Below are 114,176 nucleotides of genomic sequence, written 5' to 3'. Positions count from 1 at the left end.
GGCAGGCGCACCCCGGGTGATGCGACTGCCGACGGTGCTGGATGTGGCTCGTTATCAGCCTAAAACGGTAAGTGAGCATTCACCTTTTACCATCGGCTGGATCGGCTCCCCCACCACCGCCGGCTATCTGGATCTGCTCCGCGAGCCACTCTGTTCGGTGGCAGAAAAATACCCGGTTCGACTGATGGTGGTCGGTGCCCGGATCGAACCGATTGCCGCGCTGCCGGTGGCGTGTGTCGACTGGTCGGAAGCGCGAGAGGCGGAGCTGATCCAGCAGTTCGATGTAGGGGTGATGCCGCTGGCGGATCAACTTTGGGAAAAAGGAAAATGTGGTTATAAGCTGATCCAGTATATGGCTTGTGCCCTGCCGGTGATCGCATCGCCTATCGGTGTCAACAGGGAGATCGTCGAGCATGGGGTGGATGGTTATCTGGCTGAGGACGCGGCAGCCTGGGAGTCGGCGCTGATCCAACTGATCGAGAGTACGCCTCTCAGGCAGGAGATGGGTAGAATAGGTCGAGCCAAGGTAGAGCAGCACTACTCACTGGCGGTGATGACCGCACGGCTGGTCTCCGCCATCAGGCAATCGGCGAGTAGTTGAGCGGGTACTGAATGGGTGTATTTCAGCGCTAGGCAATCTTTAAAAAAGTGGTTTCCGATACATGAAGCAACAGCTTGTACTATTTGTCGTCAACGATGCCGGTTTTTTTCTCTCTCACCGGTTACCCCTGGCTCAGGCGGCGCGGGATCAGGGGTATCAGGTTGCGGTTGCGACACCCACTTCGGATGCGGTGAGACAGATCGAGGCAGAGGGTTTCAGGCACTATGCCGTCCGCTTGAGCCGGGGCGGCGCGAATCCGCTCGCCGAGATCAAGACAATTCTCGGTCTCTACAGGCTCTATAAAAAGCTGCAGCCAACCCTGGTTCACCATGTCACCATCAAGCCGGTGCTGTATGGCACCCTGGCTGCCCGCCTGGCTGGGGTTTCTGCGGTTGTCAACGCGATTTCCGGGCTGGGTTTTGTGTTTCTCGCCCGTGGCTGGTTCAGCTCCCTGGCCCGGGTGGCGGTATTGAGCAGCTATCGCTGGCTCTTTTCCAGGGATCGCCTGTGGGTCATTGTGCAGAACAATGACGACTACCACTATCTGCTTGATGAGGGCTGCCTGAGCCAGGAGAAGATTGAGCTGATCCGGGGCTCCGGGGTCGATCTGTCCCACTTCAATATGACCCCGGAAACGGCTCAGGTGCCTTTGGTGGTCCTGCCGGCGAGGATGCTCTGGGACAAGGGCGTTGGTGAATTTGTTGCGGCTGCTCAGAAGTTACATGCCATGGGGGTGAAGGCCCGCTTTGCCCTGGTCGGCGGCATCGATCCAAGTAATCCGAAATCGGTGCCGGCCAAAAAACTGGCTGAGTGGGCGCGGGAGAGTGATGTGGAGTGGTGGGGAAACCGGCAGGATATGTCCGCTGTGTTTCGGCGTGCCAACATCATCTGTCTGCCTTCGTACCGTGAAGGGCTGCCGAAGGTGCTGCTCGAAGCGGTAGCCAGTGGCCGGGCGATTGTCACAACAGATGTACCGGGTTGTCGTGAAGTGGTGATCGATGGTGAAAACGGCCTGTTGGTGCCGGCCCGCCAGAGTGAACCGCTGGCTGAGGCGCTTGGGAGACTGATCAATCTGGAGTCGCTGCGCCAATCGATGGGGGAGCGGGGGCGGCAGATGGCTGAGGCGGAGTTTTCCATCGAACAGGTGATTGAGAGGCATATGTCGATCTACAGGCAGGCGCTCGATTCATGAAAAAGATCCTGGTTACCGGCGCGAATGGATTTGTCGGCACGCATCTCTGCCCCTATCTGCTCGATCAGGGTTACTCGGTACGGGCTGCGCTACGCAGCCGGCAAGCAGCATGGCAGGTTGGTGAACAGACGGTGGTCGGGGATATTTCCGCCGACAGCGATTGGCAGCAGGCCCTGCAGGGTGTGGATAGTGTGATCCACCTGGCGGGTCGTGCTCATGTGATGCGGGAGAGTACAGACGATCCCTTGAGCCTGTTTCGTCAGGTGAATGTGGTGGGCAGTCTGCGCCTGGCGGAACAGGCGATGGTCGCTGGGGTCAGGCGCTTCGTCTACCTGAGCAGTATCAAGGTCAACGGGGAGAGCAGTTCGGCAAAGCCCCTGGCTGCCGATGATCCAGCCAAGCCGGAGGATGCCTATGGCCAATCCAAATGGGAGGCTGAACAGGCCCTCAAGGATTACCTGGCAAATGGTGATATGGAGTTGGTGATCGTACGGCCGGTGCTGGTCTACGGGGCTGGCGTGAAGGGCAATTTGCAGAGTCTGGTGCGCTGGATTCGCAACGGTGTGCCGCTGCCATTGGCCGGGGTGGAGAATCGACGCAGCCTGGTTGGTATCGATAATCTGCTTGATTTTCTGCAGCTCTGTATTGAGCATCCTGCGGCCGCGGGTGAAGCGTTTCTGGTGGCCGATGGTGAAGATCTTTCCACTCCCCGGTTGATCCGTATGCTGGCGCAGGCGATGGGGGTGAAGGCGAAACTCTTCCCCCTGCCGAACAGGGTATTGCGTCTGCTGGGCAGGCTGAGCGGTAGGTCGGCTGCCATCGACCGGCTGTGTGGCGATCTTCAGGTGAATCTCGATAAAAACCGGCGTCTGCTGGGGTGGACACCCAAGCAATCTGTCGAAGCGGGACTCAGGGATATGATCGGAGGAATGGATTAGAGCCATGCAGTGGATCCACCTGGGCGGACTGACTCTGATACTCTCGGCACTGCTGACCTGGCTCTTACGCCACTACGCCCTGCGGCGGGGATTGATGGACAATCCCAACGCCCGCAGCTCCCACCTGATGGCAACCCCCCGGGGGGGTGGTCTGGCGTTTGTACTGATCTATTTGGGGCTGCTGTTGTGGTCAATCCTGTTCGATCCGGCGCGGTTGCAGGGAATCGAACCGCTGGCCTGGGTGTTGTTGATCGGCGGTGGCCTGGTGGCGCTGATCGGTTTCATTGATGACCATCGGGATCTGTCGGCCCGCCTCAGGTTCATGGTCCACCTGCTCGCGGCGGTCGTGGCTGTCGGGTTGATCGGCGCACCTGCGGTCTCTTTCGGTCCCTGGTTGAGCGCCGAAGGGTGGTGGCTGGGGATCCTGTTTGTGCCGCTGCTGGTGTGGCTGTTGAATCTCTACAACTTCATGGATGGTATCGATGGCATTGCCAGCCTGCAGGCGATCAGTGTGCTTTGCAGCGCTTCAATGATCCTGCTTCTCAATCACTCCGGTTCGCTGATCGTCCTCTGGCAGATCCTGCTCTGTTGTGGCGTGGCCGGTTTCCTGGTGTGGAACTGGCCCCCGGCAAAGATCTTCATGGGCGATGCGGCCAGTGGCTTCCTAGGTTTCAGTCTGGGAGTGTTTGCCAGTTTTACCGCCCAGCACTACGGCATCGATTTCTGGAGCTGGGTGATCCTGCTCGGGCTGTTCGTAGTGGATGCCAGCTGGACCCTGGTGAGACGCATGCTGAATGGTGAGCCGTGGTATCGACCTCATGCCAAACACGCCTATCAGATCCTCGCCCGTCAACGGCTTGCTCAGTTCCAGACTGAGGGGGCGTCTGCTGAGAAGGCGCGCGCCAAGGCCCACCGCTGGGTGGTGCTGGCTGGCTTGATGATCAACCTTGGCTGGTTAACCCCTTTGGCCTGGCTGGCCTCTGAATACTCCGGCTCGGGAGCACTGCTGGCTGTTCTCGCCTATCTGCCACTGATCTATCTCGAGTGGCGGGTGGGGGCGGGGACTGAGCGTTAGTCGCCGGACCGATCGCCCAAACAAATCCGGGCCATCACTCGTTTTTCGGCCGTGGCTCCGATTCCAGCTTTCGTAAGCGGTATTGCACCTCTTCCAGCAGTTTTCTGTTGACGCTCAACAGATCGGCGATGAAGGCCACCAGGAAGGTCTGGAAGCCGATACCCATCATCACACCGGCGAGTACCACCGACTGCACATGGCCCTGCCCGTCCCCGGTCAGATAGTAGTAGAGAAAGCGTAAACCCAATATCATACCCAGACTGAACAGGGCCAGACCGATCGCCAGAAAGAAGCGAAACGGTTTGTAGACCACGAAGATCCGCAGAATGGTGATGATCGACTTCTTGATATAGCTGCTGATGCTCTTCACCAGCTTGGATGGCCTGAGGTCCTCATTGACCTCCACCGGCACCGAGGTGACCGCCATCTGTTTCATGCCTGCCTGGATGATGGTCTCCAGGGTATAGGTGTATTCGTTGAACACATTCAGCTTCATCGCCGCTTCCCGGCTGAAAGCACGGAATCCGCTCGGCGCATCGGGGATGTTGGTATGGCTGACTTTACGCACCACGCTGCTGCCCAGATGTTGCAGCATCTTCTTGGTCAGTGAGAAGTGTTCAATCATCTGGATCGGTCGGGCGCCGATCACCATGTCGGCTTTACCTTCGACTATGGGTTTGGTCAGGTCAGGTATGTAGCCGGCGTTGTACTGGTTATCTGCATCGGTATTGACGATAACATCCGCACCCTGTTTGACGCAGGCATCGAGCCCCAGCATGAAACCTCTCGCCAGGCCTTGGTTTTTGGTATATCCGACCACATGGTCGACACCGTTATCCAGTGCAATCTGGCGGGTGTTGTCGGTGCTGCCGTCATCGATGATCAGCCATTCGACCTGATCGAATCCAGCTACCTCTCTGGGGAGTTCCGCCAACGCCAGGGCCAGGGTTTGTTCTTCGTTATAGCACGGGATCTGTATTATCAGCTTCATTACCTAAGCTCTTGGTGGTTTTTATTCCGCTCTCCCTAGGCCTGCCTAGACATGCGGTTGCGTTGCAGGCTTGGGCCAGACCGGCTAATAGTACCACTTGTTGGACCATATGCATGAATCAGCTGAGGAATCTGCGTGCCGAGAATTTTATGAATACCGTTTGAATAGTGTTAACTGGTTCTGAAAGTTTTCTGCGGGTCTGCCGTTAAGTTGGGCGAGCAATTGGCCAATATTATGTCTACGATCACTAGAACCAACTTAAAGCGCTTTCAACAGAGTCTTCGTCGGATCAGTCTGAAACAGGGCTTCTACGATACCTTCTATGACCATTTCATCGCTCAATCGGATGAGATCGCCACGATTTTTCATGCCCGGGACATGGATCAGCTGAAGGGTAAATTGAAAGAGACTCTGCAGATGATTGAGGATGCTCTGATGGGCAAACCGGGTGTGGTGCTCTATTTAGAGATGCTGGGTCGTATCCACACCCGTCTGAAAGTGGATCAGCGTCACTTTGAGATGTGGAGGGATGCCCTGTTGAGCACCATCGAGCGTTTTGATGACGAGTATGACGCTGAGGTGAAAATGGCCTGGGAGGAGGCAATCGAGATGGTCCTCAGCCTCATGTACCCGGAAAGCTCCATGGTCGGTATGGCCGCTTCCCAATAATCCCCTCAAAAGACTTCATGCTGTGAACTCGCGGTCTGAGTGCCACAGCGGTGTATCGATGCCGCGCTGCTGCGGTTGAAAGCGAACTATTTCGCCGCCGGGCGAAGAGTTTCAGTCGAGAACCTTTCTGTCGGCAGCCTGCTGCGGTATCCTTCCGCGATTATCCGAGATAATCACAATTTCAGGCCTGAATATGCAGAATCAATACGATCCAGCCCAACTTGAGGCTGAGGTCCAGTCATACTGGGAAAGCGCAAAGATCTTTGAAGTCACGGAGGATCCACAGAAGGAGAAATTCTATTGCCTCTCCATGTTTCCCTATCCCAGCGGCAAGCTCCATATGGGGCATGTGCGCAACTATACGATCGGTGACGTGATTGCCCGATATCAGCGGATGCTGGGTAAGAATGTCCTGCAACCCATGGGTTGGGATGCGTTTGGCCTGCCGGCAGAGAATGCGGCGTTGAAGAACCGGGTCGCGCCAGCGGCCTGGACCTACCAGAATATCGACTACATGAAGTCCCAGCTGAAACGCCTTGGTTTCGGTTACGACTGGCAGCGGGAGCTGGCTACCTGTCAACCCGACTACTATAAGTGGGAGCAGTGGCTGTTCACCGAGCTCTACAAGAAGGGCCTGGTCTATCGCAAGAATGCCCAGGTCAACTGGGACCCGGTGGACCAGACCGTGCTGGCCAATGAGCAGGTGATCGATGGTCGGGGCTGGCGCTCCGGGGCGCTGGTGGAGCGGCGTGAGATCCCCCAGTGGTTCATCAAGATTACCGATTATGCCGACGAGCTGCTGGATGAGATCGACGGGCTGGAGGCCTGGCCGGAGCAGGTGCGCACCATGCAGCGCAACTGGATCGGCCGCTCTTATGGTGTGCAGATGGATTTCGCCATCAAAGGGGCTGAGCAGGGACTGACCATCTATACAACCCGCCCGGATACCCTGATGGGGGTGACCTATGTGGCGGTTGCGGCGGAACATCCGTTGGCCCTGGAGGCCTCGGCAGACAATCCTGAATTGGCAGGCTTCATCGAGGAGTGCCGTCAGGGTGGCACCTCCGAGGCGGAACTGGAGACGATCGAGAAGCGGGGCATGCCGCTCGGCATCGACGCAATTCATCCCGTCAGTGGTGATCCGGTGCCGGTCTATGCGGCGAATTTTGTCCTGATGACCTATGGCACAGGCGCGGTAATGGCGGTGCCAGGTCACGATGAGCGGGACCACGCCTTCGCAAAAAAATATGGTATCCCCATCAAACAGGTGATTCAGCCGGAGGATGGATCGGCGCTGGATATTCAGGCCGAGGCTTATATTGAAAAGGGTGTGCTGGTCGATTCCGGGCCGTTTACCGGGCAAACCTCTGCAGAAGCCTTCGAAGCCATCGCCGAGTGGCTGCAGGAGCGGAATAAGGGAGGTAAGACCAAGAACTACCGGCTCAGGGACTGGGGCGTCTCACGGCAACGCTATTGGGGTACACCGATCCCAATGGTCCATTGTGACCACTGTGGCATCGTGCCGGTACCCCTGGACGATCTGCCGGTACGTCTGCCCGAAGAGATTGTCTACGACGAAAATACCATCAACCCGATCAAAAACAACCCGCAGTTTTCAGATGTGACCTGTCCCGAGTGCGGCGGTGCGGCGCAACGCGAGACCGATACCTTCGACACCTTCATGGAGTCGAGTTGGTACTACGCCCGTTATGCCTGCCCAGGGGCGGACAGCATGCTGGATCAGCGGGCCGACTATTGGTTGCCGGTGGACCAGTATGTGGGCGGTATCGAGCATGCCGTGCTGCATCTGCTGTATGCCCGTTTCTACCACAAGCTGTTGCGGGATGCGGGGCTGGTCAGCAGCAATGAACCGTTCACCCGTCTGCTCACCCAGGGTATGGTGGTGGCCGACACCTACTACCGTGAGGCGGAGGATGGCAGCAAACACTGGTACAACCCGACTGAGGTGGACGTCAGCAGTGACGACAAGGGACGGCCGTTGTCGGCACTCCTCAAAGCGGATAACAGTGCGGTTCAGATCGGCGGCATCGAGAAGATGTCGAAATCGAAGAACAACGGGGTCGATCCGCAGACACTGATCGACCGTTATGGCGCCGATACCGTCAGGCTCTATACCATGTTCACCTCTCCCCCCGATCAGTCTCTGGAGTGGAGTGACGATGGCGTGGAAGGAGCTTACCGTTTCATCAAACGCCTGTGGGCGCTGGTTGACGGGTATCAGCAGCAGCTCAGCCAGCCCCTCGCTGAGGTGACTGACTTTGATGAGGCGCAGAAAGCGGCACGACGGGAGCTGCATGAACTGTTGAAAAAGGCGCTCTACGACTACCAGAGGCAACGCTTCAACAATGTGGTCTCCGCGAGTATGGGGATGACCAATATCCTCTATAAGCTCGGCGGCTCAGACCAGGATCTGGCGATTTTGAAAGAGGGGCTCTCCCTGGTGTTGAGACTGTTGGCGCCGATCGCACCCCATGTTTCCCATCACCTCTGGCGGGAACTAGGCTTCGGTGAGGAGATCCTGGCCAGTGACTGGCCGCAACCGGATGAGGCGGCACTGGTACAGGAGAGTCTGCCCTATGTGGTGCAGGTCAACGGGAAGGTGCGTGCCAACATCCAGGTGCCGGCGGATGCGGATAGAGCCGCCGTCGAGGCGATTGCCCTGGCGAATGACAATGTGCAGCGCTTCGTCGGTGAGGCGACGGTGAGGAAAGTCATCGTAGTGCCGAACAAACTGGTCAATGTCGTTGCCAAGTAGTCTCCAGCGTTGGCGCTTGCTGGCTCCCTGGCTGGCCGGGAGCCTACTGCTTTTACTCTCTGGCTGTGGCTTTCATCTGAAAGGCTATGCACAGCCCTCGGCCGCGCTGAATGGACTCTACATCGTCGCAGGTGACCAAATCGACACAGTTGCCGGCGTACTGCAGAGAGAACTGCTTGGCGGTGGGGTGATCCTCTCCCCCGATCGGGAGTCGGCGAAATATGTCTTTCAGGTGTTGGAAGAGAAGTTCTCCAGCCGGGTACTTTCTGTGGATGCCAATGGCAAGGCGCTGGATAATGAGTTGCGTCTGCGGGCCAGGGTCCGGCTCACCGCCCGGAGTGGGATGGAGCCCCATGAAGAGCCGTTGGAATTGGTCAGGCAACTCAGCTTCAGCGGCAGTGACGAGCTGGGTCAAAGGAATGAAACCGCCCTGATGATGGATGATATGCGACGCGATCTTGCGGCACAGATCATTCGCAGAATGGAAGCCGGATTGAGATAGATCGCACAGCTAGGGCCTGTTAACACGAATCCAACACACCCAGTTGCGCCTGAAAAGCGCCAATCAAGGCGCGAGGAGAGAGGTTTGGTTGTTCCAAATGATCGAAGAGCAACGCCGAGTTGTGCTTTTTCAGGCGCAAGTCCCCAGTATGGGTATCTTAAACAGGGGGCTGGGACTGTTTTAGCGCCCAGCGGCGTTATCAATCGCTCATGTAGATCAACTACACCACGCCCACTCTGCCTTACTGGGCAGAAAAACCGACCCAGCAGAGCGTGTTGGATTGGTGATAACAGGCCCTCTGACTAAACCTCATGAGACTCCGTAACGACCAACTCAGCGCCCAATTGAAACGTGATCTGGCGCCACTCTACCTGCTCAGCGGTGATGAGCCGCTGCAGATGATGGAGGCGGCTGACCAGATACGCCAGGCTGCACGACAGCAGGGATTCAGTGAAAGAGAGGTGTTGGATCCGGTTGGTGGCTTCGACTGGTCCGCTCTCAATCAGGCGGCGGAGAGTCTCTCCCTGTTTGGTGACAGGCGACTGCTTGAGCTGCGCTTGAACAGCGCCAAGCTCGGCAATGAGGGGGGCAAGGCGCTGATCGAATACTGTCAACGTCCAGCCGAAGATACGTTGTTGCTGATAACCCTGCCGAAGTTGGAAAAGTCGCAGATGAAGAGCAAGTGGCTGCAGGCGGTCGATCAGCTGGGTGTGGTCATACAGGTCTGGCCGGTGGAGGGCAACCGGCTGATGCCGTGGATCGAGCAACGGCTGCGACAGGCCGGATTGATCCCGGAAGCCGGGGTTGTACAGATGCTGATGGATCGGGTGGAAGGCAATCTGCTGGCCGCCAACCAGGAGATCGAGAAGCTGTTACTGCTGCAGGGGGAAGGGGTAGTGACACAGGATCAGTTGATGCAAGCTGTTGCGGACAGTGCCCGTTTCGATGTGTTCAGCCTGCTCGATACCCTGATGAATGGGCAGACAGCCAAGGGTTTGAGAATGTTGTCTTCATTGAAGGCGGAGGGTGTAGCGGCGCCCGTGGTTTTGTGGGCCCTGAGTCGTGAGATTCGCACGCTGGCGGAAATGGCCAATGAGCTGGAACAGGGGCGTAACAGCAACCAGGTGATGGCCGCCTACCGGGTTTGGGATAAACGTAAGCCTGTGGTAAGTAAAGCGCTCTCCAGGGGTTCGGCCAACGCTTGGAGAAAATTACTAATACAGTGTTCAGATGTTGATCGTATGATCAAGGGTCTGAATTCGGAAGACCCCTGGCTGGCCTTGAAAAATGTTGCACAAGGGGTTTCCGGAATGACCTGCCTGTGATCGGGAGCACAACCTGAATTAGTAACTAAGTGCCTGGGAAAGCTATTCCTTTTTATTTGTGACTTCTGTCACCCAATTTTTTTCCTCATCGTTGTCTTATCGCCTACAGAGACCTCAGTCAGAGGGCTTTGCATTTAAAACAAATCATTGAAAGGAGAAAGATGATGAAAACCATGATGATTAAAAAAGGTGTAGTAGCTTTGGCAGCAGCCGGTTTTTTTGCAGTGGCCAATGCGGCGGACGAAGGTGCCTTCACCAAGCTGGATGTGAATGCTGATGGCTACATCTCAGCTGAAGAATCCACTGCTGATGAAGCGCTTTACAAGGATTGGGCCAAGGTTGACGCGAATGCTGACGGCCAGGTTGACGCGGCTGAATTCAGTGCTTTTGAGGCTGCACCAGCGGCTAAATAATTGAACAACTCTGAATGAGTTTTGGGTAGAAAACCGGTGGCCAGAATGGTCTGGTCGCTGGTAAATCACAGGGACTTGATAGCGTTATTAGTTGCCGATCCATTAGCAACTTCCTGATTTTCTAAAAGGAATTTAATTAGTGGAACTGTGATTCCTATCACCGCATTTCTTCTGTCTGGGGTGTCTTATAGGGGGCACCAGACGATCGATGCTGTAGATAGGGATCTCTGGGCATAACCATAAAATTCGTTAAGGAGAACATAATGTATACGAAAACCATTAAACTGGCCGCTTTGGCACTGGTTACAGCTGGATTTGTTACGGCTGCAGTTGCCGGTGAGGATGCATTCACTGCATTGGACACCAATGCTGATGGCAGCATCTCTTCAGAAGAAGCCACCGCTAATGAAGCACTCTATAAAGGCTGGGAAGCTGCTGATGCCAATCAGGACGGCAGTGTTGATGCAGCTGAATTCAGTGCATTCGAAGCAAAAGCGATGCCTGCAGAGACCAAATAAGCCGGCTCCGCTTTTAGATGGTATCCCTAGTTAGGGGATGATATACCGGCGGCCAGCTGTGTCTGTTGTTGGCTGTCGGTAGCCATCTCCAGTAAATTGCAGTTACTCAACTGCAGTTGTGGAGGTTCGGCGGAGAAAGTGAAGGGCGCTGTTTTCAAGAGTGCGCTCAGACCAAGAATCTGTCTGGTTTTGCCGGGAAAAACGGCCACCTCAACCTCTTCCAGAAGACACTTCTCGCCAATCAGTACATCGGTGATGGTATAGACTGGTACCAACATTTCCGCGCCATTGGCAAGCACCCCTTTCAGATCTCTCAGGTAACGTGGGTTGCCTACTGCCTGCAGTTCGGCCAGTGTGTTCTCATTGATGGTCATATAGCTTGAGCCGGTGTCGACCATGAATTCAGTTGGCGCCATGTTGCCGATCTTGCCGGAGATGTAGAAGGTGTTGGCGCCCTTGGAATGCATCGGAACGCCAAACAGCGATGGCTCTGCCCAGAGCTGGCCGCTCGCAACCATCAATAAGATTAAACTTAAAAAGAGTCTGTTCATTATTTCTGGACCGTTATCTGTTCGGTGAGTTCCTGCCTATTAGATCGGTAGAGTTGGGTTTAACTTTAAACCTTTTACTTTGAAGCCGATGAAATAAAACCCTTAAAATAGTTACGGTCAAAACAGGGATTGGATGCAGATGTCAGGTCAAACTGCCAGGAATCCGGGCCATTTCAGCTCGGGTTTGGTAAAGTTAAACAATCGTAATATTTTCAGATGAGCACCATTTAAACAATGTTAGACAAGATCTCCGATATCGCCGGATACATGCAAGAGCTGGGTCAGCAGGCCCGCCAGGCCTCGCGGACACTGGCCGGTGTACCGACAGCCCAGAAAAACCAGGCACTCGAAGCGATTGCCGAGGCGCTGGACGAGGCCAGAGAGCGGCTGATGAGTGAAAACAGTCTGGATCTGGAGAAGGGTCGGGAGAAAGGCCTGGACAGCGCTCTGCTCGATCGTCTGGAACTGACCCCGGCACGCATCGACAGCATGATCGAAGGGGTGCGCCAGATTGCGGCCCTGGCCGACCCGGTAGGCGAGATTTTTGATATGAAATATCTGCCCAGTGGCATCCAGGTCGGACGTATGAGAGTCCCGCTGGGCGTGGTGGGGATCATCTATGAATCGCGTCCCAATGTCACCGCCGATGCGGCGGCGCTCTGCCTAAAATCGGGCAATGCAGCGGTGTTGAGAGGCGGCTCGGAGGCCTACTATTCCAATCAGGCGATCGCCCAGTGTATCGCTGCCGGTTTGAACAAGGCGGGTCTGCCGGAGGCGGTTGTTCAGGTCGTTGCCACCACAGATCGCCAGGCGGTGGGCGCCATGATCACCATGCCGGACTATGTGGATGTGATCATACCCCGGGGAGGCAAGGGATTGATCGAGCGGATCAGTCAGGATGCCCGGGTGCCGGTGATCAAGCATCTGGATGGCATCTGCCATGTCTATATCGACGATCAGGCTGACCTGGAAAAAGCTTATGCCGTGGCGATGAATGCCAAAACCCAACGTTATGGCACCTGCAATACTATGGAGACTCTGCTGGTTGCGGAGGATGTTGCCGCGCAAGCCCTCGCCCGTTTGGCTCCGGCGCTGGATGAGAAAGGGGTTGAGCTGCGTGGCTGCGCCCGCAGCTGCGAGCTGATTGAGGATTGCACCAGTGCAACGGATGAGGATTGGGACACTGAATATCTGGCGCCCATCCTGTCGATCCGGGTCGTGCCTGGGCTGGCTGAGGCGATTGATCATATCAATACCCACAGTTCTCAGCATACCGATGCGATTATTACCGAGAACTACACCCGCGCCAGACGTTTTCTCACCGAAGTGGACTCCAGTTCGGTCATGGTGAATGCCTCGACCCGCTTCGCCGATGGCTTTGAGTATGGTCTGGGTGCGGAAATCGGTATCTCTACAGACAAGTTTCATGCCCGTGGACCGGTCGGCCTGGAGGGGCTGACCTCGGTGAAGTATATCGTGCTGGGTGACGGACATATTCGCAGCTAGTCCCGAATGATCTTTGGTCTTAGGAGATTGAAACCGCCAATGAACGCCAATCACCGCAATATGCCGCAAAGCACTTTTTTGCTAGCGCTTGATTTTGCATCCACTCGCGGTGATTGGCGTTTATTCACGGATAATCTCATCACGATGGATGCGGTGCAGCTCTGGGCAGCCAAGCGCCCCTCCCGTTAGGTCCAGAATGATCGGTATCCTGGGGGGCACCTTTGACCCGATACACAATGGCCATTTACGCACCGCACTGGATGTCATGCAGGCGGTCGGCCTCAAACAAGTAAGGTTCATTCCTCTGCATGGTCCGGTTCATCGGGATCAGCCCCAGGCCTCCACCGAGCTGCGCCTGCGGATGGTTGAGGCGGCCATTACGGAACAGCCCGGCTTTGTCGCCGATGATCGGGAGTTGAGGCGTGCCGGTGACTCCTACACAGTGGATACGCTGCGCGATTTACATCACGATTTTCCCGACCAGCCCCTGCTGTTGCTGATGGGTATGGATGCATTCAGTGGTTTCCCCGACTGGCACAAACCGGATGAAATACTGCAGCTTGCCCATCTGGTTGTCATGAGACGCCCAGGCGAGTCACAACTCTCAGAGGCCGCAAGGGGGCTTCTGCAGAGGCATGAGAGTCAGCCCGAGCGTCAATTCAACCTGATAAAGGCTGGGGGAATTCGAGTCCAGACTGTTACCCAGCTCGATATCTCAGCCAGTCTGATCCGAAATCTGATCAAACAGGATGAAAGCCCAAGATATCTGCTGCCAGAGGCTGTTTTGCAGATTATTCACGCTGAAGGGCTCTATCGGGATTGAATTCTTACCCGATATCGGTGAGAGATCATGCTTGTGATTGGCTCTGTTCTTAACCCGAAAAATGGTGATTCAACAAATAATTTCTAATGATGGGTTATGCTTGTTGGCAAGACCCGATAAAATGGACGCAGCCTGTTACAGCAAACAAAATGAGACTCAATGCAGATAGAAGCACTTAGAGATATCGTCCTGGAGATCCTCGACGACATGAAAGCGAAGGATGTGGTGGTACTGGACGTACGTGGCAAGACCAGTATCACGGATATCATGATCGTCGCCAGCGGCACCTCGGATCGTCATGTCAAGTCGATTGCACAAAGTGTCGAATTCAAAGCCAAGCAAGCCGGTGAGATGCCATTGGGAACCGAGGGCGTCGAAGATGGTGAGTGGGCGCTGGTCGACCTGAATGGTGTGGTGGTGCATGTGATGCTGCCGAAGGTCAGGGATTTCTATCATCTGGAGCGGCTCTGGTCTGTGGATGAAGTGAACAACAGCGGCCAGACCCGGGAATCCAAATAGGGCCTGTTAATACGACTCCAAGTTGTCCTGTTGTGCCTGAAAAAGCGCCAAGCAAGGCGCGAGGAGCGTAGTTTGGTTGTTCCAAATGAGCGACGAGCAACGGTTCGTGGCGCTTTTTCAGGCGCAACCCCACAGATTAATTTGAGAGAGGGGGCTGGGCCTGTTTTTGCGCCCAGCAGGACGTATTGGATTCGTGTTAACAGGCCCTAGGATCTAATTGATGGATCGGTTCGATCGGATCTTTGAGCTCAATCGAATATTTCAGTCAGCCCGTTATCCGGTCTCCCGTCAGCGTCTGGAAGAGGAGCTGGAGTGCTCCAGGGCAACGGTAAAACGCCTGATCGAAGAGATGAGGCTCTATCTGAATGCTCCGGTTGTCTATGATCGCAAACGTAACGGCTACCACTATGACGCCGCAGAAGGGGAGATGTATCAGCTTCCCGGGCTCTGGTTCAACGCTTCCGAGCTGCAGGCTTTACTGACAGTCCAACAGCTGCTGGCTGAGATTCAACCCGGCCTGCTGGAGAGCCATCTGCAGCCTCTGAGACGTAAAATCGATCAGTTGTTGAGTCGTCAACCAGGCCAGGTTGAACCGATTTCACGCCATATTCGGCTGTTAAGGGCAGCAGCCCGTCCCGCCGGTCCCTATCTGACACAGCTTGCCTCTGCCTTGGCCGCCAGACACCGGGTCAGCCTGAAGTACTACAATCGCGGTAGCGATAAAGTGACTGAACGTGAGGTCTCTCCACAACGCCTGACCCTCTATCGGGACAACTGGTATCTGGATGCCTGGTGCCATCTGCGTGAGGGATTGCGGACCTTTGCCCTGGATGCGATTTCAGAGGTTCGTGAGAGCGATCAAGCGGCGGTCGAGTTGCAGAGTGAGCAGCTCGATGCCCACTTCTCAGAGGCCTACGGCATATTCTCCGGTTCAGCGAGTCATCAGGCGGTACTGCGATTCACCAGGCATCGAGCCAGGTGGGTCGCCAAAGAGAGCTGGCACCCTCAGCAGCAGAGTCGCTGGCTGGAGGATGGCCGTTATGAGCTTGTGCTGCCGTATGCCCATACAGCAGAGCTGATCATGGATCTGATGCGCTATGGCGCCGAAGTGGAGGTGGTCTCTCCCCCTGAATTGAGAGCTGAGATTGCAGACCGATTACGTCAGGCCGTGGCGCAGTATGACGCGGACCAGACTGAATCGGATGCTTAACCCGGCACTGATCAGTCAGCACTTGTTTGTAAGCTGTCGATAGCGTTTGACGGCCTTTTTTCTCTGTGTGTGCAGTATCTTGATTTTGGTGGCTAGCCGTTTGTGTTTGCTTTTGTCCTTGGTCTTCTTTAATTTGGATTTGGCCGCCCGTTCCTGCTTTTTCATCTTCTTCAGCAGGTCTCTGATACGTTCACTTTTCAGCTTTTTACGACTGGGATCAAGTAGACGAAACAGTTTTTCGATCAATTTCTCAGGAGGCATGTCATCCACCTCATAGCTGGCGTGGTTGAGCCGGTCACTACCGGACTACATTGACTCAGGCAGACCCGGTTGAGTGGCGCGAGTTTTATTCTTTAGTTATTAAATTTATAGCCTAAGTTATAAGATCTTATCTTATATGTAATAATTAGGGTTTGGCAGTATCCTCTTGAAGGCAGATTCATTGGATTGGCGCCAACCGGCTGGCGTTTGATGGGTGGTGGAATTTCGCAAGGCTTGTTGTGACTGATGGCCAGGCCGCACAGGACCGGGTTCAGATCGACAATTCCTGCCGTTACGTCTTAAATCTGTTTGTTCTCAAAGGAGTTTTCGCTATTAGGATGCTTGATGGCACTGGTCCGTTTCGGCCTGTTTTTTCTGCTTGCCATCGACATTTGAAGGTTAAAGTCCGGTTGCAGGTTGATTGAGTTATCGATCATCTCGTGACTTAAAGACGATACAAACAGATCGTCAAACAGGTTTTGACGCGCTGCTCCAATATTGAATTGAGCTGCTGCAGGTTGTGCGTGACACAGTCCACAACCATTTGATGGTAGACGTTGTGGTCTGATCTGTACTGCTGTCAGTTTACAAGTTAGAGAATTGGGTCTAGTTGATGGAAGAGTTGAGAACACTATACGACTCCCTTGGCATGGGGGACGTGAACTGGGAGCTAATCCTGCGGGGCAGCCTGCAGGTGTTGCTGCTCGGGTTCTCGGCTGTCTTCTCCGGGTCGGAAACAGCACTCTTTTCGCTCAGCCGTATCGATCTGCAAAAGCTTAGACACAGCCGCGACAAGCATTCGGAGAATATCCACGCCATGCTCGATGAGCCGAGGCGTTTGATCATCTCGATTCTCTGCGGCAATGAGTTGGTCAACATCGCCTCCGCAGCAAATATGGCGGCGATCCTGCTGCTGTTGTTTGGCGAGCAGGACGTCGGCTGGTTCAATATTCTGATCATGGTGCCCTTGCTGTTGCTGATTGGTGAGGTTACCCCGAAGACCATTGCGGTCAGTTTTCCGGTCAAATTTGCCACCCGGCTGACGGCCCGGATCCTGCCGCGCTGGATTGTTTTGATTACCCCGCTCAGGGAAGTGGTACGGCAGATCTCCGACCGGATTACCACGCTGGTGGTGGGTGAGGCGATCAGTCGGGAGAACATCCTGCATGCGGATGAGCTGCGAACCCTGCTGGAAGAGAGCGAGGAGAGCGGCGTCATCGAAGCCACTGAACGGGTGTTGATCGATAACGTCATCGAAGCCTCTGAGACGGACATCTCCCGCATCATGACGCCTGGACCGCGGATTCTTTTTCTCGATGCGGCTCTGCCGGTGACCGAGCTGATCGACAGATTCAGAGAGTACCAGCACCCCAGAATTCCCGTCTACCAGGGGCATTGGGACAATGTCATCGGTTTTATCCATTCCGAGGATATTCTGCGTCTGATTCAAGGGGGTGGGGACCTGGAGCAGGTAACCCTGGAGATGATCATCAAACCCGCCCACTTTGTACCGCCGACCAAGAAAGTCGATGAGATGTTCGACTATTTCCAGGCACACAATACCCGGGTGGCGATCGTGCTTGGTGAGTATGGCGAGGTGCTGGGTATTGTCACCATGAAGGATGTACTGACCTTCATCTTCGGTGAGATCAGCGGCAAGATGGTGGGGCTTGAATATTATCAGGAAGAGGATGAAAACAGTTATGTCGTACCGGGCGACATGCGGCTGAGCGACTTCTACAACCTGACCAATTTCGATATCGAAGATCCGGTCATGAGCACCATAGCCGGGGTTGCATTCCGTCTGTTTGACCGCCTGCCGAAAGAGGGCGATAAGGTCCGCTATGAGGGTTATGAATTCATTGCGCGGGAAGTGACCGGTTTAAGAATCAGCAAGATTCAAGTGCGCAAAATCGTCGCCGATGAGGAGACGCCAAAGGAGTCTGATGACGATCAGCCTGATGGCTCCGAGACAGATGAGGAATCGCTCAACAGGCAGGATGACGCCGCTGAACTGGAGCCGGATGGTGACAACACGGAGCAGGATGCAGAAACTGCTGATAATGAAAACAAACCTTTAGCGAAGGAGGTGCCAGATGAGCTGGAGCGTTGAGTTACTCATCATTGTCGTCTTCCTGTTGCTGAAAGGTTTCTTCTCCGGCTCCGAGATCGCCATGGTCAACTCCGACAAGTTGAAGTTGAGGCATCTGGCCAAGCTTGGCAATCGGGGTGCGGCGTTGGTGCTGAAGCTGTTCAAAACCCCCGATGTGATCCTGGGTACCACCCTGATGGGAACCAATCTGGCCACCGTGATCATCTCCACCCTGGGTGCGCTGGTCTGCATTGAACACTTTGGTGCGGCAGGCGACTTGATCTCGGTGATCATTCTAACCCCGATTCTGCTGATCTTCGGTGAGGTGGTACCGAAGAGTGTGTTTCAGCAGGAGGCGGACAATCTGGTTGGCCGGCTGATCTATGTGCTGCGTTTCTTCTCCTATGTCTTCTATCCGGTGATCTTCATATTCAGTCGTGTTGCCCGTCTGGTAACCCGTATCGTTGGCGGCGGCAGCGTGCCGCAGAACATGTTCATCACCCGCGAAGAGTTGAGAGTGCTGCTGGATATATCCGATACCACATCTGATCCCCAGACCATCGACCGGAAACGTATCAGACGCATCATTCGTTTCGCGGATACCACCGTGGGTGAGGCGATGATCCCTCTGCCGGATGTGGTGGGCTTCAATGAAGTACGCCACATGAAGGAGGCGGTCAGACTGGTGATGAAACACGGCTACAACAGACTGCCGGTCTATCGTGGCAATATCACCAATGTGAAGGGTATCCTGACACTCGACACCTGGGATCTGATGCAGCCGGATCTGGACAATCGTCCGATATCCGATTTCATCAGTCCGGTGCTCTATCTCTCTCCACGCCAGACCATCGATCGGGCACTGCCGATGTTGCAGGCTCGTAAGGATCATATGGCGGTGGTGGTGGATGAGTTCGGCTCGGCTGTGGGTATCCTCACCATGGAGGATGTTTTTGAAGAGGTGGTGGGTGAGATTGATGTGGGTTACGACTTCGATGAGTATCATCCGAAACGGCGCATCTATATCGAACATGAGAGTGAGAACTCCCATCTCGTAAGTGGCCGCACACCGATCTCGGAAATCAACGATATTCTGCATGTACAGTTTCCGGTGGAAGAGGCGCTGACCATCGGCGGTTTGATGATCAGTCGTATTCGCCATATTCCGGTTGAAGGTGACAGCTTTGAGGAGCAGGGTCATCGGATGACGGTCGTCGAAGCGGATGAGCGTTCTGTTGTCAAAGTCAGAATTGAGCGTTTACTATAAACCGACAGACTCAGCATGACGTGCTGCTATACTCGATGGGTGCCCAAAGCACCATGCAGAAACACAGACTAGAATAGTTATCACGGCCGGGATGCCACAGAACCATGTCATCAAAGTCAGCGGATGAACAAGACTGACAATGACAACCTGTGCGCAAGGGGATCAAGCGTGGCAGTGCTTTTTTAAAGTCACTCTGAGGAGTGATTTATACAACGACCCAACATGCCACTGATCGCCGTTGCAGGTTTCGCTGCTTAACGAGAAAAACTATGATTTTTAAGACCCCCTGCAGAGATAATGAATTTATCACCAAACCTCTGATCCTGCTCTGTCTTGGCGGCATTCTGGCGCTCTTTACACTGCCTGCATTGGGGGCTACCGCAGAACAGAGCATCGAATGGGGCGTGATGGGCATGAAGCTGTTTGGCGGACTCGCCCTGTTTCTGTTCGGCATGGAGCAGATGGCGGATGCCCTGAAAGCGGTTGCCGGTGATCGCATGAAGAACATTCTTGCCAAGCTCACCAGTAATCGTTTCATGGGAGCGGCCACCGGCGCTTTCGTCACGGCGGTGATTCAATCCTCCTCGGTAACCACCGTCTTGGTGGTCGGTTTTATCACCGCCGGCCTGATGACCTTCACCCAATCGATCGGGGTCATCATGGGGGCCAATATCGGTACTACCATCACTGCCCAGATTGTCGCGTTTAAGGTGACCAAAGCGGCACTGTTGATGATCGGTGTCGGCTTCAGCATGCTGTTCATCTCCAAAAATGAACACATCAAACAGTATGGCGGCATGATTATGGGGCTGGGTCTGGTGTTCTTCGGCATGAGCGTGATGAGCGATGCCATGAAACCTCTGAGGAGTTATCAGCCGTTTCTGGATCTGATGATCAGCATGGAGAGCCCGGTTATCGGTATTCTCGTGGCGGCCGCCTTTACCGGTTTGATTCAATCCTCCTCGGCCACCACCGGTATTGTGATCGTGATGGCGAGTCAGGGTTTCATTACCCTGCCTGCCGGTATCGCGCTCGCCTTTGGCGCCAATATCGGTACCTGTGTGACCGCAATGCTCGCCTCCATCGGCAAACCGAGAGAGGCGGTCCGGGCCGCCATGGTGCATGTCATCTTCAACGTTTCCGGGGTATTGCTGTGGATTATGTTCATTCCCTATCTGGCGGATTTCGTGGTCTCCTTCTCACCATCTCATCCGGAGCTCTCGGGTATCGAACGGTTGGGTGCCGAGACACCACGGCAGATCGCCAATGCCCATACCGTCTTCAATATCGCCAACACCCTGGTATTTATCGGGTTTACCGCCTACATCGCCCGACTGGTGGAGTTGTTTTTGCCCGATCGTCTGATCGAGGAGGAGGGTATAGCCGTCAGTGCAAAGTACCTGGATGAGGAGCTGCTCAGTACTCCCTCCCTGGCGCTGGACCGGGTTCGGCTTGAGGTGTTGCATATGGGTGAGCGGGTTCAGGCAATGCTTGACCAGATCATGCCGGCGATCATCGGTGGCAGTCATGAATCCCTGAATGCGGTGGCGCAACTCGATGATGAGGTGGATATCCTCTATGAGCAGATACTCGACTACCTTGGCAGAATCAGTAAACAGAGCTTGACCGATAAACAGACGGAAGAGCTGTTGAGTCTGATGGAGGCGGTAGGCGATCTGGAGAACATCGGTGATACCATCGAAACCAATCTGGTCGCACTTGGCCATGAGCGGATCAGTATCGGCTTTTCGATCAGTGAGCCGACCAAGCAGGTGCTGGAAGGCTTTCATCGGGTCATTATCCGGGCGGTGGATGGTGCCGTACAGTCGGTATCCCAGATCAATACCGATGTGGCGCATGCGGTAGTTGCGATGAAAAATGAGATAACTTCCCTGGCCGATTCGGCTGCACAGCATCAGGCGACCCGTCTGGTTGCGGAAGAACCGAATCGGATTGCGGCCTACACCACTGAGGTCGACATCATCGAAAAACAGAAACGTATCTACTATTTTGCAAAGCGTATGGCAAAGACGGTGATTCCTCCGGATGAGGTAGAAGAAGAGTAGTGCGGTATGTGTTGCGCATAGCAACCTGGCGTCCCTTGTAAAGCTCGAGTTCGAATTGGTTTTACTTACAGAAGGTTTGATCCATGAAAATTAATGACCTGCTTGAAAATCTGAAAAAACGTCTGGAAAAAGCGGAGCTTTCTGACAAAGCCAAGTGTGATCGAATTGATGAACTGTTGGATCAGTTAAAGAAAAAAGAGCAGCGCCTTAAAAAGAAGCTCGATGAAGAGAAAAACTCGAAAAAGTACAAACGTATGAAGACCGATCTGAAGATCGTCCAGGCGCAGCTAAAAAAAGGTACCAAGCGCCGTGATGAATTGAGCAAGAAGTGTAAATAAGGAAGTTCTGTTGTCTGGTGGTTGAGCGTAAACCCAATACACAAGTTGCCATGCGGCAGCTGATTGTACAGATTCGTACACAGATTCCTTTCGATTTAAGCGAAGAGGAGCGCTGTGGTGAATCCTGTGAAGGCTGTTCCGGCAAGCTGCTTATCTATCTGGAGAGTGAGCTGGATGAGTGGCAGATAAAACTTGATCAGGGCGTTGTGCCTGGTTTTGCCGATCTCTCCCGCTTGGCGGCAAAAGCCAAAAAGATTGCCAAAGTGCTACGTCGCAATGGGCTTGTTCCAGAAGAGGTGTCAGCTTAATCTGACACTGGCAGGTTGTTACTCCAGCTGAAAGTGAACTATTTGGTCGCCGGAGTAATCATTATTTCCATTCGCTGAGATTTCCTCCCCATTCAGCTTTCGTTCAGCAATACCTCCATATGCTTTAGGTCAGGCATACCTATGGAGGTTCATCATGAACAACAGACTCAAACCCCTGGCAATCGGCGTACTCCTTGCCACTTCGATTACATTGACACCGACCGCTCAGGCTCATGATCTGCCGCACGGCTTACTGGGTGGTGTACTGCTTGGACTGCATTTCAGCCATGGCCATCACTATTCCCATGGTCATCGACATGATTACTATCCCAGCCATCGCCATAGCGACAGCCATGGTTATCGTCATCGAGATCGGCATAAGCATGGTCATCGCCATCGTGACCGTGACCGTGATCGCCACCAGCATGACCGTCGTCGACGTCACCGGGATCATTAGGCTCAGTTTACTCGATCCCTTTCGGTCCCCTGCGGGAGAATTCTCATGAAGATGACACAGATATTGATTTCTTTAACACTGTTGCTGCCAGCTTGTTTGTTGCAGGCGAATGAGTCTGTTGAGCGGTTGACCCAGTCTGTCGAAGGTCCGGTCGCCAAACAGGATTGGAAAGCGCAGCTCGATCAGGCGGAGATCGATATCCAGCAACCGATGGTTGTCACCGGTAGCGGTCAGAAGCAGCTGAATCGTTCCAATGTGCGTGCTTATCACGATCCGGATTTTTCGATTTTTGATGCACGGACCGTAATCAGCCGTGACGATGATGACGATGGCTACTACCATCGGTTGAGTGTCAGTTTTGATGCGGATGTAATCAGTGGCCGGGCCTGGGTCTATGCGGAGCTCTATCTGAGCTTGGAAGGCGGCCCGTGGAATCGCTACTACACCACCGAGAGCTTCCCGATTGATCGGGACGATTCCGATGATGATTATGAGGTTGTCACCCGTCTATTGGATGGTTACCCAAGTGGTTATTATGATGTCCTGATCGAGTTGTATGATGCTGACAATGACGCCTTTTTGGTCGAGTACGGACCTTATGATGACCGGGACCTCCGGGCACTCCCCCTTGAGGACAGTTATCGTGATGGGGATGATCACTATCACGGTGGTGGCGGCGCAATGGGCTTGAGCATGATACTGTTTGTTCTGCTTGTGCGGTTGATCCGGCACAACAAAAGGTTCTTATTGAATTCATGTTAACAGGCCCTTGAAAATCACTTATGTATAGACAAACGATCACCCTCCTGTTCTTGGTCTTGCTGTTTCAGGGCTGCTCATCCCTGCAGCAGGCCGAACAGTTGATGACCGGAATCGCGCCTACTGGTGAGGTCAAAGGGGTCAAGCTGTCAGGTCTCGACCTTAGAGGCATCGATCTGCTGTTTGATGTGGAGGTGGATAACCCCAATCCTGTGGCGATCACCCTGGATGGGCTCGATTATGACCTGCAACTGCTCAACCGGAGATTCCTGAAAGGTCAGCAGGCCATGGGCATGAGTCTGGCCGCGGATGGTAAAAGTCAAGTCAAACTGCCGGTCAGGATGGAGTTTGAGCAACTGCTCAAGCAGTACAGTGAATTGAGCAAACGGGATGACGTGCCCTATCAGCTGGATCTGGGATTGGGTGTCGATGTGCCTCTACTGGGGCGGGTGCGGTTGCCGGTGAGTTATCAGGGGGTTCTGCCGGTTCCCAAGCTGCCCGATGTCAGGGTCAGTCGAATCGATGTGCAGCGACTGAGCTTGCAAGCCATCGACTTGATGCTTGAGCTGGAGGTTGAGAATCCCAACCGTTTTGCGCTGATGCTGCAGCGGCTCGACTATCAATTCAAACTGAACAGTATCGATGTGGGGCAGGGTGCGGCGGCACAAACCCTGAACGTCGACAAGCTAGGCAAGGGCAGAGTCCACCTGCCCCTCTCCCTCGATTTGCAAAAAGCGGGCAGTGGACTCTATAGCGCCCTGGTGGGCGGCCGGGGACTCTCCTACGAGTTGAGCGGTATGCTCGACGCAACCGGCGATACCCCGATCATTGGCGATATCAAAATCCCCCTCGATAAACAGGGCCGCTTCAATCTGAACCGCTGAGCTGGGTTTGGCTGGTTGGGCCTGATCTAGGCCGTGAATGGAGAGAAGAAAATCACTCCGCAAATGAACACAAATAGTATGAAGCTCTGGTTTGATCTGTGCGAAACGAGAGAGTTTCAACGGTAGCAGTTCATCTCCATTGCACCGGTACTACAATTTGAGGGGCTCAGTCGTTCCAAGTCCCTTAACTGATAGACCACAGCTAACCCGCTAACTCAAATTTAGCCGAGGAGATGCCTATTCGCCCCTCTCCCCCAGCCCCTCTCCCGCAAGGGGAGAGGGGAGCTACTCTCTCTTTTAAATCACATGCTGATGGCTATGGATTGAGGCATCAGACAATGATTGTCTGTATAGCGAGCATTGGCGGTGAATGGGTCACTAGCTTTCAGTCGGTGTGTAGGCCAGGTTTGGCGCCAGCCAGCGCTCCATTTCGTCCAGCGGCATCTTTTTGCGTGCCGCATAATCCTCAACCTGATCACGATTCAGCTTGCCGACTGCGAAATAGCGGGAGCTGGGATGGCCGATATAGAGACCGCTCACCGAGGCGGTCGGCACCATCGCCATGCTCTCTGTCAGCCAGATGCCGGTATGCTCCTCTGCTGAGAGCAGGGACCAGAGCAGATCCTTCTCCGTATGGTCCGGGCTGGCGGGATAGCCCATAGCGGGACGGATTCCTGCATACTCCTCGGCGATCAACTGATTGTTGTTCAGGGATTCATCCGGGGCATAGCCCCAGAAATCCTGGCGCACCCGTTGATGCAACCACTCGGCCAGTGCCTCTGCCAGGCGGTCGGCCAGTGCTTTCAGCATGATTCCCCGATAGTCGTCATGCTCCTTTTCAAAGGCTTCCAGCTTGGCGTCGATGCCAATCCCGGCCGTGCAGGCGAAGGCCCCCAGATAGTCCTTGACGGTGGAGTCCTGCGGGGCGACGAAATCGGCCAGACATTCGTTATATTTTCCGTTCGGTTGGCGACCCTGTTTTCTCAGGTTGTGCAATCTGCTCAGAGGCTCTGATCGTTGATCGTCACGATAGAGATTGAAATCATCGCCATCCGAGTTGGCCGGAAACAGGCCGACCAGGGCCGAGGCCCGCAACCACTTCTCATCCACGATCTGTTTCAGCATCTCCTGGGCATCGGCGAACAGTTTGCCGGCCTCTTCACCCTTCACCTCATCATCAAGAATCTGTGGGTAGCGCCCCTTCAGCTGCCAGGCGTGGAAAAAGAAGGTCCAGTCGATATAGTCGATCAGCTCGGCAATGGGGATATCCTCAAGCAGCACCATGCTGGCGGGGTGCTGTTCCGGCTGGCCCGACTCCGCCAGGCGGATCACCCGGCATCCTGCCGCGGGCTGATAGTCCGCTTTACAGATGTTCGGTGTGGTTGGTTGGTACGCTTGCCACGGGATCGGGGTCGGATTCTGTCGCGCCTGGGCGAGCGGTATCAGATGGCGGGATTCATTCGCCGCCGCACGACGATCCCTAACCTGTTGGTACTCAGCGCGCAATTGGTCCATATAGGGCGCTCGTAGCTCATCGGAGAGCAGGTTGGAGGCAACCGCCACCGCCCGGGAGGCATCGGCAACATAGACCACCGGGTGCTCGTACCGGGGTTCGATCTTGACCGCTGTGTGGGCGATGGAGGTGGTGGCACCACCGATCATCAGCGGCTGGCTCATACCGAGGCGCTGCATCTCCTTGGCGACATGGACCATTTCGTCCAGGGAGGGGGTGATCAAGCCGGAGAGACCGATCAGATCCACCTGCTCCTCTTTGGCCTTTTGCAGAATGGTATCCGCCGGCACCATCACGCCGATATCGATGACTTCGTAGTTGTTGCACTGCAGTACCACGCCGACGATATTCTTGCCGATGTCGTGCACATCTCCTTTGACTGTGGCCAGCAGAATCTTGCCCTGGGCCTGGGTAGCGCAATCCGCCTTTTCGGCTTCCAGAAAGGGCTCCAGGTAGGCCACGGATTTTTTCATCACCCGGGCAGATTTCACCACCTGGGGCAGGAACATCTTGCCGGCGCCGAACAGATCCCCCACCTGGTTCATGCCGTCCATTAGAGGTCCTTCGATCACCTCCAGGGTCTTGTTCACCTGCTGGCGGGCCTCTTCGGTATCCTCCACGATGAATTCGGTGATCCCCTTGACCAGAGCGTGCTGCAGTCGCTTGTTGACCGGCCAGGAGCGCCACTCCGCATCCTCCTTGGCGCTCGCCTGGCTGTTATCTCCCAGATATTGCGGGGCCAGGTCGACCAGTCGGTCACCCGCCTCCGGGTCCTGGTTCAAGACCACCGCCTCAACGGTAGTGCGCAGTTGCTCGGGCAGGTCGTCATAGACAGCCAGCTGTCCGGCGTTGACTATGCCCATATCCATGCCGGCACGGATCGCATGGTAGAGAAAGACCGCATGGATCGCCTCCCGCACCGGATTATTGCCCCGGAAGGAGAAGGAGACATTGGAGACGCCACCGGAGATCATGGCGTGGGGCAGGCTCGCTTTGATCTCCCGGGTCGCCTCGATGAAATCCACGCCGTAATTGTTGTGCTCTTCGATGCCGGTGGCGATGGCGAAGATATTGGGATCAAAAATGATCTCTTCCGGGGGGAAACCGACCTGCTCGGTCAGCAGCCGATAGGCGCGGCTGCAGATCTCAACCTTGCGCTTGAAGGTATCAGCCTGTCCCAGCTCATCGAAGGCCATCACGATCACAGCTGCGCCATAGCGGCGACACGCCTTGGCCTGCTGGAAGAACTTCTCCTCACCCTCTTTCAGGGAGATGGAGTTGACGATGGGTTTGCCCTGTACACACTTCAGTCCGGCCTCGATGATTTCCCACTTGGAGGAGTCGATCATCACCGGCACTTTGGCGATCTCCGGCTCACCGGCACAAAGGTTGAGAAAGCGCTGCATGGCCGCCACCCCGTCCAGCATCGCCTCATCCATATTGATGTCCACAACCTGCGCCCCGTTTTCAACCTGTTCCCGGCAGACATCCAGAGCTTCGTCATACTCTTCACTGAGAATCAGGCGTTTGAACTTCGCCGATCCGGTCACATTGGCCCGCTCACCGATGTTGACGAAGAGGCTGTCCGGGCCGATGTTGAGTGGCTCCAGGCCGGCCAGGCGGCACTGTTTTTCGATCTCTGGTCGGTTGCGCGGTGGCTTACTCTGCAGCGCCTGGGCGATCGCCTGAATATGTTGTGGTGTGGTACCGCAACAGCCACCGACGATGTTGACAAAACCGGCGTCGGCCCATTCGCTCAGATACTCGGCCATGTGGGCGGCATCCAGGTCGTATTCGCCGAATTCGTTTGGTAGGCCTGCGTTCGGATGGGCGGAGACAAAGCACTCAGATATTTGCGATATCTCCTCCACATACTGACGCAGCATATCCGGACCCAGGGCGCAGTTGAGTCCTACCGAGAGGGGACGAATATGGCGCAAGCTGTTGTAGAAGGCCTCGGTGGTCTGCCCGGAGAGGGTACGCCCGGATTGATCGGTGATGGTGCCAGAGATCATCACCGGCAAGCTGACCTGATCCTCTTCAAAGACCAATTCACAGGCATAGGCGGCGGCTTTGGCATTCAGGGTGTCAAAAATGGTCTCGATGAGTAGCAGATCACTGCCGCCGGCTATCAGCCCACGGGCGGCCTCGGCATAGCAACTGACCAGCTCGTCAAAATGGATGTTTCTCGCCCCCGGATCGTTGACATCCGGGGAGATGGAGGCGGTCCGGTTGGTTGGGCCGAGTACCCCGGCAACAAAGCGGGGCTTCTCCGGGGTGCTGTATTGGTCGGCTGCCTGCCTGGCCAGACGGGCGCCTGCCTCACTCATCTCATAGGCGAGGGAGGACATATCATAGTCCGCCATGGAGACACTGTTGGCGCCGAATGTGTTGGTTTCGAGGATATCGGCGCCGGCTTCCAGGTACTGCTGATGGATATCGCGGATGATTTCCGGCTGGCTCAGGCACAGCAAGTCGTTATTACCCTTCAAATCGGAGGGCCAATCGGCAAAGCGCTCTCCGCGATAATCCTGCTCACTCAGCTTGTGTCGTTGGATCATCGTACCCATCGCTCCATCGAGGATCAGGATGCGTTTCTGCAGCAGGGATTCAATAGGATGACCAGGGTTATTCAGGGTTTCGGAGACCATCAGCTACTCAGGTTTTAAGGTAAACGGTCGCCAATTATAGGACCCTGGCCGGTTATAGGCGAGTTGCTATTTATAAAGAGAGTCGGCAGAAGGTGTGTTGGTTGCCTGTGTCATAAATAAACGATGATCCGGTTGCGGTTGATACGGGTGGGTTATAGGATTTGTGGAAGGGGCGGATTTTCTGTTCTTTCTTCTAGCGATAACCGATAAAAAGCCAAATAAAGCCATTAAAAACAACTAGCTGATTTGCAGTCGACTCCTTGAATACCAACCTCTAGAAAAGGAAATTATAGTGTCAAAACAAGCATTTCTGGTAGATGATTCAAAATCTGCACGTATTGTTCTCAGTCGTATGCTGAAAAAAAGCGGTTTTGACGGCGTGGAAATGGCGGAATCCGGAGAGGAGGCATTGGAGCGCCTGAAGACGCTCACACCCGATGCCATTTTTGTCGATTTCCTGATGGAAGGTATCGATGGACTTGAGACCATTACCGAGATCAAAAAGGATCCCCGTTTCGATGCCACACCGATCGTGATGTGTACCGCCAACGAGGGTGATGAGTATGTTCGTGCCGCCGTCGATCATGGCGCTCTTGGCATCCTGGCGAAGCCACCGACAGAAGAGAGTCTTGGTGAGATTATCGACCTGATCGAAGAGCATCAGCGTGAAGTGGCGATGAGTGCTTCTGCGCAGGTCGAGGTGGCCGAGGAGCAGGCGGAGCTGCCGGTAGATCTGGTCGAGGCAGGGGAGACGCCTGCCCAGGCAGTGCCGGTCGGCCTCTCAGAAGCGGAAATAAAGCGTATTGCCCAGCAGGCTGCCACTCAGAGTGCAGAAGTGGTTGTCCGCGAGATTGTCGAGCAGGCGGTCACAGACTCCCTCGAACAACGCCTGGCCGGACTCGTGGACGACTATCTGGAGCAGAAGCTGCAACCGATGCTGGCTGAACTCAAGCAGCAGCAGTCAGAGAGTGCAAAGCCTGCGGAGATTGACACGGAGGAGCTGAAAAAGGCTGTGGTGGAGGAGGTTAACAGCGATCTTGAAGATTTTGTCAGACAGCTGAGCCAGCGCAGTGTGGAAGAGCTGATCCAGGCCACTACTTTCACCCAGATCAACGAAACAAGGGATGAATTTTCCGACCGCCTCAAACAGCAGGAAGCGCGAATTCTCGAACAGGTTCCTGAAAAGAACGATATGATTGAGCACATCAGGGTGGTCACTGAAGGGTCTCTGGAGGCCCATGTGCACGAGACCGCCACACAGGTATCCCAGGAAGTTGCCAACTCCGTTGCAACCGAGACGGTTGAGCAGATGCTGGAACAGCATCTGGCTCAACAGACGGTGGTCAATGAGAAGCCCGCAGCCGGTAACACAATCTGGGTCATGCTGGGAGCCTTGCTGGCCGCCTCGGCCGGTGCGGCCTACTATCTGCTCTGAGCGGTTGCCGGCGCAAATGGCCCACTAGCCAGGCTCGGATTAACCGGACACCGTTAACTCGCCCTGATTAATCGCACAGGGTGTGGGGTTGGCCGTGTCGGATTCGACGCTATATTGATCATTATTCAATGATTCCCGGCAAGCGCTGTCACCGTGATCAAACCAAATGGTGATACATCTGTCTATCTGACAGAGTGAGTCGGTTTGTGGCAACAGATTACAGGAGCCTCCCATGTTTGGACTTGGACGCAAAACCAAAATGCCTGCTGAAGATGAGGCGTTGCCTGGCCGCACAACACCGATTCAGCTCAATGCTGAGCACTTCGTCAGCGGTCACAGGATCTTGCCGCCGTTTCCGCAGGGCATGAAAACAGCAATGTTTGGTATGGGTTGTTTTTGGGGGGCGGAGCGCCGCTTTTGGAGCCTGGACGGGGTCTATTCAACCGCTGTGGGCTATGCGGCGGGATCGACGCCCAATCCGACCTATAAAGAGGTCTGTACCGGAATGACCGGCCACAATGAGGTGGTGCTGGTGGTCTATGATCCGGCGAAGATCGATTATCAAACGCTGCTGAAGACCTTTTGGGAGTCTCATAACCCAACCGAAGGCATGCGGCAGGGGAATGATGTGGGTACCCAGTACCGCTCTGGAATCTATACTTTCGACGATGACCAACGGGTGCTGGCCCAGGCTTCCCGGGAGGACTATCAGCATGCTCTGGCACAGGTGACATCCGCTCCGATCACCACAGAGATCGTTGATGCGCCACCGCTCTATTATGCCGAGGACTATCATCAGCAATATCTGGCCAAGAATCCTGCCGGATATTGTGGACTGGGTGGCACCGGTGTCTGTTATCCGGCCTGAATCTCCCGCTGTGTGAATGCAACTGACCGTGTTGCGAACCGTTGTGCCGGTTGATGAGAGGCACTGTCTGCCCGTTGATCAGGCACAACAGGGCGTATTGGATTAGCGCTAACAAGCCCTAGAATGGATTTAAAATTTTTCTCGATGTGCTATGCCTATAGATAGGGATCCCAAAGGATCTGGGCAGACACCTTTGAGATTTAATTAATCAGTGGAGACCTCTCACCTGTGGTGCGCATGGAATGCGAATATCAAATACAACACGCCTAAGTCACCCACATATCCAACTCGTTGGCAGAGCCTCATTATTGGTTTTAATGATGCTGGTATTCGCCAATCTGGTGCTATGGGTGGGTTACAGACTGAGTGTCGACAACATGAAAGAGGTGTGGCGGGATCTGACCGATCTCTCCGCCGACAGCACTCTCTATACCCTGGAACAGAGGCGCAACGACTTGAGAGCGGATGTGAAACTGCTGGCATCCAATCCGGATCTTATCAGAGCGATCCTCTACTACGACGAGTTGGTACTGAACCGGATTGCGGCTGACTGGGAGCTGTTTGTTTCCGAAAAGCGTCTCTATGATCATATACGTCTGATCGACCTGAGCGGAAAGGAGCGTCTGCGTGTCGATTTGACTTCCCATGGCGCGAGTCGGGTATCCACCGATCAGTTACAGAACAAATCCCATCGCTACTACATTCAGCAGGGTATGGCGATGGATGCCGGTGCGATCTATGCTTCGCCGATCGATCTGAATGTGGAACAGGGAAAGGTTGAGATTCCCTATAAGCCGATGGTTCGCCTGGTGACACCGTTGGATGTGGATGGTGAGATCAAGGCACTGCTGGTGGTGAATGCCCTGGTCAGCCATATCTTTGGTGATCTGCAGCGGCATGCCAGCCTGGTGCATGGTGGACTGCTGTTGCTTGATGAATCGGGTAATTATCTGCGTGGATTCAGCAGCCATCAGGAGTGGCAGTTCATGTTTCCAGAATCATCCTCTGAAACACGGCAGTTCAATGAAAACTACCCTGATGTGTGGGCGATGATGCAGCGGACCCCATCGGGTCAGATCAACAGGCCAGAGGGGATTTTCAGCTATCGCACGGTCACTTACGGTGCAGTTGGTTTTACCCATAGCTACCGGTTGGTGGTGGTGATGACCGAGGAGCAGCAACAGGCATTGTTGCTACCGCAACGAAACCTGTGGCTGTTCATTGCCCTCGTTTTGACCCTGTTGCTGGTGTTTGCGGTAGTGATCCTGGGTCGTTACCGCTTGGGGCAGCTACAAGCAAAACCTGTGGTTAACCGAAGGCCTGTCGATTTGTGGCATCTGTTCCGTTGAGCTGCCGGCTATTCGGCTTTATGCAATATCTCTCCTGCCTGGTTGAGCACTTCCACCCCGACGGGGATACCCTCTCTGATACTGGCGGTAACCACGCAGAAGTCTTCAAACAGCGTCAGGCAGCGGTCACTTTTTTTCGAACTCAAAAGCTCATCTCCGGCCGTTATCTTTACATCAAGCCGACCGACCCGCAGGCGTTTTTTATCATTTCGCACGATTGTGCAAGTGACTTCCGTGGTCACTTCATTTGAAGGCGCATCCTCTTTCGCCAGGCAGAACATTAGGCTGGCGCTGAGACAGTTGGCGGCCGCAGCGGCAAGCATACGCGAGGCGTTGGGTCCGTTGCGCTCTCCGAGGGGTGGCGGTTCGTCCATGATGACATCCTCTGCTTTCTTGAGATCGAATTTCACCCGGAAAGCGTAATCCTCTTCCTGCTCTAGATGGATGGTGAATCGCCCAACTTCTTCTGTCATTGGATTTTCCTCGTCGTTTAAGTAGCGTTAACAGGGTCTGCTTGAAGTCCCTAACTAACTGATTTATGAAGGCAGGTCGCATTGAGCCTGCCTGCAGACTTCGTTATCAAAACTTGCAGTAGGCGTGCTACAGCGGCGTTTTGATGCCTCGCTGCAGCCAGGCTCACTGTGGCTGAAAGTGAACTATTTGGTCGCCGGGTTAATAGAGTTGCACAATGTAATAAAATTGACTGGATGTAAATTGTTTCTCTCTGCCTGGCGAATAAATAGCCTGCGAACACCCTGTCGGCTGATCGCTTCGTCACTCGGATACCGATTGCCAGGCCGGGTGGAGCCGGATCAGTTTCAAGGCCTGAGCCAATAACGATTTTCCCGGTTCTGTTCTATGCCAGGTTGAGGCGCCGGATGGATGGGGGAGTGGGATTAGGTCCGTATCCCCATGAGCCAGGCTGAGGCGATGTTGTTTGCCGATGATATCAGCCAATTTGTCCACATCAAGAAACTGACTGATTGCCAGTTTGCCTACCGGCAGCAGAAGCTTGGGTTGCAATAGCTCAACTTCTCGGTCCAGCCAGCGCTTGCAGTTGGCGATTTCCGCCTTGCTGGGGACCCGGTCGCCCCCCTTCGGATTTTTACCTGGAAAGCAGCGACAGACTGCGGCCATATAGACCCGGTTGCGAAATTGCGATTCGGACATCCCGATCGCATCAAACCATTTGAAAAGAGTCTTTCCCGCAGTCCAGGCAAAGGGTTTTCCCGCGCTCCCCTCTTTATCGCCAGGTGCTTGTCCGATCAGCAGTATAGGCGAGGGTGTGACATTGCCCATTACCACTGGCCCGGTCATGGATTGACAGAGGCGGCATGCACTGAGTTTTTGTTGGTGTGCTTGAAGCAGTTCTATACGAGACATGTTAGAGCCTGTTAACACTAATTAACTATGAATCCACTACCTTAACTTTTATCATAAACAGGCCCTAAGCATGGCGAACAGTTATTTCAGCCAGAAAAACTATAATTACATATTCATGCATAGCTGAATATGAACGCACCCATCGGATACAAACAAATTACAAAAAATAAAATCGGTATTTAGTTTGTTGCTATCGAGGACAAATTACCGATTAGGAGGATTCAATGCGAGCAGTGGTGTTGAGGGAGCTGGGAGAGCCGGAGGTGTTGAAAGTTGAAGAGATCCCTGAGCCTGCGATCGAAAATCCAACTGAGATCAAAATCAGAATTATGGCGGCCGGAGTCAATCCGATCGATACCAAACTTCGTCAGAGAGGTGTGTTTACTGACGATGGCCTGCCTGCTGTGCTTGGCTGCGATGGCGCCGGCCTCGTTGTTGAGTGTGGTGAATCAGTAACCCATTTCCGGCCCGGTGACGAGGTCTGGTACTGCAATGGCGGCTTGGGGGGGCTGCAGGGTAACTATGCTGAATTTGCTGTACTGGATGAGACGGTCTGTTGCAGAAAACCCGCTTCTCTGGATTTCGCCCATGCGGCGGCCGGTCCCCTGGTGTTGATCACCGCCTGGGAGGCGATATTCGGCCGTGGACGCATGACCGATGGTATGTCTCTGTTGGTACACGCCGGAGCTGGTGGTGTGGGTCATGTGGCGATTCAGCTGGCAAAACAGGCTGGGATCAGGGTTTTGACCACGGTCAGTAGTCAGGAAAAGCAGGAGTTTGTCAGGGAGCTGGGTGCTGATGATGTGATCAACTACAGGCAGGGTGGGTTTGTCGATGAGGTGATGCGACTGACAGACGGTCGGGGTGTCGATATGGTATTGGATAGTGTCGGCGGGCCGGTGTTCAGCGATTCCATTGCAGCCACTGCCCACTATGGCGATCTGGTGACGCTGCTCGATCCAGGAAACGGCATCGAGTGGAAAGAGGCGCGTACTCGGAATCTGCGCATAGGATTCACGTTGATGCTGACTCCCATGTTGCGCCATCTTCCCCAGGCAAGGATCAATCAGGTGGCCATTCTGAGCGATTGTGCCGAGATGATCGATAGCGGCTGTCTCAAAATCGCAGTGAATCGAATTCTGCCTTTTGAGAAAGTGGTGGAGGCCCATCAGCTGATTGAGGAGGGTGGCATGATCGGTAAGCTTGTGTTGAGTCCGGAGGCGGAAATTGATCGATAATAACCGGATCCGATGTAAGCGATTAGGAAATTCCCCTAAAAAAGTAGACACCTCAATCTAACAGAAATAGAGGTGTTAAAATGGCAAGATCAGGATTAAGAAAGGTTAATCGATACTCAGAATCGTTTAAGGCAACAGCAGTCAAGTTGGCCCATGTAAAAGGTATCTTGATAAAGGATGTAGCTGAATCACTCGACATCCATCCCTTTATGTTGTCAAGATGGATTAAAGAGGTCCGAGAGGGGAAGATAGTGGCTAAAGGAAATAAGGTTGAGCTGGACTCTAATACAGTAACCGAACTCAAGCGATTGCGAAAATTGGAGAAGGATCACGAGCAATTGAAAATGGAGCATTCCTTGTTAAAAAAAGCCATCCGGTTCTGTTCAGAACAAAAACAGAAATCTTCAGCTTCATCGAGCAGAACCGGGAAGAATGGCCAATCAAAGTGATGTGTGAATTCTACGGTGTCAGCCGATCAGGTTACTATGCCTGGCGTCAACGCGGAATAGGTAAGCGGGCTCAAGAGAACGCAAAGCTTGTCGAGATCATTAGAGAGATATATTTAGAGAGCATGGGTACGTATGGTAGCCCTAGAGTCACACAGGCCCTACACGGACAAAGAAATAATATAAGCGAAAACCGTACAGCACGCTTGATGCAGCAGCACCAGATCATCGGGCGTTCAGCCACGCTGTATCAGGGTTGTCCTGGATTATACCGGCTGTACCGAGAGACACCGAATCGGATACATCGCTTGAAAGTGACTCGCCCGGACCAGGTTTGGGCTGGTGATATCACCTACTTGAAGGTAGATAAGCGCTGGTTTTACCTGGCGGTGATTATCGACTTGTACAGTCGTCGAGTAATTGGTTGGTCATTAGGCAAACGTAGGAAGGTAAGTCTAACTCTTAATGCGCTCAATTATGCGGTGAGGAACCGAGGATATCCTCAGGGGATAATCTTCCATAGTGACCGCGGAATAGAATATGCCAGCCGCACTTATCGAAACCGGCTGAAAAAACTAAAGATAACGCAGAGCATGAATCGAGCGGGAAGAATGACTGATAATATTTACCTGGAGTCATTCTTCCACTCATTTAAATCGGATGTTTATCATGGATGCGTGTTTAGCAAGGAATGTGAGATGCGCAACACACTGAAAAGATATATGAAATTTTATAACCATAAGCGGTTACACTCAGGCTTAGGCTACACTACACCTGTAGAATATGAGGCAATGGCTGCGTGAAATGAATAAGTGTCCACTTATTTGGGGGAATATTCATTATCCAATCAGCATGCCACCGGTTTGCTCTATAGTTAAATTCAGAAACAGATTTGCGGTTTGCAGAGAGTTACTTTTCGCTTGTTTTTTCGGGGGTCTAGGTCTGAATGAATGCCGACACTGATAGATTGGCTGCTCGGTCGCTTTATCACAGATAAGCCCTGAAAACTCTTTCAGGTTAGCTGGCATGAGATATCACGAATCCATAGATTATGTTGAGTTCCCCGCCTCGGACCTGGAAGCGGTGAAGGTATTTTTCAAACAGGTTTTCGGATGGGATTTTGTCGATTACGGTGAGGACTACTGCGCCTTTTCCAACGCGGGTCTTGATGGCGGATTCTACCACTCTGAACTGACCACAGCGGCTGAGCGAGGCAGTGCTCTTATCGTCTTCTATAGCCGTGATCTGGAGAAGACTCAGGCGAAGATCGTCGATGCCGGTGGGCGAATCAAAGTCCCGGTGTTTGGGTTTCCAGGAGGCCGGCGTTTCCATTTTTGCGACCCAAACGGCAATGAGTACGCGGTATGGTCTGATCTTCAGGCCGGTACTGGCTGAATTGTCAATGCATTGGATTAGCGTTAACAGGCCCTAGTCAATCGATGTTATACGGAACACTCTGAAACTGGTATCGGGCAGCACCTCCCGATCATAAGCCACCTTTAGTTTGAACACCATGGCTTGACTCAATGGTTGCCCCTTGGCGAGCAGCAGAGCACCGGCATTGGTTTTGATCGGTTGGTCGACGATCATCCCGGGTTCAAGTTGATCAAGGGGCAGATTCAGTATCTCGACTTTGCGGTTCATCGATCCCTGGATGAGTATCTCTACCAGTGCCGGATCGAAGTGTTCAGGATTGTCCCGAAGGAATTCGATCGCCTCTTCCTCCGATTTACCAGTGTCGAGCAGTTTGTCGTAATTGATGGCGACCTTTAAAATCTGCCCGCCCAGTATTGCCTTTTCCTCATTGTTCAGTTTTCCCTGGATTTCAATCTTGCCGATATCGTCGAGTTGATGCTCGATCATCGCGGCAACCGTTTCGAGACGGGGTATATGTTTTAACAGCCGGCTCCCCATCTCAGGATGTGAGTTATAGAGCTCCGTTTCCGCCTTGCTTAACTCATCACCAGCCATGACTTTGTGTATCAGATCGTCGGGTAGACTGACATAACCCAGTTGGCAAAGCATACCGGCAAGATCGTAGTGCCAGCCATCTTCCAGTGAAAGGCTTCTGACAATACTTCTGACATGATGTTTGATGCGGAAAGATTGGCTGAACGCATCTGGATTGACCATGCTGAGAACATCAGCCAGTAGGTCAACCGCCCCTTTCAGGGTTTTATTCAACAACACCTTTTCATTGGTGATCAGACGATACTGCTTGATACCCTCTATGACGGTCTGATAGAGAACCTCAGTCTCTACCGGCTTATTCAAAAAACGGAAGATGTTGCCATCATTCACCGCGTCGATGGCAACATCCAGATTGGCGTTACCGGTGAGCATGATGCGTACCGTATTGGGTGACTGCTCCCTTACCTTGGAAAGAAACTCCACCCCATTCATATTCGGCATCTGCATGTCGGAGACCACCAGGGCAAATGGGCCCCCATCTCTTACAGCCTGAACGCCGTCCGCTCCACTGGTGGCTGTTTCAAGGTTCAGACGTTTACGGAATTGTCGGCGAAAAGAGTCGAGCAGGTTACGGTCATCGTCCACCATTAAAACTTTTTCAGGTGGTTTGTCCATCAAGGTACTCCTGGGCAATCTTGTGCCAACGGTTGAACTCTTCATCACCGAGCAGGGATTGTAGAGACTGGGGGTCGTAGTGTTGCCTGTACTGCTCATCGCTTAACCAGTGCAACAGCAGGTTGGCGCCGTAGACCAACAAACAATCCTTGCGATCGATCGATTGATACTCATGGTTATGATGATGTGCGACCGCCTCAACTGCGGAGAAGGGTAATCCCCACAAGCCCATCAGATAGGCCCCGATACCGGCATGATGGCACCACAGGGCTTCTGCTTCAGTTTCGAATAGGGGCAGGATTTCCTGAGTGGCCTGTTTGACGATACGGCGATACTCATCCTGGTTCTGCGAGGCGAGAATCAGTTTACCCAGGTCGTGCAGCATGCCGGCCATAACCGGGGTTTCCAGCTCCTGGCGGCTCATCCCCATTGCCATCCCCAACTGCCTGACCAGACCTGACACCGACTGGCTGTGTTGCCACAGGGGCTCAAGTTTGAATTCATCGATCAGTGCCTGATCGAGACGTGAGAAGATGGCTGCCCCCAGCGCCAGATTGGAAACCGTCTCGATACCAAGCAGGGTTACCGCGTGTTGCGGTGATGAGATCTGCTGCGGTAGCCCGAAAAAGGCGGAGTTGACCATCTGTAGCAGTTTGGTCGACATTCCCAGGTCCTTGGCAACGATCTCGCCGATCTCCGCCAATGAAGTGTCCTCCGATTGCAGTGCCTCGATCATCTGCTGATAGCTGGCGGGCAGACTGGGAAGTGAGCCCAGGCTGTTAACCATCTCCGTCATGGCAGGATTATTCAGTAGATCTCTAAGCTGAATGACCCGTTCCAATATGACAATCAGAGTCTGGGTATCGCAGGGTTTGGCAATAAACTGATGGGCGTGATGAACAATTTCCTGGGCGGGTGTGCGGAGAGCCTGGCCGGAAAACAGTAGGCGGGTGGTGCTCGGGTATTGTTGTTGTACCTGCTTCAGCAGTTCGCTGCCACTCTTGCTGCCTAGCTGGGTCTCACTGATGATGATTGCTATCGGCAGTTGATGTAACAGCTCCAATGCACTGGCGGATGAATCGCAAAAGTGTAGCTGCCACTGGTCGTTGTGATCCCTGAGGGTTCTTTTCAGAGCTTCTAGCTGATTCCGGTCGCTATCAACAAACAGGAGATGGTTCGTGTCAAATAGTTTCATTGGTGGTGTTGCCCACTTGTATCGACTCTCCAGTCACCTCTAAGAGGCTCTTCAGAGCCATTGGTCTATTGCGGTAGAACGGGAGATGCATAGAGCCGCGAATCAAGCTAATCATTTTGTTGTTCTTTGTTTACTTCAACTTAATCTGAGTGTAGTACCTCTGTGGGTAATTGTGTCGAAATAGAATTAAAGCTCTCTACTCATTCGGCTTGATCGATCAGCAGCACCACACCCTGAACGCCAACGACTTTGACTTTGGTTCCTGCGGGACAATCGTCACCATTGATTTTCCAGGTGCTGTCGTCGACACTGATTTTTCCCACACCGTTGATGACCGGTTCCTGCAGGGTGAAAACCCGGTCGATATACTGTTCACCCCGCCGGTTGAGATGGGGGCTGTCGGTCTCTATGGGGCGATGCTGCAGAAACAGGCGAACCAGGACAATCACGGCAACACTGAAGACCGCGAAAAAGATCAGCTGGAATTGCCAGGCAAGCTCCGGAAAGAGCAGTAGTGTCAGTCCGGTAATGGCCGCGGAAAGCCCCATCCAGATTAAAAAAGCTCCCGGGGAAAAGACTTCCAGGATCATCAGCACAACCGCCAGGATGAACCAGTGCCAGTAGTCGAGGTGAGACAGCCAACTCATTGGTTGCTCTCCTTACTGTTGCTCTGAAGGGCCTGTTTGGCAATCTCTCCAATACCCGCTACGGAGCCGATCAGGCTGGAAGCTTCCAGAGGCATCATGATCAGTTTCTGATTTTCAGCCGAAGCGATGTTTTGCAGTGCCTCGGTATATCGCTGTGCGATGAAGTAGTTGATGGCATTCACATCACCCTTGGCAATCGCTTCGGAGACCAGGGTTGTCGCCTTGCTCTCTGCGGCTGCCAGTCTCTCTCTTGCCTCCGCCTCACGAAATGCAGCCTCCTTGTCACCTTCCGCTTCCAGGATGGCAGCCTGTTTTTCACCTTCCGCTTTGAGTATCTCTGCCTGTCTCAAGCCTTCCGCTTCGAGTATGGCGGCACGTTTTTCCCGTTCCGCCTTCATCTGTCTGGCCATCGCATCGACCAGGTCTCTTGGTGGTGAGATATCCTTGATTTCGATACGGGTGACTTTGACGCCCCAGGGGGTGGTGGCGTCATCCACCACAGTGAGCAGCTGGGTGTTTATCGTATCCCGTTGCGAGAGCAGCTCGTCCAGATCCATCGATCCCATCACAGTACGGATGTTGGTCATGGTCAGGTTGAGAATCGCCCCGTAGAGGTTGTTCACTTCATAGGCGGCCTGTGAGGCATCCAGTACCTGGAAGAAGATCACGCCATCCACGGTGACCATGGCGTTGTCCTTGGTAATGACCTCCTGTGAGGGCACATCGAGCACCTGTTCCATCATATTCATCTTCTTGCCGATCTGATCGATCACCGGAACAATCAGATTGAGGCCGGGTCGCAGGGTTTTGGTATAGCGGCCAAATCGCTCCACCGTATACTCATTGCCCTGAGGTACACGTTTGGCACCCAGAACGACCAGTACCACAGCAAGAACAAGAAAAACCAGAACAAAAATATCCATTTGTATGCCCCCATGATGACATGACTGTGATTGATTCCTCCGGCAGTAGCGCTTCCATCCACTCCCGCATAGACCTTTATGACCTCAGATCAGTTTTGAATCAAGTCCGGGATGAGAAGAAATCTCCTGATTCAATACCAACCCCTGCGTTTGCGGTTGAAAAAGCCATATAGATTCAGCAGTTACCTGGCCGTGGCTGAGACATCCGCCAATCAGTCGAAGCGGCCGCCACTTTCCGGCATTGGTGCGCAACAAGCTTCATGTCAAAATGGCCATATGAACGATTCAATCAAACCCCCGAAGTCAATCATGCGCAAAGTGGGCAGAGCGATTGCGGATTTCAAGATGATTCGCGATGGGGATCGTATTCTGCTCGGCGTATCCGGAGGTAAGGACTCCCTTACTCTGCTACAAGTACTCTCCCATCTGCAACGTTATGCACCGGTCGAGTTTGAGCTGGGTGTGATTACCGTTGATCCCGAGATCGAGGGATTTGATCCGGCACCGCTGAAAGCCTACTACGAGGCATTGGGCGTGGCCTGGGTCTACGCCGAACAGCCGATTATGGAGGAGGCCAGGGAGAAGCTGTCGGGTGACTCGTTTTGTGCCTATTGTGCGCGCATGAAACGGGGCATCATGTACAGCACCTGTCGCAAGCAGGGCTATAATGTTCTGGCATTGGCTCAACACCTGGACGACCTGGCGGAGAGTCTGATGATGTCCCTGTTTCACGGTGGCCAGATGCGTACCATGAAGGCGCACTATGTGAATGATGCGGGGGATATTCGCATCATACGGCCACTGGTCTATTGCCGGGAGACTCAGACGGGCGATTTTGCCGTGAAGGCGGGGTTGCCGATCATTCCCGACAGTTGCCCGGCCTGTTTCACCAAGCCGACCCAGCGCGCCTACATGAAGCAGCTGCTGGCCCGGGAGGAGCGCAGCAACAGCCACCTGTTCGCCAATATGCTGCATGCCATGAAACCGATGATGGATGAAGCCCCGCCATGAAAATCAAACATATCTCCATTCCGACCAAGGTCGCCCGTCCGGGTATGAGTGTCGGTGAAGTGATGACCGAGTGTGTCAGCAAAGGGGTTCCCGGCATTCCTTATGTGGATCAGAGTGGTGCGATCAGTGGACGCTTCTCGGTAAGGCATATGTTCCGTATCTGTTGTATTCCCGATGACATCATTCAAGGCGCCCATCTGCTTGGGGATGATATCGAGCATCTCGATTTTCCCCACATCAAAGCGGAGGATTTGATGTCCCGGAGTGTGGATGATTTCATCTATCCGGATACGGTTCGTCTGTCAGCCAATTTTCAAGCCATCAAGGCGCTGGCGATTATGGAGCAGTACAACACGGAGTATCTGTTTGTTACTGAAGGCGAGGATTATCAAGGAGTGGTGACGCGTATGAGCGTTGCTGCGGCGATAGTAACCAAAGAGTGTTGCATCGACTGATGATGGAGCAGATCACAATCGAGATGTGGGTCTCGGCGCTTCTGCTGTTGGGCGCCTATATCCTGATTTTCACGGAGATACTGCATCGAACTACAGCCGCCATGCTGGGCGCCCTGACCATGATTGGTGTGGGTATGTGGATGGGATTCTACAGTCAGGAGCAGGCGCTGCTGGCGGTTGACGGCAACACCATTCTGTTGTTGGCGGCGATGATGATGCTGGTTGCGCTACTGCGTCCCACCGGGGCCTTCGACTATGCGGCGGTGCATATTACCCGTTGGGCCAAGGGTAGCCCGAAACTGCTGCTGATCTATCTCAGTCTGGCGGTCAGTCTGATCAGCATGATCCTGGATAATGTCACCACGGTAATTGTTTTCGCACCGTTGACCGTACTCATCTGTCGCTTGCTGAAGATCAATCCCATGCCCTACCTGATGGCAGAGGCGATGCTCTCGAATATCGGTGGCGCCGCTACGCTGGTGGGTGATCCCCCCAACCTGATGATCGGCAGTGCTGCCGATATCAGTTTCAACTCTTTCCTGGTACACATGGGGTTACCGGTGCTGGTGGTATGGGTCGGTACGGTGGCGCTGATGCTGTTTCTGTTTCGCGAACAGCTGACCAATGTTGGCGAGGATCCCCGAACTCTGGTCGATACCCATGCGATCAAGGATGCCAAGGGGCTGAAGCGCACCCTGTTTTCCCTGGCTGTGGTGGTGGTGCTCTTTTTCATCCACCACAATCTGCATATCCTGCCCGCCTATGCCTCTTTCATCGGGCTCTGTCTGGCTTTGCTGATGCTGAAGCCCGATATGGAGAAGATTTTCGGTACGGTCAACTGGTCGGTGTTGTTCTTCTTTGCCGGCCTGTTCATGATCGTTGGCGGGGTGGAGGCCTCTGGACTGCTCGATCTGTTGGGAAATCAGCTGGCCAGACTCGCCAGAGATCCGCAAATGCTGTTGATCACCGGATTGCTGCTGATGTGGGTGGCTGCGGTTCTCAGTGCGGTGGTGGACAACATACCTTTTACGGTGACTATGATTCCGATCATTCTGGGGCTTGAGAGCAGCGGGGTGAACATTGCGCCCCTGTGGTGGGCTCTGGCGCTTGGTGTCGGTCTGGGGGGGAATGGCACCCACCTGGGGGCGACAGCAAATATCATCGCGGTCAGCGAGTCTGAAAAGAGCGGTATGCCAGAGGCGAAAATAACCCCACTGATCTGGATGAAAACCGGCATCCCGGTGATGTTCTTCGGTCTGATCCTCGCCAGTCTGGTCTACTGGCTGTTTTTTGATCTTTTCACCAGCGCTTAAGCTAGCGGCTGATTGCAATCCAAACAGCAGCCTATCCAGAGACTGTTTACGCTCATCCAACCCCGGCAGGCCTTTTGGATTGGTGTTAATAGTCTGTAGGTCGTTATACCGATTGAATCCACCTCTCTCGGCAACAATCCCCCAATTTCCTCGTCAGATTTAGAAGGCCTATAATCTTGATTGTTTTGCTAGGTATTTCTATAGCTTAAGGTATCGCTGTTGAGTACAGTCTTGTAAAAGTGAATTCTGAGTAGTAACCGAAACGGATTTTACTGACCTTCAATCCGGGCGGCAGCAGGCTGCCCATGATCAAGGCCAGAGAATAGGCTGCGGCATTCTCTACAACAGAAAGGCACACACCAGATTGAATATCAGAACAACCATGGATCCAATTACGCTGCGTGATGTATCCAATCCCGATGATCACCCCTGCCTCTATGAAGGCGACGGTGAGAAGGGTGTCGAGATCTATTTTGAAAGTGAAGAGACCAAGCGACTGTATATGGATATGGCGCTAGAAGGTCGGAAAGTGATCTGTGGCAACGTGTCAGATGACTATGTGGCTGAGGGTTGAGTGATGATATTACGGCGTATCTCTATGCTGGTGCCCTCTAAACGTCATGCGGAGGAAGTGGTTAGAGACCTGATGTTCGCCAGGGTGAAGCGGCAACACATCCATGCCGTGGCCAGGCCGGGTGCCGACCTGAAGGAGCTACCGGCAGCAAAGATACGCCAAACGCGCGGTTTTACAGCACGGTTGGAGAGCTGGTTCTGGGATATCAATCTGCTGCTCTGTTTTGCGGCAATTGCGGTTCTGTTGATCGGTGTATGGGCATCCGAATGGTTGCTTGTGGCAGGCTGCCTGGCTTTAGTAGTCGCTGCGGTGTTTCTGAGCTTCTACTTTTCAGGTCAGGTACCACAATCCCAAATCGACGACTTTGATGTGCCGTTGAAACACGGAGAATTTTTACTGTTGGTTGATGTCCCTCGCTGGCGGGTTTCACAAGTCGAACATTCGGTTCGGCAACAACATCCTGAAGTTGAGCTAGGTGGTGTTGGTTGGGGTATCGATGCCCTCGGCATCTGACTTGCCAACCACGGGGTGACGCTTTGCGTCACCCGTTTTTTTTTAACTTCAGTCCACAAATCAACACCAATCGACGTAAATGCGATTTGTTACGTCGAGATTAGTGTGGTTGGAATTTAATCATCAATCCGGTGAGCAAGAACACTGTACTGGCGACGCAAGCAGATGAACATTTGCGTCTGTTCGCGCCCATTCGCGGACTATAAATCAGCCACTGATTCCGCTGTGTCTCAGCAAGGGTTCGATCTGTGGCTCCCGGCCTCGGAACGCAACAAACAGCTCCATGGCATCCTTTGAACCACCCTGTTCCAATATCTCCTGCAGAAAGGCCTGTCCCGCCTCCTGACTGAAGATGCCCTGCTCCTCGAATCTGGAGAAGGCGTCGGCTGAGAGCACTTCGGCCCATTTGTAGCTGTAGTACCCTGCGGCATAACCACCGGCAAAGATGTGTGAAAAACCGTGTGGGAAACGGTTCCAGGAAGGTGGTTTGATCACTGAGACCTGCTCGCGCACCTGATCGAGAATCTGATAGATCCTTCCTCCCTGGTCCGGGTCGTACTCCTGATGAATGCGAAAGTCGAAGATCGAGAATTCCAGCTGACGCACCATCTGCATCGCCGTTTGGAAATTTTTCGCCCCATGCAGTCGCTGGTAGAGTTCGTCCGGGATCGGTTCGCCGCTCTCCACATGGCCGGAGAACAGTTCCAGTGCCTGCTGCTCCCAACACCAGTTTTCCATGAACTGGCTGGGCAGCTCCACCGCATCCCAGGCCACACCGTTGATTCCAGCAACGGAGGGATAGTCGATGCGGGTGAGCATGTGGTGCAGCCCATGACCGAATTCGTGAAACAGGGTCTCCACTTCATCATGGGTGAAGAGCGCCGGCTGGCCACCCACCGGGGGGGAGAAATTACAGGTCAGGTAGGCTACCGGAATCTGGTCGACTGATTCGCTGAAAAATCGGGTCGCACACTCGTCCATCCAGGCGCCGCCACGTTTTTTCGGGCGTGCATAGAGGTCGAGATAGAACTGCCCGCGAAGCTGGTTCTGCATGTCGCGGATCTCATAAAAACGCACATCCGGATGCCAGGTATCCACCCCTTCGACGGATTGGATACGGATCCCATAGAGACGCTCCACCACCGCAAACATGCCGGGTATCACCCGGGTTTCGGGAAAATAGGGTTTCAGCTCTTCCTGGCTGATGGCGTGGCGATGTTGGCGTAGTTTTTCCGAGTAGTAGCCGATATCCCAGGCCTCCAGATGATTGATGCCGTAGTTTTCACGAGCGAATTGTGTCAGGTCGGCCAGCTCACGTTCCGCCTGGGCCTTGGAGCGTTCAGCCAGATCGGTCAGAAAGCTCATCACCTCTTCCGTGCTGCGGGCCATTTTGCGTGCCAAAGAGCGCTCTGCGTAGTTGTTGTAGCCGAGCAATTGCGCCTGCTCATGGCGCAGCGCCAGGATCTGCTCCATGACCTCGCTATTGTCCCACTGACCCGCATGGGGGCCGCAATCCGAGGCCCGGGTGGCGTAGGCCTCGTAGAGCTCTCTGCGCAGTTCCCGTTGATCCGCATAGGTCATCACCGGAAAGTAGGAGGGGAACTCCAGGGTCAGCAACCAGCCCTGCTGCTCGCGCTGCTCCGCGGTCTGTTTGGCCAGTGCCATGGCAGACTCCGGCAGACCAGTCAGCTGTTCCGGGTCGGTGATTAACTTGCTCCAGGCGTTGGTCGCGTCGAGCAGATTCTCCTCAAATTTGGTGGTCAGTTTGGAAAGACTCTGGCTGATCTCCTTAAAGCGTTGTTTTTTCTCTTCCGGCAGATCGACCCCTGAGAGTCGGAACTCCAACAGGGTGTTTTCGAGCATCTTTTTTTGCGCGTCGTCCAGGCCGCCCTGTTCGGTAACCTTTTTGTAGGCCTCACACAGCCGGCTGTTCTGGCCGACCTCGGTGGCGTATTCGCTCAGCTTGGGTAGGCAGGCATTGTAGACCTCGCGCAGTTCATCATGATTGACCACGGAGTTCATATGGCTGACGGGTGACCAGGTTCGGCTGAGCCGGTCTTCGGCAATTTCCAGAGGCTCGACAAAATTATCCCAGCCAGGATCGGAGATAGTGCTGAGCAGGCGTTCCATGGTCTGGCGATTCTCCTGCAGCAGTGTGTCGATGGCGGCTTCCACCATGGGAGGCTTAATCCGACTGAAGGGTGGCAGTCCGGTCATATCAAGCAGGGCATTGGTCATGGTTCTGTTCCTGGTTCTTTATGTTATGCAAAGCGTATCGGTTACTGCCCCCTTAGGGCCAGTTGGATTAGGGTTTACAGGCCCTGCTTAAACGTTCCGGAAGGGCGGCTGTTGAAATCTATCCGATGGAGTTATCCGAAGCAAAAACATGCTCAATCAGGCAATCGATACGAAAGCTGCTGTTTGTGGCTGCTGAGGGATTATGTCAGCAGTGCTTATTAGTCTTTGCCTACCTTGATATTGTTCCGCATCGCTTCGATGGCCTGCTCTATCGGATTGGGTTCGCCAATCTGCAGGTTGCAGAGCAGGTCGTCATAGAGGGTGGCGCGATAGTCTGTCGATTCATCTTTAGGGATCGGCTCCCACTTCCCACCCGGCATTGGCGTCAGGCGCTTACCCCCGCCATAGGCATAGACTTTGTAGAGGCGTTCCCGACAGCGAAATCCCTCGTACGAGCTATTCGAAGCGCCGGAGCTGGAGCGAATCACCAGGGTGAAACGCACCGCACCGTCGGCACTATGCTGAATCGAATTTCGTTCCACATAGTAGCGAAATCTCGTCTCATTGGCGGCAACCTCAAACTCCTGAAGGTCATCACTGTTTATGCTATCCGGAACCTGAACCTCACCCTCCAGCCAATCAAGTTTGTCGGGTGCGTCGTATTCCTCATCATCCAGCGGGTCATCCAGCAGGATATCCCTGGCCGGGGCCGGGGTGGCAATGAATACTGCAAAAAGTAGTATCCAGACAGTTTTCAAGGTCATGCAAGGTTTCCTGTTGTATCATTCCGGGCGACAGGCCGGGTTTATAAGGTGCTGTGTTATTAAATCGCGAAGGGGCTATCTTATAACATGCGCGCCGCAATGAACCATGCGCTACCTGAACCGAGGGCGAAAAAGGCCGCCAGGGTGAAGAAGGAGTAGTAGCGGAAGCGTCTGACCAGATCAAACTCCTCCTTGGTCGAGATCAACATCGGGCGTTGGCTAGAGCCGGTTGTGCTGAGTGTATGCAGGGGCTGCTGGTCCTCTTTGAGCTGCTCCCGGGTGACCTCCTGTTTGGCCGCTTTGCGGGCGCTTTCCCACTCGTCCAGGTCAATTTTTCCATCCCCATTCAGATCGAAGCGGTCAAGTAACGTGGCATGGTCGCTCTTCCATTGACGCAGACGCTCTTTGACCATGTCATCGCGCATCGCTTTTCTGTCGATTTCGCCCAGTGAGCTGAACAGACCGATGGCGTACAGCGGGTCACCGGGCATGATCAGCTCCTCGCTGTATCGATAGTCCCCGTCGAATGTGGTGTTGATCGATATCTGCAGTCCAAAGCGGTTGAACTGGCTATGGGTGGTGCCGATCCCCCGGTCAGGGCCTGCTGAGGGGGTTGAGTTGGGGCCATACCAGATATTGCGTTCACTGGGGGTGATTGTGGCCCCCTCGGGATCGAGTATGCACTCGCCGGTTTCATCTTTGATCAGAAACAGGGCGTTGCTCTTTTCGCTACGTACCGCGTGCCAGCCCTTGTCATCCTTGCGGTCGACTTTGTAACGCCACCAGCAGCATTGGGTCGCACTGAGCGGTGATATCACCGGTTCACCCTTCATCATATCGGCCTCGCCGATCAGCTCGACATAGCCCTGGGGGGCGGAGCGTATGCGCGAGGTTGGGGTGTCCTCGATCAGGCGGGCTCGATGGAGATGGTAGAAAGAGAAATAGAGCGCTGCCAGCGACAGCAGTATCAACAGGGTGCTCCAGAAGAAAAAAGCCCCTGTTCCCAGATTGGCGATTTCCTGCATCAACTAAATAATGTACCCATATCCACGTCAGTCTTCTCGGACTCGTCGAACTCCAGCAGTTCGGCGGCTTTGAAGGAGAATTGTCGGGCTAGAATGATATCGGGAAACTGCTCGATGCGCACATTGTTATTGTTCACACTTTCATTATAAAACTCACGCCGGTCGGCGATGCTGTTTTCCAGACCGGTGATACGGCTCTGCAGGTGCAGAAAGGTCTCATTGGCTTTCAGGTCCGGATAGTTCTCCGCCACTGCGAACAGATTGCCCAGGCCCAGCCGCAACTGCCCCTCGGCAGCACCAACCGCGCCCACATCCCCCTGCTGCATGGCTCGGTTGACTGCAGCACGAGCGTTCATCACCTTTTCCAGGGTCTCCTGCTCGAATTTCATGTATTGTTTGCAGGTCTCAACCAGCTTGGGCAGTTCATCGTGGCGCTGTTTCAACAACACATCGATATTCGCCCAGGCCTTGTTGACATCGTGTTTCAGACGCACCAGGTTGTTGTAAATCATGACGCCGTATATGAGGATAACAACGGCGGCACCAATCAATACAAAAAACGCAATTTCCATCGGTTCAGGAACCTCCAATAGCTATGACGAATATTCGCCCATTTGAATCCCATCAACCACAAATCGCAGACGATGCCTGGATCGACGAGACGGCTGTGGTGATCGGCAATGTCAATATTGCCTCACAAGCCTCCATTTGGCCAATGAGCGTGGTCAGGGGAGACGTACATAAAATCGAAATCGGCGCCCGTACCAATATCCAGGACGGTTCAATTATGCATGTCTCCCACGACAGTTATTATCTGCCCGGTGGCCGCTCGCTGGTGATTGGCGACGGGGTTACAGTGGGCCATCGGGTTCTGTTGCATGGTTGTGAAATCGCCGATGACTGCTTTATCGGCATGGGATCGACAATTCTTGATGGCGCCGTTCTGCAGCGGGGCGTGATGCTGGGGGCTGGGTCCCTGGTACCTCAGGGTCGTACGCTGGAGGGTGGGTATCTCTGGTTGGGGCGTCCTGCCAGGCGGGTCAGGGTTCTGACAGAGAAAGAGCAGGAGGTCATTGCCTATACCGCTGAACACTACGTGAAGCTTGCGCAACGCCATGCCGGCTAACGGCTGCAGTCGGATTGCGTGAGATTTGTTAACAAACTGGAGGCTGATTATCCGCAATGACGCTGGGGGCCATGGGTTATCATGGTTGCCCAGCTTTTACGAGGCTGTCGCAATATTCGGAGAGTGGATCGTGTAAGCTGGGAACAGCCTCGACAAAGCGGGGCCGCTAAAAATATAGATGAGGTGTTAACATGAAGTTACACAGTTCCATTGGAATGACCGCCTTGACTATAGCTGCACTACAGAGTGCTCCTGCCTATGCGGCGGTGATGGGTTCCCTGGTATTCACTGAGCCGACAGCTACTGTCGCGGCCGACGAGACCATCAATGTCCGGGTTACCCTCTTCCTGGATGAGAATTCGGATCCACTGCGCTATAACCGCTCAGCGCCGCCACTACATGGGTGGCATGAGGAGGAATTTCCGGCAGAAGCGAATGGGGTGCCGTTTGCCAGCTATGAAAGGGTTGTGCCGTTTACCACCCGTACCTGCAGCGATACCTTTACCCTGAATTGTGGTGATGCCGGCTCCCAGTACCGTTTCAGTGCGCCGACTTCCGACTCCTGGTTCGCGATCGACGGGACTATCAGCCCAGGAGACACAGCGGACTTCCTGCTCTATCAATTGATCCCCGATGCGGATGGTGCGGATCCAGGTATCTATGAACTCCATACCGCAGGCCTGGGGCTCTCTGTGCAGGGTTGGGATGGTTCGGGTCATGCCGTCGTCGAGGAGCTGTTCGGTTTTCGTACAACCTGTCTGGATGCCAGTTGTACCTTTTCCAGGGAAGTTGCCCCAATACCCATTCCGGCGGCGGTGTGGCTGTTTGGATCCGCTCTGCTGGGTTTGGTTGGGTTTTCACGGCATCGAGACAGTGTTGGTTGAGTGTTTGATTTCGTCTTAACAGGCCCTGGAATCAGTGGGTATTCTGAATATTGGGCCTGTAGACAAATCCTGCAAATTGACATTTTTCACCTATTCCGCCGGTGAAAGATCCCTTTATGGCGCTCTGTTTTGAATAAAACAGTTTTCAATTGGTTTCATAACCCTTTTGAGTTAAGGGTTTGAGACGACTGAATTTGATGCTGTAAGGGACTGACTCCGTATGGAATCAATGAATGGAGTGCCGCTGGTTTGTTGCCTCTTGTGTCGAATACGAGTGATCGGGTAAGACGTCTATACTTCTGATTAATAGTGATAAATCATACTGTTCTTGATGATTGCAACGCTGATGGGAGTGACAGCCGATCAGCCCATGTTCTCATTATGGGATGACACAGGCGATTATCTCTCAAGTAGCTGTAAAAAGTGCCGATCATCAAATTAAGCGTCTGAAGGAATATAGGGGCTTTTCTACATTTGTGAAACTTGTCATAGATACCAGTGGGCTGTCAGGTGAGCGAGATTTGGGCCAACTTAATTGCTGCTTGGCGGGTGCCTTTCATCCGTTATGGCCTACTTGTGTCTGTGAGTGCTGTATTGGCCTTTCCAATTCTCTCCTCTCAATATCTACAGCCGAAGTTTTCTGATTTGTTGATTACGGTTGTTGAGCGTAATGCCAAGCTGTCTGCCGGGCATATGCGTAATATGCTGGGCCTGGGAAATCAACCCATAGCGCCCGATGTGGTCGACCCTGTGTTTGAACACCATATCGCCATGCTGGAAGCGGACTATGCGTTGTGGAAGGCGAAACTGTTCGATGCCGATGGATTGACTGTCTACTCAACCGCTGCAGAGGATATCGGTAACTATAACGAATACAGCTATTTTCATGACAAGGTGGCGGTTGGTCAGACTTATAGCAAGCTGGTAACCAAGCAGGCAACGACCATGGAGGGTGAGACGGTTCCCCGTGATGTGGTGGAAATTTACGTTCCGATGATGAATGGCAAGGAGTTTCTTGGCGCCTTCGAACTCTACTATGACATAACAGATGACAATCGAGCCCTGCTTACCCTGATCAGAAATGGCACATCATCAAGTCACGGTCTGTCGTTATTTATTCTGGTTCTGTTGTTGATTGTTGCAGTCAGAGCGGGATTCGATGTGAGGAGGCGGCAGCATTTCCAGGATCAGTTGGCAGAGAAAGAGATGAAACTCAGTGCCATGAGAGAGTCAGCTCAGGATGCCATTCTCACCACCAATCAACAGGGAGGAATTGAGAGTTGGAATCCTGCGGCCGCACGCATTTTTGGTTATCAGGAGAGTGAAGCTCTCGAGCGAACGATTTACGATCTCGTTCGTGCTACCGGTAATCATCAAGAGAAAGATCAGAGCCTGATCGGTTTCTTGAAAAGTGAAACCCAGATAGGTGATGGAGTAATCGAGCAAGTTGGTATAGACCGGGAGGGAAAAGAGTTTCCATTGGAAATGTCAATTGCCTCGATGCCATTTCAGGGTCAATTGCATACAGTATGTGTGATCCGGGATGTGACTGAGCGGAAGAGGTCGGAGGAGCAGTTGCGCCTGAGTCATCAGGTGATGGCGTGTGCAACGGAAGGAATCATGATAACTGATCAACTGGAGAATATTGTTTCGGTGAATAATGCCTTCACCGAAATCACCGGATACTCTGCTGAGGAGATAATTGGTGAGAAACCGGCCCTTCTAAAATCGGGCAAGCACTCCGGGGATTTCTACCAGGCTATGTGGTCAGAAATCAAAACAAAAGGTTTCTGGCAGGGTGAGATCTGGAATCGAAAAAAAGATGGTGCAGTTTTTGTTGAATGGTTGGGTATCAGTGCCGTAATAGATCAGCATGGTGACCTTACCAACTATGTAGGAATATTTACCGAGATAACACAACGTAAAAATCAACAAGTGGAACTGGAGCGGCTTGCTTTCTATGATCCCCTGACCGGTCTTGCAAACAGACTTCTGTTACAAGATCGACTTGAACAATCATGCAGCTATGCACGGCGAAATGATTCAATGGTTGCGGTACTGTTTCTTGATCTCGATAAATTCAAGATGGTCAATGATAGTTTTGGTCATGAGGTTGGTGATCTGCTTTTGCAGGAAGTGGCCAAGCGGATTTCGGCAGTGGTGCGTGAGGGAGATACAGTGGCCCGCCTGGGTGGGGATGAATTTGTAGTTGTGCTAAGAGATTTGAATGCTGTTGATGCCGTTAGCTATGTCGCAGATAAAATTATCGCTGCGGTGGATCAGCCGATTGAGATTCAAGGAAATCACTGTGCCGTTGATGCGAGTGTCGGTGTTTCTCTCTATCCAAATCATCAGCAGGTAAGTGATTTACTGAAACAGGCTGATCTGGCCATGTACGAAGCAAAGCGCAATCATGAAAAGAAGGTCTGTTTTTCAGATTCAGTGGAAATTCCCAGTTAAAAATTTTTATTGTCACCTGTATGTAGCGTGAGCTTGAATAAGTGTTACGCTCCAGGATCAGTCTCGCTAACACGCTCCAGTTATTTCTGGTTTGATAATATGGAGATCAACAACGGAGAGTTAGGCCGGTATAGCGCTCGTCATTCCGGCGGATACCGGAATCCAGGCAACGAAGCCCACAGCTTGAATGCTGTGAATGACTCAATTGTCCTCATCTAATAATTATTCAATTTACTTCACGTTGGTAATGTGACGTCTATGGCATTCGGGTTAGTCGTTTTCAGTGGAATAACAATCTTTGCGTTTGTCTCCATTGATAATGCAATGGTATGGAGAAAATGATATCCAATTCATGATGAATCAGCTATCAAACTGGCAGTGCGCTGTTACCACAAGATATTTCGCCCTCTTACAGTGAAGAGGGCGAAATGATTTGCGTGGTTGTACTATCACTGCAGATTCATTAATCGCATTGCCATTGTACTGCGGTTTCCGGCTACGCTATTGCTGCTTGATTTTAATCGCCTTGTCAGTTGATGAGGGGGCGTCTGAATTGTCCAATCTGCAGTCCCCCCGATAGAAGGCCCAGCTGCCACACTTTTTACTGGTGCTGGGATTGATGCAAAGATAACTTGTGGGGATACCGTTTTCAGTAACCACTACGCTTTCGAACCCCGCCTCCTTACAGTGCTGAATCGATTTGTCCGGCATGCCCGGTTTCTCATTGGCTTGACTGATCTTTTGATCGGTTTGAGGCTCCGAGTTTTTTGTGGAACAACTGGCAGTAACCAGCAGTAGGCTCAGGGATAGAGATAACATGGCGCTATTTCGTATCATTATCGGTATCCTGAGCTATAGGCATTTGTATGCGGTTTACCCTTGGGGTTATAGCCTGGTCAGCAGAGTTTATAACCTTGTTGTAACGCTTTTCACCGGAGATGGTGCCTGTCTGTTGACTACTACCAGGTTTGTCGCTTTCCAATACTGTCATGGTGCGGCTACCGTCAGCCTGATCGGTGATTTTGACTTTCGCCATGAGTACGTTGGTATCGGGGATGCGGCGCCCGTTATAAGTGTGTCTGATGTTTTTACCTGCACCGTCGAATGCCAATGCCTGCATATCGCTGTTGTTGTCAGAGGCCGGTTTCTTGGTTGCTCCCTGCTGGTCCTCCGATGATGATCGATAACTGTTGTTGGTCAATGTGACTTGAGTATTGCCAATGGAAAGATTGTTGATTTCGTTGGACTCATTTTCATATCCCTGATCATCTACCCAGAGCGACATATAGTAGGTGCCGCTGGGAATTGAGTTTCCATTGGTATCGGTGAAGAGATTGAAACTGGCGGGAGACTCCTCATCCCGATAGACAGACACGCCCGGATTGAGAATATGATTGGCATGTTCGTAAAAGAGGTAATAGCCCCCCTGGCTGGTATCTTCACCAATGGTCAAGATGAGGTTGATATCCCAATCGGTGCGAGTGGTTGGGACGTCACCATCGTTGTATACCGTATACTCCAACAGGCCATTTCCATAACTGTCCCACTCTGCATACCAGTAATCGATCGCAATGTCGGGTAGGGATGAGGAGTCGATGTGGACCTGGCCGTCACCAAACGATTGGTTGTCATGTTCGTCACTCTCTTCGACTTCCTGCAGATCATCCACCCAGGTGGCGATGTAGTAGTCACCAGGCGGCAGATTTTGCGGCAGTTTGAAATATCTGGGGTTGGATTGATCACGTGAAGCACTGTCACCTGGTGCCAGGGTCACCGGGATCTCTTCATAGACGATATACCAATCGGAGCTGTCGATCTGGTTATCCGTCGATAGCATCAGATTGACATCCGCACCCATTGGCGCATCGGCTGTGCCGCCATTGATGACCTCCCACTGCCAGGTGCCTTGACCGCCGGCCTGGGTGTCGTAGTTGAGTTGCCATTGAACTATCTCCAGATTGGGTAGTTCGCCATCGGTGGGGGGAACAACCGGGTCGACATCATCATCGGTGTTCTCGCCGGTATTGGCGCCATCGGTTAAAACCAGTGCCTGGGACATGACCCGACCGACCATGGTATAGGGGAGCCAGAAAAACCCATTATCCCCCCAGCCGGTTCCCCAGGAGTTGATGATTTTGAAAGCCCCGCCATACTTGTTGTCGTCGTAACCGACCAGGGTTACCGCATGGCCACCACTTGGTTCGCCGGTGGTTGAGTTGTAGACCGAGTTAGGGCCGCTCAGTCTCTGTAGATCATCGTATACGAGAATACCGGCCACCACCGGATTTCGATTTGCCAAGGCTGCCTTTATCTGCTGTGTACTGGTAATGGAGCGATACTCACGCGCTTTGTAGTTGGCAGCCTGAGCGATCGCCTGTTGACTGGGTTGTCTGGTGAAATTGGTGTTGTCATAGGGCATGTTTCCCCAGGTGGCAGCACCTCGATCGATTATCAGCTGTAAGGCTTCATCGATGCGTGAACCCTGATCCACACCACCATTGATCTGGTTGTAGATCCAGGCGGGACTGAACACCGTTGCCTCCGAGAAGGCCCACTGCTCTTCAACCTTTTCGTGGTAGGATTTCAAGGCATACCCGGTTGCCCAGCCGACGCAACTGCCCTGTGTACCCTGGTTGCCCGGCTGCGGAAAATTTCCCGAAAGGTCGATCGAGGCTGGCAGGCTGGGATCATCTCCGAGTGTGGAGCCAAACCGCTCGCCATCAAAGAAAGCCAGCTCCAGGCGTCCATACTCTTCAGCAGGAATTTCGTTGGCGCCTGTACCATGCCCCTCCAGTTCTCCAATGGATATGGTGACCTCGGCAACGTTACTGAAGAGGGAGCCGTCGGTTACCTTGTACGGAATAACAATGATGTCCGTACCATCGTCTGTGAGGATGGCGTAGAGGTCACCTGTATTGGGATTGACAAAGGCGCGCTCATAACCGGAGCCATCACTGGCAGCCTCCATGCTATAGGATAGGGTGTCATTGTCCGGGTCGTTACCGATCAGCTTGATGTTGATATAGGGGCTGTTGATATTGCTTGTGACTGAAATATCCTCAGCGGTGGGCGCTCTGTTTGAGGTTGGTTCAGGATCGTCATCGTCCCCACCTCCGCCGCCGCAGGCTGAGATGGTCAGGATAAGAGATAAATAAAGAATGAGAGATTTTAGATAGTTCCATCTATTCATCTTTGCGAAACTCCTTTTCGTAACGGTTAGATAGATAATGTGGGATGAGAGCAGGGATAGGTCGAGATGGCTAGCTAGGGATTCCCCTAGCAGCGACGTTCAATTTTTACCGTACATTTTTTTGCGTCGATAAACGTGGCAAGGCAGGACAGATGTTTACTGCCACGGTTTTTTTCAGGGTCAATGGCGCTCTAACAATTAATCATCGTTATAAAAAATCCTGTGTGGCATTGGGTTTTTGCCGGTTTTGCAATCGGTGAGGATTAAAAATTTTGATAATTTGCACCAGTTCACAGGTTCCGGAATGGGATAAGGCGTCGTAACAAATTTCATTTACGATTTAGCGGGCCTGTTAAAAACGATTTTCTTTTTAACGGTGTTCGGGTAACCCTTCTGTGATAACTGACCGGGGCATCTTTAAGAGTGGTCTGTCGGTTTCAGGTTGGTGAGAGGGTTATGGTTCTCCTGGATTCTATGGATCAGTTTTGATGAAAACTCAATCCGATTACAGATTCACCTTGATCCTGAAGGTGTTTGACCGATGACGACCACAACAGATTTCACCGCAGAGGGTTCTAAGGTTGAGTTGAAAGCGGGTGCATTCACACTGTTGAAGCTATGCATGTCTGAGCTGGATACCGATGCCATTGATGGCCTGCTATGCGAGCGCATCGCCAAGGCGCCCGATTTCTTTCGCAACACACCAATAGTGATCGACCTTACGCAGAGTGAGGTTGAGATGGCGGATAGCGACCTGGCTGTCGCGGTCGGTGCCATTCGCGGTTACGGGTTGATACCGGTTGGTGTTCGGGGTGGCTCGAAGGCATTTCAGGAACAGGCGAGATTGCTGGAGCTGGCAGTATTTTCCGATAACCGCCGTTCTGCAAAAAAAGAGTCCACAAAGCGGCCCCGTGCCCCATCCTCATCGATGCCTGTGGCGACCAAGGTTGTCGACACGCCGGTACGATCCGGACAACGGGTCTATGCACAGGGTGATCTGGTGCTGTTGGCGCCGGTAAGCAGTGGCGCGGAAGTGGTGGCAAATGGCAGCATTCATGCCTACACCTCCATTCGTGGTCGGGTGATGGCCGGGGTGAGAGGTGATGAGCAGGCCGCAATATTTTGCAAGGACCTCAGAGCGGAGCTGGTTTCAATCGCGGGTCGTTACAAAGTGAGTGAGGATCTTGAAGCCCGTTTTATGGGGCGTCTTGTGCGTGTCACCCTACTGGGGGATGCCTTGGTATTCAAAAAGTTGTAGTCGGATTGATCATAGATCTGAAAAGTTTATATACCTAGAAAATGGGAGCATTGAGTTGAGTAGAATCATCGTTGTCACATCCGGAAAAGGGGGCGTAGGGAAGACCACTACTGCGGCAGCTTTGGCAATGGGGCTTGCTGAGCGTGGCTTCCGCTCTGTGGTGATCGATTTCGATGTGGGTCTGCGAAATCTCGATCTGATCATGGGGTGTGAGCGTCGGGTCGTGTATGACTTTATCAATGTCATTCACGGTGAGGCGCGTCTCAATCAGGCGCTGATCAAAGACAAGCGGAATGAGAACCTGTTTATTCTTCCGGCGTCACAGACTCGCGACAAAGAGGCCCTGACCAAAGAGGGTGTGGGCAAGGTACTGACTGATCTGTCTGAAGATTTTGATTACATTGTCTGTGATTCACCTGCGGGTATTGAGCTGGGTGCCACGATGGCAATGTATTATGCAGATGATGCGTTCGTTGTGACCAATCCGGAAGTCTCTTCGGTGCGCGACTCGGATCGTATGATCGGTATCCTCTCAAGCAAATCCCAACGGGCCGAAGAGGACCGGGAACCGATTCGCGAGTATCTGCTGCTGACCCGCTACTCCCCTGAGCGGGTGGAGCGTGGTGAGATGCTGAGTGTTGAGGATGTGCAGGATATCCTCTCTCTCGATCTGATTGGGGTGATTCCGGAATCCCAGGCAGTGCTCAATGCCTCCAACTCAGGTGTGCCGGTCATCATGGATGGTGAGAGTACGGCGGGACAGGCCTACAGTGATGTGGTGGCCCGTTATCTGGGAGAACAACTGCCTCACCGCTTCCTTGAGATCGAGAAGAAAGGCCTGCTGGGCCGCTTGTTCGGGGGTTAAGACAATGGGTTTGTTGAGCTACTTTAAATCCAAATCCACATCCGGTTCAGCATCGCTTGCAAAGGAGCGTCTGCAGATCCTGGTGGCTCATGATCGCGCGGGTCGGGACGCCCCCTCTTACTTGCCACAGCTGCAGCGGGATATTCTCAAGGTGCTGCGCAAGTATGTCGCGGTTGAGCCGGGCGCGGTGAATGTCAACCTGGAGCATGATGAGCATCACGAGGTGTTGGAACTGAATATCGTATTGCCCGAGGGTGAACGCTCCACCGGGTAAGCGTACATCAACGGGCGATGAACTCAGGTGGTCCTATCAATCCCGTAACATGGATATCACCGGCGGGGTTTCCGGTAGGATGCTGCGCCAAAGCCGGAAGGATTCCGCTGCCTGCTCCACCAGCATGCCGAGACCATCAAGTGAGCGGGCGGCCCGATGGGCCTTTCCCCAGATCTGAAACGGGGTAGCCTGGTTGCTGTATAGCATGTCGTAGCACCAACCCCCTTTGGTCAGGACATCATCGGGTATGTTGGGCACTTCACCATCGAGTCCCGCAGCTGTGCCGTTGATGATCAGATCGAACTGCATGCCTTGCAGCTCTTCCAGTCCACAGCCGGCCACCTGTCCATAGCTGGTAAGCACGCTGGCTAGGGCGTACGCCTTGCTGGCAGTCCGGTTGGCGATGATGATGCGTTTCGGTTTCTGCTCAAGCAGCGGGCGCATCACACCACGCACCGCACCACCCGCACCCAGCATCAGGATACGTTTGTCCGCCATGCGGAATCCCTGGTTTACCGTCAGATCGCGAACCAGACCCACCCCGTCGGTGTTATCTCCCCGCAGCAGGTTGTTATCGAGGCGGATCAGGGTATTTACCGCACCCGCAGTATGGGCTCTGTCACTCAGTTCGTCAGCCAGTCGCCAGGCCTCCTCCTTAAAGGGCACGGTGACATTCAGCCCCTGTCCACCCTCAGCCATGAACCGATGCACATCCCTGGCAAAATTCTGTTTGTCACCGAGAATGCGCTCATAGGCCACCGCTTCACCGGTCTGACGGGCAAAGGCGGCATGGATCTCAGGAGACTTGCTGTGGGCGATTGGATTGCCGATGACTGCGTACTTATCCATAGGGTTCTGCTGCTCGTGGGCCTCGGCCTGTTAACACGGATTCAATCAGTCCTGCAGCCACTGTGCTGCCTGCTTGGCAAAGTAGGTGAGGATTGCGTCGCAGCCAGCCCGCTTGAGACACAGCAGGGATTCCATCACCACCGCCTGTTCATCGAGCCAGCCGTTTTGCGCGGCGGCCTTGAGCATCGCGTATTCACCACTGACCTGGTAGGCGAAGGTGGGGACCTGATAGGTCTCTTTGACCCGGCGTACGATGTCCAGATAGGGCATGCCCGGCTTGACCATCACCATATCGGCGCCCTCCTGCAGATCGAGTCCCACTTCGTGCAGCGCCTCGTCACTGTTGGCCGGATCCATCTGGTAGCTGTATTTGTTGCCGCCACCCAGGTTTGCAGCCGAGCCTACGGCGTCACGAAACGGGCCGTAAAAACTCGAGGCGTATTTTGCCGCATAGGCGAGAATCCGGGTGTGGATATGTCCGTCGGTTTCGAGTGCTTCGCGGATCGCGCCGATCCGGCCATCCATCATGTCCGAGGGGGCAACCACATCGGCGCCCGCTTCGGCGTGGGAGAGGGCCTGTTTGACCAGAACCGCCTTGGTCTCATCGTTCATCACATAGCCGCTGTCGTCGATCAATCCGTCCTGACCATGGGTGGTAAAGGGGTCCAGTGCCACATCGGTGATCACGCCCAGTTCCGGCAGCGCGGTTTTCAGCGCCCTCACCGCCCGTTGCGCCAAACCGTCGGGATTGAAGGCTTCACGGGCGTCCAGGCTTTTTGCCGACACCGGGGTAACTGGAAACAGTGCCATGGCAGGAATGCCCAGGGCATCAATCGCCTTCGCCTCCTCAACCAGCAGGTCGATACTCATGCGCTCCACCCCAGGCATTGAGAGCACAGGTTCCCGCTGCTGTTCTCCTTCCAGAACAAAAACCGGGAAGATGAAATCTGCCGGGGTCAATTGGTTTTCACGCATCAGGCGACGGGAGAATTCATCGCGCCGCATTCTTCTCATTCGTGTGGCGGGAAATTGTGATCGGCGATATTGGCTGGTCATGTTTGAGACTCTGACTGTTTGGGAAAAACTCCTACGATAACCTATGATGCTGGTCTGAGTGTACTATCGGTTGAAAATCTTCCGTAGTAGTGATCCGAAAACGTAAAAAAATCCAAGACTCCAGGCTGTCTTCATGAGTAACAACAAGCAGAATCCTCCCTATATCTACAATGTCGATGAGGCGGGCTTCGATGAGCAGGTGATCCAACTATCCCACCAGGGGCCGGTATTGGTCGATTTCTGGGCTGAATGGTGTGCCCCCTGTATCTCACTGGCGCCAGCCCTGGAGCGTGTGGTCAGCGAGTATGAGGGACGAATGCAGCTGGCAAAACTTGAAGTGGATGACAACATGCGGCTAGCCGGGCGCTATCGGCTACGGGGGTTTCCAACCGTCATACTGTTTGTCGATGGGGAAGAGAGAGGGCGTTTTCACGGTTCCCGTGCCAGCCACTGGATCAGGGCGTGGATCGTCGAACATCTGGGCGATTTTTAGACGCTTTAGCGTGTGCGGCTCTCGGGCGATGTTTAATAGTTGTCCAGCGGCCTTGATTGAGTCGGATTCGAGCAATATACAAAGAAAAAATCGCTATAAATACAAAGAGCTAGTGGTTTATGACAATTTTAGGTAATTAACTTCCGGAGATGGCTAAAGATTTTTTCAGCGCAGCCGTCATTATGGATAAGTTTTGATGGTTTCGATCCTCCTCCGGCGCTGAAACATAAGCGCTTTAAACCCACCCATCCCCCGGGTGGGTTTTTTTTCATGCTCCAGTCTGCTACCTCTCAGCCTCGAATCAGGGTCTCTTTCAGGGCGTCTCTGATGACTGTGGGTCGCGATAACCCCCCTGTCCTGCCATGGATTACCAGGTCAACACCGGGGGTGCAACGCAGATTGACCTGCAGAGGATTCAGTGCCGGAGGGTGCTGGCTGAGATTGGCACTGGTGGAGACCAGTGGCGTACCGGCGACTCTGCAGAGTGCAGCGGCCAGTGGATGGTCGGTAACTCTCACGGCGATCGAATCGTGCCTGCCGGTCAGCCAGACCGGGGTGCGCTCTGAGGCGGGTACTACCCAGGTGTTCGGTCCAGGCCAGCTTTCAACAACCCGTTGCCAGGCCTGTTCAGGTATCTCACCCAGATAGGGCGTAAGGGCCTCAGGCCTGTCGGCGATCAGAATCAATCCCTTTTCCTGTGGGCGTCGTTTCAGCTTCAGGAGTCTGGCTACGGCATCCCCATCCTGGGGGTGGCAGCCCAGCCCAAATACAGCCTCGGTTGGATAGGCAATCAGCCCGCCTGCATGAATGACATCGCGAGCCAGGCGAAGATGCCAGGGGTGTATGAACTGTTCCACTGCAATTGCTTTTTTTACGTCAACGGTTGGCGAAATCTCATTGTACGTAGTATCGATTGGCTTAGAAAGTTATCGCTTCCATCTGGCAGAGTGCCGTTGAAGGCTTGGCAAGTTCCCGGGTTAAGCGCTATTCGCTGTTGTTTGTCAGGCAAAACCTCACCAAACTCATGGCTGGGTTGTACGGGTATCAGTGTAAAAATCCGCAAATCCATCTTGGCAGATGACTCGGATCATGGAATAGTCTGTAAAAGTCGGGGTAATGGGGTGAGTTAAGCGGTGAGTTCAAGGACGTTATTGATTAAATTGGGCATAGGTCTGCTGGGACTGTTTCTAGTCGGGCAGGTAGTTGCTCAGGTTTCTCGATACAGTTTGGCAGAGAAAGCGTGGCTGGATGATCGACAGAATCTCAAGGTTGGTGTGGTTGAGATCAGCGCGCCGATTCTCTATTTCGAGGCTGGACAGACGATGGGCTTGGCGGCAGACTACCTGCGTGCTTTGGCAGCCAAGCTTGGCCTCAATCTCGACCTGGTCAACTACAACTCGGTCGATGCCCTGGTGGAGGGCCTTCGCAGTGGCGAGATCGACCTGATTGGGGCGATGGTCCACTCTGCTACAACCCCCGCCGATTTACACTTTTCCCGTCCCTATATCTCCCTGCCTACCGCCCTCTATGCAAAGCAGAAGCTCTCCGTGAAGGAGATCGCCGGTTTGCAAGGGCAGGAAGTCGCCGTGACGACGGGAACGATCTGGGAAGAGCTGTTGCCCCACTATCTTCCCGGCATCAAGTCGCGGTCTTTTGCATCGCTTGAGAGCGCTTTGCAATCGGTCGTGGATGGACGGATGCCTGTTTATCTCGGAGATACCACCAGTGTCGAATATCTTCTCGCCGGGGGGCGCTTCAAAGGACTGAAAGTCACCCAGCAACTCGATCTGACCATGGATGTGGCGCTGGTCACCCACGCCGCTACTCCCGCATTGCACAGCTTGCTGCAAAAAGCGATCGATCGTCTCAGCCTGGATGAACTGCATGAGATCTGGAACAACTGGCCTGAGGTTGAGAATACACTGCCAAATCAATCCAGCTTTTTTGTCAATCTGCTGTGGGGGGTGTTGCTGATCAGTTGGAGTTTGATACTGATCTGGATAGTCAACAGGCGTTCAAAGCATGGCCTGGAACACCACCGCTCTAAAACCCGACGCTCCATCAAACGGCTGCGCAAACGGGAAGAGTTGCTGAAACATAAGCTGTTGGAGCTCAAGCACAAGACCAAGCGCTACAGAAGCAGAGCCAAGAGCCTGCGCCGTCAGGTCGATTTTACCAACCATGTGCTGCCTTGTGCGAGCTGGGCCTGGGATCCTGCCAAGGGCGAGTGCTTGTGGGAGGAGGATATGTTCGCACTCGTAGGGATGAAAGAGGGGGATTTTCAGCCGACCTCCGACGCCTTTCTGGAGCTGGTGCACCCACAGGACCGGGAGCTCGTATCACCCCTGTTTGTCGAGAACAGCATCGAGCCGAGTAAAATCAGTTACCGATTGATACTTCCTGATGAGACGGAAATGGTGCTGTTGCAATACAGTCATATCGTCGGGGCGGAAGACAATGAAGATGCCAGGCGGGTCTCCATCTGTTGGCGCATCGATCAGTATACCGGCGGTTCAAAACGTCAACATTTGTCAATTGTGCCAACCACCGCGCCGATTTCTGATGAGGAGAGCGGGGAATAGCGGTGATACTCGGGCAACCGGCACTGTTTTGCAGTCTGCAGCCGGGATCTGACTTGCATTCACTGCAGGATCGCCCGAGCACCTTTCGCGAAAACCGTTGTCTCAACAACCAGCCAAATAATAAGGGATAAGATCGATGATGAGATTGTTTTCAATTTTGCTACTGTCACTGACATTTACCACCAGTCTGCCTGCTGCCGCCAAGGTTACGCCATCAGAGCGGGTCAAAGAGACGGTGGATAAAATTCTCGAGATCCTTAAGGATGAGAACCTGGATAAGGGGGAGCGTCGCGACATGGTCAAAACCATCGTACGCTCGCGCTTCGACTATGAGTCGATGTCCCAGGTGATACTGGCGGCCAACTGGCGTAAGGCCACGGCACCCCAACGGGAACAGTTCATTACGCTGTTTCGTGAATTGCTCGAACAGACCTACTATTCCGCTATGGACAGCTATTCCAATCAGGAGGTGCGCATGGGGCGTGAGCGCCTGAAGGGCAAGCTGGCGAATGTACAGACCTACATCGTGGCCTCGAATAAAGAGCTGCCGGTCAGTTACAAGTTACGTTTCCGGAATGATGACTGGTATGCTTACGATGTGGCAGTGGATGGTGTGAGTCTGGTCAGTAACTACCGCACGTCATTCAGAAACCTGGTGAAAAACAAGGGAATGGACGGGTTACTGGCTGAACTTGCCGAAAAGGTTGCTACACTCAAATCTCAGAATAAGAAAACTGAAAAACAAGAGGCGCCTGAAGCCTCGGTAAACTGACTTAAACGTGACAACTGGATAGGTACCCTGATTGAGCGAGAATCAGCCGGGGGGAGTAGGCTGGTCAGCGGCTGTCCGGTTGTCGGTTTAATCCCCTTATCCCAATCTGGATCATCAAAGGAGATCTGAGCATGTATAAGAAAAAACTCTTGACCCTGATGGTGGCTTCTCTGCTGCCCTTTAGCGCTGTTATCAATGCAGAAGAAGTCCTCCAGGAGGGTGGTGGTATGGCCCAGAGTGAGGCCGGGGAGACGGCAGAGGCGGTGCAGGCTGATGCTGCCGGGCTGGCTCCGATTGTGTCAGCTGACGCGCAAACAGCTGAGCCTGCGCCGGAAACGGATCAGAGTGAAACCATGGCGGCCGAGATGGGGCAGGGTGAGGCGACTGGTGGGGATCAGGCGCCTGCAGCTGAAACCGGTATGCCGTCAGAGCCGGTGGTGGAAGCTGAGGCAGCAACCGATGCGGATAACGCTTATTCACAACGCTGGAAGGAGCGGGAGACCCGCTATCAGGAGCTACGCAATCGTGCGGAAGAGGCTGGTGTCATGCTGCCGGCCCATCCGCCTTGGCGGATGTCGCAGATGGAAGCTAACAGACCGTCGATGGATGAGCGTCGTCAGCACCATGAGAAGATGATGAACATGAGTCCGGAGGAGCGTGACGCCTATCGTCAGGAGCGCTATCAGAAGATGCGTGAACAGGCGCAGCAGCAGGGTATCGAAATGCCTGAGACGCCGCCATGGGTAGCCCGTAAAAAGGCGATGGAAGAGGAGTGGGCAAAACATCAGGTGGTGATTGAAGGGATGACGGATGAAGAACGTGCCGCCTGCCATGCGATGCACAGAAGACACATGGGTCATGGTATGGGTCGAGGGCACGGCATGGGGCCAGGGCATGGCAAAGCCTGTGGTCACGGCTGTCAGGGCCCCTATGGCAATCCTGGAGCGATGCCTGCCCCCAGGTATCCCGGCTATGGTTATGGTCCGGCGCCTTATGGTCAGGGGAACTTCTGGGATCCCAGCTATTGATAGGTTGACTGCCAATTGATTGGAATGGGGAGAGCCGAATCCCTCTTAGCGTAAACGCCAGGCTCCTCATTTAATCCATGGCTTGTAGGTGGGGCCATGCCCCACCAAATACGCTTTAAGCACGCGCCAGACGCCCCCTTACTTCATTGGTGTTAACTACCGCGCGCCTGATGGCAAGTTAATTACCCAAGTCTTTCTATTTTGCTCCCGAAAAAACGTTTACTCCAGAGTTGCAAGCTCTGCTGCTCAGCGGTGCTAATGAAGCGTGCTACATCCTCAGCGGCCTCAGTCCAATCGATTGCCGCGACCTTTTCCAACAAGGCATGATTCAGCCAGGTTTTGTCAATCTTCTGGTTTTGTCCTTCCCAAGGTCCATATTGATTGAGGGCTGCTTGTAAGTGGGTATAGTTGGGTTGAATATTCTGCTTCACATACCAATTGAAGTCATACCAGTCGCGCCCTTTAACATAGGGTCTGCAAAGCAGTGCATGAATTTTAAGTGAGAAGTTGCTGCTGAGGTCCTGATGACAGACCTCAAAATCCAATGGAAAATCGAGATAGGTGTAGTCAAACCCTGAGCCTTCCGGCGGATTGATATCAATTTCCAGCTTGATTTTCAGCTTTTGATGTTCATTGCCCCGGTAAAAGGCTAGGTTGAGTTGGTTTCCAATTGAGTTGTCTTTAAGTAGAGCCTTCTTAACGCGCTGATCCATGCGGCTTTTGTTAACCGCTTCGGATCTTAAGCCGAACACCTCGAGTCCACTCATCAGTCTTTCCAGGTAGGTATTCCATTCAAAATCCGGGTCGGGTGTTTTGAGAATGAAATCCAGGTCCTCAGAGAAGCGGGGTAGGCCGTGTAAAATGCGCAGGCTGGTTCCGCCTTGAAAGGCGGCTACCTCAAAAAATCCTGCTTGCCATAAAGAATAGAGGGCGATCTCTTGCAGGATCTCCTTGATTGCCTGTTCTTCCTCAACCGGGTTTACGATTTTGTATCGATCCAATCTTTGTTGAATGAGTTCAATCATTGCCTAACTCCTTGGCTAACGATGTGAGAAATGAATTGACCCGCTTCTGTTTATAAACCAGTGCTAAAGTCCTGATATCCGCGCCGGTGATCTGTCGCAGATTTTCGTATTCGATACGCATTCCATCAATTAGCCAGGTCATCCCTTGCCACTCTGTTTTTCGTAAGCACACCAGATCCATCAGCGCTCGAAAAGGTTGGGCGATCAGCATGGTTTGATTGGAGATCTGCACCCGTTCGACCATTTCCAGAAAGTAGCCTGCCTGAAGGGCTAGTGGTGAAAAGGTGAAATGGCCATACTTTGGGTGAGTGTATTCAAATGATTTGCGGCCAGGCGTTACACAAGCTGTCGTGTAGACGGCTTCAGGAATCCAGTCATGATGTGCGAGGGCTGTTTCAAACGATACGTAACTGCCAGGCATGAAGGCTTGAGCTAATGCATAAGGGTGGCTGGGATGGTCGCGGAATTGATCAGCCAACAAATAACTGCCTCGGCGCAGGCGCAGTAGCTCGCCAGCTTTGATAGCGCGGTTTACCAGATTGTGGCGGCGTTGTGGCGTACCTTCCAGCAGTCGCGCAAGCTGGGTGTCCGTCAGTACCCGGTTGGTCAGGCCGAGTTCAATAACCTGCTTCGTCAGTGTCTGCACCACCGAATCCCTTTTCTCTCTGTTGCTATATAAATAATTCTAGAAACTTTCACAATTTGAAAGTTTACCTTCTATTTCTAATAATTCAATCACTACAGTAGATATTCTACTGTTATTTATACTTGGCATTTTTCATAAAGAAGGCAGAATACACATAACCACTTTACAGTAGGTCTTCTACTGAATTTAATTTGAGTAGAGATCGTTAGGGTGGGGTAAGCGGCAGGTTGCAGCCTGCCGCATTTGTTCAATCTCAGACAATTGATATAAGGAAACTGAACGTATGAAAGTGTATCAGATCAGCTACGATCTGCGAAAGCAGCGTAATTATGAGGCGCTCTATGAGCTTATCAGAAACTATAACGGTTACTGCCATGCCCTGGAGTCCAGTTGGTTAATCACCACCCAGCAAAGTGCTACCCAGGTCCGGGACTATCTGAATCAGGCCCTGGATCAAGATGACCGTCTGTTGGTGACGCGTCTTCAAGGTGAGGCCGCATGGACCGGCCTCGATGATGAGCTAAGCCGCTGGCTGAAAGAGCAGCTCAGCAACTGTAACGTGTAAAAGGAGAAACCAGAGGCCAAGGATGGCCACTGATACAAATGGACAGAACCTTATGAGCAAGCTCTTGCATTCCATCGCCGACATTCGTACCGGACACGCCTTCCGTGGCAGGATTGAAGAAGATCCCGACGGGGATTATCCTGTGCTGCAGATCAAGGACCTCAAAGGCCGGACCCGGATCACCTCCGATCAGTTACCGCGCATCAAATGGCAGAGTGATAGAGAACCTGTCCCGGCCGTTGTCGATGATATTCTTTTGCCGACACGGGGGGAGCACTATAATGCGGTGATTCTACAGGGCGGTGAACCGGTCGTGGTAACTGGCCAACTCTATGTTTTGAAAACGAAAACCACGCAGATGACAGCTGAATTTCTCGCCTGGTATCTGAACCAGAAGACCGCGCAGCACTATTTCCTGAGTCATCGCACCGGTTCTTCCATTCCCATGTTGAACAAACAATCCTTGCAGCAGTTGAAGATCCCCACGCCTCCCCTGGAGATCCAGCAGAAGATCGTCACCCTACATGATCTGTGGGTGCGGGAGAGAGAAGTCACCGAGCAACTGCTCGACAATCGTGAAACAATGCTCAACGGCATCTTTCATAATCTTTTGGAGCAATAAGCGGCATGTCCCCAAAGCAGAGCAAAGTCCCTCAAGACAGCATCGACCAGAGCAAAATCAACAGCGCCCTGTGGGCCGCCTGCGATACCTTTCGCGGCACCGTCGATTCCGCTGTCTACAAGGACTATCTGCTCACCATGCTGTTCCTCAAGTACCTCTCCGATGTCTGGCAGGACCACTACAACGACTACAAAGCCCAGCATGGCGACAGTCCGGAGTTGATTGAAGAGCTGCTGAAGAATGAACGCTTTGTGCTGCCCAAGTCAGCCAATTTCTACGCCCTCTATGAGCAACGCTACGAGCCGGGCAACGGAGAGCGCATCGACAAGGCCCTGCACGCCATCGAAGACAGTAACAGCAGCAAGCTGCGCGATGGAGACCACGGTGTGTTTCAGGATATCTCCTTCAACACCACCAAGCTGGGAGACGAGGTGCAGAAGAATGACGTACTGCGCCACCTGATGGAGGATTTCAACAAGCCCGAGCTTGATATGCGCCCCAGCCGGGTGGGTAAGAGAGACATCATCGGCGACGCTTACGAATACCTGATCGACCGCTTCGCCTCCGGTGCCGGCAAGAAGGCCGGGGAGTTCTACACCCCCTCCGCTGTCTCGGAGCTGATCGCAGAACTGGTGGAGCCGAAAAAGGGTGATGACATCTGTGATCCCGCCTGCGGCTCCGCCTCCCTGTTAATGAAGTGCGGCCGCCAGATCAAAAAGCGCGTTAAGGGCTCGAAGCAATACCAGCTCTTCGGCCAGGAGGCGATCGGCAGTACCTGGGCTCTGGCCAAGATGAACATGTTCCTCCACGGCGAAGACAACCACATTATCAAATGGGGTGACACTCTGCGCAACCCGCGCTTGCTCGACAAGCAGGACAATCTGCTCCTCTTCGATGTGGTGGTGGCCAATCCCCCCTTCTCCCTGGAAAAGTGGGGGCATGAGAGCGCCGCAAACGACAAACACAGCCGTTTCCGCCGCGGTGTTCCTCCCAAGACCAAAGGTGACTACGCCTTCATCCTGCACATGATCGAAACCATGAAGCCGAAAACAGGGCGCATGGGCGTGGTGGTGCCCCACGGTGTGCTGTTCCGTGGCTCCAGCGAAGGTAAGATCCGCAAAAAGCTGATTGAAGAAAACCTGCTGGACGCGGTCATCGGCCTGCCGGAAAAGCTCTTCTACGGCACCGGTATTCCCGCCGCGATTTTGATCTTTAAAAAGAAGAAACAGGACGACAAGGTTCTGTTCATCGACGCCAGCCGGGAGTACCGGGATGATAAGAACCAGAACCATCTCACCGACGAAAACATCGCCAAGATCGTCGCCACCTACAAGGCTAGAGAGTATGTCGACAAATACGCCTACCTTGCAGGACCGGATGAGATCAGGGAGAACGATTTCAATCTCAATATTCCCCGTTATGTAGATACCTTCGAGGAAGAGGAGGAGATCGATCTACAGGCCGTGCGGGAGGATAGAAAAAAACTGAAGGCGGAACTGGTCAAGCTGGAGAAGGAGATGGACGGTTACTTGAAGGAGCTGGGGTATTAATGGCTGAAGGGGATCTGATTTTTTACACCACAGACGACGGGCTTTCCCGGATAGAATTGCGGGATCAAGATGGCTCTGTTTGGCTCTCCCAGGCCGAGATGGCTGAGCTGTTTCAAGCGACTAAGCAAATATCAGTTTGCACAAACCAGCGCCGAGTGTATTGAGAGTGAACCTGGAGTATGTTCGAGATTGTGCTCATGGGAAGGATATGCCCATTCAGATGGAAGGATGTCAGCTAATGGTCAAAGTACAGCCAGAGCGTCCCCTCTCCCTCCGGGAGAGGGACAGGGAGAGGGGGTCAAAACGGCTTAATGAGTATGCCCGCAAGTTGCGCAGGACAAGTACAGAAGCCGAACGCTGTTTGTGGCGGCATCTTCGTGCGCGAAGTCTGGCAGGCTGCAAATTCCGGCGTCAGGTGATCATAGAGCCTTATATTGTTGATTTTGTCTGTCTCGATGCGAAATTGGTTATTGAGGCGGATGGCGGACAACATAGCGAGCAAGAAACCTATGACCTTAAAAGAAGCGATCGATTAGAAAGTATGGGGTATCGAGTGCTACGATTCTGGAATCATGAAATCCTGTATAACACACAGGCAGTGTTAGAACAGATAGAACAAGTGCTTGTTCAGGACCCCTCACCCTGTCCCTCTCCCGGGGGGAGAGGGGACGATCTGAGCTGAACGGCAGAGACGATTCGATGACGATCCACTGATGCCGCACTGCACCCTTTGTTCGGTTTTCGGGATTCCGCCAGCAGTGGATTGCAGAAATATGAGTATGTTTTTTTTATTTCTCCTTGTGTTTGATGTCCCAATGAAACCATTAAAAAAGAAATGGAAAAACATCTTGAGAGGCTTGCATATGATTTCTATGGTCAAAGCACAAACAGAACGTCCCCTCTCCCTCCGGGAGAGGGGGATCAAAATGAGATCGCCAAGAACGACCACAACCTCAATATTCCTCGCTATGTCGATACTTTCGAAAAGGAGGAGATCAATCTGATGGCAGTATATAAGGAGCGAGATGAGATAAAGAAACAACTCGCCGATTGGATGAGAAGATGAGTGGGTGTTTGAAGGAGTTGGGCTATGGTGCCTGAAGGGTGGAAGGCGACGGAAATCGATAGCCTGGCAATCTTGAAGTCAGGAGGAACTCCAAGTAAGCGAAACTCTGCCTACTGGGGTGGTTCTCATCCGTGGGTGTCTGCTAAAGACTTAAAGACACACTTTATCAGCAATAGTATCGATACATTGACTGATGCCGGTTTTTTAGCGGCAAAAATTGCACCTCAAGGTGCAGTACTGGTTCTTGTTCGCGGTATGACTTTGCTAAAAGACTTTCCAGTCGGAATTGCAACGAGAGATATTGCTTTCAATCAGGATATCAAGGCGCTTATTGCAAAACCAGGCGTAGATTCACTGTTCCTTTTATATCTGTTAGCCAGTAACAAAAACGGTATTAGACAGTTAGTGAATACTGCCGGACATGGAACCGGCAGACTGGACACCGAACAACTCAAGGCTTACCCGGTAAATATCCCTGCAGTCAACGAACAAACCAAAATCGCCCAAATCCTCTCCATCTGGGACAAGGCCATTGAAACCACCGAAAAGCTGATTGAAAACAGCAAGGCGCAGAAAAAGGCGCTGATGCAGAAACTGTTGACGGGGAAGAGGCGGATTCCAGGATTTAGAAAAAAATGGAGAGAAGTGTCTATAAAAGATATGGGAAAAGTTGTTTCTGGTGGGACACCAGATACGAGTAATCCAGACTATTGGGATGGTGAGATTTTATGGACAACGCCAACTGATATAACTGCACTGAAAACAAACTACATTAGTGACACCAAGCGGAAAATTACACAAAAAGGTCTAAAAGAGAGTTCTGCAATATTGCTTCCGGTTGGTGCTTTATTAGTCTGTACACGTGCAACAATCGGCTATTCAGCTATTGCGCAGAAGCGTATTACGACAAATCAGGGATTCAAGAGCCTCATTCCAGATCAGGAATTTGATAGTGACTTTATATATTACCTAACCCAACATTTTAAGCATGAATTTGTGCGGTATGCCTGCGGCTCTACATTTCTTGAGCTTTCAAAAAAAGATTTCGAAAAGAGGACTTTTTTCGTACCAGAGAAGCAAGAGCAACTGCGTATTTCAGGGGTACTTAACTGCGCCGCAAACGAGATATACAAATTAAGCGCGTCACTAGATCTTTTGCGTACTCAAAAAAAAGCCCTCATGCAGCAACTTCTCACCGGCAAACGCCGAGTAAAAATAAAGAATCCTAAAGCCGCTAAGAGTGTGGCTTAAAGTTTCGTCATGGCCGCACTACCCGAAATCAAGGAACAATACAGCAGCCACATCCCGGCCCTGAAGACTCTGCTGGCCCTAGGCTGGGACTATCTTTCCCCAACAGACTGTTTAAACAAGCGTGGCGACAACCGTTCGGTGGTGCTGAAAGATGAGCTGATCGAGAGTCTGAAAAAACGCTGCTTCGAGTATAAGGGTGAAACCTATCCCCTCTCCCCTAACGCCATCGAGCAGATCGTGCGCGAATTGGTCTCCCCCGGCTTGAATGAAGGCCTGCTAAGCGCCAGCCAGCGACTCTACGATAAGCTTTGTTTGGGCGTAACGGTGACCGAATTCATCGACGGCAAGAAACACGCTCCCACCATTCCGATCATCGACTGGGACGACTTGGCTAACAACAGCCTGCTGGTCACTGAGGAGATGACGGTGCTCAGCACATCGGGGACCCATACCCGCCGACCCGATATCGTCGCCTTCGTCAATGGCCTGCCCCTGGTGGTGATCGAGGCCAAGCGGCCCGATGGGGGCAATCCCAATAAACGCATGACAGAAGAGGGGATCAGCCAGACCCTTCGCAATCAGAGGGGCGATGAGATCCCCCATCTTTTCGTCTATGCTCAGTTGTTGCTGGCGATCAGTGGTACCGATGGCCGCTATGGCGCTACCGGGACTATCAAGAAGTTCTGGGCGTGCTGGCAGGACGAGGAGTTTTCTGAAGACCATTTCCATAAGATCAAGAATCGGCCGCTGAAACCAGAAACAGTTACTGCTCTGTTTGCCGATAAACCCGAAAAGCTGCGTCGATATTTTGCACAGCTCTGGGCCGGTGAGGAGCTGCCGAACGAACAGGACCGGCTGCTGATCAGTCTGTTAACCCCATCGCGCCTGTTGGAGTTCGTGCGCTATTTCATGCTTTACGATCGTAAAGTGGGCAAGATCGCCGCCCGCTATCCCCAGGCTTTCGGCATCAAGGCGCTGATCAAACGTGTCAATCAGCGCGCCCCCGGCGGCGGCCGCGAGGGGGGTGTGCTCTGGCACACCACAGGTTCCGGTAAGTCGTTCACCATGGTGTTGCTCTGCAAGGCGCTGCTACTGCATCCCTCGCTGAAGGATTGCCGTATTGTGGTGGTGACCGACCGGGTCGACCTGGAAAAGCAGCTGGCCAATACCTTTCTCTCCGGTGGTGCTTTTGGCTCCATCATTGCGGCTAAGAAGGAGGGTGAAAAGGCCAAGGCCCGTTCCGGCAAGGATCTGGCCAAGCGCATCGGCCAGGGCAGTGAGCGGATCATCTTCGCCATCATCAACAAGTTCAATAATGCCTCCAAACAGCCGGAGTGCTACAACCCTTCGGATAAGCTGATCGTGTTGATCGACGAGGGCCATCGCAGCCAGGGCGGGGAAAACCATGAGCGGATGCGCAAGTCTCTGCCCAATGCGGCCTATATCGCTTTTACCGGCACCCCTCTATTAAAGAACGACAAGACAACCAACAAATTCGGCCCCATCCTGCATGCCTACACCATGCAGCGGGCGGTGGAGGATGGCACAGTAACGCCTCTGCTCTATGAGGAGCGTCAGCCGGAGCTGACGGTGAATGATAAGGCCATCGACAACTGGTTCGATAAGATTACCGTCGGGCTGACTGATGAGCAGAAAACCGATCTGAAGAAGAAATACGCCCGTAAGGGGGAGATCTACAAGTCGAGTAACCGCATCGAGCTGATCGCCTGGGACATCGCGCTCCATTTTAACGAGAACATCAAGAAGCTGGGCCTGGGGCTGAAGGGGCAGATCGCCTGCGACAGCAAAAGTTCGGCGATTCGCTACAAGCAGTGCCTGGATGCCACTGAGCTGGTGAGCAGTGCGGTGGTGATCTCGCCGCCGGACAGCCGCGAAGGCAACGAGGCGGTGGACGAGTCTAAGATCCCACTCGTACAGAAATGGTGGAAAGCACATGTCGGTCATGATGCAGAGGGTTATGAGCGAGCGGTATTAACGGATTTCGGCGAAGTGGGCGATCCGGATCTGTTGATCGTGGTGGACAAGTTGCTGACCGGTTTCGACGAGCCTCGCAACACCGTGTTGTATATCGACAAGCCGCTGAAGGAGCACAACCTGATCCAAGCCATTGCTCGGGTCAACCGGCTGCATGAGGAGAAGCAGTACGGTCTGCTGATCGATTACCGGGGTATTCTGGAGGAGCTGGATAGCGCCATTGAAAAGTTTCAGGATCTGGCCAGTCGCACCCAGGGGGGCTACGACATTGACGATATCGACGGCCTCTACCATCAGATGAGCGCCGAGTATAAACAGTTGCCCCGTTTGCATGACCGGCTCTGGTCGATCTTTGCCAGGGTGAAGAATCGTCGTGACCTGGAGCAGTTCCGTCAGGTGTTGATCCCTGACTATCAGGAAGACAGCGACGGCAATAGCTATGACGCTCGGCAAAAGGTGCGTGATGATTTCTATGCGGCTTTGACGGAATTTGGTCTGTGTCTGAAGCTGGCGCTCTCCTCCCGTTCGTTCTTCGAAGACGCCAGCTTCAGCGAGGCGACCATCCAGACCTACAAAGATGATCTGCGCTTCTTTTCCAGCCTGCGCAAGACCGCCCGCCAGGACGCTCAGGAGACGGTGGACTACAGCAGCTACGAAGCGCAGATCCGGCGTCTGGTAGATAAACAGGTTGTGGGCAACGAGGTCAAGGAGCCAAAAGGGGTCTATGTGGTCAGTGAACTCGGGCAGGAAGAGCCGGAAAGCTGGTCCGAGGAGAAGACCCGCAATGAGACCGATCTGATCCGCACCCGGATCAAAAAGACCATTGAGCAGGAGCTGGCGGGGGACCCCTATGCGCAGCAGGTTTTTTCTGAATTACTCAAGCAGGCCATAGCTGAAGCCGAAGCGCTGTTTGATCACCCATTGAAGCAGTATGCCCTGTTTAAATCCTTTGAAAAGAAGGTTGAGGCAAAAGATGTGGAGGGTATCCCCGGGGCGCTGGACGGTAATCCTCACGCCAAGGCCTATTATGGCGTTATGCGCCTGGTGTTGGGAGCGGAGCATTTCAGCGATGACGACCCGGTGAAAATCCAGCCTTTTGTGGATGAGGCCCTTGCCATTGATCAGATGGTTGATAAGGCGGTCGCCGAACACTCTTTGAACCCCCAGAGTATCGAAGCGGAGATCCGCAAAGGCCTGTTACCGAGGTTGTTCAAGCTGTTTGGCATGGAGAAGGCGAAAACCATCATCGAAGAGGTGATTCAGATTACCCGTGTGGGTCTGAATCACAGAGCGTAGTCGTGGTCGAGCAGTGCTTGCAGTATGGGGATCTCAACATCCCTTACCAGGTGTTCTTCGTTCCTGGGAGAGAGGGTAAGATTGCCATTCATGTCCATCCTGACGGTTCTGTTCAGGTCGATGCGCCGGCTCAGGCGTCACTGGCAGAAATCAAGCAGGCCGTCGGTAAACGAAGTCGATGGCTCTCCACTCACCTCGATCGCATCAAAGCGCAGAAGTATCATGTATTGCCTCGGGAATATGTCAGTGGAGAAAGCCACTTCTATCTTGGCAGGCGCTATCTCCTTAAAGTTCGGGTAGATGAGCTTGATGAGTCTTCTGTCAAGTTGCGATGCGGACAGCTTCAAGTTACAGCCAACAAACATGACAGGGAGCTGGTCAAATCGCTTTTATGGCAGTGGTACAGGGCTCATGCCAGGACCCAGTTCGATCGGCGGCTGGGTTTGCTTTGGCAAAATTTAAGTTGGGTAAAAACCAAACCGACATGGAAGCTTCTGACCATGAAAAAGCAGTGGGGAAGTTGTTCGCCGAATGGGGTGCTCTCTTTGAATCCCCACCTCGTAAAAGCCCCTTCTGAGTGTATCGATTACGTTCTGCTACACGAATTGTGCCATTTGAAATCGCATAATCACAGCCCGGCATTTTACCGTCAGTTGCGACAAGCGATGCCAACCTGGGAGTCTGTAAAGGCCAGGCTGGATGGGATGGCGGAGCTACTACTCAATGAATGATCTACGCCTGCAGCGGCTATCGGTTCTGCAGCTCGCGGGCCTCCGACTCGGAGAGATAACGCCAGGGCCTGGGAATCAAGCCAGGCACCCTCTGTCGGTACTCCTGGTAGATCTTCCCATGAAAAGTAACCAGCTTCTGTTCCTCCAATCTGGAGCCCAGCCACAGATAGAGGGTGATTGCGATTGCCGAGACCAGTCGGGCCGGATCCATATCCTGGGTCCAGACAAGCAGCAACCCGAGGCTATACCAGGGGTGGCGCACATAGCGATGCATGGGTGATATGTGCAGCTGTTCCTGATCGGCCGTTTGCTGCTGTCGTCGGGCCAGCTGGCTGAATCCCAGGAACTCCTGCCCATCGTAAAACCGCAGTGACCAGACAAATCCCAGGCAGGCCAGCAGCATCAATGCATAGGCCAGCAGGGACCAGGCTCCCTGCCACATCCATAGCGGTTCACTGCGCAGCATCCAGAGCATGATCAGTGGCGGGATCAGCAGAACGGTTGCCAGCAGATTGAAAAGAATCCGGTACCAGGGGGTTAACCAGGGAAAGCGGTTGGCCAGCCACTGCTTGACGGTCAGCGAAGCCAGAGCCGAGTGAATCAGAAAGTAACCAAGCCACAGCAGAGCCAGCAGGATCAGGTCGGTGGTTTGGTTCATCGGTGTCGATTGGATTCCTGTTGAGAGGCCATGTGATATGACAAATTTAGCCTATGACTCGGCAGAGGAGAATCCCTGCCGAAGTGGAAGGTGATTGTGTGAGGAGATGTTACATAAACAACGCCGGGTCGAAACCCGGCGTTGGAAGGGATCAGCCGACGAATTTGCCCTGCTGCAGCAGTTGCGCCTCCATCAGTTCCAAATCCCTGGAACCGGAGACCACCACAGTTGGATCCGGTACAAAATCCAGCTCGGGGTTCAGGCGCTCGTAGGGCACTGAATTGAGTATCACCCGCATGGCATTGAGCCGCGCTGAGTGTTTGTCGTTTGAGCGAATCGTCGTCCAGGGTGCATGAGTGGTGTTGGTGCGTTTCAACATCTCATACTTCTGTTTGGTGAAATCGTCCCACCGGTCCTGAGCCTGAACGTCGATCTCCGACAGTTTCCATTGCCGCAATGGGTCGTTTTTACGCCGTTCGAATCGTCTGGCCTGCTCCTCTTTGGTAACCGAGAAGTAGAGTTTCACCAGAATGGTGCCCTGACGAACCAGATCCTTTTCAAAACCTGGGCAACCGATCATGAAATTCTCGTACTCTTCATCCGTGCAAAATCCAAAGATGGGTTCAACCACGGCCCGGTTGTACCAGCTGCGGTCAAACAGCACCACTTCGCCACCACGCGGGCATTGGGTGACATATTTCTGAAAGAACCACTGGGTCTTCTGTTCGTCGGTGGGCTTGCCGAGGGCAACCACCCGGTAGTGCTTCTCGTTCATGTAGCGGGTGACACGACGAATGGTGCCGCCTTTACCGGCTGCGTCCCGCCCTTCGAAGAGAATGATCATACGGGTGCGGGTCTTCTCCAGATACTGCTGCATCTTGATCAGTTCAGCCTGGTAAGGTTTCAGCTCCTCTTCCCGCTTGTATCGCTTGACCGCCTTTTTCTCCTGCTTTTGTTCCTCTTCGGCGTCCACCTTCAGCTTGTGATACTCCGTCAGCAGCTCATCAAGCCTTACTGGTTGCTCATCAACGAGGATAGTGTCCGGGTTACTGATTGTGTCGTTCATATGCCCCCTCTCTACGTCGTTTAAAAAATTAGTAATATCTTATGCTTTTTCGGCACAAGATGTTGGTGTTTTTTTAATCATTACCATGATTTTCAAAAGCGATAGGCGGATTCGATCTGAGCACGGGTCAGGATGCCTTGAATCCGCCAATAGTGTGCCTCATCAAACCATTCGATATAGAGTGCTTCCGCACTGCTGTTGTCCAGTATTTCCAGCGCCTCCTGCAGGGTGGACTGCATGCGGATGGGAGACATCTGGTAGCGGGTTGCCGGAATTTTCAGCAGATCAATCTCTTCATCGTCCTGCAGTTCCAGGTTGCGTAAAAGTTCTACGCTGGGCATCAATGCCAACTCTTCGTCAGGGCCATTGATCAGCACCCACTCCGGTTTCTGGTTAAGCGCCATCTTGGCCGCATCCCGGCTCATGCTTGCGTCGAGCTGAACAAAACTGCGGTTCATGAATTTAGCCGCTCCGGTACGTCGCAGGGACTGCATCACCGGATCGGTATGATAGTTCAAACCTGTGGCCTCCAGCAGGGTGTGAAACATGGAGGATTTACCGAACACCTCGCTGCTGACCAGGCTGGCCACCACGATCGCCAGCATCCCGGGCATGATGATTTCCGGATTGTGGGTCAGTTCAATCACTGTGGTCAGGGCGGCCAGCGGGGCTTGCAGTGCGGCGCCCATGACTGCAGCCATGCCGATCAAGGCATAGACGCCAGGGTCGGATACCGGCCCTTCGAGCAGCAGAGAAGGTAGCGGGGCAAACAGCCCGCCGAGTGCTGCACCAATGAACAGGGCAGGGCCGATGGTGCCGCCAGGGATGCCCAACCCGATACTCGCTGCGGTGGCGATCAGTTTTGCCACCACCAGCAGCGCCAGCAGAGTCAAGCCGATCTCACCCAGCAAGATCTGATTCACCGTATCATAGCCAATGCCCATCACCTGGGGTGCGACCAGCGCACAAAGACCGACCAGAACTCCGGCGCTCAGGTTACGCAGCCAGATACTCATTTTCTGGCTCTTGTCGGAGATGAATTCGATCAGTTGAACATAGGCCGCCGAGACTGTACCGGCGGCCAGTCCCAGCATCAGGATGAAGGCCAATTCATGCAGCGAGCCAAGTTGGATGATCTCCAGGTCGAATACCCGCTCTCCCTCGAACATCATCAGAGAGAGACTGTTGGCGCTGACGGCAGCCAGCATAATGGGTATGAAACTGATCAGGGTGTACTCCATCATCACCACTTCCAGGGCAAAGATCACCCCGGCCAGCGGGGTGTCGAAAGAGGCAGAGATGCCGGCGGCCGTGCCGCAACCAACCAGGATACGAATGCTGTTGTTGGGCAGGGAGAGGTATTGGCCAAGCAGCGAACCGCTGGCGGCGCCAAGGAAGACATGGGGCCCCTCCCGGCCCACTGAGTGGCCGGTAATGATGGCGATGGCGGCACCGAAAAACTGCAACAGCAACCCGCGCAGGGAGAGGTGTCCCTGGTGGTAGATCAGGCGTTCCATGACCCGCGGGATGCCCAGCACATGGAGTCCTTTGGAAAAGCGCACGAACATCAGCCCCAGCAGCAGTCCGCCGACCACCGGCAGGGCGAACTGAATCAGCGGCGGCAGGGCTTCATAGTTCTCCGCCTGACCACCAGGCAGCATGGATGCCTGTATAGACTCCACAAGCAGGCGAAACAGCACGATTACCATACCGGCAAGAAAACCGCACAGCAGCCCCATTACCGACAGGATCAGCAGCGCGTCGTGACGGGAGAGCTGCAGTCGCAGCCGGTCGAGCCGATTAACTATCCCATCGAGTAGCACGTTGTGGAAACCTATAGCGTAGAATGGACTGCGAAACAGGATAAGATACTGGAGCAGTAATAAAATGTCAGCAAATCAAATGGTTCTTGATCGGCCTGAAGCTTATGTCACCGGACAGGAACTGGACCTCATGGAGCAGCTCCTGCGGTTCGATGGGATGCGGGGAATCGAGCTGGGGTGCGGCTCTGCCTGGCTGACAAAAAACCTGGCCCGGCGCTATCCCAATGCCCGTTTCATCGCCACCGAAGTGGACACTATTCAGCATCGCAAGAACCTGCAGGAGTCGATTGAAAATCTTGAGTTCCGGCTTGAGGGGGCGCAGCAGATCAGTGAGCCGGATGAGAGTCTGGATGCGGTCTGGATGCTGAAATCTCTCCATCATGTGCCCACCGATCTGATGGCGCAGGCGATGGAAGAGATCGCACGGGTGCTCAAGCCCGGTGGTTATGCCTACTTCTCTGAGCCGGTCTACTGTGGCGAATTCAATGCCCTGATGAGCCTCATCCATGATGAAAAACAGGTGCGGCAAGCGGCATTTGCAGCCATCTGCAGTCTGGCGGAGCGTGATGATATGGCTCTGCAGCAACAGCTGTTTCTCAATGTGCCTGGCTGTTACGAGAGTTGGGAAGTGTTTGAATCCCGTTTCCTCAAGGTGACTCATACCAAGCTGGATCTGGATGAGCGAAGATACCAGCAGATCAGGAAGGCCTTTAGTGAGCACCTGGGAGAGGACGGAGCCCATTTTCTCAAACCCCATCGAATCGACCTGCTGAGAAAGCAGCCAGGGTAGTCCTGTCGAACTGAAGTGGGCGTCTTGTCTATTAGTTAATCGGCAAATACTGTAAAAAGATCATTGCATAGCAGCGGGAACCCTGCTCTAATGAGAATCATTAACATTTGATGACTAAACACGCTCTGCAGGACAAGTGGCTTTGAAATCTACCCTCTCAGACGATCTGGTGAAGCTGTCTGATCTACCAGTCAGCAGCCGAGCCACAATCAAACGGGTAGTGGGTGGGCGGCTTTTGGTCCACCGGCTGCTCAGTCTTGGTCTGCGGGCGGGTTCGGAAATCGAATTGCTGCAACGTCGTGGGAGCGGTGTGGTTGTGGCTTGTCAGGGCAATCGAGTGGCTTTGGGCGCCGGTGTGGCGGAGAAGCTGCTGCTCAGCCCGGTCGACAAATCGGTTTAATCCAAGGATCCAGTAACGCGAAATGGCCTGCCACGACCCCGAATCATCCAGCAGTAGACCCAATTCGGGAATCCTGACCATTGCCCTGGCCGGTAATCCCAATTGTGGTAAAACCGCCCTGTTCAATATCCTCACCGGAATCCGCCAACGTACGGGTAACTGGCCTGGGGTCACGGTTGATCGCAAGGAGGGTCAGTTCACCATCGACAGTGACGAGGTGAATGCAGTCGATCTTCCCGGTATCTATTCCCTGGATGCCTCCTCCCAGGATGAGAAGGTTACCCGTGACTATCTGCTCTCCGGAGAGGCAGATCTGATCGTCAATGTGGTGGATGCCTCCAACCTGGAGCGAAATCTCTACTTCACCGTGCAGATGCTGGAGATGGGGGTACCCCTGATCCTGGCATTGAACATGATGGATGTGGCGCGTAAGCGCGGTCTTGAGATCGATATTCAGCGTCTCAGTGAGGAGCTTGGCTGCCAGGTGATACCCATTGTGGCGGTCAGTGGTGAGGGGGTCACCAAGCTCAAAGGCACGATTCAGGATCTGGCCGCTGAGCGGGTCAAAGGTGGTTTTCCGTTGGCCCAGGATGAGATGGTTGAGCAGGCGATCACCGATCTGGAGAGCGGCTTGCAACTGCCGGAGAGTCGATACCACTCGCAACGTCGCTGGCTGCTGCTGAAGATGCTGGAGGGGGATGAGTTCGCCCTCAACTATGCCGATGATCTGTTGCGTGAACGGATCAGGCATTGGGGCAAAATGATCGAGGACAGGGTGGACGAGGAACTCGATATCCACATTGCGGACTCCCGCTTCAGCCATGCCCATGCGATTGCCCAGATTGCAACCCGCAACCATGGCCGGCTGGAAAAGACAGTCAGTGACCGGATCGACAAATTGGTGCTCAGTCGTCTCTTCGGCATTCCGGTTTTCCTCGCCGTGATGTATCTGATGTTCATGTTCGCCATCAACATCGGCGGGGCCTTCATCGACTTTTTCGATGGGGTTGCCGGGGCGCTGTTTGTCGATGGTTTCGGCCATCTGCTCAACAGCTGGGGATTGCCCGACTGGCTGGTGGTGCTGCTGGCGGATGGTGCTGGCGGCGGTATACAGGTGGTGGCCACATTCATTCCGATCATCACTGCGCTCTATCTGTTTCTCTCGGTGGTGGAGGATTCCGGTTACATGGCCCGTGCCGCCTTTGTCATGGACCGCTTCATGCGCTCCATCGGACTCCCCGGCAAGGCCTTCGTACCGATGATCGTCGGCTTCGGCTGTAACGTGCCGGCGGTGATGGCGACCCGTACCCTGGAGAGTGACCGGGAGCGCAAACTGACCATCCTGATGAACCCGTTCATGTCCTGTGGCGCCCGCCTACCGGTGTATGTGCTGTTCGCCGCGGCCTTCTTTCCAGAGAGCGGCCAGAACCTGGTCTTCGGTCTCTATCTGATCGGCATCATAGTGGCCATATTGACCGGACTGATCATGAAGAAGACCCTGCTCTCCGGTGAGAGCTCAGGTTTCATGATGGAGCTGCCCCACTACCACATGCCGACCCTGCGCGGGGTGATGCTGCGAACCTGGGACCGGGTGAAGCTGTTCATCAAAGAGGCAGGCCAGGTGATTGTCTTGATGGTGCTGGTGATCAATACCCTCAATTCGATCGGTACAGATGGCAGCTTCGGCAATGAGGATACGGAACATTCCGTTCTCAGTGCGGTGAGCAAGGTGGTAACCCCGGTGCTCTCACCGATGGGGATCTCCGAGGATAACTGGCCGGCGACGGTTGGGGTGTTTACCGGGATACTGGCCAAGGAGACCGTGGTGGGAACCCTGGATGCACTCTATACGAATCTGGCCAATGATGAGGCGGGTATCACACCGCAACACGATGCGTTCGACTTCTGGCAAGCCATCCGTGAGGCAGCAGCCAGCGTACCGGAGAATCTGCTGGGCGTGAAGGACTTGGTCACCGATCCTCTGGCAATGGATGTGGGGGATATCTCCAATCAGCAAGCGGCGGCTGAAGCGCAGCAGATCAATGTGGGGGTCTTCGGCGCCATGGCCGCCCGTTTCGATGGCCAGGCCGGGGCCTTTGCCTATCTGCTGTTCATCCTGCTCTATTCACCCTGCGTGGCGACCATCGGTGCGATCCGCCGGGAAGCCGGGCCGAGATGGGCCGCCTTCGTCGTCGCCTGGTCGACAGGTGTAGCCTACATCAGCGCCAGCCTCTTCTATCAGTTCTCCACCTACGACAGTCACCCGGATAGCGGTTTTTTCTGGGTCATTGTTCTACTCGGTATGCTTGTGGCTACCATTGTCGGGTTGAGATTCTGGTCGTTGCGTGACCAGAGCAACAGCGGGGTGGAAGCCTGATGCTGTCAGCGATCCGCGACTATCTTCAACAGCGAGGCGAGGCGTCACTGGCCGATATCTCCCGGCATCTGGATGCGGATGCGGATGCGGTACGGGGCATGCTCGAACAGTGGGAGCGAAAAGGAAGGGTGGAGCGGCGTAAGCTGAAGGCGGAGTGTGGTAGCAGCTGTAACCGTTGCGATCCCTCGTCAATGGAGCTCTATGTGTGGCGAGGTGGAAAGCGTTCCTCCTGAACGTGGAATAATCCAACATCCAGCCTAGCGCGATTTGCGTTTATTCGCAGATTATCAAGTCTTACTCTTTCAGCTTGATCACCAGACTGGTAATTCCATTTTGCTTGGCCAGTTTACGGGCGCTGTTGAGTTGCGACTGTGACCGGTAGGGACCACTGCGTACCCGGTGGTAGGTATCCCGGTTGTTGATGCTCACCCGCTGAATCTCGGCTTCGATACCGATCAGGGCCAGTCTGGCCTTGAGACGGTCAGCATCCTGGTGTTTGCGGAACGAACCCATCTGCAGGATATAGCCCCCATTGCTGCGCTCACGGCTCGCCTCGCGATTCTCGCTTGAGCTGGGTCTGCGCGGTGTGGCTGTTGGTTCGGGAGTGACGATCTCCTCATCCGGAATCACCACCTCCATTTCCGGCAGGATGGTATAGAACTCGAAATTCGGTTTTGGGGCCGTCTGTTGCGGTTCCCGGCTCTGTTGTGGTTTGGTGGCAATGCCGGGGATTTCGTGACTTCTGAGCTGCTGACCCAACTGCAGCCAGGCCAATCCAGCCAGAAACAGCCCGGCCACCAGGCCGCCAAAAAAGAACAGCCCATGACTGCAACTGGTGGGGCGCTTTTTCTTGCTCCCCGCTCGGTGTTTGTAGTCCGCCACAGCTGTTACATCTTCTCAGGTGCGGAGACACCCAGCAGACCAAGGCCGTTTCGAATCACCTGGCGGGTCGCCAGGATCAGCTGCAGACGGGCATCGCGCAGTTTGGCATCTTCCACCAGGAACTTGTGGGCGTTGTAATAGGTATGGAAGTCGGTGGCCAGGTCGCGCAGGTAGTGGGTCAACTGGTGAGGCTCTTCATTCAGAGCGGAGAGTTCCAACGCTTCCGGATATTTTGCCAGGTTGGTTAGCAGCGCCTCTTCCTGGGATTCGACCAGGCAGGCGTAATCGATCGCATTGGCGTCGCTGGCAATGGTGATCTGCTGCTCGGCGGCCTGCTGCAGTACACTGCAGATACGGGCATGGGCATACTGCATGTAGTAGACCGGATTGTCGTTGGACTGGGATTTGGCCAGATCCAGGTCGAAATCCATATGCTGCTCACATTTGCGCATCACATAGAAAAAGCGCGCCGCATCGGCGCCTACCTCTTTGCGCAGCTCCCTCAGGGTGACGAACTCACCGGAGCGGGTCGACATCTGCATCTTCTCACCGCCACGGTAGAGAATGGCGAACTGCACCAGCAGTACATCGAGTTTGTCCGCATCCTCCCCCAGTGCCTGTAGCGCCGCCTTGACCCTCGGCACATAGCCGTGGTGGTCGGCGCCCCAGACATCGATGACCCGTTCGAAACCGCGCTGCAGTTTGTCCAGGTGGTAGGCGATATCCGAAGCGAAGTAGGTGGTCTGGCCATTGTCCCGAACCACAACCCGATCTTTTTCGTCACCGAAATCGGTCGAGCGGAACCAGAGTGCGCCCCCTTTTTCATACAGGTGTCCGCTGCCGCGCAGGCGCTCGATCACCTGGTTCACCGCACCGGATTCCATCAGACTGCGTTCGGAGTACCACTCCTCATAGTTGACCCCGAACAGAGAGAGGTCGTCGCGAATATCGTCGAGTATGGTGTTCAGGCCCAGCTCAAAAACGAACCGGTAGCGGTTGTCTCCCAGCAGCTTTTTCGCCTGCTGGATCAGGCCGTCGATATGGGCCTCCTTGTCACCGCCATCGGGCTCATCAGCGGGTACTCCCTCAAACAGGGTCTCCGCCGCGACTTTGTAATCCTCGCCGTGATCCCGGTGCAGGGTGGCGGCGATATCCCACACATAGTCCCCTTTGTAGCCGTTGGCGGGAAAGGTCAGGCTCTCGTCACACAGCTCCAGGTAGCGCAGCCAGACCGAGGTGGCGAGGATATCCATCTGCCGCCCAGCATCGTTGACGTAATACTCCCGGTGTACCTCATAGCCCACCGCTTCGAGCAGGTCGGCGACCACCGATCCATAGGCCGCCCCACGGCCATGCCCCACATGCAGGGGACCGGTGGGGTTGGCTGAAACATATTCGACCTGAACCTTCTTGCCCGCCCCCAGGTCGCTCCGCCCATAGCGATCGGCCTGGCTGATGATGGTGGGAATCAGAGTGTGATAAGCCGTTGATGAGAGTGTGAAATTGATAAATCCGGGTCCGGCGATATCGCACTTTTTCACCAACTCGGAGGCGGGTAGGGCATCGATGATCGCCTGCGCCAGCTCCCTGGGATTTTTACCCGCAGGCTTGGCCAGCACCAGTGCCGCATTGGTGGCAAAGTCACCATGCTTACTGTCTCTCGCTCGTTCAATTTTGGGCGCCGTCAGGGAATCGGACGGTATCATGTTCTGGGCGGCGAGTTGCTGCAGCGCCGTGACGACCAATTGCTCGATTTGCTTCTTCATTTCAGATGTCGGATTTACCACTTTCAGAGGCGGGCAAGGATACCAGGAATTGGCCTGTTCGTGGGAGATTCCCGAGAATTTGTTGCATTTCGAGACATTGTCGAAAAAATGACTGAATCCGGCCCTAAGTCCGGGTGAAAGTCGTGGCGACAGGCCCGGTTTGAGCTGAAAAAGGTAATGATTTCAGGTCAGAAAGGCTTCATCCCCTGGTCACATGTTAGTCATATTGGCTGCCTACACTTGGCGCACGAAGAGTCCAAGGAAAAGAAAATGCCAGTCGAGAAACGATACAGTAAGCGCTATCCGATGGATGGCGAGGTCTATATCCGCTACAGGAAACAGCGGTTGATTCCGGCAAAAGCGGTGAACTGCTCCATGCAGGGGATCTACCTGCGCACCGAAAGCCTGACCATGCTGACCGGGGCGCTGGTGGAGTTGGAGCTGTTCCGTGGTGGTCGGCAGTGGTCGATCATGGGGGTGGTTACCCACACCCAGCAGGATGGCGTCGGGGTGATGTTCTGGAAACCCCAGGCAGAGCTCTATGAGTCGGTGATTGCGGAAGTCTCGGATCTCAGAAGAGTTGCCGCGGTGCCTCTGCCCACACCTGTGGATGTGCATCCTTAGTTTTCAGGATTCCAACCCGGTCATAATCACATGGAGTGTCTGATGAAATCCGCCGGTTTGTTGTCATCTCCATGTAACAAACCTCCTGTTTAATATGGTGCTAAATATTGGCAGCTTATGGACACGGAGATGACAATCCCAAGAATACTTGCAGTAGACGACGAACCGGCGGTTGGCGAGATGCTGCGTTTCATCCTGGAGCAGGATGGTTTTCAGGCGGATTTCGCTGAAGATGCGACTCAGGCGATCAGCCTGATCAAGAAGTCCCGCCCCGATCTGATCCTGCTGGATTGGATGCTGCCGGGGATGAGTGGTGTCGAACTGGCCGGTCGTTTGAAAAAAGACCGGGAGACCGAGTCGATACCGATCATCATGCTCACCGCCAAGGGTGAGGAGAACGACAAGGTTACCGGGCTGGATATCGGCGCTGAGGACTATGTCACCAAGCCATTCTCCGCCAGGGAGCTGCTGGCCAGAATCCGCTCCATTCTGCGACGGGTATCGCCCCTGCTGGCCGGGGAGGTGCTGGACTGTGGCGGTCTGCAGCTCGATCCGGTCAGCCATCGGGTCACCTCCGATGAGGAGGTGGTCGAGCTGGGCCCGACCGAGTTCCGCCTGCTGCACTACTTCATGACCCACCGGGAGCGGGTTTTCTCCCGCAGTCAATTGCTCGACCGGGTCTGGGGAACCAACGTCTATATCGAAGAGCGTACTGTCGATGTGCATATCCGGCGTCTGCGCAAGGCGCTGGAACCCTCAGGTAAAGAGACGCTGCTACAGACTGTCCGAGGTGCGGGTTACCGCTTCTCAGACAAGCCCTGAACGTCTCCTTTTCTGGTAAATCAAGGATGTCCCGCCTTTCATTCAGTTGAAACCTACGCCTTTCTGTAGGAATGGTGGTGGATGGCTGTGACGGTAACAAAACTGTCACCTAAATCTCATCCAGTATTCATCTTGCCCGCCTATCCTCTGCTTACCCAATAAAACGTCAAACCCTTTTATTGACAAAATTCTCGTAAGGAGAGAAATATTATGAAGAAGCTGATTTCAGCAGCGGTCGCAGTTTCGCTGACCGGTTTTGTGAGCATGGCCTCAGCCCGCGACTACATCAGCGTAGTCGGTTCCTCGACCGTATACCCATTTGCTACCGTGGTTGCTGAACAGTTCGGCAAAACCACCAAGTTTAAAACTCCGAAGATCGAATCTACCGGTTCCGGTGGTGGTTTGAAGCTCTTCTGCGCCGGTGTCGGTGTCGAGCATCCTGATATCACCAACGCTTCCCGTCGCATTAAAAGCTCGGAAGTTGAACGCTGCGAGGGCAACGGCATCAACGATATCATCGAAGTCAAAGTCGGTTACGACGGTATCGCACTGGCCAACTCCAAGAAAGCGCCTCAGTTCAAAGTAACCCGTAAGGACATCTTCCTGGCTCTGGCCAAACAGGTTCCGGATCCCAAAGATCCCATGAGCGGTAAACTGGTTGCCAACCCTTACAAAACCTGGAAAGAGGTGAACAAGGATCTGCCTGACATGGCGATCGAAGTGCTGGGTCCTCCTCCCACTTCCGGTACCCGCGACGCATTCGCCGAACTGGCCATGGAAGGTGGCTGTAAGAAGATCGATTGGATCAAGGCCATGAAGAAGAAGGACAAGAAAGCCTACAAGGCGCTTTGCCACACTGTTCGTGAAGATGGCAAATACATCGAAGCCGGTGAGAACGACAACCTGATCGTGCAGAAACTGGAAGCCAACAAAGGTGCTCTGGGCGTATTCGGTTACAGCTTCCTGGATCAGAACTCCGATAAGGTTCAGGGTTCCCTGATCGATGGCGTTGCTCCGACTTTCGAACTGATCGCCGATGGCAGTTACCCGGTATCCCGTCCGCTCTACTTCTATGTGAAGAAAGCGCACATGGGCAAAATCCCCGGCATCATCGAATACCTGGCTGAGTTCAGCAGTGATAAGGCCTGGGGTGAAGAGGGCTATCTGGCTGACAAGGGTCTGATCCCAATGCCTACTGAAGAGCGTAAAGCTTTCAGGAGCGACATCGAAGCGATGAAACCTCTGAAGCTCTGAAGCTCTGATGGGCTGAAGCTTTGGCTGCAAGGAGCGGCTACTTGTGAAACGCAAGTAGCCGCTTTTTTCTGGGTAGTAAAAAAGATGCATACATCCACACTGATTATTCTGCTATTGGGCCTGATGTCGCTGGCCTATTACTTCGGGCGCAAACGCTCTCTCAGTCTTGTTGGGGGAAAGGTTCGCGATCTTCATTCACTACCCTCTTACTATGGAATGCAGACCGCCATGTGGTGTGGCATTCCAGCACTGATTCTATTGGCGTTTTGGTTATCCTTCGAAGAGTCGGTGGTCACCGGCATGGTGGTCGAATCGCTTCCGCAAGAGGTTCAGAACCTGCCCCCTGAGCGTCTTGATCTTGTTCTAAACGATGTTCGAAATCTGTCACAAGGTGATATTGTCTCCTCGACAGTTGATCAAACCATGCAGCAGGCGGCAGATCACTACACCAGTCTGATGAGCATCAGCCATATGGCGCTTTTCGTTGTTGCGCTGAGTGTGGCGATACTGGCTGGCCTATGGGCGCAACGCACCATCACGCGTGAACAGAGGGCACGAAACCGGGTTGAAAAAGCGATTAATTTCTTTCTGCTTTCAAGTTCAACCCTGGCGATATTCACGACCGTAGGTATCGTGCTTTCAGTGCTGTTTGAATCTGTCAGGTTCTTTCAGCAAATCCCAGTTACAGAATTTTTGTTCGGTCTGGAGTGGTCGCCGCAGACCGCCATAAGACCTGATCAGGTTGGATCATCCGGCGTGTTCGGCTCTGTGCCTCTGTTCGCGGGCACCATGCTGATCACCCTGATTGCGATGATTGTCGCCGTACCCATCGGCCTGATGTCGGCGATCTACATGGCGGAGTATGCCAGTAAACATTTCCGTACCCTGGCCAAGCCGGTGCTTGAAGTGTTGGCTGGTATTCCCACCGTTGTGTATGGGTTCTTCGCGGCGCTGACCGTGGCTCCGTTCTTCCGGGATCTGGGGACCGACATCGGCTTGACTGTCTCCTCTGAGTCGGCTCTGGCTGCAGGCGTTGTAATGGGTATCATGATCATCCCATTCGTATCCTCTCTTTCCGACGATGTAATCAACGCTGTCCCACAAGCAATGCGTGACGGCTCCTATGGCCTGGGCGCCACCCGTTCCGAAACCATCCGTAATGTCATCATACCGGCCGCACTGCCGGGTATCGTGGGTGGTGTATTGCTGGCAGTTTCCCGTGCCATCGGTGAGACCATGATCGTGGTCATGGCCGCCGGCCTCTCCGCCAACCTTACCGCGAATCCCTTGGAGGCGGTGACAACAGTAACCGTACAGATCGTTACTCTGTTGGTCGGGGATCAGGAATTCGACAGCGCCAAGACTCTGGCCGCCTTCGCCCTGGCGCTGGTGCTCTTTGTCATCACCCTGGCGCTCAACATGATCGCACTGCACATCGTACGTAAGTATCGGGAACAGTATGAATAATCAGCAGCAACAACATAAAAAGACCATGGATCGGGTGCAGAAGGGACTGGATCGCCGTTATCGTCAGGAGAGGCATTTTCAGTGGCTAGGTTTGGGTGCAATCATCCTGGGCCTGGTATTTGTCTCTTTTCTGTTTATCACGATTATCTCTAACGGTTACACCGCGTTTCAGCAGACCTACGTGAAGCTGGATGTGTTTTATGATCCGGAGATGATTGCGCCGATTGGGGAGACCGATCCGGAGGTGCTTTCAAGAGCCAACTATGGTGGATTGATCAAAGCCTCGATGCGGCAGATGTTTCCTGATGTGACCAATCGCCGAGAGAAAAAGGTGCTGTATGGTCTGATCAGTAGCGGCGCCGCTTATGAGATCCGGGATGCGGTGATGAATAACCCGGAACTGATCGGCACCAAACAGGAAGTCTGGGTAGTGGCTGACGATGATTTCGACATGCTGATCAAAGGTCATATCGACCTGCGCTTACCCGAGAGCGATCGCCGCATCAAGGATAATCAACTGGCCTGGATCCATGATTTACAGGAGCAGGACCGGGTAGAGAAAAGGTTCAATACCACCTTTTTCACAGCCGGTGATTCCAGAGAGCCTGAACTGTCTGGTATCAAAGGTGCTGCCTACGGTTCGTTCTTTACCTTGCTGATATGTTTGACCATCGCCTTTCCGGTAGGTGTTGCCGCGGCGGTCTATTTGGAGGAGTTTGCTCCCAAAAACCGCTGGACCGATATCATCGAGGTGAACATTAACAATCTTGCTGCTGTGCCTTCCATCGTGTTCGGTCTATTGGGCCTGGCGGTATTCATCAACTTCTTCGGTCTGCCCAGATCGGTACCCCTGGTTGGTGGTCTGGTATTGGCATTGATGACCTTGCCGACAATCATAATCGCCAGTCGAGCCGCACTTAAGTCGGTACCCCCTTCGATCAGAGAGGCCGCGCTGGGTGTTGGTGCTTCTCCGATGCAGACCATAACTCATCATGTACTGCCATTGGCGCTACCGGGTATGTTGACCGGCACGATCATCGGCATGGCGCAGGCTTTGGGTGAGACCGCACCACTACTGATGATCGGTATGGTGGCGTTTATCGTAGATGTGCCGGGTAGCGTGATGGATCCGTCAGCTGTCCTGCCTGTACAGATCTATCTGTGGGCAGACAGTCCGGAGCGTGCCTTCGTCGAACGTACATCCGCAGCGATTATGATACTGCTGGCCTTTCTCATCAGCATGAATCTGCTGGCGGTCTGGCTGAGAAAGAAATTTGAGCGCCGTTGGTAGACTGGCGTAAGTGAGGAAACTGTGGAACAAGTAATGAATGAGACAAGTGCCGCAACGCCAGGTTTAGCAGAAGAAACCGAAGCGGCTGCGGGCACAGTGCAGAGTACGGATGCCACCGTCGGTGAGATCTATGTTGATGATCCACGTATGACTTGCCGTAACGTCAATGTCTATTATGGTGAAAAACAGGCGATTTTCGATGTCAGTCTGGACATCGGCAAGAACCAGGTGATCTCCATGATTGGCCCCTCCGGTTGTGGTAAATCAACCTTTCTGCGTTGCCTAAATCGGATGAATGATACCATTGATGTCTGCAGGGTGACCGGTCAGATAAAGATGGATGAGCAGGATATCTATGATGGTGGTTTGGATGTGGTTCCACTGCGCGCCAGTGTTGGTATGGTGTTCCAGAAACCCAACCCGTTTCCCAAGTCGATCTACGACAACATCGCCTATGGTCCGAAGATTCATGGTCTGAGTGATAACAAAGAGCACCTGGATTCGATCGTAGAGAGTTCACTGCAGAGAGCCGGTCTCTGGGAAGAGGTCAAGGATCGCCTCGATCAGCCGGGTACCGGTCTCTCCGGTGGTCAGCAGCAGCGGCTCTGCATTGCCCGCGCGATTGCTGTCAGTCCTGAAGTCATTCTGATGGATGAGCCCTGTTCCGCACTCGACCCGATTGCTACGGCAAAAATCGAGGAGTTGATCGATGAGTTGCGCGAGAACTTTACCATTGCGATTGTCACCCACTCCATGCAGCAGGCTGCCCGTGTCAGTCAACGTACCGCCTATTTTCATTTGGGTAAATTGATTGAAGTGGGGGAGACCGATCAGATCTTCACCTCACCAAGACACAAACTGACTGAAGACTACATCACTGGCCGTTTCGGCTAATGCGAGGGTGGATCTGTAATGAATGAAATGACAAGCGGACATATCGTTAAGGCCTATAGCGCAGAGCTTGACCACCTGAACGAGCTGGTGCTGGATATGGGTAACCTGGGGCAGGACCAGCTTCGCCGGGCGGTGCAGACATTAAAGGATGAAGATCCGAAGGCGGCCGGTCAGGTGATCGACCGTGATCGTAAACTGAATGATATCGATATACAGGCGGATGAAGAGATTATCCGCTTGATCGCCAAGCGTCAGCCGATGGCAAAGGATCTGCGAGACATCCTGACCGTTCAGAAGACCATCTCGGATCTGGAACGGGTGGGGGATGAAGCGCGTAAGATTGCCAACCTCACCATCCACTTCTATGACAACGGGAAAAATCCTCCCAGTAAAGAGATTCTGCATGACATCTATGACATGTCGGAGTTTGTCGATGAGATGCTGGGGCTGAGTCTGGTTGCCTTTACCGAGCTTGATCTGGACAAGGCGCTGGAAGTGATCGAGATGGACAAGAAGCTCTACGAGGACTTCAGGGGAAGTCTGCGTCGTCTTTCAACCTTCATCATGGAAGACTCCCGCAACGTAGGCTCTGTTGTGGATATTGTGCTGGCGCTGCGCGCCCTGGAACGGATTGGCGGTCATGCAAAGAATATTGGTGGCTTTGTGATCTTTTTGGTCACTGGTAAGGATGTTCGGCACGAGGACATTCAGGCGATTTCGGCGGAGATTGAAGCCAACCGAGTAGCTGAATAATTGCCATAATAGACCGTACTCCCGTCCTAGGGCCTGTTAACACGTATCCAATACGCCCTAGAATCCCATCCCTCACGGTCTCATTGAGGGATGGGAATCTGATCAACCGAATTCACTTCCTGTCTTGAGAGAGTTTGCTGATCTTCTTCGCGGCAATGTTGACACTTCGGCGCATGAGTTCAAACGAGCGTGTCAATGCGCCAATTTCATCATCTCTTTCTGAGTAAAACGGTTGATTGCTACGCCCAAGGCTGACCTCTTTGGCGATTTCAGTGATCTCCTGTATAGGCTGTATGATCTTGTGCTGCACCACTCGGTTAAGCACCAGTAGAACAATCGCAAAGAGTACGGTGATGGATGCGATAACAATCAGAAATCGTTGCAGGACGGCGGAGTTGAGATCGGCCAAGGGTACGCCCACCAGGCTGGCGCCGATGATCGTACCGGACTGCCATCCATAGCCCGAATTCGAGCCGTATTGATCAACGATCTCCCGCGGTGCTGTTTTCGCAGAGCCATGACAGATCAGGCAGCCATCACTGACCTTGGTTGCCGCCGCAGAGATCAGATACTGACGACCCTGAATGTCACCGGTCATCACGAGGCCGTCATCCGGATTGCCGTAACGCAACATCTCCAGGACTTTCAGCTCAAGCCCTTGTGGGTAGTTGTCCTTGTTGAGTGGATTGTCACTCACCATTCGGATCAGGTAACTGGGCTGCAGTTTTTTAAACTGAGTTGCCAGCTCCTTTGCCATTACCGTGGAGGAGACTACGGGTGGAAAAAAGACCCCCTTGGGTAGAAAGTGGGGTCTGGTCCGCTCCCTGACGATAGAGCGTGCGGAGCGGACCACGTCGACCATGAGCTTGAGTTCCTTGTCAGCTTGAGAATAGAGTTCATCCTTGGTAATAAAATAGATGGTCGGTATGGCGGTCAAAATACTGACCAGATAGATGATAAAAAGCCCTCTATAAAAAGCTGTTGAAACAGATCCTGTTTGTGTTGTTTCCCGGGACGCAAGACTCATTGGACTTCTCAACAGCCTGGTTTGCTCATGCCTGATTTACAGGTGGCCGGAAGCGGCTCAAGCATCACAGTTTTTACCGGACGGTTCTGCAGGGTCCATTGATGCATCGAACCATCAAACAGGCGTGCCTTGTTGTTGCCGACGAGTTCATGTTCGATAAACCAGGGGCCGGCGGCTAGATGACCACTGTTGCAGTAGAAAATGGTCGGTTGGTCGGCTTCGATCTCACTGATCTCCAGGATCGAACGGTAGGCCTCAGGGGAGTAGAATTTGACCGCATCGCGGTCTTTGCGGAACAGTACTTCTGTCGGCAGCATTTTAGCGCCTCTGATATGGCCGAAAGCTGAGACATAGTCCCGTTTGTTGATTCCGTAGAATTGTTCAGTACCTCGGGCATCGACCAGTTGTACATTGGTATCGGCGTTTGAGACGTCATTCGGTGTGGCGATCAGTTCACTGCGGGTTGCAGTGGCCTTCCAGTCGCCTGGTGTGGCGCTTCCCTCAGTGGTAACCACTTCGTGTCCATCGTTGAGCCAGGCGGCCAGTCCGCCATCCAGTACGGAAATATTGTCTTCACCGAAATATTTCAATTGCCAGAATAGCCGCAGTGCTTCGTTTACACGCTTTGGTGTCATGCCGGTGGAAACGATGATAATAGGTTTACCGGCACGCAATCCCGCTGATTGCATGAGTTGTTCAAAATCATCTTTTTCCGGTAGAAGATATTTTACTTTCTGGCCATCAACCTGACGTTCACCGCGAATCGATTTATAGGGCAGCAGAATGGCGTTTTCAATATGTCCGCCAGCCTGTGTCAATACTTCCCGCTGGGCTTTTTCCTGTAGTTCAAACACAGGTTGGGTTGTAAAAGTCGCTTTATTGGAGCGTACATCGATGACTTGAACCTCTTTGAGGTTCTTGGCCAACCATTGGGTATCTACGATTGAGCCGGGCAGTTGAGCAGCGGATGCATTTCCGCTCAGAATGGCGAATGAAAATGTTAGGGACAATAGAATCCTATGAAGCTTCATTGGTTTCTCCTCATTAAATATTATGTAACTAATTTATATAAGTAATCTCAAATACTGCTGATGTATCTAACTCGGTGTGAGATCTTGATTGCGGTTGGTTGCAAGTTGACTGCAGGATCTAATGGTTGGTGTTTCTGATTAAGTCCTTGTACTCCTCTATATGTCCTTTCCGTGTTGTAGGTGTTGGCCATCGATCGTTTTGTTGATCGGGTTCGTGGGATGTGTGCCGAAGCGCTTGTCTGTCTGTGCCAATTACCGCTGAAACGATGGGCCAGGCTGGCCAAATGGATTGGCGGGTGTGACCGGAGACAGTTCATGAATGGTTGGTTCAAGTTGAGTGGCTGCTGGATTGACAGCAGGATAGACTGGGCTTTCCGGGTTTTTGGGCCAGTGAGCTTGTCATGTTTCAGACTGTCTACGGCTGGTAGTGAGTAGAACAGCGTGTTTAGACTGATTGGCGGTTTCAATAACCGGTAACGCCAATACTCCATCGAATCACCAACAAACTGATACGTGTCAGTTCCTTATTAAATGAACCCAAGGTTGCGTGTTGATGTTCAGCGATCCTTCACATCCCTAAAAAAACCAGGGTAATCTAAACCAAATAAAATAACAGAAGCAATAACTATAACTAAATGGTGTTATAAAACTCACCTGTTTAATCCGCTCGCGACAGTGATAGTGAACGCTTATTGGTTCGGGTTAACTGTTTGGAATTGATGGTTATGAGTCGGCTCCATGAAGGAGTTTCGGCTCGTCTTCATGTATCGTAATTCCGAAGGTCTCTTTGGCGTTTTAAAGCGGCTTCATTCATTGATCACAGTCAATCAGTGAGTTACACAGATTGGTTGATAATCTTGTCGATTTTGAACAGAAGTGCCTGCGCGATATCGGGTCGGTCAATCTCTTCATTGATGATATCTTTGATTGAATCGAATTCGTTACATCGTTCAATTGTATCCATAACAAAACTGCCCATTGGACCAATCTCTTCCAGTAGACTGTTTTCGATTTCGGTTCTCTGTTGAGTGGAGAGCTGTATGGGGCGGTTATTGCCGGAGACAGTTTTTATAGCTGCTTTCGCTTGGTCGGACGCAGCTTCAATCATCTGTGCGTGGAGGGATAGGATCTTGTTGAAGATGGTTTCGTTATCTTCTAGCTGCATCTTCTTTATCAGGCTGGTGCTCTCCTCAAATCGGCAGGAGCCATGCTTGATTTTTGCGATCAATGGAATCGCTTTATCGCCGGTACGCAGTCTGCATTGGAGGGAGACGATACGACCCTGTTCAAGGCCGAATGTGGCGGAGTGTTGCTCGCTGCTGACGATAAAGAGATAGCCAGTGGATTTTCCCTTGGCCAATGAACGAAGTTCAAGAATGATCTCGGTAAGTGGTAGGTAGTTTGAGCTCATAAGTCACCAACCAGACTGTCATGCGGCCTGCTTTTTATCTGTTGATGTTTAATAAAAAAGTTTTTATCTAAAACTGTAAATCCAATTTTTACGCTTACTCGAAGCGTAAGTATTTTTTAATAACATAGAATTCCTTAGTATCCTAGCTTATCGGCAAAGAATGGTGTTCGAATTGCGTTGTAGTCGACAAGTAGAAAGATCGTGTCATGTGTTGCGCTTCATCTCTCCGCAGGTAAATGAGCGAGACAACTCACTGGTCTGCTATTAATTCAGTGCTTAATATGATTGGATTAGTGTTAACAGGCCCTAGTAACTGGTCTAATGTTTCGTGAACTCTGCGTTGAGATCACAGCATCTCTTGTGGGTCAACGTCGACAGACCAGCGTACCTTGCGGGCGTGAGGTAGCGTCGGGAATATCTCGATTGCTTCCGACAACCAGCGATGCAAAGGCAGGCGCTGATTTGATTGAATCAGAAGATGGGCTCTGGTCTTACCGGCCCGCCGCTCCATGGGAGCAGGGACCGGGCCCCAGAACTCAAGTTCTGCGGCGTGTTGGAGTTTCTGACAGGCTTGTAACAACTGTTTAAGAAACAGCTCAGGATAATCCGATCGAGTCGCTTCGGCGCGAATCAGAATCTGATGAGCATAGGGGGGCAACATAGCCATTTGCCGCTCCTGCATTGCCAGTTTGGCAAAAGCAGCATATCCCTGTTGGGTCAGCAGTTGCATCAATGGATGGTCGGGATGACGGGTCTGGATCATCACTCTTCCCGGGCGTTCGGCCCGCCCAGCTCTGCCGGCCACCTGCAGGATCAGCTGGGCCATTCTTTCAGAAGCTCTGAAATCGGCACCAAACAGCCCCTGATCAACATCCAGGATGGCGACCAGTGTGACGGCGGGAAAATGGTGTCCTTTGGCGATCATCTGGGTACCGATCAGCAGTGGGATACTGCCTGATTGGACCTGCTTCAATAGTTTTTCCAGACTGCCCTTGCGGCTGGTGGAGTCCCTGTCGATTCGTGCCAGGGGATAATTCGGAAAGTGCTGCTGTAAGATCTCTTCAACCCGTTCGGTACCTTGACCGATTGGGCGCAGATCGGGGCTGCCACAGCTGGGACAAACGGCCGGTTCTCTCTGCTGGTGACCGCAATGGTGACACCAGAGCATTTTCTGACGGCGATGATGAGTCATGCGCGCATCGCATCGGGGACAGTCGGTCAGCCAACCGCAGGCGTGACAGGTGAGCATCGGGGCGTAACCGCGACGGTTGAGGAACAACATCGCCTGCTCCCCGGCCTGCAGGGTCTGTTCAAGGTGTTTGAGCAGGGCGGGAGACAATCCCCCTTTGAGATGACCATTGCGAATGTCGATCAGTGAAAGGCTGGGCATGCTGGCATCGGCAGCCCGTTTCGGCAGATCGAGCTGGCGGTAACGGCCCTCCTGAACGTTTCTCAACGACTCTAGGGATGGGGTCGCAGAGCCCAGAATTACTGGGCAGCCGGTCTGCTGCGCACGAACCAGAGAGATATCCCTGGCGTTATAACGGAATCCTTCCTGCTGTTTGTAAGAGAGATCATGCTCCTCGTCGACAATTACCAGACCCAGGTCGGGCATCGGGGTAAACACGGCTGAACGTGTTCCGATGAGGATATGCTGCCGCATCTGACGTATGGCATGCCAGACTTTTTCCCGCTCTCCATCCGCCAGTCCGGAGTGCAGTACGGCAACCTCATGCCCCATGCGTTGTTGAAAACGCTGCAGCAGCTGCGGTGTCAGACCGATCTCCGGAACCAGGATCAATGCTTGGCGTCCCTGGGCCAGAACATCGGCTACCAGGTGCAGATAGACCTCGGTTTTTCCGCTGCCGGTTACCCCGTTGAGCAGAAAGGCCTGAAATCCATCCAGTTTTTCACGGACCTTGTCTACCGCCTGCTTTTGTTGTGGATTGAGCAGATAAGCCGCTTCACTGGGGAGTGGTTGGGGCGGTAGTTCACAGGGGGTAACCAGACCTTTATCAAGCAGACTGCGCAATACCGCAGGGGAGAGGTCGTGATCCTCCACAAGCTTGCTTTTGGCCAAGCCCTGGGGATGTCGTTGAAGTGCCAGGATTACACTGCGCTGCTTGGGTGCTCTGGAGAGACTGTCTGCATCCACAGTCTCGCCTGTCTGGGTCAGTCGCAGACCTGGAGGGCTGGTTTTGGAAGCGGTCGGTTTTTTTCTCAGGTTGACAGGCAGGGCATGAAATATGACATCACCCAACGGGTGCTCATAGTAGTCAGCCGCCCACTTCAGAAGACGCAGGTCTGATGGCTGGAGCAGCGGGGTATGGTCGAGTTGAGACAGAGCTCGTTTCAGTTTATCAGCCGGAACTGAAGACTTGTTGTTGGTTGAAATCAGTATGCCCACTCGGCTGCTGCGGCCAAAAGGTATCTCAAAACGGCATCCGGGGGCGAACGTAATGCCTTTGTCTTCGGGAGGTAGGTAGTCGAAGTAGCCGCGAAGGGGGCCGGCGAGCGCTATCTTTAATATGGTATCCGATTCCATCACGAGACTTCAGGGCCTGTTAACACTAATCCAATCAGCCCTGCTGGGGCTGCTTTATTTTCCAGCAAGGTGGAATGAGCGATGTGTGATTATTCTACATCAGTGAACGACTCTGTTAGCGGTTGAAATGGTTGTCGCGCCATTTCGGTTTGCCATACCCGTGGTCACTCTGCATTGTGCGTCGTTCAATTGCAATCTTCAGAGCTGTCTGTGGTGTTTTGGCGTGTTGATGGGAGAGAGGATTAGGGTGGTGTTATTGGGGTATAAAATGTTGTTATCAATGAGTTGGCGAAATGCACTGGTTTAAGGCAGGACTTTTTCCACAAGTGCTGTGGATAACTTTGTGGACATTTATGGAATAGAGGGCCCAAGGCCTTGTGTTTGTTGGATTACTGTTAATTTGACTATTTTTTTAGCAGTTTGACTAACACTATAATTAACAAGTAGTTATAGTATATTAACCACTTCTAATAGTAATAAAATTCGCAAAGCCTTGTATGTTGTGTTGCAACATTAGCACATTGTGAATAATCACTGGCTGCCAGAGGTGTGAAAGGGCGGGCTTTGATCCGCAGGATAGGGGGATTTGGCATGAATGATTGGCAGATTATCGCGCAGCACATTGCACACGCTACTGAAGCGCCATTCAGTCCGTTAGAGCCTAAAATGATCGGTGGGGGATGCATCAACACCGGGGTGCGCTTGAACGATGGTGAGCGCAGCTATTTCGTCAAACTCAATCGAAGTAGTTTGCTCGATATGTTCGAAGCGGAGTCAGAGGGACTTCAGGCCCTGGCCGATACCCATACCATTCGAGTACCCAGGCCGGTTTGCAGCGGTGTGAGTGGCGATCAATCCTATCTGGTGATGGAGTTTCTGGAGATGGGGCACGGCAGTCGGGATGGTGCGGAGATTGCCGGGCGCATGCTGGCCGCCATGCATCAGGTAGAGCAGCCCTATTTCGGATGGCACCGGGACAATACCATCGGTTCAACCCATCAGCCGAATCAAAGAGAGGATGACTGGATCGAGTTCTGGCGTGAGCAGCGTCTCGGTTTCCAGTTGCAACTGGCAGGAGAGAACGGATACCGGGGAAGTCTGCAGCGGCGGGGTGAGCGGCTGCTCGATCACTTTCATCTGCTGCTGGACCACCAACCGGTCGTGTCGATCCTGCATGGTGATCTGTGGGGTGGCAATTTGGCCTATGACCGGACGGGGCAGCCGGTAATCTACGATCCGGCGGTCTACTTTGGTGATCGGGAGGCGGATCTGGCGATGACCGAGCTGTTTGGCGGATTCGGCAACCGCTTCTACGATGCCTATCGGGAGAGTTTGCCCCTGTCGCCGGGCTACTCCACTCGCAAGGTGTTGTATAACCTCTACCACATTCTCAATCACCTCAATCTGTTCGGTGGTGGTTATCTCAGTCAGGCGGAGGGGATGATCGACCGGTTGCTGGCTGAAGTTTGAATCTAAGGAAGCTCTGAGCGAGTCATGAACCGACATCTCGTCACCAAAACGCACCACTTCTATGTTGCAGATCTTCTCAATAGCGGGCTATTACCTGCGATCTGCGCCTTGAATTGGTGCATTTTGATCGACAATCTGTTCGGCTCATGACTTGTTCGGAGGTTCCCTAAACCAGGAAGAATTCTGTCTGCAAATGAACACAAATATATGTGAGTTCTTCTGTGTCAGTGTCAACCGGTAGTGATGGGTAATATGATCAAACCGATACCGTCCGAATTGGACAATCCATTGAATCAGCAGATATTGACTCATCTTGATGGGCAGAGCTGTCATACAGACATCATTGCTCCGATTGAAAAGTGTCTATCCGAGCTTGAAGGTGTGAAGTCCTATTTTCCCGACAGTCAGAACTTTGCTTATATGCTCTGGTATGTGAATGGGATTGTTTTCGCCTATGCCTCGGGTATGCGGAATGTGGGTTTAAGATTGTCACAAAGCGCTGAATTGGGTTTGCCGATGACACCACAGCCTGAAAGCTTTAAGCAAGAAACTGGTTGGTACCCGGTACCCTACAACTCAGAAAATCTGCAGATGTTGGTTAACCGTGCCTATGAGTCAGCAGCAAACTCATAAGCGGATTTCAGCAGCTAAGCAAGAATAGAGGGAGAGGCAGGAAAGTCGTATGTGTTCATTTGCAGCCTGAAAATCGACTCAGACGATCTGCTGCAGTACTTCGAGCAGTCTTTGGTTCTCTTCCGCTGTACCGACGGTGATACGCAGAAACGCTTTGATTCGGGACTGCTTGAAGTGACGCACGATGACGCCCTGTTGCCGCAGTTTGGCTGAGATGGTCTCAGCCTGATGTCGAGGATGACTGGCAAAGACAAAGTTGGCTGCAGAAGGCAGCACCTGGAAACCCAGCTTTGTCAGTGCTTCGGTCAGGGTGTCCCGGGAGCTGATGATCTGTTGACGGATCTGCTGAAAATAGTCCTCATCCTTGAATGAGGCGATCGCCGCTTTGGCGCCGATTCGATCCATCGGATAGGAGTTGAAGCTGTCTTTGACTCGAATCAGGCCTTGGATCAGGCCCACATCCCCCATCGCCAGGCCAATCCTCAGGCCGGCCAGAGAGCGGGATTTGGAGAGAGTCTGCACCACCAGCAGATTCGGATAGCGGTCGATCAGCGAGGCGGCGCTTTCCCCGCCGAAATCGATATAGGCCTCGTCAACCACCACGGCAGAGTCACGATTACGCTTCAGCAGCTGTTCGATGTCAGATAACGCCAACAACCGCCCGGTGGGGGCATTCGGATTGGGAAAGATGATGCCGCCGTTTTCCATCGGATAATCTTCCAGGCCGATGGAGAAATCCTCTCTCAGGGGGATGGTGCGGTAATCAATGTTGTAGATGCCGCAGTAGACCGGGTAGAAGCTGTAGCTGATGTCGGGAAACAGTAGCGGCTTCGGCTGCTGGAACAGGGCGAAGAAGGTGTGGGCCAGAACCTCGTCAGAACCATTGCCGACGAACACCTGGTCGGCTTGCAGGCCATAATACTCAGCTACCACCTCACGCAGTTCGGCGGAGTCCGCCTGGGGGTAGCGCCGCAGATTCTCCCCCGCCTCTTCACGGATCGCCTCGATCACTTTGGGTGAGGGGGCATAGGGATTCTCGTTGGTGTTGAGTTTGACCAGTCGCGCAAGCTTGGGCTGCTCCCCCGGAACATAGGGGGATAGCTTATCGATGCCCGGGCTCCAGTAGGGATTCATGCTGATTAATCCTTGTCAGCCTTGAAACGGTATTCGGCAGAACGGGCGTGGGCGGTCAGCCCCTCACCGCGTGCCATCACCGAGGAGGTTTTTGCCAGGGTGTCCGCCCCATCTGGGGAGGCCATGATCAGGCTGGAACGCTTCTGGAAATCATACACGCCCAGAGGCGAAGAGAAGCGCGCTGTGCGGGATGTGGGCAACACATGGTTGGGCCCGGCACAGTAGTCACCCATGGCTTCGGCAGTGTGTCGGCCCATGAAGATGGCGCCGGCGTGACGGATGCTTTTTGCCATCTCCTGCGGATTGGCCACCGAGAGCTCCAGATGCTCAGGGGCGATGTGGTTGGCCACGTCCACCGCTTCGTCCATATCCTTGACCTCGATCAGCGCACCTCGCACTCGCAGTGCGGTGGCAATGATCTCCTGGCGTTCCATGGTCGGCAGCAGTCGGTCGATGCTGGCCTCCACCTGTTTCAGGTAGTCGCCATCGGGGCAGAGCAGGATCGATTGGGCGTCTTCATCATGTTCCGCCTGGGAGAAGAGATCCATGGCGATCCAGTCCGGTGCGGTCTGGCCATCGCAGACGATGAGGATTTCAGAGGGGCCGGCCACCATATCGATACCGACCTGACCGAATACGGCCCGCTTGGCGGTGGCCACATAGATATTGCCAGGGCCGACGATTTTATCCACCGGTGGTACGGTTTCAGTACCGTAAGCCAATGCCGCCACAGCCTGGGCACCACCCACGGCAAAAACCTTGTCGACCGAGGAGACGTGAGCGGCTGCCAAGACCAGTTCGTTGAGTTCGCCGTCCGGGGTGGGGACCACCATGATCAGCTCATCGACTCCGGCAACCTTGGCGGGGATGGCGTTCATCAGTACCGATGACGGGTAGGCGGCCTTGCCGCCAGGCACATACAGTCCAACCCGGTCCAGCGGGGTCACCTGTTGACCCAGCAACGTGCCGTCCGCCTCGGTGTAGGACCAGGAATCCATCAGCTGACGCTGCGCATAGGCGCGGATCCGATCGGCCGAGACCTGCAGCGCCTGTTGCTGCTCCGCGGGAATCGTCTCCCAGGCCTGTTGCAGACGACTCAGTGGGATCTGCAGATCATCAGCGCTGTTTGCCTGCCAGCGATCGAAGCGATGGGTGAATTCCAGCAGCGCCTCATTGCCTCGTTGACGGATAGCCTGAATGATCTGGTTGACCGTATCGTTAACACCGGTGTCGGAGACCGATTCCCAGGCGAGCAGGGCATCGAGCTGTTGCTGGAAGTCGCCGTTGCTGGTCGACAGTTTGCGTATGTCGCTCATCTTCAAGTTCTCTAAAATGGATAGTCCGGCTCCATCGGGAGACCGGAGTTTCAGTGAATCTGCCCGTCAATAATAGCGGATTGGCTGGGGCTATTTCTTGACTGCTTCGCGGAAGGCTTCGATCAGCTGCATGATCAGGCTGTGCTTCATCTTCCAGGAAGCCTTGTTGACCACCAGTCTGGAGCTGATATCACTGATATGCTCAAGCGGTACCAGTCCATTCGCCTTCAGTGTATTGCCGCTCTCAACCAGGTCGACAATGATGTCTGCCAGACCGACGATGGGTGCCAGCTCCATCGAGCCATAGAGCTTGATGATCTCGACCTGTTCACCCTTGGCGGCAAAATAGCGTTGCGCGCTTTTGACGTATTTGGTGGCCACCCGCAGGCGTCCTTTCTGTTCTACCGCGTCCGGGTAGCCGGCGGTCATCATGCGGCAGCGGGCGATATTCAGATCCAGCGGTTCGTAGAGCCCCTCACCGCCATGCTCGAGTAACACATCCTTACCGGCGATGCCGAGATCCGCTGCGCCATACTCCACATAGGTGGGTACGTCGGTGGCGCGAATGATCACCAGTTTAACCTGTTCATGATTGGTATCGAGAATCAGCTTGCGGCTCTTCTCCGGGTCGTCGGTAGGCTCGATTCCGGCATGGGCCAGCAGCGGCAGACTTTGATTGAAGATGCGGCCTTTCGACAGGGCGATGGTTATGGGTGCGTCAAATTTCATGATTGGTACAGGGTTAGCACAGCTTGGAAGCTGCAAGGATAACAAATGACGAAGCGGATGAAATCCGGGAAAGGGCGATTATTCCGCCGTCACCCGGTTTTTCATGCACTAACTGGGGATCCGTCGTATCTCGCCTCCCAGGCCGGCCAGCTTCTCTTCGATATTCTGATAACCCCGGTCGATATGGTAGATCCGGTCGACCAGGGTCTCACCTTCAGCGATCAGCCCGGCCAGCACCAGGCTGGCGGAGGCGCGCAGGTCGGTGGCCATCACCGGTGCGCCGGTCAGGTTTTCCGAGCCGGTGCAGATCGCTGTATTGCCTTCGAGTTTGATCTGGGCACCCATACGCTGCAGTTCATGGACATGCATAAAACGGTTTTCAAAAATGGTTTCGGTGACAATGCCGACCCCTTCCGCCACTGAGTTCAGTGCCGTGAACTGGGCCTGCATATCGGTAGGGAATGCCGGGTAGGGCGCGGTATAGACATCCACGGCCTTTGGACGGTTGCCCTGCATGTCGAGGCTGATCCAGTCATCACCGGTTTCAATCACCGCACCGGCCTCGCGCAGTTTCTGCAGCACTGAATCCACCAGTTCGGGGCGGGTGTCGCGTACTTTGATGTTGCCTCTGGAGATGGCGGCGGCAACCAGGAAGGTGCCGGTTTCGATCCGGTCGGGCAGTACGTTGTATTCGGTGCCCTGCAGACTGTCCACACCCTCGATGGTGATAGTAGGCGATCCGGCGCCACTGATCTTGGCGCCCATCAGGTTGAGGCATTCGGCCAGATCGACCACTTCCGGTTCCCGTGCGGCATTCTCGATCAGGCTGGTGCCTTTCGCCAGGACAGCGGCCATCATCAGATTCTCCGTGCCGGTCACCGTCACCATGTCCATTACGATACGGGCTCCGTGCAGTCGTTTGCAGCGGGATCGGATGTAGCCGTTTTCGACATCGATGTCCGCCCCCATCGCACGCAGGCCTTCGATATGCAGATTCACCGGGCGTGATCCGATGGCGCAACCACCGGGCAGGGAGACATCGGCCTGGCCGAAGCGGGAAAGCATCGGACCCAGTACCAGGATTGACGCACGCATGGTTTTAACCAGTTCGTAGGGTGCGTTGAACTCCTTGATGGTATTCGCATCCACCTCGATGCCCATCTTTTCATCCACCATCAGGCTGACGCCCATGCCTCCGAGCAGTTCCATGGTGGTGGTGATGTCCTGCAGGTGCGGTACATTGCCGACCCGCATCGAGGTTTCGGACAGCAGGGTGGCGGCCAGAATCGGCAGTGCTGCGTTTTTGGCGCCGGCAATCCGTACCTCCCCCGATAGGGGTGTACCCCCGCGAATGATCAATTTATCCATGGTTGTCCCGGATAGCCAGTTTTTAACAGGCCCTACTGTAGATTGAATCAGCCCTGGGTCTAGCACCTATATCTATGTAAAGGATATAGGCCTGAAGTCTGGTTTTAGGACCAGGTTGGGTATGGAAAGCGACAGTCGTGGAAGCTCACTGTCCCGCTGAAATCCACCCAACCCCGGGGTTTCTGACGAAAAAGACAGGAGATGATAACGAAAATGGATGGAAAACGGGAGTATTTGTAGAAAACTTACTCAATCGGTGCTGTCAGCGTCGACTCACCGCCTGGTCGATGTACCGTTTGATGGCGCTCTGTCCCGCTTCGTCGATGCCGGTAAACTCCATCCGGCAGAGCCAGTCCTCACCGTTTTTCTCGTTATCGAGAATCTTCGCGTAGATGTGGCTGCTCTGCTCGCTCATCATTGAGGTATAGAGGGTGATGCGGATGTCCGACAAGGCCTGCAGCTCGATCGGTAGACGTGCCTGCAGTCCATAATAACTCAGGTCGATGGCCTGCCCGGCATAGCTTGTTTCAGATACGGTCTTGTTTTTAAGGGTTTGAAAAGTTAACGGAAAATCGACTTCTATGCGTGGGCTTTTGCGGGATTCAACCCGTGGGACTTCAAGGAACCTTGGGCGCTTGGTGGAGATCAGCTCATACAGTTTGACCGGCGTCTGCTTGCCTTTGACCAGTACCTGGTTCGGCTTTTCGCACTCGATAAAATCTTTAGCCAGTTCCCGGGAGTGTTCGCTGAGCAGGATCTGGCCTCTCAGGCTGTAGGCCTCGATACGTGAGGCGAGGTTAACCTCATCACCGATTACCGTGTACTCGTGATGCAGCTCCGATCCCAGGTTGCCGGCAACCACCTCACCGGTGTTGATACCAATGCCCATGAACAGTCTGGGGTGTCCATGCTGGATGTTTTCGCTGTTGATGCTCTGCATGCTGCGTTGCATCTCCACGGCACAGGCGATGGCGCGCTCCAGATCGTCTTCCCGCTGCTCCGAGAGGCCGAAAAGGGCCATGATGGAGTCGCCCATGAACTTGTCGATGGTGCCGCCGAAACGAAAGATGATCTCGCACATGCGGGAGAAGTAGAAGTTTAGGATCTCAATGATGATATCGGGTTGGTAGTGTTCCGAGAGTGCGGTGAAACCTCTCAGATCGGAGAGTAGAATGGTGACCTGTTTGGTCTCCGGTCGAATACCTCCCTCGGGAGTGTCGAGAGATTTGATCAGCGCCTGGTGAAGCCGGCTTCTTTCAGTCGGTGAGAGCTGGGTTTGCAGGGTCTTGCCGACGGTATCGATAATTCTCTCGATCTCTTCGGCGTGTTTCATGAAACAGCTCCTTATTGGATTTCTTCTCTGTCCCGAGTGCTCGGCGGTAGCTCGAAGGAGCCTCATTGGCCGCACCGCAGCGTGGCACTGAAGTGCCGGAATCGGTTGTCAGGCCATGGTTTCAGTATAGCCAGACAGGCGTGATCTGAAACCCGATGAATAACGGGTGATAGGGCCCCGGCAAGGGCTGCTCAACCGCTGCAAAGCTCGGATCTACTCATCAAATGCCGGGCGCTCTCCGGAAACGGTTTTCAGATTGAAGGCGTCGCTGCCGCGCCAGCCGCCAACCATCAGCTCGGTGCCGGGTGGCAGGCCGGCAATATGCTGCATCAGATCCTGGGAATTATTGAGTTGGATCTGGTTGATGCTTGTGATCACATCGCCCGGCCGTAAGCCGGCTCGGCTTGCCGGGCCGTTTTCCAACACCCCGGTCACCAGGACACCGTCCTCAATGTGCAGGCCAAACGCTTCAGCCAGCTTTTTCGTCACATCCTGTCCCTGGATGCCGATCCAGCCCCGTACCACATGTCCGGTGCTGATCAGCTGTTGCATGATGCCCTGGGCGAGATCGAAAGGGATGGCAAAACCGATCCCGTGGGAGCCGCCGGTCTGGGAGAAGATGGCGGTGTTGATGCCGATCAGTTCGCCATGGCCATTCACCAGCGCGCCTCCGGAATTACCCGGGTTGATCGCCGCATCGGTTTGGATGAAATTCTCGAAGGTGCTGATACCCAGTCGCGATCGGCCGGTGGCGCTGATAATGCCCATGGTCACGGTCTGTCCCACACCGAACGGATTGCCGATGGCGAGTACCACATCCCCCACCTGCTGGGTGCTGGAGTGGCCAACCGGTATCGGTTGCAGGGATTCTTCACTCTTGATCTTCAGCACCGCCACATCGGATTCCGCGTCACTGCCCACCACACTGACACTGACGCTCTGACCGTTGGCCAGCACCACTTTGATCTCGTCGGCGCCATCGATCACATGGTGGTTGGTCAGCATGTAGCCGTCTTCCGTGACGATCACCCCGGAGCCAAGGCTGGTATCCAGGCGTTGACGGGTCTTTTCCGGCAGAATGCTACCAAACAGGTGCTGCAGAACCGGATCCTTGAAGCGCATCGCCTGGGATTCGGTGGTGATTTTCGTGGAAAAGATATTGACCACCGATGGGGCAGCCCGTTCGACCGCCTCCGCATAGGATACCGGGCCGGATTCTCTGGGCAGGTTGATCTCCGGCTGGTTGGCCGTTGATGCGGCGGGTGGGTTTGCCGGTTGCGGTGCGAATATGCGGTCAGGCATCAAAAAAAGAACAACGAAGGCCCCTGCCAAACCGGCGGTCAAGGCCGTGAGTAGTAGTGATAGCAGTCTTTGCATACGCATCGGATGATCTAGTGTGGTAAAAACGTTACTTCTGGCAACTCTAAATTGAAGTTTAGGTTGAGTTGATGGTTGAGAAAAAGTTTCAAATTCGCTGGACAGTGCTCGAAACCTCATGCGCAGAGCACACCAGGCCCCAGTAGAGCCCTATAGCAGGCAAACATAACATGATTGAACTGATTACGCTTGAAAACTACTGTAACCATTTGTTGGCAGCGGATAGCTTCGATGACTACTGCCCTAACGGTATCCAGGTCGAGGCCGGCACCACAGTTGGTAAGTTGATGGTGGGAGTGACTGCCAGCCAGGCGCTGATCGACGCGGCGGCAGACTGGGGGGCGGATGCCTTGCTGGTTCATCACGGCTATTTCTGGAAGGGTGAGCCGCAACCACTGCGTGGCATCAAAGGACAGCGGATTGCCAGCCTCTATCGTCAAGGCATCAGCCTGCTTGCCTACCATCTGCCGCTGGATGCCCATCAGGAGTTTGGCAACAACCGTCAATTGGGCAATCATCTGGGTCTGCCCCAGGCGGAAGCTTCAACCGCCGGGCAGGGCCTGGTGTGGACGGCCGAGTTCGCCCAACCCCAATCGCCGCAAACCCTGAATGCAAAGCTGGCCGAGGTGCTGGGCAGGGAGCCGCTGCATATCCGTGCCGAGCGGCCACAGATCAAGCGGCTTGGCTGGTGTACCGGCGCGGCCCAAGGTTATATCGAGCAGGCCGCCGCGCTGGGGCTCGACGCCTATATATCCGGTGAGGTGTCGGAGCCCACGGTGCACCTGGCCAGGGAGCTCGATATCCACTATTTTGCGGCAGGCCACCATGCAACAGAGCGCTATGGTGTTGAGGCCTTGGGACGCCATCTGGCTGAGCGCCATCAGCTTGAATGGCGCTTTTGCGATATTGAAAACCCCGTTTAAATGGAGTGGCTTTACACGGTTTTATTTATCTTCGCCATGTGAATGCGCCTTGACCAACATGGTCACATTGTGGAGAATGCGCGGTTAATTTTCATTGTTTTATGTAAGTATATTCTAATGTCCTGAAAATGTGGGCTGGGAAGGGGCCGTTTCGGCTTCGAAGGCTCATGACAGTATCCGGGGAGTCCATAAAGTTATGAGCGCAGATGGCGTTGATTTAAAGAAGCGGCGTACCCTTACGCTTGCTACCAGTGCGGTCGGAGCGGTTGGTGCCGGTTTCGTGATCTATCCATTTCTGGCGGCCTGGGCCCCCAGTGAGAAGGCCAAGGCGGCAGGTGCGCCGGTTGAGGCTGATATCGGCAAGCTTGAAGCGGGTCAGCTGATGCGGGTGAAATGGCGCGGAAAGCCGGTTTGGATCGTTCATCGTACCGATAAGAACCTTACCGATCTGCCGTCACTGGATGGTGTCTTGGCCGATCCAAACTCCGATGATACCGGACAGCAGCCAGACTACTGCAAAAACCCAACCCGGGCGGTCAACGACAAGTATCTTGTCGCTGTGGGTATCTGTACTCATCTGGGTTGTTCTCCCACCTACCGTCCTGAAGTGGCTCCCGAGGATCTCGGCGCTGATTGGAAAGGTGGCTTCTTCTGTCCTTGCCACGGTTCGCGATTCGACCTGGCTGGTCGCGTCTACGCCGGTGTGCCTGCACCGAAAAACCTGGAAATTCCCCCATACCAGTATCTCTCTGAGACGAAGATTATGGTCGGTGCCGACGGAGGTTCATCCTCATGAGTATGATGAAAAATTTTATGACTTGGATAGACGACCGCTATCCGGCGACCAAGGTCTGGAACGAGCACCTGGCGCAATACTACGCCCCCAAGAACTTCAACTTCTGGTACTTCATGGGCTCACTCGCCCTGCTGGTACTGGTTATTCAGATCCTCACCGGCGTCTGGCTGGCGATGAACTACAAGCCTGATGCGGAACTGGCATTCGGTTCTGTGGAATACATCATGCGTGATGTGGACTGGGGCTGGTTGATTCGTTACATGCACTCAACCGGTGCTTCAGCCTTCTTCGTGGTGATCTATCTGCACATGTTCCGTGGTCTGATGTACGGTTCATACCGTAAACCAAGAGAGCTGCTGTGGATCATCGGTGTGATCATCTACCTGGCGATGATGGCGACCGCTTTCTTCGGTTATCTGCTGCCCTGGGGTCAGATGTCCTACTGGGGCGCCCAGGTTATCGTCAACCTGTTCTCAGCGGTGCCGGTGATCGGTCCGGATCTGGGTGTCTGGGTTCGTGGTGACTATGTCATCTCCGATGCAACCCTGAACCGCTTCTTTGCCCTGCACTTCCTGTTGCCTTTCATCTTGGCTGCACTGGTGTTCATTCATATCGTTGCGCTTCATAAAGTCGGCTCCAACAACCCGGATGGCGTGGAGATCAAGAAGGGTCCCAAGGGCAACCGCTGGTCTGACAAAGCGCCTGCTGACGGCATTCCTTTCCACCCTTACTACACAGTGAAGGATATTGCCGGGGTTGCCGGATTCCTGTTCATCTTCGCGGCGGTGGTATTCTTCGCGCCGGAGATGGGTGGCTACTTCATCGAGCATCCAAACTTCGAACCAGCCAACCCGCTGAAGACGCCTGAGCATATCGCGCCGGTGTGGTATTTCACGCCGTTCTACGCGATTCTGCGTGCTGTGCCCTCGATTGCCGGTTCGGCCTTCCCGGGTGTGGTGGCGATGTTTGCCTCGATCCTGATCATGTTCTTCATGCCCTGGCTGGATCGCAGCCCGGTCAAGTCGATCCGTTACAAAGGTATGCTCTATAAAGTGATGTTGTGGGTCTTCGTGGTCAACTTCATCCTGCTGGGTTATCTGGGTACACAACCGACCACTGACCTCTACAAGCTGTTGGCGCAGATCGGCACCATCTACTACTTCGCCTTCTTCCTGCTGATGCCGATCTACAGCAAGATGGACAATACCAAACCCGTGCCAGAGAGGGTGACCGAATGAAAAAGCTGATTGTTGCATTCTTATTAGCCGTGACCCCGATGCTCGGGCTGGCAGCCGGTGGCGGCGTGCCGCTGGACGACGCGGACATCGATCTGAGCGATCAGGCCTCCCTGCAGCGCGGCGCCAAGTACTTCATGAACTACTGCCTGAGTTGTCACTCGGCCAAGTACCAACGCTATAACCGGATGGCGAAGGATCTGGGTCTGACCGAGCAGGAGGTCATCGATAACCTGATGTTCACCACCGACAAGATTGGTGGCACCATGAACATCGCCATGACGGCCGAGAAAGGTACTGAGTGGTTCGGTAATCCGCCACCGGATCTGAGTGTTATCGCCCGTGCCCGTGGTGTGGACTGGCTCTACACCTACCTGCGTGGTTTCTACATCGATGAGAAGCGTCCTTTCGGTGTCAACAACCGGGTCTTCCCCGATGTGGGCATGCCCAATGTGTTGTGGCAGTTGCAGGGTGATCAGAAAGCGGTCTTCAAGACCGAGGTTCACAACGGCACTGAAACCGAAGTGCTGGATCGCCTGGAACCCGCCAGCGAAGGCACTATGAGCCCGGAAGAGTTCGATCAGGTTGCGCGTGATATTACCGCCTTCCTGAGTTACATCGGTGAACCGATCCAGATGGAGAGAAAACGCCTGGGTGTCTGGGTGTTGCTGTTCATTGCGGTGTTTTTCGTGATGTCCTATCTGCTCAAAAAGGAGTACTGGAAGGACGTTCACTAGAACTCATTGGTGTTTAGCTGACAAAAAGGCGTACAGTTGCGTTATACTGTGCGCCTTTTTTTATGTGAAAATTATTTTTCCGGCACAAAATCCACTGGTTGATGGCGTGTCAGAAATTTTGGAGAGAGGCAATAAATGGCAGCAGTTGCGAATAAACGCTCAGTGATGACCCTCTATTCGGATCCGACGGACCCCTACTGCCACCGGGTCAGGATGGTGTTGGCGGAAAAAAACATCACCTACGAAGTGGAGGATATCGATCCGCTGAACGTACCCGAAGAGGTGATGGAGCTGAATCCCTACGGAACCCTTCCCACCCTGGTGGACCGGGATCTCAAGCTGTACGAGTCCCGCATCATCATGGAGTATCTGGATGAGCGGTTTCCCCATCCGCCCCTGTTACCGGTCGATCCTGTCTCCCGTTCCACATCGCGTTTATTGATGTATCGGGTCGAGTCGGACTGGTATCGTCAGCTGGATATCATTCTGAGTGGCAAGAAAGAGGCGGCAAAGGCTCGTAAAGAGCTGCGTGAGAGTCTCATCTCCACGGCACCGGTATTCGGTGCCAAACCCTTCTTCATGAGCGATGAGTTCTCCCTGGTGGATTGTGCCATTGCACCGCTGCTGTGGCGCCTGCCTGAAATGGGCATCGAGATTCCGACCAGCGCCAAGGGCCTGCACGAATACTCCAAGCGTCTGTTTGAGAAAGAGTCATTCATCAAGAGTCTGTCTGAAGCTGAACAAGAAATGCGTGGATAAACCTCGGTTCCGCAGTTAACCGCTCCATTCTGTTGCTTAGTTGAAGAATGACATGAAAAAGTGTTCGAAAGAGGGTATCACCCGCTGGGGGAGTCACGCTACAGAGCGAGTAATACACCTGTGGCGGCGCATGGCGGCGTTGCAACTCCTTGCCCTAGATTACGACAAGCGCACACATCAACCTGTCCATCTGCGGACTCTAGGTTAGACCATGTCAGAGATGACATCCAATCGTCCCTATCTGATCCGGGCCCTCTATGAGTGGCTGGTGGATAACGACAAAACCCCCTATCTGATGGTCAATGCAGAGTATCAAGGGGCAGTGGTGCCAATGCAGTTCGTCGAGAACGGACGCATCATTCTGAATGTGGATCCATCTGCCGTGTCCGGACTGGAACTGGGTAACGACTGGATCAGTTTCAGTGCCCGCTTCAGGGGTGCTGAGGAAGAGATCCTCATCCCCCCAGGCGCGGTGATGGGGATCTACGCCAAGGAGAATGGCCAGGGTATGCTGTTTCCGGAAGAGGAAGTGGATACCGACAGTGAACCGGAAGACGACCCGGATCCTAAGCCACCCAGCAGCCGTCCGGCGCTGAAGGTTGTCAAATAGCTTAATCCTGCTGCTGCTCCGATGGTTCAGCTGGGGGTTGAGGCGGCTGAGGGATATCCATGTGCAGGCTCACATTGTGGATGCCCATCATCACCAGATAGCCGGTTCGGCGCCCCGATCCCTCAAGACTGTAGTCAAAGGCGTAGACACGACGCAGTTTCGGGCCGCTGCGCAACCAGCGGACTCCCAGCCGGTGCAGCGCCACCGTCTGATCCAGAAACTGAACCCCATGGCTTTGACAACTGCTGCGGCTGATCCGGATCGCCACCTCTCTGACTTTCAAACTGTCCCGCCAGAACCAGGCAATCAGCATCAGCAGGAGTAACAAATTGAGTGTTGAATAGGACATGGGGTGGTGTTGTGATCTGTCGGATTATAAGGATTCTACCTGATTGGCGACCGTACAGGGGTTGCGCATTTACTTTTTTATCAGGCCAGTCGCGGCGTTATGCCTACACTAGAAGTTATGGGTCAGATACACATTGTAACGGCAGACATCACCCGGCTGGAAGTCGATGTTATCGTCAATGCCGCCAATACAACTCTGCTTGGCGGTGGCGGGGTGGATGGTGCCATTCATCGGGTCGCTGGTGGGGAGCTGCTCGACTACTGCCGTAGCCTCGGCGGCTGCCAGGTAGGTGAGGCGAAACTGACGCCCGGTTTCAAATTGCCCGCAAAATGGGTGATTCATACGGTTGGGCCGATTTGGCAGGGTGGCACCCTGGGTGAACCGAAACTGCTTCGGGACTGTTACGAGAACAGCCTCGCCCTGGCGTCAGAACACAAGCTGCAGCAGATCGCCTTCCCCGGTATCAGCACCGGCGTCTATGGTTATCCCAAGGACGAGGCGGCTGAGATCGCCCTGTCGGTGATGCAAGCCTGGCGGGAACGTTTCCAACGCATTATCGCATGCTGTTTCAGTGAGGCTGATGCGGAGCTCTATCAAAACGCCTGTGCTCAGTGCATTAGGGAATAAGTCTCTATGGTTGATCCCAGCTTTGGAATCTCTTGCTGGCTCTGTATCTGAAGTTGCCTGTGCCTTGATTGGAAAGGTGATATCATGCGCTCCTTACAGGACAGGCCTAAGCTGAATGGCGCTTACCTTAAGCCGCATCTGGTGGGG

109 protein-coding genes and 2 pseudogenes (1 of these 111 running past the window's edge) are annotated in these 114,176 nt (G+C 53.6%); 73 read left to right on the top strand and 38 right to left on the bottom strand.

Features of this window, described 5'->3' with window-relative positions; genetic code table 11:
* The 4 genes from AC4IE8_RS09365 to AC4IE8_RS09350 form a co-directional block, all read left to right on the top strand.
* A protein-coding gene (locus tag AC4IE8_RS09365) for a glycosyltransferase family 4 protein (protein ID WP_490790870.1) crosses the window boundary here: on the top strand, positions 1 to 601 show its 3' portion. It extends 464 nt beyond the left edge of the window; the window shows 601 of its 1,065 coding nt (coding positions 465-1,065); its start codon lies off the left edge, out of view; the stop codon is at positions 599 to 601.
* A 61-nt stretch (positions 602 to 662) separates the two neighbouring features.
* The gene (locus AC4IE8_RS09360) at positions 663 to 1,793 is read left to right on the top strand and encodes a glycosyltransferase family 4 protein (RefSeq protein WP_490790869.1); all 1,131 of its coding nucleotides are present in this window, start codon (positions 663 to 665) and stop codon (positions 1,791 to 1,793) included.
* Positions 1,790 to 2,731 (top strand): UDP-glucose 4-epimerase family protein, encoded by a 942-nt coding sequence (locus AC4IE8_RS09355; RefSeq protein WP_490790868.1) that lies wholly within the window; start codon positions 1,790 to 1,792, stop codon positions 2,729 to 2,731. The genes AC4IE8_RS09360 and AC4IE8_RS09355 overlap by 4 nt, the downstream gene beginning before the upstream one ends.
* Positions 2,732 to 2,735: 4 nt before the next feature.
* Positions 2,736 to 3,806, top strand: a complete 1,071-nt coding sequence (locus AC4IE8_RS09350) for an MraY family glycosyltransferase (RefSeq protein ID WP_068994607.1) — start codon at positions 2,736 to 2,738, stop codon at positions 3,804 to 3,806.
* Positions 3,807 to 3,840: 34 nt separating this feature from the next.
* Here the strand turns inward: AC4IE8_RS09350 and AC4IE8_RS09345 are convergent, their stop codons facing one another.
* Positions 3,841 to 4,797, bottom strand: a complete 957-nt coding sequence (locus AC4IE8_RS09345) for a glycosyltransferase family 2 protein (RefSeq protein ID WP_068994606.1) — start codon at positions 4,795 to 4,797, stop codon at positions 3,841 to 3,843.
* Positions 4,798 to 5,031: 234 nt separating this feature from the next.
* Here AC4IE8_RS09345 and AC4IE8_RS09340 point away from each other — a divergent pair, with 234 nt between their 5' ends.
* The 6 genes from AC4IE8_RS09340 to AC4IE8_RS09315 all read left to right on the top strand — a co-directional run bounded on the left by AC4IE8_RS09340 (position 5,032) and on the right by AC4IE8_RS09315 (position 11,000).
* Positions 5,032 to 5,466 (top strand): globin domain-containing protein, encoded by a 435-nt coding sequence (locus tag AC4IE8_RS09340; protein ID WP_068994605.1) that lies wholly within the window; start codon positions 5,032 to 5,034, stop codon positions 5,464 to 5,466.
* 193 nt (positions 5,467 to 5,659) lie between these two features.
* A complete protein-coding gene (gene leuS, locus AC4IE8_RS09335; protein ID WP_490790867.1) occupies positions 5,660 to 8,242 on the top strand; it encodes a leucine--tRNA ligase in 2,583 nt (860 codons plus the stop codon).
* Complete coding sequence (locus tag AC4IE8_RS09330) at positions 8,232 to 8,744, top strand: LPS-assembly lipoprotein LptE (RefSeq protein ID WP_490790866.1); 513 nt, start codon at positions 8,232 to 8,234, stop codon at positions 8,742 to 8,744. Before leuS ends, AC4IE8_RS09330 begins: the two co-directional genes overlap by 11 nt.
* A 311-nt stretch (positions 8,745 to 9,055) precedes the next feature.
* Entirely contained in the window at positions 9,056 to 10,069 is a 1,014-nt protein-coding gene (holA, locus tag AC4IE8_RS09325; RefSeq protein ID WP_068994602.1) for a DNA polymerase III subunit delta, read from the top strand.
* Positions 10,070 to 10,233: 164 nt separating this feature from the next.
* Complete coding sequence (locus AC4IE8_RS09320) at positions 10,234 to 10,482, top strand: hypothetical protein (protein WP_068994601.1); 249 nt, start codon at positions 10,234 to 10,236, stop codon at positions 10,480 to 10,482.
* Positions 10,483 to 10,745: 263 nt separating this feature from the next.
* Positions 10,746 to 11,000, top strand: coding sequence for an EF-hand domain-containing protein (locus AC4IE8_RS09315; RefSeq protein ID WP_068994600.1), 255 nt, complete (start codon positions 10,746 to 10,748; stop codon positions 10,998 to 11,000).
* Between the two features lie 26 nt (positions 11,001 to 11,026).
* Here the strand turns inward: AC4IE8_RS09315 and AC4IE8_RS09310 are convergent, their stop codons facing one another.
* Positions 11,027 to 11,467 carry a retroviral-like aspartic protease family protein gene (locus AC4IE8_RS09310; RefSeq protein ID WP_490790865.1) on the bottom strand — a complete coding sequence of 147 codons (441 nt, stop codon included), beginning with the start codon at positions 11,465 to 11,467 and terminating at the stop codon, positions 11,027 to 11,029.
* A 318-nt stretch (positions 11,468 to 11,785) separates the two neighbouring features.
* On the opposite strand from AC4IE8_RS09310, the gene AC4IE8_RS09305 reads away from it, so the two are divergent.
* From AC4IE8_RS09305 to AC4IE8_RS09285, 5 genes are all read left to right on the top strand, one after another.
* Positions 11,786 to 13,057, top strand: a complete 1,272-nt coding sequence (locus tag AC4IE8_RS09305; RefSeq protein ID WP_068994598.1) for a glutamate-5-semialdehyde dehydrogenase — start codon at positions 11,786 to 11,788, stop codon at positions 13,055 to 13,057.
* A gap of 39 nt (positions 13,058 to 13,096) precedes the next feature.
* Positions 13,097 to 13,246: a hypothetical protein gene (locus tag AC4IE8_RS09300; protein ID WP_490790864.1), complete on the top strand. Its 150-nt coding sequence runs from the start codon at positions 13,097 to 13,099 to the stop codon at positions 13,244 to 13,246.
* A 7-nt stretch (positions 13,247 to 13,253) separates the two neighbouring features.
* Positions 13,254 to 13,880, top strand: coding sequence for a nicotinate-nucleotide adenylyltransferase (nadD, locus tag AC4IE8_RS09295; protein ID WP_068994597.1), 627 nt, complete (start codon positions 13,254 to 13,256; stop codon positions 13,878 to 13,880).
* 159 nt (positions 13,881 to 14,039) lie between these two features.
* Entirely contained in the window at positions 14,040 to 14,399 is a 360-nt protein-coding gene (gene rsfS, locus AC4IE8_RS09290; RefSeq protein WP_068994596.1) for a ribosome silencing factor, read from the top strand.
* A 220-nt stretch (positions 14,400 to 14,619) separates the two neighbouring features.
* Complete coding sequence (locus AC4IE8_RS09285) at positions 14,620 to 15,609, top strand: helix-turn-helix transcriptional regulator (RefSeq protein WP_068994595.1); 990 nt, start codon at positions 14,620 to 14,622, stop codon at positions 15,607 to 15,609.
* Positions 15,610 to 15,624: 15 nt separating this feature from the next.
* On the opposite strand, the gene AC4IE8_RS09280 is transcribed toward AC4IE8_RS09285, so the two are convergent.
* Positions 15,625 to 15,870 (bottom strand): hypothetical protein, encoded by a 246-nt coding sequence (locus tag AC4IE8_RS09280; protein WP_068994594.1) that lies wholly within the window; start codon positions 15,868 to 15,870, stop codon positions 15,625 to 15,627.
* 613 nt (positions 15,871 to 16,483) lie between these two features.
* Between AC4IE8_RS09280 and AC4IE8_RS09275 the strand changes: the two genes are divergently transcribed.
* From AC4IE8_RS09275 to AC4IE8_RS09240, 8 genes are all read left to right on the top strand, one after another.
* Positions 16,484 to 17,983, top strand: coding sequence for a hemolysin family protein (locus tag AC4IE8_RS09275; protein ID WP_490790863.1), 1,500 nt, complete (start codon positions 16,484 to 16,486; stop codon positions 17,981 to 17,983).
* Positions 17,967 to 19,229 (top strand): hemolysin family protein, encoded by a 1,263-nt coding sequence (locus AC4IE8_RS09270; protein WP_068994592.1) that lies wholly within the window; start codon positions 17,967 to 17,969, stop codon positions 19,227 to 19,229. The genes AC4IE8_RS09275 and AC4IE8_RS09270 overlap by 17 nt, the downstream gene beginning before the upstream one ends.
* Before the next feature lie 269 nt (positions 19,230 to 19,498).
* Positions 19,499 to 21,295 carry a Na/Pi cotransporter family protein gene (locus AC4IE8_RS09265; protein WP_490790862.1) on the top strand — a complete coding sequence of 599 codons (1,797 nt, stop codon included), beginning with the start codon at positions 19,499 to 19,501 and terminating at the stop codon, positions 21,293 to 21,295.
* Between the two features lie 83 nt (positions 21,296 to 21,378).
* The gene (locus AC4IE8_RS09260) at positions 21,379 to 21,633 is read left to right on the top strand and encodes a hypothetical protein (RefSeq protein WP_068994591.1); all 255 of its coding nucleotides are present in this window, start codon (positions 21,379 to 21,381) and stop codon (positions 21,631 to 21,633) included.
* A gap of 17 nt (positions 21,634 to 21,650) precedes the next feature.
* Positions 21,651 to 21,941, top strand: coding sequence for a hypothetical protein (locus tag AC4IE8_RS09255; RefSeq protein WP_490790861.1), 291 nt, complete (start codon positions 21,651 to 21,653; stop codon positions 21,939 to 21,941).
* A 154-nt stretch (positions 21,942 to 22,095) separates the two neighbouring features.
* Positions 22,096 to 22,398, top strand: a complete 303-nt coding sequence (locus tag AC4IE8_RS09250; protein WP_490790860.1) for a hypothetical protein — start codon at positions 22,096 to 22,098, stop codon at positions 22,396 to 22,398.
* 45 nt (positions 22,399 to 22,443) lie between these two features.
* Complete coding sequence (locus AC4IE8_RS09245; protein ID WP_068994589.1) at positions 22,444 to 23,160, top strand: choice-of-anchor H family protein; 717 nt, start codon at positions 22,444 to 22,446, stop codon at positions 23,158 to 23,160.
* Positions 23,161 to 23,180: 20 nt separating this feature from the next.
* Positions 23,181 to 24,041, top strand: a complete 861-nt coding sequence (locus tag AC4IE8_RS09240; protein WP_490790859.1) for an LEA/WHy family protein — start codon at positions 23,181 to 23,183, stop codon at positions 24,039 to 24,041.
* A 378-nt stretch (positions 24,042 to 24,419) separates the two neighbouring features.
* Here AC4IE8_RS09240 and metH read toward each other — a convergent pair whose 3' ends face one another.
* Positions 24,420 to 28,205 (bottom strand): methionine synthase, encoded by a 3,786-nt coding sequence (gene metH, locus AC4IE8_RS09235; RefSeq protein ID WP_490790858.1) that lies wholly within the window; start codon positions 28,203 to 28,205, stop codon positions 24,420 to 24,422.
* Positions 28,206 to 28,497: 292 nt separating this feature from the next.
* Here metH and AC4IE8_RS09230 point away from each other — a divergent pair, with 292 nt between their 5' ends.
* The 3 genes from AC4IE8_RS09230 to AC4IE8_RS09220 all read left to right on the top strand — a co-directional run bounded on the left by AC4IE8_RS09230 (position 28,498) and on the right by AC4IE8_RS09220 (position 31,857).
* Positions 28,498 to 29,640: a response regulator gene (locus AC4IE8_RS09230; RefSeq protein ID WP_490790857.1), complete on the top strand. Its 1,143-nt coding sequence runs from the start codon at positions 28,498 to 28,500 to the stop codon at positions 29,638 to 29,640.
* Positions 29,641 to 29,872: 232 nt separating this feature from the next.
* Positions 29,873 to 30,508 (top strand): peptide-methionine (S)-S-oxide reductase MsrA, encoded by a 636-nt coding sequence (gene msrA, locus AC4IE8_RS09225; protein WP_068994584.1) that lies wholly within the window; start codon positions 29,873 to 29,875, stop codon positions 30,506 to 30,508.
* A 317-nt stretch (positions 30,509 to 30,825) separates the two neighbouring features.
* Positions 30,826 to 31,857, top strand: a complete 1,032-nt coding sequence (locus tag AC4IE8_RS09220) for a hypothetical protein (protein WP_068994583.1) — start codon at positions 30,826 to 30,828, stop codon at positions 31,855 to 31,857.
* Between the two features lie 8 nt (positions 31,858 to 31,865).
* Here AC4IE8_RS09220 and AC4IE8_RS09215 read toward each other — a convergent pair whose 3' ends face one another.
* Both AC4IE8_RS09215 and AC4IE8_RS09210 read right to left on the bottom strand, forming a co-directional pair.
* Entirely contained in the window at positions 31,866 to 32,330 is a 465-nt protein-coding gene (locus AC4IE8_RS09215; protein WP_068994582.1) for an OsmC family protein, read from the bottom strand.
* Positions 32,331 to 32,631: 301 nt separating this feature from the next.
* On the bottom strand, positions 32,632 to 33,240 hold the full coding sequence (locus AC4IE8_RS09210) for a uracil-DNA glycosylase family protein (protein WP_490790856.1): 609 nt from the start codon (positions 33,238 to 33,240) through the stop codon (positions 32,632 to 32,634).
* A 224-nt stretch (positions 33,241 to 33,464) separates the two neighbouring features.
* Here AC4IE8_RS09210 and AC4IE8_RS09205 point away from each other — a divergent pair, with 224 nt between their 5' ends.
* From AC4IE8_RS09205 to AC4IE8_RS09190, 4 genes are all read left to right on the top strand, one after another.
* Positions 33,465 to 34,478 (top strand): zinc-dependent alcohol dehydrogenase family protein, encoded by a 1,014-nt coding sequence (locus tag AC4IE8_RS09205; RefSeq protein ID WP_068994581.1) that lies wholly within the window; start codon positions 33,465 to 33,467, stop codon positions 34,476 to 34,478.
* Between the two features lie 80 nt (positions 34,479 to 34,558).
* On the top strand, positions 34,559 to 34,927 hold the full coding sequence (locus AC4IE8_RS09200; protein ID WP_490790855.1) for a transposase: 369 nt from the start codon (positions 34,559 to 34,561) through the stop codon (positions 34,925 to 34,927).
* On the top strand, positions 34,816 to 35,727 hold the full coding sequence (locus AC4IE8_RS09195) for an IS3 family transposase (RefSeq protein WP_490790961.1): 912 nt from the start codon (positions 34,816 to 34,818) through the stop codon (positions 35,725 to 35,727). Before AC4IE8_RS09200 ends, AC4IE8_RS09195 begins: the two co-directional genes overlap by 112 nt.
* Positions 35,728 to 35,950: 223 nt before the next feature.
* A complete protein-coding gene (locus AC4IE8_RS09190; RefSeq protein WP_068994580.1) occupies positions 35,951 to 36,319 on the top strand; it encodes a VOC family protein in 369 nt (122 codons plus the stop codon).
* Between the two features lie 33 nt (positions 36,320 to 36,352).
* On the opposite strand, the pseudogene AC4IE8_RS09185 reads toward AC4IE8_RS09190, so the two are convergent.
* The 5 genes and pseudogenes from AC4IE8_RS09185 to AC4IE8_RS09165 all read right to left on the bottom strand — a co-directional run.
* Positions 36,353 to 37,066, bottom strand: a pseudogene (locus AC4IE8_RS09185) (HD domain-containing phosphohydrolase); the annotation flags it as partial.
* A gap of 102 nt (positions 37,067 to 37,168) precedes the next feature.
* Positions 37,169 to 37,483, bottom strand: a pseudogene (locus AC4IE8_RS09180) (response regulator); the annotation flags it as partial.
* Positions 37,484 to 37,493: 10 nt separating this feature from the next.
* Positions 37,494 to 38,705, bottom strand: a complete 1,212-nt coding sequence (locus AC4IE8_RS09175; RefSeq protein WP_068994578.1) for a response regulator — start codon at positions 38,703 to 38,705, stop codon at positions 37,494 to 37,496.
* 200 nt (positions 38,706 to 38,905) lie between these two features.
* Complete coding sequence (locus AC4IE8_RS09170; protein WP_068994577.1) at positions 38,906 to 39,352, bottom strand: NfeD family protein; 447 nt, start codon at positions 39,350 to 39,352, stop codon at positions 38,906 to 38,908.
* Positions 39,349 to 40,275, bottom strand: a complete 927-nt coding sequence (locus AC4IE8_RS09165) for an SPFH domain-containing protein (protein WP_068994576.1) — start codon at positions 40,273 to 40,275, stop codon at positions 39,349 to 39,351. Before AC4IE8_RS09165 ends, AC4IE8_RS09170 begins: the two co-directional genes overlap by 4 nt.
* Positions 40,276 to 40,551: 276 nt before the next feature.
* Here AC4IE8_RS09165 and AC4IE8_RS09160 point away from each other — a divergent pair, with 276 nt between their 5' ends.
* The 5 genes from AC4IE8_RS09160 to AC4IE8_RS09140 all read left to right on the top strand — a co-directional run bounded on the left by AC4IE8_RS09160 (position 40,552) and on the right by AC4IE8_RS09140 (position 44,141).
* Entirely contained in the window at positions 40,552 to 41,286 is a 735-nt protein-coding gene (locus tag AC4IE8_RS09160) for a PP-loop family protein (protein WP_068994818.1), read from the top strand.
* Positions 41,283 to 41,741 carry a CBS domain-containing protein gene (locus AC4IE8_RS09155; RefSeq protein ID WP_068994574.1) on the top strand — a complete coding sequence of 153 codons (459 nt, stop codon included), beginning with the start codon at positions 41,283 to 41,285 and terminating at the stop codon, positions 41,739 to 41,741. Before AC4IE8_RS09160 ends, AC4IE8_RS09155 begins: the two co-directional genes overlap by 4 nt.
* Positions 41,741 to 43,054, top strand: a complete 1,314-nt coding sequence (locus tag AC4IE8_RS09150; RefSeq protein ID WP_083226184.1) for an ArsB/NhaD family transporter — start codon at positions 41,741 to 41,743, stop codon at positions 43,052 to 43,054. Before AC4IE8_RS09155 ends, AC4IE8_RS09150 begins: the two co-directional genes overlap by 1 nt.
* A 382-nt stretch (positions 43,055 to 43,436) precedes the next feature.
* The gene (locus tag AC4IE8_RS09145; RefSeq protein ID WP_490790854.1) at positions 43,437 to 43,628 is read left to right on the top strand and encodes a hypothetical protein; all 192 of its coding nucleotides are present in this window, start codon (positions 43,437 to 43,439) and stop codon (positions 43,626 to 43,628) included.
* Between the two features lie 24 nt (positions 43,629 to 43,652).
* The gene (locus AC4IE8_RS09140) at positions 43,653 to 44,141 is read left to right on the top strand and encodes a hypothetical protein (protein ID WP_083226183.1); all 489 of its coding nucleotides are present in this window, start codon (positions 43,653 to 43,655) and stop codon (positions 44,139 to 44,141) included.
* Between the two features lie 207 nt (positions 44,142 to 44,348).
* Here AC4IE8_RS09140 and prlC read toward each other — a convergent pair whose 3' ends face one another.
* From prlC to AC4IE8_RS09120, 4 genes are all read right to left on the bottom strand, one after another.
* Complete coding sequence (gene prlC, locus AC4IE8_RS09135) at positions 44,349 to 46,379, bottom strand: oligopeptidase A (protein ID WP_490790853.1); 2,031 nt, start codon at positions 46,377 to 46,379, stop codon at positions 44,349 to 44,351.
* A 218-nt stretch (positions 46,380 to 46,597) separates the two neighbouring features.
* Complete coding sequence (locus AC4IE8_RS09130) at positions 46,598 to 47,143, bottom strand: CNP1-like family protein (RefSeq protein ID WP_068994562.1); 546 nt, start codon at positions 47,141 to 47,143, stop codon at positions 46,598 to 46,600.
* An 80-nt stretch (positions 47,144 to 47,223) separates the two neighbouring features.
* Positions 47,224 to 48,168, bottom strand: a complete 945-nt coding sequence (locus AC4IE8_RS09125; RefSeq protein ID WP_068994560.1) for a GIDE domain-containing protein — start codon at positions 48,166 to 48,168, stop codon at positions 47,224 to 47,226.
* Positions 48,168 to 48,740, bottom strand: coding sequence for a LemA family protein (locus AC4IE8_RS09120; protein WP_490790852.1), 573 nt, complete (start codon positions 48,738 to 48,740; stop codon positions 48,168 to 48,170). The genes AC4IE8_RS09125 and AC4IE8_RS09120 overlap by 1 nt, the downstream gene beginning before the upstream one ends.
* A gap of 23 nt (positions 48,741 to 48,763) precedes the next feature.
* Here AC4IE8_RS09120 and AC4IE8_RS09115 point away from each other — a divergent pair, with 23 nt between their 5' ends.
* The 3 genes from AC4IE8_RS09115 (at position 48,764) to AC4IE8_RS09105 (ending at position 52,638) form a co-directional block, all read left to right on the top strand.
* On the top strand, positions 48,764 to 49,294 hold the full coding sequence (locus AC4IE8_RS09115) for a gamma carbonic anhydrase family protein (protein WP_068994554.1): 531 nt from the start codon (positions 48,764 to 48,766) through the stop codon (positions 49,292 to 49,294).
* 191 nt (positions 49,295 to 49,485) lie between these two features.
* Complete coding sequence (locus AC4IE8_RS09110) at positions 49,486 to 50,178, top strand: hypothetical protein (RefSeq protein ID WP_490790851.1); 693 nt, start codon at positions 49,486 to 49,488, stop codon at positions 50,176 to 50,178.
* A 510-nt stretch (positions 50,179 to 50,688) separates the two neighbouring features.
* On the top strand, positions 50,689 to 52,638 hold the full coding sequence (locus AC4IE8_RS09105; protein ID WP_490790850.1) for a diguanylate cyclase domain-containing protein: 1,950 nt from the start codon (positions 50,689 to 50,691) through the stop codon (positions 52,636 to 52,638).
* Between the two features lie 501 nt (positions 52,639 to 53,139).
* Here AC4IE8_RS09105 and AC4IE8_RS09100 read toward each other — a convergent pair.
* Both AC4IE8_RS09100 and AC4IE8_RS09095 read right to left on the bottom strand, forming a co-directional pair.
* The gene (locus tag AC4IE8_RS09100) at positions 53,140 to 53,475 is read right to left on the bottom strand and encodes a hypothetical protein (protein WP_490790849.1); all 336 of its coding nucleotides are present in this window, start codon (positions 53,473 to 53,475) and stop codon (positions 53,140 to 53,142) included.
* Positions 53,462 to 55,828 (bottom strand): C1 family peptidase, encoded by a 2,367-nt coding sequence (locus tag AC4IE8_RS09095; RefSeq protein ID WP_490790848.1) that lies wholly within the window; start codon positions 55,826 to 55,828, stop codon positions 53,462 to 53,464. The genes AC4IE8_RS09100 and AC4IE8_RS09095 overlap by 14 nt, the downstream gene beginning before the upstream one ends.
* Before the next feature lie 541 nt (positions 55,829 to 56,369).
* Here AC4IE8_RS09095 and minC point away from each other — a divergent pair.
* Genes minC through minE form a run of 3 tightly spaced genes read left to right on the top strand, consistent with a single transcriptional unit; the run spans position 56,370 to position 58,225 of the window.
* A complete protein-coding gene (minC, locus tag AC4IE8_RS09090; RefSeq protein ID WP_068994540.1) occupies positions 56,370 to 57,086 on the top strand; it encodes a septum site-determining protein MinC in 717 nt (238 codons plus the stop codon).
* 55 nt (positions 57,087 to 57,141) lie between these two features.
* Positions 57,142 to 57,951: a septum site-determining protein MinD gene (minD, locus tag AC4IE8_RS09085; RefSeq protein ID WP_071892801.1), complete on the top strand. Its 810-nt coding sequence runs from the start codon at positions 57,142 to 57,144 to the stop codon at positions 57,949 to 57,951.
* A gap of 4 nt (positions 57,952 to 57,955) precedes the next feature.
* Positions 57,956 to 58,225, top strand: coding sequence for a cell division topological specificity factor MinE (gene minE, locus AC4IE8_RS09080; protein ID WP_068994536.1), 270 nt, complete (start codon positions 57,956 to 57,958; stop codon positions 58,223 to 58,225).
* A gap of 36 nt (positions 58,226 to 58,261) precedes the next feature.
* Here minE and aroE read toward each other — a convergent pair whose 3' ends face one another.
* Both aroE and hemB read right to left on the bottom strand, forming a co-directional pair.
* Complete coding sequence (gene aroE / locus AC4IE8_RS09075; RefSeq protein WP_490790847.1) at positions 58,262 to 59,074, bottom strand: shikimate dehydrogenase; 813 nt, start codon at positions 59,072 to 59,074, stop codon at positions 58,262 to 58,264.
* A 45-nt stretch (positions 59,075 to 59,119) separates the two neighbouring features.
* Positions 59,120 to 60,130 (bottom strand): porphobilinogen synthase, encoded by a 1,011-nt coding sequence (gene hemB, locus AC4IE8_RS09070; protein WP_490790846.1) that lies wholly within the window; start codon positions 60,128 to 60,130, stop codon positions 59,120 to 59,122.
* Positions 60,131 to 60,263: 133 nt separating this feature from the next.
* Here hemB and AC4IE8_RS09065 point away from each other — a divergent pair, with 133 nt between their 5' ends.
* The gene (locus tag AC4IE8_RS09065) at positions 60,264 to 60,623 is read left to right on the top strand and encodes a thioredoxin family protein (RefSeq protein WP_068994528.1); all 360 of its coding nucleotides are present in this window, start codon (positions 60,264 to 60,266) and stop codon (positions 60,621 to 60,623) included.
* Positions 60,624 to 60,913: 290 nt separating this feature from the next.
* Here the strand turns inward: AC4IE8_RS09065 and tsaC are convergent, their stop codons facing one another.
* Entirely contained in the window at positions 60,914 to 61,480 is a 567-nt protein-coding gene (tsaC, locus tag AC4IE8_RS09060) for an L-threonylcarbamoyladenylate synthase type 1 TsaC (protein WP_490790845.1), read from the bottom strand.
* A gap of 369 nt (positions 61,481 to 61,849) precedes the next feature.
* Here tsaC and AC4IE8_RS09055 point away from each other — a divergent pair, with 369 nt between their 5' ends.
* The 3 genes from AC4IE8_RS09055 (at position 61,850) to AC4IE8_RS09045 (ending at position 65,005) form a co-directional block, all read left to right on the top strand.
* Positions 61,850 to 63,205, top strand: a complete 1,356-nt coding sequence (locus AC4IE8_RS09055) for a transporter substrate-binding domain-containing protein (protein ID WP_490790844.1) — start codon at positions 61,850 to 61,852, stop codon at positions 63,203 to 63,205.
* A gap of 136 nt (positions 63,206 to 63,341) precedes the next feature.
* A complete protein-coding gene (locus AC4IE8_RS09050; RefSeq protein WP_068994524.1) occupies positions 63,342 to 63,977 on the top strand; it encodes an MlaC/ttg2D family ABC transporter substrate-binding protein in 636 nt (211 codons plus the stop codon).
* A gap of 131 nt (positions 63,978 to 64,108) precedes the next feature.
* Positions 64,109 to 65,005, top strand: a complete 897-nt coding sequence (locus AC4IE8_RS09045) for a hypothetical protein (RefSeq protein WP_490790843.1) — start codon at positions 64,109 to 64,111, stop codon at positions 65,003 to 65,005.
* A gap of 182 nt (positions 65,006 to 65,187) precedes the next feature.
* Here AC4IE8_RS09045 and AC4IE8_RS09040 read toward each other — a convergent pair whose 3' ends face one another.
* Both AC4IE8_RS09040 and AC4IE8_RS09035 read right to left on the bottom strand, forming a co-directional pair.
* Positions 65,188 to 66,030 (bottom strand): nucleotidyl transferase AbiEii/AbiGii toxin family protein, encoded by an 843-nt coding sequence (locus tag AC4IE8_RS09040; protein ID WP_490790842.1) that lies wholly within the window; start codon positions 66,028 to 66,030, stop codon positions 65,188 to 65,190.
* Positions 66,023 to 66,676: a type IV toxin-antitoxin system AbiEi family antitoxin domain-containing protein gene (locus tag AC4IE8_RS09035; protein WP_490790841.1), complete on the bottom strand. Its 654-nt coding sequence runs from the start codon at positions 66,674 to 66,676 to the stop codon at positions 66,023 to 66,025. The genes AC4IE8_RS09040 and AC4IE8_RS09035 overlap by 8 nt, the downstream gene beginning before the upstream one ends.
* Positions 66,677 to 66,959: 283 nt before the next feature.
* Here AC4IE8_RS09035 and AC4IE8_RS09030 point away from each other — a divergent pair, with 283 nt between their 5' ends.
* The 8 genes from AC4IE8_RS09030 to AC4IE8_RS08995 all read left to right on the top strand — a co-directional run bounded on the left by AC4IE8_RS09030 (position 66,960) and on the right by AC4IE8_RS08995 (position 75,752).
* On the top strand, positions 66,960 to 67,241 hold the full coding sequence (locus AC4IE8_RS09030) for a hypothetical protein (protein ID WP_490790840.1): 282 nt from the start codon (positions 66,960 to 66,962) through the stop codon (positions 67,239 to 67,241).
* 52 nt (positions 67,242 to 67,293) lie between these two features.
* Positions 67,294 to 67,863 (top strand): restriction endonuclease subunit S, encoded by a 570-nt coding sequence (locus AC4IE8_RS09025; protein WP_490790839.1) that lies wholly within the window; start codon positions 67,294 to 67,296, stop codon positions 67,861 to 67,863.
* A gap of 5 nt (positions 67,864 to 67,868) precedes the next feature.
* Positions 67,869 to 69,413 carry a type I restriction-modification system subunit M gene (locus AC4IE8_RS09020; RefSeq protein WP_490790838.1) on the top strand — a complete coding sequence of 515 codons (1,545 nt, stop codon included), beginning with the start codon at positions 67,869 to 67,871 and terminating at the stop codon, positions 69,411 to 69,413.
* 208 nt (positions 69,414 to 69,621) lie between these two features.
* A complete protein-coding gene (locus AC4IE8_RS09015; RefSeq protein ID WP_490790837.1) occupies positions 69,622 to 70,095 on the top strand; it encodes an endonuclease domain-containing protein in 474 nt (157 codons plus the stop codon).
* 153 nt (positions 70,096 to 70,248) lie between these two features.
* Positions 70,249 to 70,479, top strand: coding sequence for a hypothetical protein (locus AC4IE8_RS09010; protein ID WP_490790836.1), 231 nt, complete (start codon positions 70,249 to 70,251; stop codon positions 70,477 to 70,479).
* Positions 70,480 to 70,503: 24 nt separating this feature from the next.
* A complete protein-coding gene (locus tag AC4IE8_RS09005; RefSeq protein ID WP_490790835.1) occupies positions 70,504 to 71,730 on the top strand; it encodes a restriction endonuclease subunit S in 1,227 nt (408 codons plus the stop codon).
* A gap of 9 nt (positions 71,731 to 71,739) precedes the next feature.
* Positions 71,740 to 75,021 (top strand): type I restriction endonuclease subunit R, encoded by a 3,282-nt coding sequence (locus AC4IE8_RS09000; protein ID WP_490790834.1) that lies wholly within the window; start codon positions 71,740 to 71,742, stop codon positions 75,019 to 75,021.
* Positions 75,022 to 75,023: 2 nt separating this feature from the next.
* Positions 75,024 to 75,752, top strand: coding sequence for a M48 family metallopeptidase (locus AC4IE8_RS08995; RefSeq protein ID WP_490790833.1), 729 nt, complete (start codon positions 75,024 to 75,026; stop codon positions 75,750 to 75,752).
* Between the two features lie 16 nt (positions 75,753 to 75,768).
* Here the strand turns inward: AC4IE8_RS08995 and AC4IE8_RS08990 are convergent, their stop codons facing one another.
* The 3 genes from AC4IE8_RS08990 to AC4IE8_RS08980 form a co-directional block, all read right to left on the bottom strand.
* Positions 75,769 to 76,410, bottom strand: a complete 642-nt coding sequence (locus AC4IE8_RS08990) for a methyltransferase family protein (protein WP_490790832.1) — start codon at positions 76,408 to 76,410, stop codon at positions 75,769 to 75,771.
* A gap of 151 nt (positions 76,411 to 76,561) precedes the next feature.
* The gene (ppk2, locus tag AC4IE8_RS08985) at positions 76,562 to 77,476 is read right to left on the bottom strand and encodes a polyphosphate kinase 2 (protein WP_490790831.1); all 915 of its coding nucleotides are present in this window, start codon (positions 77,474 to 77,476) and stop codon (positions 76,562 to 76,564) included.
* A 92-nt stretch (positions 77,477 to 77,568) separates the two neighbouring features.
* Entirely contained in the window at positions 77,569 to 79,299 is a 1,731-nt protein-coding gene (locus AC4IE8_RS08980) for a chloride channel protein (protein ID WP_490790830.1), read from the bottom strand.
* A gap of 64 nt (positions 79,300 to 79,363) precedes the next feature.
* Here AC4IE8_RS08980 and AC4IE8_RS08975 point away from each other — a divergent pair, with 64 nt between their 5' ends.
* From AC4IE8_RS08975 to AC4IE8_RS08960, 4 genes are all read left to right on the top strand, one after another.
* Positions 79,364 to 80,089 (top strand): class I SAM-dependent methyltransferase, encoded by a 726-nt coding sequence (locus AC4IE8_RS08975; protein ID WP_490790829.1) that lies wholly within the window; start codon positions 79,364 to 79,366, stop codon positions 80,087 to 80,089.
* 142 nt (positions 80,090 to 80,231) lie between these two features.
* The gene (locus AC4IE8_RS08970; RefSeq protein ID WP_068994813.1) at positions 80,232 to 80,489 is read left to right on the top strand and encodes a FeoA family protein; all 258 of its coding nucleotides are present in this window, start codon (positions 80,232 to 80,234) and stop codon (positions 80,487 to 80,489) included.
* Positions 80,490 to 80,511: 22 nt separating this feature from the next.
* Positions 80,512 to 82,866, top strand: a complete 2,355-nt coding sequence (gene feoB / locus AC4IE8_RS08965) for a Fe(2+) transporter permease subunit FeoB (RefSeq protein WP_490790828.1) — start codon at positions 80,512 to 80,514, stop codon at positions 82,864 to 82,866.
* Entirely contained in the window at positions 82,866 to 83,099 is a 234-nt protein-coding gene (locus AC4IE8_RS08960; protein ID WP_490790827.1) for a FeoC-like transcriptional regulator, read from the top strand. The genes feoB and AC4IE8_RS08960 overlap by 1 nt, the downstream gene beginning before the upstream one ends.
* A gap of 61 nt (positions 83,100 to 83,160) precedes the next feature.
* Here AC4IE8_RS08960 and AC4IE8_RS08955 read toward each other — a convergent pair whose 3' ends face one another.
* Together AC4IE8_RS08955 and argS are read right to left on the bottom strand one after the other, a co-directional pair.
* Positions 83,161 to 83,748 carry an SPOR domain-containing protein gene (locus AC4IE8_RS08955; protein WP_068994502.1) on the bottom strand — a complete coding sequence of 196 codons (588 nt, stop codon included), beginning with the start codon at positions 83,746 to 83,748 and terminating at the stop codon, positions 83,161 to 83,163.
* Positions 83,749 to 83,753: 5 nt separating this feature from the next.
* The gene (gene argS, locus AC4IE8_RS08950; protein ID WP_490790826.1) at positions 83,754 to 85,514 is read right to left on the bottom strand and encodes an arginine--tRNA ligase; all 1,761 of its coding nucleotides are present in this window, start codon (positions 85,512 to 85,514) and stop codon (positions 83,754 to 83,756) included.
* Positions 85,515 to 85,784: 270 nt separating this feature from the next.
* Between argS and AC4IE8_RS08945 the strand changes: the two genes are divergently transcribed.
* The 7 genes from AC4IE8_RS08945 (at position 85,785) to phoU (ending at position 92,619) form a co-directional block, all read left to right on the top strand.
* Positions 85,785 to 86,138, top strand: a complete 354-nt coding sequence (locus tag AC4IE8_RS08945; RefSeq protein WP_490790825.1) for a PilZ domain-containing protein — start codon at positions 85,785 to 85,787, stop codon at positions 86,136 to 86,138.
* A gap of 129 nt (positions 86,139 to 86,267) precedes the next feature.
* Entirely contained in the window at positions 86,268 to 86,960 is a 693-nt protein-coding gene (gene phoB, locus AC4IE8_RS08940; protein WP_068994812.1) for a phosphate regulon transcriptional regulator PhoB, read from the top strand.
* A gap of 207 nt (positions 86,961 to 87,167) precedes the next feature.
* Complete coding sequence (locus AC4IE8_RS08935; protein WP_490790960.1) at positions 87,168 to 88,214, top strand: PstS family phosphate ABC transporter substrate-binding protein; 1,047 nt, start codon at positions 87,168 to 87,170, stop codon at positions 88,212 to 88,214.
* Positions 88,215 to 88,298: 84 nt separating this feature from the next.
* Complete coding sequence (gene pstC, locus AC4IE8_RS08930) at positions 88,299 to 89,681, top strand: phosphate ABC transporter permease subunit PstC (protein ID WP_068994492.1); 1,383 nt, start codon at positions 88,299 to 88,301, stop codon at positions 89,679 to 89,681.
* Complete coding sequence (pstA, locus tag AC4IE8_RS08925; protein ID WP_068994490.1) at positions 89,674 to 90,972, top strand: phosphate ABC transporter permease PstA; 1,299 nt, start codon at positions 89,674 to 89,676, stop codon at positions 90,970 to 90,972. The genes pstC and pstA overlap by 8 nt, the downstream gene beginning before the upstream one ends.
* Positions 90,973 to 91,005: 33 nt before the next feature.
* Positions 91,006 to 91,866, top strand: coding sequence for a phosphate ABC transporter ATP-binding protein PstB (gene pstB / locus AC4IE8_RS08920; protein ID WP_068994488.1), 861 nt, complete (start codon positions 91,006 to 91,008; stop codon positions 91,864 to 91,866).
* 18 nt (positions 91,867 to 91,884) lie between these two features.
* On the top strand, positions 91,885 to 92,619 hold the full coding sequence (phoU, locus tag AC4IE8_RS08915) for a phosphate signaling complex protein PhoU (RefSeq protein WP_071891919.1): 735 nt from the start codon (positions 91,885 to 91,887) through the stop codon (positions 92,617 to 92,619).
* Positions 92,620 to 92,731: 112 nt separating this feature from the next.
* Here phoU and AC4IE8_RS08910 read toward each other — a convergent pair whose 3' ends face one another.
* From AC4IE8_RS08910 to AC4IE8_RS08895, 4 genes are all read right to left on the bottom strand, one after another.
* Positions 92,732 to 93,646, bottom strand: a complete 915-nt coding sequence (locus AC4IE8_RS08910; RefSeq protein ID WP_068994486.1) for a Tll0287-like domain-containing protein — start codon at positions 93,644 to 93,646, stop codon at positions 92,732 to 92,734.
* A gap of 8 nt (positions 93,647 to 93,654) precedes the next feature.
* The gene (locus tag AC4IE8_RS08905; RefSeq protein ID WP_068994483.1) at positions 93,655 to 94,677 is read right to left on the bottom strand and encodes a sulfurtransferase; all 1,023 of its coding nucleotides are present in this window, start codon (positions 94,675 to 94,677) and stop codon (positions 93,655 to 93,657) included.
* An 835-nt stretch (positions 94,678 to 95,512) separates the two neighbouring features.
* Positions 95,513 to 96,088 carry a hypothetical protein gene (locus AC4IE8_RS08900; RefSeq protein ID WP_490790824.1) on the bottom strand — a complete coding sequence of 192 codons (576 nt, stop codon included), beginning with the start codon at positions 96,086 to 96,088 and terminating at the stop codon, positions 95,513 to 95,515.
* 346 nt (positions 96,089 to 96,434) lie between these two features.
* A complete protein-coding gene (locus AC4IE8_RS08895) occupies positions 96,435 to 98,633 on the bottom strand; it encodes a primosomal protein N' (RefSeq protein ID WP_068994477.1) in 2,199 nt (732 codons plus the stop codon).
* A gap of 591 nt (positions 98,634 to 99,224) precedes the next feature.
* On the opposite strand from AC4IE8_RS08895, the gene AC4IE8_RS08890 reads away from it, so the two are divergent.
* Together AC4IE8_RS08890 and AC4IE8_RS08885 are read left to right on the top strand one after the other, a co-directional pair.
* Positions 99,225 to 100,103, top strand: coding sequence for a fructosamine kinase family protein (locus AC4IE8_RS08890; protein ID WP_490790823.1), 879 nt, complete (start codon positions 99,225 to 99,227; stop codon positions 100,101 to 100,103).
* 252 nt (positions 100,104 to 100,355) lie between these two features.
* Complete coding sequence (locus AC4IE8_RS08885) at positions 100,356 to 100,736, top strand: hypothetical protein (protein WP_490790822.1); 381 nt, start codon at positions 100,356 to 100,358, stop codon at positions 100,734 to 100,736.
* Between the two features lie 78 nt (positions 100,737 to 100,814).
* Here AC4IE8_RS08885 and hisC read toward each other — a convergent pair whose 3' ends face one another.
* The 6 genes from hisC to AC4IE8_RS08855 all read right to left on the bottom strand — a co-directional run bounded on the left by hisC (position 100,815) and on the right by AC4IE8_RS08855 (position 107,999).
* Positions 100,815 to 101,870 (bottom strand): histidinol-phosphate transaminase, encoded by a 1,056-nt coding sequence (gene hisC / locus AC4IE8_RS08880; protein WP_490790821.1) that lies wholly within the window; start codon positions 101,868 to 101,870, stop codon positions 100,815 to 100,817.
* A gap of 5 nt (positions 101,871 to 101,875) precedes the next feature.
* The gene (hisD, locus tag AC4IE8_RS08875) at positions 101,876 to 103,186 is read right to left on the bottom strand and encodes a histidinol dehydrogenase (RefSeq protein ID WP_068994466.1); all 1,311 of its coding nucleotides are present in this window, start codon (positions 103,184 to 103,186) and stop codon (positions 101,876 to 101,878) included.
* 90 nt (positions 103,187 to 103,276) lie between these two features.
* On the bottom strand, positions 103,277 to 103,915 hold the full coding sequence (gene hisG / locus AC4IE8_RS08870) for an ATP phosphoribosyltransferase (protein ID WP_068994464.1): 639 nt from the start codon (positions 103,913 to 103,915) through the stop codon (positions 103,277 to 103,279).
* A gap of 108 nt (positions 103,916 to 104,023) precedes the next feature.
* Complete coding sequence (gene murA / locus AC4IE8_RS08865) at positions 104,024 to 105,283, bottom strand: UDP-N-acetylglucosamine 1-carboxyvinyltransferase (RefSeq protein ID WP_068994460.1); 1,260 nt, start codon at positions 105,281 to 105,283, stop codon at positions 104,024 to 104,026.
* Between the two features lie 262 nt (positions 105,284 to 105,545).
* The gene (locus tag AC4IE8_RS08860) at positions 105,546 to 106,616 is read right to left on the bottom strand and encodes an adenylate/guanylate cyclase domain-containing protein (protein WP_068994459.1); all 1,071 of its coding nucleotides are present in this window, start codon (positions 106,614 to 106,616) and stop codon (positions 105,546 to 105,548) included.
* 213 nt (positions 106,617 to 106,829) lie between these two features.
* The gene (locus AC4IE8_RS08855) at positions 106,830 to 107,999 is read right to left on the bottom strand and encodes a trypsin-like peptidase domain-containing protein (RefSeq protein ID WP_083226179.1); all 1,170 of its coding nucleotides are present in this window, start codon (positions 107,997 to 107,999) and stop codon (positions 106,830 to 106,832) included.
* A 164-nt stretch (positions 108,000 to 108,163) separates the two neighbouring features.
* Here AC4IE8_RS08855 and AC4IE8_RS08850 point away from each other — a divergent pair, with 164 nt between their 5' ends.
* The 6 genes from AC4IE8_RS08850 to AC4IE8_RS08825 all read left to right on the top strand — a co-directional run bounded on the left by AC4IE8_RS08850 (position 108,164) and on the right by AC4IE8_RS08825 (position 113,053).
* Positions 108,164 to 108,916, top strand: a complete 753-nt coding sequence (locus AC4IE8_RS08850) for a Nif3-like dinuclear metal center hexameric protein (RefSeq protein WP_068994456.1) — start codon at positions 108,164 to 108,166, stop codon at positions 108,914 to 108,916.
* Positions 108,917 to 109,112: 196 nt separating this feature from the next.
* Positions 109,113 to 109,712 (top strand): ubiquinol-cytochrome c reductase iron-sulfur subunit, encoded by a 600-nt coding sequence (gene petA / locus AC4IE8_RS08845; RefSeq protein WP_068994452.1) that lies wholly within the window; start codon positions 109,113 to 109,115, stop codon positions 109,710 to 109,712.
* Positions 109,709 to 110,950 (top strand): cytochrome b, encoded by a 1,242-nt coding sequence (locus AC4IE8_RS08840; protein WP_068994449.1) that lies wholly within the window; start codon positions 109,709 to 109,711, stop codon positions 110,948 to 110,950. The genes petA and AC4IE8_RS08840 overlap by 4 nt, the downstream gene beginning before the upstream one ends.
* A complete protein-coding gene (locus tag AC4IE8_RS08835) occupies positions 110,947 to 111,684 on the top strand; it encodes a cytochrome c1 (RefSeq protein ID WP_068994446.1) in 738 nt (245 codons plus the stop codon). The genes AC4IE8_RS08840 and AC4IE8_RS08835 overlap by 4 nt, the downstream gene beginning before the upstream one ends.
* A gap of 135 nt (positions 111,685 to 111,819) precedes the next feature.
* Entirely contained in the window at positions 111,820 to 112,443 is a 624-nt protein-coding gene (locus tag AC4IE8_RS08830; RefSeq protein WP_068994443.1) for a stringent starvation protein A, read from the top strand.
* Positions 112,444 to 112,654: 211 nt separating this feature from the next.
* Positions 112,655 to 113,053 (top strand): ClpXP protease specificity-enhancing factor, encoded by a 399-nt coding sequence (locus AC4IE8_RS08825; RefSeq protein WP_490790820.1) that lies wholly within the window; start codon positions 112,655 to 112,657, stop codon positions 113,051 to 113,053.
* 1 nt (position 113,054) lies between these two features.
* Here the strand turns inward: AC4IE8_RS08825 and AC4IE8_RS08820 are convergent, their stop codons facing one another.
* Positions 113,055 to 113,402 (bottom strand): DUF3301 domain-containing protein, encoded by a 348-nt coding sequence (locus tag AC4IE8_RS08820; protein WP_068994440.1) that lies wholly within the window; start codon positions 113,400 to 113,402, stop codon positions 113,055 to 113,057.
* A gap of 99 nt (positions 113,403 to 113,501) precedes the next feature.
* Between AC4IE8_RS08820 and AC4IE8_RS08815 the strand changes: the two genes are divergently transcribed.
* Complete coding sequence (locus AC4IE8_RS08815; protein ID WP_490790819.1) at positions 113,502 to 114,029, top strand: O-acetyl-ADP-ribose deacetylase; 528 nt, start codon at positions 113,502 to 113,504, stop codon at positions 114,027 to 114,029.
* The last annotated feature ends 147 nt before the right edge of the window (positions 114,030 to 114,176 follow it).

It is taken from the genome of Candidatus Thiodiazotropha sp. AKAK2, assembly GCF_058244685.1.
The sequence above is the reverse complement of the archived record's forward strand: the minus strand, read 5'-3'. Positions and strand labels throughout refer to the sequence as shown.

Coding starts and splice junctions, on each gene's coding strand:
- AC4IE8_RS09360 (WP_490790869.1), top strand. CDS start 663: ATGAAGCAACAGCTTGTACTATTTGTCGTCAACGATGCCGGTTTTTTT.
- AC4IE8_RS09355 (WP_490790868.1), top strand. CDS start 1,790: ATGAAAAAGATCCTGGTTACCGGCGCGAATGGATTTGTCGGCACGCAT.
- AC4IE8_RS09350 (WP_068994607.1), top strand. CDS start 2,736: ATGCAGTGGATCCACCTGGGCGGACTGACTCTGATACTCTCGGCACTG.
- AC4IE8_RS09345 (WP_068994606.1), bottom strand. CDS start 4,797: ATGAAGCTGATAATACAGATCCCGTGCTATAACGAAGAACAAACCCTG.
- AC4IE8_RS09340 (WP_068994605.1), top strand. CDS start 5,032: ATGTCTACGATCACTAGAACCAACTTAAAGCGCTTTCAACAGAGTCTT.
- leuS (WP_490790867.1), top strand. CDS start 5,660: ATGCAGAATCAATACGATCCAGCCCAACTTGAGGCTGAGGTCCAGTCA.
- holA (WP_068994602.1), top strand. CDS start 9,056: ATGAGACTCCGTAACGACCAACTCAGCGCCCAATTGAAACGTGATCTG.
- AC4IE8_RS09320 (WP_068994601.1), top strand. CDS start 10,234: ATGAAAACCATGATGATTAAAAAAGGTGTAGTAGCTTTGGCAGCAGCC.
- AC4IE8_RS09315 (WP_068994600.1), top strand. CDS start 10,746: ATGTATACGAAAACCATTAAACTGGCCGCTTTGGCACTGGTTACAGCT.
- AC4IE8_RS09310 (WP_490790865.1), bottom strand. CDS start 11,467: ATGCATTCCAAGGGCGCCAACACCTTCTACATCTCCGGCAAGATCGGC.
- AC4IE8_RS09305 (WP_068994598.1), top strand. CDS start 11,786: ATGTTAGACAAGATCTCCGATATCGCCGGATACATGCAAGAGCTGGGT.
- AC4IE8_RS09300 (WP_490790864.1), top strand. CDS start 13,097: ATGAACGCCAATCACCGCAATATGCCGCAAAGCACTTTTTTGCTAGCG.
- nadD (WP_068994597.1), top strand. CDS start 13,254: ATGATCGGTATCCTGGGGGGCACCTTTGACCCGATACACAATGGCCAT.
- rsfS (WP_068994596.1), top strand. CDS start 14,040: ATGCAGATAGAAGCACTTAGAGATATCGTCCTGGAGATCCTCGACGAC.
- AC4IE8_RS09285 (WP_068994595.1), top strand. CDS start 14,620: ATGGATCGGTTCGATCGGATCTTTGAGCTCAATCGAATATTTCAGTCA.
- AC4IE8_RS09280 (WP_068994594.1), bottom strand. CDS start 15,870: ATGCCTCCTGAGAAATTGATCGAAAAACTGTTTCGTCTACTTGATCCC.
- AC4IE8_RS09275 (WP_490790863.1), top strand. CDS start 16,484: ATGGAAGAGTTGAGAACACTATACGACTCCCTTGGCATGGGGGACGTG.
- AC4IE8_RS09270 (WP_068994592.1), top strand. CDS start 17,967: ATGAGCTGGAGCGTTGAGTTACTCATCATTGTCGTCTTCCTGTTGCTG.
- AC4IE8_RS09265 (WP_490790862.1), top strand. CDS start 19,499: ATGATTTTTAAGACCCCCTGCAGAGATAATGAATTTATCACCAAACCT.
- AC4IE8_RS09260 (WP_068994591.1), top strand. CDS start 21,379: ATGAAAATTAATGACCTGCTTGAAAATCTGAAAAAACGTCTGGAAAAA.
- AC4IE8_RS09250 (WP_490790860.1), top strand. CDS start 22,096: ATGAACAACAGACTCAAACCCCTGGCAATCGGCGTACTCCTTGCCACT.
- AC4IE8_RS09245 (WP_068994589.1), top strand. CDS start 22,444: ATGAAGATGACACAGATATTGATTTCTTTAACACTGTTGCTGCCAGCT.
- AC4IE8_RS09240 (WP_490790859.1), top strand. CDS start 23,181: ATGTATAGACAAACGATCACCCTCCTGTTCTTGGTCTTGCTGTTTCAG.
- metH (WP_490790858.1), bottom strand. CDS start 28,205: ATGGTCTCCGAAACCCTGAATAACCCTGGTCATCCTATTGAATCCCTG.
- msrA (WP_068994584.1), top strand. CDS start 29,873: ATGTTTGGACTTGGACGCAAAACCAAAATGCCTGCTGAAGATGAGGCG.
- AC4IE8_RS09220 (WP_068994583.1), top strand. CDS start 30,826: ATGATGCTGGTATTCGCCAATCTGGTGCTATGGGTGGGTTACAGACTG.
- AC4IE8_RS09215 (WP_068994582.1), bottom strand. CDS start 32,330: ATGACAGAAGAAGTTGGGCGATTCACCATCCATCTAGAGCAGGAAGAG.
- AC4IE8_RS09210 (WP_490790856.1), bottom strand. CDS start 33,240: ATGTCTCGTATAGAACTGCTTCAAGCACACCAACAAAAACTCAGTGCA.
- AC4IE8_RS09205 (WP_068994581.1), top strand. CDS start 33,465: ATGCGAGCAGTGGTGTTGAGGGAGCTGGGAGAGCCGGAGGTGTTGAAA.
- AC4IE8_RS09200 (WP_490790855.1), top strand. CDS start 34,559: ATGGCAAGATCAGGATTAAGAAAGGTTAATCGATACTCAGAATCGTTT.
- AC4IE8_RS09190 (WP_068994580.1), top strand. CDS start 35,951: ATGAGATATCACGAATCCATAGATTATGTTGAGTTCCCCGCCTCGGAC.
- AC4IE8_RS09175 (WP_068994578.1), bottom strand. CDS start 38,705: ATGAAACTATTTGACACGAACCATCTCCTGTTTGTTGATAGCGACCGG.
- AC4IE8_RS09170 (WP_068994577.1), bottom strand. CDS start 39,352: ATGAGTTGGCTGTCTCACCTCGACTACTGGCACTGGTTCATCCTGGCG.
- AC4IE8_RS09165 (WP_068994576.1), bottom strand. CDS start 40,275: ATGGATATTTTTGTTCTGGTTTTTCTTGTTCTTGCTGTGGTACTGGTC.
- AC4IE8_RS09160 (WP_068994818.1), top strand. CDS start 40,552: ATGAACGATTCAATCAAACCCCCGAAGTCAATCATGCGCAAAGTGGGC.
- AC4IE8_RS09155 (WP_068994574.1), top strand. CDS start 41,283: ATGAAAATCAAACATATCTCCATTCCGACCAAGGTCGCCCGTCCGGGT.
- AC4IE8_RS09150 (WP_083226184.1), top strand. CDS start 41,741: ATGATGGAGCAGATCACAATCGAGATGTGGGTCTCGGCGCTTCTGCTG.
- AC4IE8_RS09145 (WP_490790854.1), top strand. CDS start 43,437: ATGGATCCAATTACGCTGCGTGATGTATCCAATCCCGATGATCACCCC.
- AC4IE8_RS09140 (WP_083226183.1), top strand. CDS start 43,653: ATGCTGGTGCCCTCTAAACGTCATGCGGAGGAAGTGGTTAGAGACCTG.
- prlC (WP_490790853.1), bottom strand. CDS start 46,379: ATGACCAATGCCCTGCTTGATATGACCGGACTGCCACCCTTCAGTCGG.
- AC4IE8_RS09130 (WP_068994562.1), bottom strand. CDS start 47,143: ATGACCTTGAAAACTGTCTGGATACTACTTTTTGCAGTATTCATTGCC.
- AC4IE8_RS09125 (WP_068994560.1), bottom strand. CDS start 48,168: ATGCAGGAAATCGCCAATCTGGGAACAGGGGCTTTTTTCTTCTGGAGC.
- AC4IE8_RS09120 (WP_490790852.1), bottom strand. CDS start 48,740: ATGGAAATTGCGTTTTTTGTATTGATTGGTGCCGCCGTTGTTATCCTC.
- AC4IE8_RS09115 (WP_068994554.1), top strand. CDS start 48,764: ATGACGAATATTCGCCCATTTGAATCCCATCAACCACAAATCGCAGAC.
- AC4IE8_RS09110 (WP_490790851.1), top strand. CDS start 49,486: ATGAAGTTACACAGTTCCATTGGAATGACCGCCTTGACTATAGCTGCA.
- AC4IE8_RS09100 (WP_490790849.1), bottom strand. CDS start 53,475: ATGATACGAAATAGCGCCATGTTATCTCTATCCCTGAGCCTACTGCTG.
- AC4IE8_RS09095 (WP_490790848.1), bottom strand. CDS start 55,828: ATGAATAGATGGAACTATCTAAAATCTCTCATTCTTTATTTATCTCTT.
- minC (WP_068994540.1), top strand. CDS start 56,370: ATGACGACCACAACAGATTTCACCGCAGAGGGTTCTAAGGTTGAGTTG.
- minE (WP_068994536.1), top strand. CDS start 57,956: ATGGGTTTGTTGAGCTACTTTAAATCCAAATCCACATCCGGTTCAGCA.
- aroE (WP_490790847.1), bottom strand. CDS start 59,074: ATGGATAAGTACGCAGTCATCGGCAATCCAATCGCCCACAGCAAGTCT.
- hemB (WP_490790846.1), bottom strand. CDS start 60,130: ATGACCAGCCAATATCGCCGATCACAATTTCCCGCCACACGAATGAGA.
- AC4IE8_RS09065 (WP_068994528.1), top strand. CDS start 60,264: ATGAGTAACAACAAGCAGAATCCTCCCTATATCTACAATGTCGATGAG.
- AC4IE8_RS09050 (WP_068994524.1), top strand. CDS start 63,342: ATGATGAGATTGTTTTCAATTTTGCTACTGTCACTGACATTTACCACC.
- AC4IE8_RS09045 (WP_490790843.1), top strand. CDS start 64,109: ATGTATAAGAAAAAACTCTTGACCCTGATGGTGGCTTCTCTGCTGCCC.
- AC4IE8_RS09040 (WP_490790842.1), bottom strand. CDS start 66,030: ATGATTGAACTCATTCAACAAAGATTGGATCGATACAAAATCGTAAAC.
- AC4IE8_RS09030 (WP_490790840.1), top strand. CDS start 66,960: ATGAAAGTGTATCAGATCAGCTACGATCTGCGAAAGCAGCGTAATTAT.
- AC4IE8_RS09025 (WP_490790839.1), top strand. CDS start 67,294: ATGAGCAAGCTCTTGCATTCCATCGCCGACATTCGTACCGGACACGCC.
- AC4IE8_RS09020 (WP_490790838.1), top strand. CDS start 67,869: ATGTCCCCAAAGCAGAGCAAAGTCCCTCAAGACAGCATCGACCAGAGC.
- AC4IE8_RS09015 (WP_490790837.1), top strand. CDS start 69,622: ATGCCCATTCAGATGGAAGGATGTCAGCTAATGGTCAAAGTACAGCCA.
- AC4IE8_RS09010 (WP_490790836.1), top strand. CDS start 70,249: ATGGAAAAACATCTTGAGAGGCTTGCATATGATTTCTATGGTCAAAGC.
- AC4IE8_RS09005 (WP_490790835.1), top strand. CDS start 70,504: ATGGTGCCTGAAGGGTGGAAGGCGACGGAAATCGATAGCCTGGCAATC.
- AC4IE8_RS09000 (WP_490790834.1), top strand. CDS start 71,740: ATGGCCGCACTACCCGAAATCAAGGAACAATACAGCAGCCACATCCCG.
- AC4IE8_RS08990 (WP_490790832.1), bottom strand. CDS start 76,410: ATGAACCAAACCACCGACCTGATCCTGCTGGCTCTGCTGTGGCTTGGT.
- ppk2 (WP_490790831.1), bottom strand. CDS start 77,476: ATGAACGACACAATCAGTAACCCGGACACTATCCTCGTTGATGAGCAA.
- AC4IE8_RS08975 (WP_490790829.1), top strand. CDS start 79,364: ATGTCAGCAAATCAAATGGTTCTTGATCGGCCTGAAGCTTATGTCACC.
- feoB (WP_490790828.1), top strand. CDS start 80,512: ATGGCCTGCCACGACCCCGAATCATCCAGCAGTAGACCCAATTCGGGA.
- AC4IE8_RS08960 (WP_490790827.1), top strand. CDS start 82,866: ATGCTGTCAGCGATCCGCGACTATCTTCAACAGCGAGGCGAGGCGTCA.
- argS (WP_490790826.1), bottom strand. CDS start 85,514: ATGAAGAAGCAAATCGAGCAATTGGTCGTCACGGCGCTGCAGCAACTC.
- AC4IE8_RS08945 (WP_490790825.1), top strand. CDS start 85,785: ATGCCAGTCGAGAAACGATACAGTAAGCGCTATCCGATGGATGGCGAG.
- phoB (WP_068994812.1), top strand. CDS start 86,268: ATGACAATCCCAAGAATACTTGCAGTAGACGACGAACCGGCGGTTGGC.
- pstC (WP_068994492.1), top strand. CDS start 88,299: ATGCATACATCCACACTGATTATTCTGCTATTGGGCCTGATGTCGCTG.
- pstA (WP_068994490.1), top strand. CDS start 89,674: ATGAATAATCAGCAGCAACAACATAAAAAGACCATGGATCGGGTGCAG.
- pstB (WP_068994488.1), top strand. CDS start 91,006: ATGAATGAGACAAGTGCCGCAACGCCAGGTTTAGCAGAAGAAACCGAA.
- phoU (WP_071891919.1), top strand. CDS start 91,885: ATGAATGAAATGACAAGCGGACATATCGTTAAGGCCTATAGCGCAGAG.
- AC4IE8_RS08910 (WP_068994486.1), bottom strand. CDS start 93,646: ATGAGTCTTGCGTCCCGGGAAACAACACAAACAGGATCTGTTTCAACA.
- AC4IE8_RS08905 (WP_068994483.1), bottom strand. CDS start 94,677: ATGAAGCTTCATAGGATTCTATTGTCCCTAACATTTTCATTCGCCATT.
- AC4IE8_RS08900 (WP_490790824.1), bottom strand. CDS start 96,088: ATGAGCTCAAACTACCTACCACTTACCGAGATCATTCTTGAACTTCGT.
- AC4IE8_RS08895 (WP_068994477.1), bottom strand. CDS start 98,633: ATGGAATCGGATACCATATTAAAGATAGCGCTCGCCGGCCCCCTTCGC.
- AC4IE8_RS08890 (WP_490790823.1), top strand. CDS start 99,225: ATGAATGATTGGCAGATTATCGCGCAGCACATTGCACACGCTACTGAA.
- AC4IE8_RS08885 (WP_490790822.1), top strand. CDS start 100,356: ATGATCAAACCGATACCGTCCGAATTGGACAATCCATTGAATCAGCAG.
- hisC (WP_490790821.1), bottom strand. CDS start 101,870: ATGAATCCCTACTGGAGCCCGGGCATCGATAAGCTATCCCCCTATGTT.
- hisD (WP_068994466.1), bottom strand. CDS start 103,186: ATGAGCGACATACGCAAACTGTCGACCAGCAACGGCGACTTCCAGCAA.
- hisG (WP_068994464.1), bottom strand. CDS start 103,915: ATGAAATTTGACGCACCCATAACCATCGCCCTGTCGAAAGGCCGCATC.
- murA (WP_068994460.1), bottom strand. CDS start 105,283: ATGGATAAATTGATCATTCGCGGGGGTACACCCCTATCGGGGGAGGTA.
- AC4IE8_RS08860 (WP_068994459.1), bottom strand. CDS start 106,616: ATGAAACACGCCGAAGAGATCGAGAGAATTATCGATACCGTCGGCAAG.
- AC4IE8_RS08855 (WP_083226179.1), bottom strand. CDS start 107,999: ATGCGTATGCAAAGACTGCTATCACTACTACTCACGGCCTTGACCGCC.
- AC4IE8_RS08850 (WP_068994456.1), top strand. CDS start 108,164: ATGATTGAACTGATTACGCTTGAAAACTACTGTAACCATTTGTTGGCA.
- petA (WP_068994452.1), top strand. CDS start 109,113: ATGAGCGCAGATGGCGTTGATTTAAAGAAGCGGCGTACCCTTACGCTT.
- AC4IE8_RS08840 (WP_068994449.1), top strand. CDS start 109,709: ATGAGTATGATGAAAAATTTTATGACTTGGATAGACGACCGCTATCCG.
- AC4IE8_RS08835 (WP_068994446.1), top strand. CDS start 110,947: ATGAAAAAGCTGATTGTTGCATTCTTATTAGCCGTGACCCCGATGCTC.
- AC4IE8_RS08830 (WP_068994443.1), top strand. CDS start 111,820: ATGGCAGCAGTTGCGAATAAACGCTCAGTGATGACCCTCTATTCGGAT.
- AC4IE8_RS08825 (WP_490790820.1), top strand. CDS start 112,655: ATGTCAGAGATGACATCCAATCGTCCCTATCTGATCCGGGCCCTCTAT.
- AC4IE8_RS08820 (WP_068994440.1), bottom strand. CDS start 113,402: ATGTCCTATTCAACACTCAATTTGTTACTCCTGCTGATGCTGATTGCC.
- AC4IE8_RS08815 (WP_490790819.1), top strand. CDS start 113,502: ATGCCTACACTAGAAGTTATGGGTCAGATACACATTGTAACGGCAGAC.